The organism is Virgisporangium aurantiacum (assembly GCF_016863635.1).
GTDB classification, from domain to species: Bacteria; Actinomycetota; Actinomycetes; order Mycobacteriales; family Micromonosporaceae; genus Virgisporangium; species Virgisporangium aurantiacum.
Genome location: NZ_BOPG01000067.1, coordinates 1 through 114,840, shown reverse-complemented (window position 1 = coordinate 114,840; position 114,840 = coordinate 1). Strand labels below are relative to the sequence as shown.

Below are 114,840 nucleotides of genomic sequence, written 5' to 3'. Positions count from 1 at the left end.
GTGAGGGTCGCGGGGGTGGCCGATGGCAACGTCGTCTCAGGTGTCGATCGATGGTGAGTCGCTGGGTGCCCGGCTGGCGCGGTTGCGGGTCGCCCGGGGGCGCACGCAGCTGCGGATGGCCGAGCTGCTCTGCGCGGCGTCCGGTACGGCCACGGTCACCCGGCACGAGGTCAGCCGGTGGGAGCGCGAGCACCGCGTGCCCAACGCGTACTGGTTGCGGTGGCTCGCGGTCGTCCTGGAGGTTCCGCTGGGCGAGCTGGAACAGGCCGCGGCCGTCGCGCGGGGCGGCCGGTCCGCCGGGCGCCGGGCGGAGCCGGCGGTCCCGGCCGACGACTGGCGGTACTGGCCCGAGGTCAGCGCGCCCGGTGGCGGCCGGGAGTGGACGCTCGCGGAGCTGCGCCGGCTCGACGACCTGATGGGCGGCGCCGACCTCAGCCCGCTGGTCAACCACGTGCTCCAGGTGGCGGGTGCCCGCCGCGATCCCGGGCCGGGCGGGCTCGCGGCGGTCGCCGGGCTGGCGCAGCTGGCCGGCTGGGTCAACGGCGACGGCGGCCATGACGCCGCCGCCCGGGCGGCGCACCGGCTCGGGCTGCGGGCGGCGCGGGCGGCCGACGATCCGGCGCTCGTCGGCCATCTCCTGGGCAGCGCCGCGCAGGTCACCGCCGATCCGGCCCGCGCGGTCGCGCTGGCCCGGGCCGGCGCGGTCGAGAGTGCCCGCGCCGCTCCGGCCGGTGCGCGGGCGCTCGCGCTGCAGCGGGTGGCGTACGCGGCGGCCCGGGCCGGCGACGCCCGCGGGTGCGAGCGGGCCATCGCCGCGGCCGATCGGCAGTACGGCCGGCGCGACCCGGCCGACGAGCCGCCGTGGCTGTACTGGCTCACCGACTCCGAGTACGCCGCGCTCTCCGGCCGGTGCTACGCGGTGCTGCACCGGCCGCAGCTGGCCGTCCCGCTGCTCAGCCACGGGCTGGCCGGCATCCGGCAGCCCCGCCCGGTGGCGCTGTACACCACCTGGCTGGCCGAGGCGCACCTCGACGCGGGCGCACCCGAGCGGGCGGCCGAGCTGGCCATCGAGGCGCTGCCGGCGGCGGTGCGGTCGGGGTCGGTGCGGGCCGCCGCGCGGGTCCGCTCCCTGCACAGCCGGCTGGCCGCCCTCCCCCGGTCGGTGGTCGACCGCTACCTGCGGGTCGCCACCGAGGGCCTGAGCTACCTGGCCGATGTCACAGGGTCCGCTGCTGCGGTGGCCGCCGGATCCGGCTAGCGTCGCTGATCGTGACGTCCCCTGAAAGAGGTTCGGCTGTGCTCGACCGGGCCGGGCTGCGGGTCCGGGTCCACGAGACGCTGGCCGCCTTCCTCGCCCGCCAGCAGGAGCGGTTCGTCGGCATCGAGCCCGACGCGCTGGCGCCGGTCCTCGCCGCCGCGCGGTCGCTGGTGCTCGGCGGCGGCAAGCGGCTCCGGCCGGCGTTCGCCTACTGGGGGTACCGGGGCGCCGGCGGGGTCGACCGGCCCGAGGTGCTGGCCGCCGTGTCCGCGCTCGAGCTCGTGCAGGCGAGCGCGCTGATCCACGACGACGTCATGGACGGGTCCGACACCCGGCGCGGTGAGCCGGCCGCGCACCGCCGGTTCGCCGCCCTGCACGCCGACGGCGACTGGCTCGGCGACCGGGAGGCGTTCGGACGGGCGGCCGCGATCCTGCTCGGTGACCTGTGCCTGGTGTGGTCCGACGAACTGCTGCACACCAGCGGCGTCGACGGGGCGGCCCTGGCCCGGGTGCGTCCGGTGTTCGACGAGATGCGCACCGAGGTCACCGTCGGTCAGTACCTCGACGTGCAGGCCCAGGCCACCGGCGACTCGTCGGTGCGCCGGGCGAGCCTGGTGGCCCGGTTCAAGTCGGGCAAGTACACGATCGAGCGGCCGCTGCTGATGGGCGCCGCGCTGGCCGGTGCCGGTGCCGACGTCGTGGCCGCGTACTCCGGGTACGGGCTGCCGCTCGGTGAGGCGTTCCAGCTGCGCGACGACGTGCTCGGCGTCTTCGGCGACCCCGCGGTCACCGGGAAGCCGGCCGGCGACGACCTGCGCGAGGGCAAGCGCACGTTCCTGGTCGCCGCCACCCTGGAAGCGGTCGACGCGGGCACGGCCGCCGCGTTCGAGAAGCGGCTCGGCGACCCGGCCCTCGACGCGGCCGGCGTGGCCGAACTGCGCGACACCATCACCGCCAGCGGCGCCCTGGCCCGCACCGAGAGCCGCATCGCCGACCTCACCGCCGCGGCGGTCGACGCGCTCGGCGCGGTCACCCTCGATCCGGAGGCGGCCGAGGTGCTGCGGGCGCTGGCCGCCGCGGCGACCCGCCGTCGGGACTAGCCCGGGTCCGGCGGATCCACGCCGCGCCGGCCCCACCACACCCACGTCGACAGCGACGCGAGGACGAGCGCGAACCCGAACACCAGGTCCTCCACCGGCGCGTAGGCGATCCGGACGCCGATGATCGCGTCCGGGTCGTAGCGCACCACGCCGCGCCCGGTGAGGATCCCGTTCGACAGCAGCTGGAACCCGATGATGATCGGGTAGGTGGCCCAGAAGAGGCCGCGCGCGAGCAGCCGGGTCCGCAGGACGAACAGGTCGACGCCCACCGCCGCCAGCGCGCCGAGCACGGCGGCGACCGTATACGTCACTCGTCTCCGGCCTTCCAGCGCAGGACCCGGCGGACCGCCTCGAAACCGAGGATCGCGCACACCGGTACCACGAGGAAGAACAGCAGTTCGTCCAGCGGCAGCCGGCCGGGCAGCACGATCCCGGTGGTCTGTTCGGGGTCGAAGTCCCAGTGGCCGGCGGCGATCGCGGCCAGGTCCCACAGCACGAACACGACCGCCACCGGCACGACGGTGAGCACCAGCCGGCGCCAGCGCCGCAGCACGCCGACCCGCAGGAACGGCTCCAGCCAGAGGGCGCCGGCCAGGCAGCCACCGAGCACGGCGAGATAGGTCAGGTGCCGCACACCGCTAGAAGCCGAGCGCCTGGGCGCGCCGCTTCACCTCGGTGGCCGCGGCCCCGTCGAGCGCCGCCGCGGGCGTACCACCCGGAAGGGAGTCGTCTTTGGTGTACAGCCACCGCATGGCCTCTTCGTCGTTGTACCCAGCGTCGAAGAGCACGGTCAGCACCCCGGGGAGGTGCTTGAGAACGCCTTTACCGGCAACGAGTTCCGCGGGTATCCGGAGCACGCCGTCGCGGCGCACGGCCAGCAGATGGTGGTCGCGCAGCATCTGGTGCACCCGGGTGACGGGCACCTCCAGCCGTTCCGCGAGATCCGGGACAGTAATCCACCCTGCTGGTTCGACGGGCTCTTCGGTCACCGCACCAGGGTGCCATGTCCCCCACCCGGCGGCGAAGCGACAGCGCCGACCACCGACCGAGTAGACACCGATGGAAGGACGATCGTTGAACCTGTGGCACGCGCTGCGGCAAGAGTGCGTCGGGGCGTGGCGCTCCGCGCGCTACGACCTCGCCTCGCACCGCGCGACCAAGCTCGGGGGCGCGTTCACCGAGGAGTTCGAGCCCACCGCCCCGTCGGTGCGGCCGCCGTCGCGGGTGGTGCCGCTCACGGGCGTCACCCTGCTGCTCGCCGGCGGCGCGGCCGGCGCGTTCCTCGCGATCAGCGGCGGCCTCGCCGCCGTCGGCGATCCGGACGGGCCGCCGCTCACGCAGGGGTACGCCGCCACCGCGACCGCACCGGCCGGTACGGCGGCAGCCGGCGGGACGGGCGGCGGCGCGACCCCGGTGACCCCGCGGCTGCCCGCGGCGCCCCGCCCGTCGCAGTCGCCGGTGCCGGGGTCGACCACCCCACCCCCACCGCCACCGCCGCCGGTCACCGAGGGCAGTTCGCTGCCCCCGTCGAGCGCCCCCGCCAGTGCCAGTTCCTCCGACCCGGCACCATCGGCATCGCAGAGTAGCCAGAGCGATACCGACGGTTCTCGATCACGTGGTCACCGCGGCAGGCGGTGAAATGTACGGCCGTGCGGCCGTACACTCGCCTGCGATGGACACCTCAGTCGCCGACGCGATGCTCGGTTCGCTCTTCGACGGGCGCTACCGGGTGAAGTCACGCGTCGCCCGGGGCGGCATGGCGACCGTGTACATGGCGGTCGACGAACGCCTCGAACGCACGGTGGCGGTGAAGATAATCCACCCCACCCAGGCCGATGACCCGCGGTTCCTCAGCCGGTTCATCGACGAGGCGAAGACGATCGCCCGCCTCACCCACCCGAACGTGGTCGCGGTCTACGACCAGGGCACCTTCAACGGCCTGCCGTACCTCGTCATGGAGTACGTGCGCGGCCACACCCTGCGCGAGGTGCTCGCCGACCGGCGGCGCCTGCAACCGGTCGAGGCGCTCGCCGTGATGGAGCAGGTGCTCGCCGCGGTCGCCGCGGCCCACCGGGCCGGGCTGGTGCACCGCGACATCAAGCCCGAGAACGTGCTCGTCGCCGAGGCTCCGGGCGGCAGCGCCAACAGCATCGTCGACGGCGTGGTGAAGGTGGCCGACTTCGGCCTCGCCCGCGCGGTCGAGAAGGCCGACGAGAGCGGCGGCGGCCAACTGCTGGCGACCGCCGCGTACGTGGCGCCCGAACTGGTCACCGACGGCCACGCCGACCCGCGTACCGACGTGTACTCGGCCGGCATCGTGCTGTTCGAGATGCTCACCGGCCGGGTACCGTACGACGCCCCGCGCCCGGTCGACGTCGCGTGGCAGCACGTGCAGCACGACGTCCCGGCGCCGTCGCGGTTCACCCCGGGCCTGCCGCCGGTGCTCGACGACCTCGTCGCCCGGGCCACCCGCCGCGACCCGGGCGGCCGGCCCACCGACGCCGGTGCCATGCTCGCCGAGGTGCAGTCGGCCCGGGAGGACGTGGGGCTCGCGGTCAGCACCCGGTCGGCCCCGATGGCCGGCCCGACCGTCGCGGTGCCACGGATCGACCCGACCGGCGTGTACGGCGACACCACGATCGTCCCGAGCCTCCACCCCGACCGGCCGGGCTGGGCGCGGCTGCCCGGCGACCGGCCGCAGCCCCGGCGGCGCGCCGCGACCGGTGCGGGCGCCGGCGGCCTCGCCGGCCTGATCGCCGCCGTCAACGCGCATCCGCGCGGCCGGCTGGGGCTGGCCGCGGCGCTGGTGGCGATGGGCCTGCTGGCCGCGATCGGCGGCTACTGGTTCGGCATCGGCCGCTACACCGAGGCGCCCGACCTCGTCGCGAAGACGAAGGCACAGGCGGAGGCCACGGCCAAGGAGGGCGGCTTCACCGTCAAGTACGGGCCGCCCCGGTACGACGAGAAGCAGGCCAAGGACACGGTCATCGGCCAGGATCCCGCCCCGGGCGCCCGCATCGTCGGCGGCGGCCAGGTCACGCTGACCCTGTCGCTGGGCCGCGAGCGCTACACGATCCCCGACGTCATCGGCAAGAAGATCGACGACGCGACCGGCGACCTGCAGGCGAAGAAGATGATCGTCGAACGGGCGCTGGAGTACAGCGACCTGTACGAGGTGGACCTGGTGATCAAGACCGACCCGCCGGCCGGCGGCGAGGTCGGGCCGAACACCAAGATCACGGTCACGGTCAGCAAGGGGCCGGCACCGATCAAGGTCCCGAACGTCGTCGGCAAGAACGTCGACCAGGCCACGCGCGAGCTGGAGAAGCTCAAGCTCAAGGTGAAGACCGAGGAGCGCGAGGACGACAAGCCGGCCGGCACCGTCGTCGCGCAGAGCCCCGACGAGGGCGCCGGGCTCGAAGAGGGCAACGAGGTCACGCTCACCGTGAGCAAGGGCCCGCCGGTCGTCAGTGTGCCCGAGGTGCGCGGCCAGTCGGCGGCGGACGCGAAGCGGATCCTCGAGGCCGCCGGCTTCAAGGTGCGCGTGTTCGGCAACGACAACGGCCGCGTGGTCATCCAGGACCCCGGCGGAGGCGCCCAGCTCAAGAAGGGCGAGGAGGTCCGGATCCTGTGCGGCTAGCCGACGGGTCACGGTCGCCCGCGACCGCGACGCGTCGGCGGGTCGGCGGGCACGCCACCGCTGCCGGTGGACTGGCGAAGGGCGTCACCGGATACGTCGACGCCACGTCGGCAGACGTCGTCCAGGTGTACGTGTCGAATCCGCGCGGCTGGGCCCGTCCCGACGGCTCGCCCGAGCAGGACGAGGCGTTCCGGGCCCTGTGCGCCGAGCGCGACGTCGAGGCGTGGGTGCACGCCTGCCTGCTGGTCAACCTCGGTTCGCCGACGCCGGCCACGGTCGCCCAGTCCGCCGAGACGTTGCGGCACGCGCTGCGCCGGGCCGGTGAGATCGGCGCGCGCGGGGTGGTCTTCCACGCCGGCAGCGCCGTCGACGCACCGCGCGACGCGGCGATCCGGCAGGCCGGCGAGGTGCTGCTCCCGATCCTCGACGGCCTCGACCCCGACGGTCCGCTGCTGCTGGTCGAGCCCAGCGCCGGCGGCGGCCAGTGCCTGGCGAAGCGGGTCGAGGACCTCGGCCCGTACTTCGACGCGGTCGGCCGGCACCCGATGCTCGGCGTCTGCTTCGACACCTGCCACGCCTGGGCCGCCGGCCACGACCTCGCCGCTCCCGGCGGGGCCGCCGCCACGATGGACGCGCTGGTCGACACCGTCGGCCCGGGCCGCCTCCGGCTGGTGCACGCCAACGACTCGAAGGACGCCTGCGGCTCCACCCGCGACCGGCACGAGAACGTCGGCGCCGGCGCGATCGGGCTCGACCCGTTCGCCGCGCTGCTCGCCCACCCGGCCACCCGGGGCGTCCCGGTGATCGTGGAGACCCCGAGCGCCCCGGTGCACGAGGGCCACGCCAAGGACATCGCCGCGCTGCGGACCCTCGTCTAGGCGGGGACCAGGACCGCTTCCTTGAGCAGGCGGCGGGCCAGCACCAGCGCGTCGTCGACCTCGTCGAGGCCGGGCGTGTCGGCGACCCGGCGGACCGGTCCGGCCAGCAGCCACTCCAGTGCCGGCGCGCATCCGGCCGGCATGGTGAGCGTGCGGTCGAACGTCCGCAGCGTCACCGTCCGCGGGTCGTCGTGCTCCAGCCGCCAGCGCAGGCCGGGCCGCGCCGTCACCAGGCTGTCGCGGTCGAGTCCGGCGCGGAACGCGGCCTGGGCCAGCGGACGCAGCGGGGCCGGCCGGTCCCCCGGCCAGAACCGCTCCCGCAGCCGGCCGGCGACCTCGGCCGGGTCGACGGTGGTCAGCCAGTCGCGCAGCGCCGCAACGGTGGCGGCCAGTTCCGGCTCCACGGCGGCCGGGTCGGCCACGTCGACGCCGAACGGCAGCGACGCCCGCAGCGGCTGGGCGCCCACCGCCATCGCCAGCATCTCCTCGACCAGCGCGTACCGGGTGACGGTGCGGATCCCGATGGTCAGGTGGACCGACAGCTCACCCACGGCCTCCGCCGAGTGCAGCCAGCCGCGCGGCAGGTAGAGCGCGTCGCCCGGGGTGAACACCCGGTCGATCGCGGCCGGTCCGGACGCCGCGGCCGCCACCTCGTCGGACCGGCCGCCCCAGGCCTGCAGGGGCAGCGGGTCGACCATCACCGGCGGGTGGATCGTCCACCGCTTGCGGCCGGCGATCTGCAGCACGAAGACGTCGTGGGTGTCGTAGTGGGTGGCGAACCCGCGGTTGCCGGCCGGCGTGACGTACGCGTTGATCTGCACCGGGTGCCCGAGATCGTGATGCAGCCGCGCGGTGAAGGACGCCAGCGGCGCCCAGGTGCGGTGCAGGCCCTGAAGCACGATCGTGGCCCCATCGCACAGCAGGCCGAGCACCTTCTCGTCGAGCACCTGGTCGCCGATCTCCGCGCCCGCGCCGCCGCTGCCGGTGAACTCGGCCTTCGGCAGCACCGTGCCGTCGCGGGCCACCCGCACGAACGGGGTCCGCAGGCCGTGCGTGCTCAGCAGTTCGTCGACCGCGTCGAGCCCGAACAGGTCGGCGAAGCCGCCCGGCGGACGGGACAGCAGCGGCGCCTGCCCCCAGTGCTTCGAGACGAACTCGTCGACGGGGATCCCGACACAGCGCCGGAGAGCGGGCCGGACGTCGGCCCGCTCCACCACACCCGTCATTACCGGGCGGTGCCGTCGGCGCCGCCGTCCTCGGCGTCGGGGCCGGTGTTGGCGCCGCCGTCGGCCACGCCCTCGGCGGCGCCGTCGGCTCCGCCGTCCTCGGCGTCGGGAGCGGTGTTGGCGCCGCCGTCGGCGACACCCTCGTCGGCGATGGTGCCGTCGGCGGCGCCGTCGTGCTCGTGGGCGTTGGCCCCGCCGTCGGCGGGACCCTCGTTGGCTCCGCCCGGGCCACCAGAGACGATGTCGTCGTCGTTGAGTCGCATATTTCCTCCACCATGGCGGGCGCCCGGCGGGCGCGGTGAGTGATCGTCGAACCGGTCACCTACCCGCGCCGCGCGGGGCGAATCCCTATCCGCGGAGGATCACCGAAATTGCGTCGATCGCGCGCTCCACCCCGGCGTCGTCGAGGTCGAGGTGGGTCACGAGGCGCGCGGTCCGCGGCCCGAGAACAGACACGAGGACGCCGTACGCGCGGGCCTTCTCGCCGAGCGTCGGCGCGTCGACGGGCGCCTTGGCCAGATCCAACGGGACGATGTTGGTGCGCACGTCGGCGACGTCGACCACCCCGGTGGGCGCGAGCGCCTCGGCCAGCCGCCTCGCCCGCGCGTGGTCGTCGGCGAGCCGGGCGATGTGGTGGCGCAGCGCGTACTGCCCGGCCGCCGCGAGGATGCCGACCTGACGCATGCCGGCGCCCAGCCGCTTGCGGAGCACCCGGGCGGTGGCGATCTTCTCCGTCGACCCGATCACGAGCGACCCCACCGGCGCCCCGAGCCCCTTGGACAGGCACACCGAGAGCGTGTCGAACAGGGCGCCGTAGGTGCTCAGCGCCACCCCGTCGGCGATGTGCGCGTGCCAGATGCGGGCACCGTCGCAGTGCAGCGCGGCACCGGCCTCGTCGGCCACCCCGCGCAGCGCGGTGAGCGTCTCGACCGGGATCACGGCGCCGCCGGCCCGGTTGTGCGTCTGCTCGACGGCGATCAGCGTCGTCGGGACGGCGTGGAAGCCGGCCGGGCGCACCATCGCCGCCACCGCGCCGGGGTCGATGCGGGCACCGCAGGTGGGCCAGGTGCGGCTGCTGATCCCGCCGTACGCGGCGGCCGCGCCAGACTCGTAGGTGACCACGTGCGCGTCGGCGTCGCACAGCAGCTCGGCGCCCGGACCGGCACCGAGTTGCAGCGCGATCTGGTTGGCCATCGAGCCGGTCGGCGTGAACAGCGCCGCCTGGTGCCCGAACAGCGCGGCGACCTCCGCCTCCAGCGCGTTGACCGTCGGGTCCTCGCCGTAGACGTCGTCGCCGACCTCGGCGGCGGCGATGGCCTCCCGCATGCCCGGTGTCGGCCGGGTGACCGTGTCGGACCGGAGATCGACGGGACGGTCGCCCAGCGGCTCAGCCACGGAGCATCTCCGCCACCAGGAAGGCCAGTTCCAGCGACTGCTGGGTGTTCAGCCGCGGGTCGCACGCCGTCTCGTAACGGCGTTCGAGGTCGGCGTCGGCGATCTCCTGCGCGCCGCCGAGGCACTCGGTGACGTCTTCACCGGTGAGCTCGACGTGCAACCCGCCCGGATGGGTGCCGAGCTGGCGGTGCACCTCGAAGTAGCCGAGCACCTCGTCGACGATCCGGTCGAAGTGGCGGGTCTTGTAGCCCTTGAGCGACTCGACCGTGTTGCCGTGCATCGGGTCGCACTGCCACACCACCCGCTGGCCGGCCGCGGTGACCTTCTCGACGATCGACGGCAGCGCGTCACGGACCTTGTCGTTGCCCATGCGGCTGATCAGCGTGAGCCGGCCGGGCACGTTGCCGGGGTTGAGCCGCTCGCACAGCTCGATCGCCAGTTCCGGCGTGGTGGTGGGGCCGAGCTTGACGCCGATCGGGTTGGCGATGCGGGACATGTAGTCGACGTGCGCGCCGTCGAGCTGCTTGGTGCGCTCGCCGATCCACAGGAAATGGCCCGACAGCCCGTACGCGCGCTCGCCGACCACCCGGGTGAGCGGCCGCTCGTACTCCAGCGCGAGCGCCTCGTGCGAGCAGAACACGTCGGCGGTGCGCAGCGCCGAGTCGTCGACGCCGCAGGCCTGCATGAAGCCGATCGCACGGTCGATCTCGCGGGCGATCGCCTCGTACCGCTGGCCGGCGGCGGACGTGCGCACGAAGCCCTTGTTCCAGTCGTGCACCGCGTGCAGGTCGGCCATGCCGCCGTGGAGGTAGGCGCGCAGCATGTTCATCGCGCTCGACGAGTTGGCGTACACGCGGATCATGCGCTGCGGGTCGGCGACCCGGGCCTCGGGCGTCGGCTCCAGCGAGTTGATCATGTCGCCGCGGTAGGCGGGCAGCCCGAGCGCGTCGAGCGGCTTCGAGCGCGGCTTGGTGTACTGCCCGGCGACCCGGCTCACCTTGATCACCGGCAGCGACGCGCCGTACGTGAGCACCACGGCCATCTGCAGCAGCGTGCGGGCGTTGGCGAGCAGGTGCTCCGACGTGTTGTCGGCGAACGTCTCCGCGCAGTCGCCGCCCTGGAGCAGGAACGCCTTGCCGTCGGCGACCAGGGCGAGCTTCTCGCGCATGTGGTCGACCTCGTACGGTGCCACGATCGGCGGGACGACGTTGAGCACCTTCATGACGTCGTCGACCGCCGCCTGGTCGGGCCACGGCGGGGTCTGCGCCCGCGGGAGGCTACGCCAGCGGTCCAGGTCTACCGACCCGTCGTCGACGGACTGCCCGATCTCCGGGCCGGGGAACTGGAAGTGATGCCATTCCTGACGCATGGCGTCAAGCCTACGATCGCGGTCGAGCGGCAGGGTGTCGGGTGGCCGCTATTCCAGCCACCGGTAGAGCGTTCCCGGCCCGACGGCCGAGGCGCCCACCGCGGCGACGCGTTCCCGCAGGCCACGGTCGGCGGTGACCACCGTCACCGGGCCGGCCCCGGTGCCGGCCGCCGCGCCGGCGACCTCGACGATCGTGTCGTCGCCGCTGCCCGGAGAGGACACCACGCGTATCCCCTCGGTCGTCCCGATGTCGCGGGCCCTGCCCTCCACGACCAGAACGACCTCGACGGCGGCCAGGACCCCGCCCTCGACGGCGGCCGCGGCGAGCCGGTCGCGCAGCCGCGCGGCGGCACCGGCCCGGTCACGCCACCACCCGTCGGGAACCGACCCGACGACGTTCGCGCCGTCGACAATCAGCACGCCGCCGGGCGGAGGGTTGTCTATCGTCACGACCGTGATTGTCGTCCTGAACGGCGCGTCGAGCGCGGGAAAGACCACGCTGGCCCGGGCGCTGCAGGAGGCGTGGGCCGAGCCGGCCCTCGTCTGGGGGATCGACACGGTGGTCACCGCGCTGCCCGAGCGGTACCTGAATGCCCTGTGGTCGACCGAGATGTACCGGTACGAGTACGGGTCGGACGGCACGGTGACCGCGATCTCGCCCGGGCCGTACGGCGACCGCGTGGTGCGCGCCCTGCACCGCGCGGTGGCGGCGCTGGCGGCCGGTGGAGTCAACGTGATCGTCGACCAGGTGCTGCTGACCCGGGCGTGGGGCGACGACCTCCGCGCGGCGTGTGCGGGCCAGGATTTGTTGATTGTTCACGTGACCTGTCCGCCGCGGGTGCTGACGCAACGTGAACGCGATCGCGGCGACCGGACGCTCGGACAGGCGCTCGCGCAGCACACGGCCGTCGCCCGATCGATCGATCACGATCTGGTGATCGACACGTCGGAGCTTGATCCTTCCGGAGCGGCGACGGACGTACTTGCGGCAATCGCACAAACACGCACAGTGAGTCCGTCGCACCGGTGACCACGCTAGCCACGGGCAACGGGCCGGCGCTAGTGTCCTTGTCACGATTCAACTATCCGGTCCACGAGACCGGCTTTTACGTACTTCGTTGTCCGGAAGGCGGTAAGAGGGCGTCGTGACCTCCAGCGCCCGGTTCGTTCATGATGCGCTGCTCTACGGCACCGAGCGTGAGTATCTCGCCGCGACGGTGCCGTTCCTCAGCGACTCCCTGGCGGCCGGAACTCCCACGCTGATCGCGGCGCCGCCCCGCAACACCGCCTGGGTCACCCGCGCACTCGGCGCCGTCGCCGAGAAGGTGCAGATCGTCGACATGACGATCGACGGACGCAACCCGAACCGGATCATCCCCGCGGTGATCCGCTCCTTCGTCGACGAGCACGCCGGCCAGCCGTTCGCGATCGTGGCCGAGGCCCTCTGGCCCGGACGCAGCGACGCCGAGTACCCCGTGTGCATCCAGCACGAGGCGATGGTCAACGTGATGTTCGCCGCGGCGGCCGGCACGATGCTGTGCCCGTGCGACCGTGCCCTGGAGCCCGAGGCGCTGGCCGACATCTGCCGCACCCACCCGATGGTCATCGTGGGCGGCGAGCGCGGTCCCAGCCGCAGCTACGCCGAACCGGCCACCGTCGTGGCCGAGTTCAACACGCCGCTCCCCCGGCCCGACTGCACCCTCCCGGTGATGAACTTCGCCGACATCGACGACCTCCCCCGGCTCCGCGAGTTCGTCGGGCGGCACGCGGGCGCGGCGGGCCTGGTCCACGACCGCTCGATCGACCTCCAGATGGCGGCGAACGAGATCGCGACCAACACGATCCGCCACGCGGGCGGCCCCGGCGAGGCGCGGGTCTGGGTCCGGGAGGGCCACGTGATCTGCGAGATCACCGACGCCGGCCACATCGCCGACCCGCTGGCCGGGCGGCAGGCACCGCCGCTGACCAGCGAGGCCGGCCGCGGGCTGCTGGTGATCAACTACCTGTGCGACCTGGTGCGCGGGTACAGCGTCCCGGGCGTCACGGTGATCCAGATGTTCATGCGTCTGAACTAACGGTTGTCGCGCGGCATCCGGATCGCGATCGTCGGTGCGTCGGCCATCACCGAACCGGGCGCGGTCGCGTCGCTCGACCCGGCCGCCGTACCCGCCCGGGCCACCTCGACCCCGTCGGTGAGTTCGAGGATGTCGCGCTCACCCAGCCGGCGGGCCTGCCCGCCCGGCAGCCGCCCGCGACCGTCCGGGCCGACCACCACGGTGCCGTTGGTGCTCATGTCGGTGGCGTAGACCCCGTCGGGACGCAGTTCCAGCGCGACGTGCTTGCGGCTGACCCAGGTGCGGGCCTCCTCGTCGAGGAGCGGACCGAGCGCGACCGAGCCGTGCTGGTCGGGAGCGCGGCCGACCACCACCGGCGTGCCGGCCGCCACCGCGAACCGCTGCCGCACCAGGCCGCCGATCCGCACCACGAGGGCGACCACCGATGGCCGGGCACCCGCGTCGGAGAGGCGCTCGCCGTGCCGGGGGCACATGGGGACGCCCTGGGCGAGTTGGGGAGGCGGCTGCCCGACGCCCGGACGGCCGTAGCTCGGACAGTCGGGAACCGGACACCTCCACATTCGGGTGAGGGCCCGCAGCGCCTGGTCGGGCACGGGGCTCGGACCCGGCCCCACCGGCACCAGTTGCACCGAGCCGCCCCCGCCGGGCGTCGGCCGCAACGCGTAGCCGCGGATCTGCGCCCGGGTGAGCACGGGTTGGCCGGTGAGCGCCGACACCTCGCCGGCCCGGGCCAGCGCCGGCGCGCCGGGCGGCAGGATCTCCAGCAGCCCGTCGTCGGACCAGCGGCGCAGCACCATGCGCTCGTTGGAGGTGAGTTCGGTGTCGCTGAGCAGGCCGCGCTCGGCCACCGGGTACAGCGCCACCCCGCCGTCGCCGAGCAGTCTGGCCAGCCCGTCCACCAGCAGGCCGAGCCGGAGCAGGGACGCTTCCTTGCCGCTGTCGAGGTCGGCGAAGCGCACCACTTCGGACACCTCGACGATCCCGCCGGTGCGCAGGGGGTCGGTGGCGAGGCGACGCTCAATGGCGTCCAGGGCACGGTGCTGGTCGAATCGCACCTGCACATTCTGCGTCACGCCGGGAAAAGACTTGGACGGAGGCGGTGTTGGCGTCACCGCCTCCGTCCGTTTCCTGGGTCGGCCCCCCAACCACTGGTTCGTAAAAGGTATGGGATCGACTACCTAACGCGACAGTGTGAACGCGTGAGTGAATCGACGACGAGGGATCAGACCTCGTTGGCGGCGATTTCCTGGGCCCGGTTGCGGGCCGCCTCCAGGGCGCCGAGCAGCGCCGCCCGGACGCCGTGGTTCTCCAGTTCGCGGATCGCCGCGATGGTGGTGCCGGCCGGCGAGGTGACCGCCTCCCGCAGCTTGACCGGGTGCTCCCCCGACTCGCGGAGCATCACCGCCGAACCGATCGCCGTCTGGACGATCAGGTCGTGCGCCACCTGCCGGGGCAGGCCCAGCAGGATGCCCGCGTCGGTCATCGCCTCGACCAGGTAGAAGAAGTACGCCGGGCCGGAGCCGCTCAACGCCGTGACCGCGTCCTGCTGCGACTCGGGCAGGCGCAGCGTGCGTCCCAGCGGGGTGAACATCTCCTCGGCCAGCGCCAGGTGCTCGGCGGTGGCGTGCGGGCCGGCCGAGATGGCGGTCATCGCCTCGTCGACCAGCGCCGGTGTGTTCGTCATCACCCGCACCACCGGGGTTCCGGCGGCGAGGAACCGGGCGAAGAACGACGTCGGCAGGCCGGCGCACAGCGAAATCACCAGCTTGCCGGCCGGCACCTTCGGACCGAGGTCGGTCATCAGCGCCTCGGCGTCCTGCGGCTTGACGGCGACGGCCAGCACATCCGCCTCGGCCGCCGCCGCCTCGTTCGGCAGCACCCGGACGCCGTACCGGTCGGCCAGTTCCCGGCCCCGCTCGGGCCGGCGGGCGGTCGCGATCAACCGCCCGACCGGCCACCCGGCCCGGACCAGCCCGGACAGCAGGACCTCACCGATCTTGCCCGCGCCGATCACGGCAACCGTGTGCGTCATCGAAACTCCTAGTTGCCGAAGAAGACCTCTACCTCGTCGTACCGCTCGACCGGCACGGTCTTCAGCTCGCGGGTGGCCTCCTGGAGCGGCACCCGGACGATCTCGGTGCCCCGGAGCGCGACCATCTTGCCGAAGTCGCCGGCGTGCACCGCGTCGATCGCGCCCAGGCCGAAGCGGGTGGCGAGCACCCGGTCGAACGCCGTCGGCGTGCCGCCCCGCTGGATGTGCCCGAGCACCACGGTGCGGGCCTCCTTGCCGGTGCGCTTCTCGATCTCGCCGGCCAGCCACTGGCCGATGCCGCCCAGCCGCACGTGCCCGAACGCGTCGACCTCGCCGCTCTGCAGCGTCATGTCGCCCTCGTCCGGAATCGCGCCCTCGGACACGACCACGATCGGCGCGTACTGGATCTCGAAGCGCTTCTCGACGTAGGCGCACACCTGGTCGATGTCGAACTTGCGCTCCGGCAGGAGGATCACGTTGGCGCCGCCGGCGAGGCCGGAGTGCAGGGCGATCCAGCCGGCGTGCCGACCCATGACCTCGACCACGAGGCAACGGTGGTGGCTCTCGGCGGTGGTGTGCAGCCGGTCGATCGCCTCCATGGCGATGTTGACGGCGGTGTCGAAACCGAAGGTGTAGTCGGTGGCGCCGAGATCGTTGTCGATCGTCTTCGGCACGCCGACGACGTTGACGCCGAGGTCGGTGAGCTTCGAGGCGACGCCGAGGGTGTCCTCGCCACCGATGGCGACCAGGGCGTCGATGCCCAGCTCGGCCAGGTTGTTCTTGATCTGCTCGACGCCGTTCTCGATCTTGAACGGGTTGGTCCGGGACGAACCGAGGATGGTGCCGCCACGCGGCAGGATCCCGCGCACCTCGGGCACGCCGAGCGGCCGGGTGAGGCCCTGCAGCGGGCCCTTCCAGCCGTCGCGGAACCCGACGAACTCGTGGCCGTAGGTCTGCACGCCCTTGCGGACGACGCCGCGGATGACCGCGTTCAGGCCGGGGCAGTCGCCGCCGCCGGTAAGCACGCCGATACGCATGCTGATTCCTTCCGCATTCTGAATTTTGTGAAGAGGCGCCGGCTCGCGGCGACAGTGCCTGCGGCGCTTAAGGTCCGGGCGAAACCATATCGCTACCGAAGACTCCGCCCGGCGGCGGATTCCTCCATCGCGTTCCAGCGCATCAGGTTGTGTCGGGCGTCCACCAGGGCGTCGTGCCGTCCGGTGGCCGTCGGCAGCGGCGGTTGACCCAGGTCGTCCCAGCGTTGGCGCAGGTCCTTCGTGTACCGGGGGATCTCCCGGGGCAGGGCCGGCATGGCGCCCCAGAGCTGGGCGAGCGCCACGTGGTCGTAGGCCGCGTACCAGGCCCAGAGCTCGATCTCTTCGCCCGGTTCGGTCATGAACGCGTAGATGTCCTCGCGGATCCGTTCGCGCGACCGCCAGGCGCGGTCGGCCGGCGAGGGCAGCTTGTCGAGCACGTTGCGGCGCACCCACGGCAGGGCACGGCTGTCGTCGAACTCGGTGCTGACGGCGTAGAACTCGCGCCCACGCTCGTCGACCATCCCGATCGACACCAGGTCGATCAGGTGGCCGTCCTCGATGAACTCGCAGTCGTAGAAGTATCGGTACGGCATCGGGGTCCACTATGCCGTCTCGAAGAACTTTCGTGCGTGCAGAAGGCCCGTCAGGTTCCCTTCCGGTCCGTCGATGCCGCGCCGGTCGTCGACCCAGATGCGGTGGGCGAAGTAGAACGCCTGTACGGCGTACCGGAAGCGCAGCATCGTGGGCAGGGTCGCCTCCAGCTCGTCGCGGCCGACCGGCCCGGCCGCCAGGTAGGCCTCGATCAGGTCGCCGGCGGCCGGCGGCCCGCCGGCGTACATGACGGCGGACGCGATGTCGTACATGAGCGGGCCGCTGCCCGCCGAGCCCCAGTCGATGATCCCGGTGCGTCCGGTGTCGAGGTCGAACCGGAACGCGTCGGGTGACGGGTCGCCGTGCGAGGTGCCGTAGGTGAGCTGGTCGGTCACCGTGAGCCGGGCCATCGCGGCCATGGCGTCGGCGACCGCGGGACGCACCCAGTCCTCCACCGCGAGGTGCGGGCCGTCGGTCCGCAGCAGGTGGAAGCGGGACAGCCCGGCGTGGCTGAAGCGGGCCAACGCCCGGTGGGCGGCCCCCAGCGCGTCGCCCCACCAGTGCTGGTCGAGCGGGTCGTCGCGGACCAGCGGCCGGCCCGGTACGAACTCGAGCAGGGCGACGGTGGAGTGGTCGGTGCGCACCGAGAGCGCCCCGTCGGCGGCCCGGATCGGCCGGCCAGCGGCGATCCCACCGACGCTCAGGTGCTCGGCCGCCGCCAGGCCCGCCTCGAACGGCCGCCGCTCCGCGGCCGTGACCGCCTTGGCCACGCACCGCCGATCATCCAAGGTGACCAACCAGGCCAGCGAGTTCATGCCGCCGTCGAGGACCGTGCAGGAGATCACGTTGGCGTGCCAGCTCGTGCGGAGCAGCGTGCGAACCTCGTCGATGCCCATCACGAGCGAAATTATCTGGTACGTGAATCCGCGATCACACTCGGTTTACGGCGATGCCACCCGTGGGTGGGCGTGTCCCGAGCCGGGTCGGGCGCCGACGCGGCCCCCTCGTCCCGCGTCGACGCCCTCCACACCCGGACCCTGCTTGATGCGCGCCTGGGACCTTTCGTTGCCGGCCCCAGACCGTTATCAATGCCTCGCCGTGGCGTCCCCCGGCGATCGGTCCGTTGGCTGTAGCCTGCTGGCTGCCTCAGATACGTTCTGTCGGCCACCCGCCGGAAGGGGTGTACAGGCCGCGACACCCACGACATGATCTGTAGCAGACCTTTTGGAAATCTTTAGAGACGGCCGGGGAGGAGTGGACCGGTGGAGGCTCGGCTGCCGGATCCCGGCGACGCGCTGAGTGGCGTCGACATGTTCGCGACCCTCGAACCGGAAATCCGGCAACGGGTCGTGGCCGCGGCGGTGCCCCGCACCTACCGCAAGGGCCAACTGCTGTTCGTCGAGAACGATCCCGGCGAATCGCTGATCGTGCTGCGGCGTGGCGCGATCATGGTGTTCCGCACGGCGCCCACGGGCGAGCGCGCGGTGCTCTCCGTCATGCGCCCGCCGGAGGTGCTGGGCGAGGTGTCCCTGCTCGACGGCCTGCCCAGGTCGTTGTCGGCGGAGGCGATCGAAGACACGACGGCGCTGGCGTTGTCGCGCGGTGCGTTCATCGAACTGCTGCACCTGAACCCGCGCATCCTCGACGCGGTGATGCGCTCGTTCGGTGCGCTGGTGCGCCGGCTCACCGAGCAGAACGCCGACCACGTGTTCCTCGACCTGCCCGGCCGGGTGGCCAAGACGCTGGTGCGCCTCGCCGGCGACAGCTCGGCGCCGATGGTCACCATCGAGCTCAACCAGAGCCAGTTGGCCGAGATGGCCGGCGGTTCGCGGCAGAGCGTGAACCAGGCGATCGGCTCGTTCTCCAGCCGCGGGTGGCTGCGCACCGAGGGCCGGCGGATCGTGGTCACCGACCTGCCCGCGCTGCGCCGGCGGGCCGGAATGACGGATCGCTAGCGGTCTTCGTCCGAGCTTTCGGTATCACTGGGTGAATCGGTGGACTCCCAGCAGGTGACGACCCCGCACGCCTCGAGTTTCGCGAGCGTGATCGCATCGACGTCGACGAAATCGCCGGCCCGGTGCACCGAGCCGCCGTATCCCACCCATCCCCGTGCCAGGCGAACCGCGACCATCGCTCACCCTCCCTCGTCCATTAAGCCGAACTGTAGCGACCGAACGGCTACTGATACATGCCGCTTCGTGACAGTGTCGCGTATGAGACGGGCTGGCGAACAGGCGGTGCAAAGGTAACGATACTGACCATAACCCGACCTACGGACTCAAGGAGGAACGGCCATCGGTACGGCGTGCCCGCGGTGCGGCCGACCGTCAGCCGCCGATGACCGGTTCTGCGGCGGTTGCGGTTCCGCGCTGCCGCGCGCCTGCTCCCAGTGCGGGCGTCCGCTCGCTGCCGACGCCTCCTTCTGCACCGGTTGTGGTACCCGCGTCGCGAGCAACGAAACGACCCGGTCGGAGGACCGGCGCCGCGTCTCCGTGCTGTTCGTCGACCTGATCGACTTCACCCCGTACGTCGAGCGCACCGATCCCGAGCAGGTACGCGACCTGCAGACGGCGTTCTTCGCCGCCGCGCGCCGGGTGATCACGCAGTACGGCGGCGTCGTGGAGAAGTACATCGGTGACGCCGTGATGGCGCTGTTCGGCGCGCCGGTGGCCACCGAGACCGACGCCGTGAAGTGCGTCCGCGCGGGGCTGGAGTTGCAGCGGGTGCTCGACCGGTACGCCGATGGCGGGCTGCGCTGCCGGGTGGGCGTCACCACCGGCGAGGCCCTGGTCGACGTGGCCGCCGCACGCGACGGCGGCCAGGCCATCGTGGCCGGCGACGTGGTCAACATCGCCGCCCGGCTGCAGTCGGTCGCGCCGCCCGGCGGGGTGCTGGTCAGCGGGGCCACCTACGCCGCCACCAAGAGCGTCATCCGGTATGCCGCCCAGCCACCGGTGACGCTGCGCGGGCGCAGCCAACCCACCGAGGTGTGGCTGGCGATCGCGCCGATGCAGCGGGTGCACCCCGACCGGGAGATCGGCGCGACGCCGCTGGTGAACCGCACCCACGAGCTGTCCATGCTGGTCAACGCGCTCGACCGGGCGGTCGCCGATCGCGTCCCGCAGGTGGTCACCGTGCTCGGGCACGCCGGCATCGGCAAGAGCCGGCTGGTGCGCGAGTTGTACCAGCACAGTCAGCGCCTCTCCGGCGTCGACCCGGTCGTCTGGTACACCGGCCGCTGCCCGCCGTTCGGCGAGAACGTGACGTACTCGGCGCTGGCCGACATCGTCAAGGCGCACGCGTCGATCCTCGACTCCGACTCGGCCGGCACCGCCCGCTCGCGCCTCGACGACGCGCTGGAGGACCTGGTCGGCCCGGCCGAGGCGGCCCGGCTCAGCGACGCGATCGGCCCGCTCGTCGGCCTGCCCGGCTCGCAGCTCGCCGCCGAGGAGGCCGAGTCGGCGTGGCGCCGGTTCGTCGGCGCGCTCGCCGCCCGCCAGCCGACCGTGCTGGTGATCGAGGACCTGCACTGGGCCGACGACTCGATGCTGCGCTTCGTCGACCTGCTGGGCGCCTCGATCCGCGACGTCCCGTTGCTGCTGCTCGCGACGGCCCGGCCGGAGCTCGCGGAGCGCAATCCCGGCTGGTCGAACACGATCTCCGGCGCCCTGACGATCACCCTGCCGCCGCTGCGCGACCAGGAGATCGCCACCATGTACGCGCACCTGCTCGGCAAGGCGACCTACTCCCCCGAGTCGCTGGAGCCGCTGGTCGAACTGGCCGACGGCAACCCGCTCTACGCGCACGAGTACACCCGCATGCTGATCGAGCAGGGCGCGCTGCGGCCGACCGTCCCGCTCGGCGACGCGGCGCCGCTGCCCATGCCCGACAGCGTGCACGCGGTGATCGCGAACCGGGTCGACCTCCTCGACGCCGCCGACCGGGCCGTTCTCCAGGCGGCCGCCGTCGTGGGCATGCAGTTCTGGCCGGGCGCGGTCGCGGCGGCGCTTGGCCGCCCGGTCGAGGCCATCGAGCGGACGCTGCGCCGGCTGGAACAGCGCGACCTGGTGCACGAGCAGGAGACCTCCACGATGGAGGGCCAGCTGGAGTACCGGTTCGGCCACCTGCTCGTCCGCGACGTCTGCTACCAGCGGCTGCCCCGCAGCGAGCGGGTCGCGCGGCACAAGCGCACCGGCGACTGGCTCGACCGCATCGCGTCCAGCCGCGACACCGACCTCGCCGAGGTGCTCGCCCACCACCGGTTCACCGCCTACGAGATCGCCCGCACGCTGGGCAGCGACGCCGTGCGTTACGCGCCGGCAGCCCGGTCGGCCCTGTACCGGGCCGCCCGCCGGGCCTACGCGTTGCGGGCGCTCGACACCGCCGCCGCGCAGGCCGAGCGGGCCCGGGTGCTGTGCGACGACGCCACCCCGCGGGCCGAGCGGCTGCGGATCGAACTGCTCGCCGCCGAGATCGCCTTCTACGCCGACGGTGACGCCTTCCTCGCGTCCGGCGGCGTCGACCGGCTGTCGGCGGTGGCCGACCGGTTGCAGCAGGCCGGCGAGCAGAGCGGCGCCGCCCGCGCCTGGACGCTGCTCGGCCAGGCGGCCTGGCTGCGGGCCGACCGCACCACCGGCCTCGCCTGCCTCGACCGCGCCGTCGAGCTGTTCGACGACCTGCCCGACACACCGGAGAAGGCCGACGCGTACGCCGAACTCGGCCGGCTGCACATGCTCAACCTCGAGGACGGTCCGGCGATCGCCGCCGCCGGCGCGGCCGCGGAGATCGCGTCGCAGCTCCGGCTGGTCGAGGCGGCCGCCAACGCCCGGATCACCATCGGCACCGCGCAGTACCAGGCGGGCGACCGCCGCGGGCTGGCCGAGCTGCAGTCCGTGATGGACCTGTGCCGCCAGCAGCGCCTGCTCGCCCTGCCCCGGGTCGCCCGCAACCTCTCCTACACGCTGATGGAGGAGGGCGACTGGCCGGCGTCGAAGGCGGTGCGCGAGGAGGGCCTGGCGAGCGGGCCCGGCGGGAATATGCTCGTCACCGGGTACCTCCCCGTCGCGCAGGAGGCCTACTTCTCCGGCGACTGGACGGAGCTGCTGGCCGCCGTCGACGAGGCCGGTGCACCCACCTGGGATCTGCACAGCCTCGGCGTGTCCCGCTGGATGCGGCTGCTACGCGGCGACGACGTGCCCGACGAGGCCATCGACGAGCTCGTCGCCGTCGGCCGGCGCAGCGGGTTCCACCGGCTCCTGTGGACCGGGCTGGGCCAGGCCGCCCTGTGCCACGCCCTCCGCGGCCGGCGCGAGGTGGCCCGGAACGTGCTCGCCGAGCTGGGCGAGAGCTGGCAGAAGATCCGGACGATCGCGAGCGGCGAGTGGCTGCACGCGGCCGCGCACACGGCGGTCCTGATCGGGCGGCCGGCCGCGGTGGCGCTGCGCGAGCTGCTGACCGAGGTGCCGCACCGCACCCTGTGGGTCGACGCGGCGTTGCGCGGGGTCACCGGCGCGGTGGCGGCGGCTGACGGCGACCCGGCCCGGGCGGCGGCCCTGCACCTGGCGGCGGCCGAGATCTACAGCGAGATCCCGAACCAGACCAACCGGATCCTGTCGCTCGCCGCCGCGGTGAAGGCCGACCCGGCCCTGACCGCGGTGGCCACCGAGCTACGCGAGTTCGCCCGCCACCACGAGGTGCCCGGCCTGCTCCGGATCGCCGGCCTCTAAGCCGCGGCGGCCGCGGGTTCCGGGTCGGGGGTCGTCGGCGCGGCGGTCTTCGCCTTCTGGGCGTAGATGTCGATGTACTCGCGGCCCGACAGCTGCATCAGCTCGTACATGATCTCGTCGGTCACCGCGCGTTCGATGAAGCGGTCGCCCGACATGCCGTGGTAGCGGGAGAAGTCCAGCGGACGCCCGAACACGATCTTCGGCCGCCGAAGGTTCGGAATGATCTGCCCGGTCGGCTGAATCTCGTCGGAGTTGAGCATGGCGACGGGGATCACCGGCGCGCCGCTCTCCAGCGCCATCCGGGCCACCCCGGTCTTGCCCCGGTACAGCCGGCCGTCGGGCGAGCGGGTGCCCTCCGGATAGATGCCGAAGATGTTCCCCTCGCGCAGCACCCGCATTCCGGTGTCGATCGCCGCCTGGGCGGCCCGGCCACCCGACCGGTCGACCGGGATGCAGCCGGTGCCCACGAAGAACATCTTCGTCAGCCAGCCCTTGAGACCCTTACCGGTGAAATACTCCTGTTTGGCCACGAACGTGACCCGCCGTTTGACCATGAGCGGCATGAAGATCGAGTCGGAGAACGACAGGTGGTTGCTGGCGATTATCGCCGGCCCGCCGTCGGGAACGTTGTCGCGGCCCTCGACCTGCGGCCGGAAGACCAGCTTCAGCAGAGGACCCAGAATCACGTACTTGAGCAGCCAGTAGAGCATGCTCGTCCTTCCACCCGCCGCACACCGGTACACCCGGCGACACAGAGCCTACGGATCTGGAATACCTCACAGCAACGCGCGGCACACACTCGCACTGCCGCCCACGGGTGCCGACGTGTCAGGATTCTTCCCGAGACTGAAACATTCCGGCGGGAGGTGGCGCGGCGTGCCAACGACGGGCGGCCGGCGTGGTCGGCGCGACAACGGGCTGATGGCGTCCGCCTACGAATCGGTCGGCGACATCGATCCGCGGGTCGGCGAGCACCTGCTCGACGTGCTCGGTGCCCGCGGGATCGCGGCGTACCTGCAGCCGTCGACCGACCTGCACCCGATCACGCGCACCACGAGCCTGCCCGCCCGCCCGACCGACCGGCTGTTCGTCGACCGGGAGCACGTCGAGACGGCGCGCGGCTTCGTCCGGCGGGTCACGGCCGAGCAGGCCGCGGAGCAGGCTGTAGAGCGCGGCAGCGGCCAGGCGGAGCGTGGCAGCGGCCAGCCCGCGGCCGAACCGGCCGAGGCCGGGGCGGAGACCGAGGAGACGGGCACCGCCCAGGAGACGCCCACGGCCGAGCCCGAGGTGTCCGAGGACCCCACCCACCGCCGCCGCGACCAGTCCCGCCGCCACCAGCGGCGCCGTACCGATCCGAAGCCGCCCGGCCGGGCGGGTGACCCGGGCGAGCCCGACGTCGACTCGGCGTGGGCCGCCATCGTCGCCGGGTACCACCTGACCGCCGACCCCGACGTCACCCCGACGTTGACCCTCGGCGAGCCGCGACTGCTGCCCAGGATCGACCCGAACGCCGAGCCGCGGCCGCGCGTGGACGAGCCCGAGCCGTCGCTCCTCGACGCCCTGGACACGTTCGGCGCGACGCTGCCCGACGTCGACGAGGACGACGAGGGCTACACGCCGCCGCCGGCACCGCCGCTGCCCCGGATCTCGGCCGCGGCCGCGTTGAGCGTCGCCGCGATCGTGGGCGGCCTGCTGCTGTTCGTGTGGCCCGATCTGCTGCCGCTGGCCCGCAACACGGTGCTCGTGCTCGCGTTCGGCCTCATCGTGGCCGGGTTCGGGACCCTGATCTGGCGCCTGCGCCCCGGCGACGACGAGGACGACGACGACTTCGACGACGGCGCCCGGATCTGACGGGTGGGCGGAATTATGCGGCGGTGGCCGTGTAGGCCGTGACGTACGTCAGCGTCTGCGCGGCGATCAGCCCCTCGCGCATCACGAAGGACTCCGTCGCCTCGATCGTCATCGTGTCGGTGCGCCCGCCGCGCCCGGACCACTCCAGGACACCGATCTCGCCCGACGTCAGCACCCGGTGGCACCGGAACTCGCTGTCGCTCTGGTAGCGGGACAGCCGGTCGGCCACCCAGCGGACACCGTCGTGACCGAAGGCCTCGCCGTCGGGGTGGAGCACGATCACATCGGGTGCGTAGTTTGCCAGGAGATCGCCGTCGAGGTCGCCGGCGGCCCGCCGGCGTAGGTGGTCGTCAAGGATGTCCCGAGTTGACCGGTGCCGCATGAGAGATGCCGCCTAACCAGAGGTGGGGGGTTGCATTATCTACCCGAAACCACCATTGAGTAAACGACTTCCTACGATCTGTCACATCCACCGCAAGATTTCAGGCGTTCTTCTCCAGCCAGTCGAGGATCGCGTCGAGCGGCTCCGCCCACCGGGCGTCGAGCATCAGGTCGTGACCCATTCCCGGGAACAACAGCGGCGCGCCCTGGTAGCGGCGGGCCACCCGGTCCAGGTCGGCCCGCGACACCAGGCCGTCGTCGGGGCTGCCGACCACGAGGACGGGGGGCGCGCCGACCGGCTCCTCCGGCGCGCGGACCTGGCACAGCTGCCACTGGGCGCGCGCCGACGCCCGACCGCGCCGGGCCAGGTAGTTCCGCTGCTCCTCGGCCGGCAGGTCGGAGCTGAACAGTTGACCGCGCCGGGGGCGGAGCCGCCCACCGAACGCCGCCGGTAGCACGCCGAGCGGGTTGCGGGCGCACGCCGTCACCGCGGCCAACGGCCCGCCGAAGACCGGCGCGACCAGCGCCGCGGCCTTGACCGGATACCGCGCCAGCGCCATCGCGACGACCAGCGCGCCGGCGCCGTGCCCGATCAGCACGGCCTGGCGCGGCAGCCCGGCGGCGACCTGGGTGACGTCGTGGACGTAGGCGCGCAGGCCGGACTTCGGCGCGCTGCCGCTGGCCCCGTGGCCGCGCAGGCTCATCGCGTACGCCGGGAAGCCGCGGGCGGCGGTGCGCTCCAGCCAGTGCTCGGCGTACACCCAGGCGCCCTGCCCGAAGCCGGGCACGAACAGCACCGGCGGACCGGTCGCCGGCCCCTCCGGCTGGACGCCGATGACCTCGCGTTTCACCGACGGCGGCGGGTCGGACCACTCGTCCGGACGGATCACCCGCGTCGTCATGAGGCGACCTTCTCGCTGGTCAGGGAGTTGATCGCGCGTTGCAGGGCCTTGAGGTAGACGAAGTGGCTGACCTCGAGCCAGTGCCGGCTGGAGTCCTTGACGTCGGCGTCGGAGTATTTTCCGCCCGGCTCGGCCGCCTTCTGCCACCAGGCCGCCGCCCGGTCGGGGGTCGACTCGGCCAGGCGCAGCCAGGCCGCGGCCAGCTCGCTCTGCCAGTGGCAGATCGTGAAGATGCCCGAGTCGGGCTGCACCAGCCCGACGAAGGAGAGGGTCGGGTGGTTCGGCGAGAAGATCTGCCAGCGCAGGTGCGGCCGCCCCCGGTCGTCGCCGCCGAAGAACGCCGGCGGGAGGAACTCGAACCGGGGCAGGTAGCCGGTGGCGAGCACGACCACGTCCGGGTCGGCCGTGCGGCCGTCGCTGAACACCACCTGGTTGCGCTCGAACCGCTCGATGTCGGGCACCGGCGTGATCCCGCCGTGCCCCACGTGGTAGACGAGCTGGCTGTTCGCGATCGGGTGGGTCTCGTAGATCCGGTGGTCGGGCCTGGGCAGGCCGAACCGTTCCAGGTCGCCGACGGTGAGCCGCATCGTGAGGTGGAACAGCCACTGGCGCAGCTTGAGCGGCAGCCCCAGGCCGAGCACCCGGTCGTTGACCTGGTCGGACGGCTTGCCGAAGGCGTACTTCGGCGCGTACCAGTAGCCGCGCCGGCTGGAGTGCCAGCACTTGGTCCCCTGCTGCGCCGCCTCGACGGCGATGTCGCAGCCGGTGTTGCCCGCGCCGACCACCAGCACCCGCTTGCCCCGGATCTGCGCCGCGTCCTTGTAGGCGCTGGCGTGCAGGACGGTGCCGCCGAACGTGTCGAGGCCCGGGTAGTTGGGCAGCTTCGGTGCCCAGTTGTGCCCGTTCGCCACCACCACGGCGGCGTACCGCAGCGTCTTCTCCGAACCGCCACGCACCCCGCGGACCGTCACGTCCCACGAGGTCCTCGGGTCGCCCTCCCGGGTCGGCGTCACCTTGACCACCTCGGTGCCGAACCAGATGTGGTCGCGCAGCCCGAAGTGGTCGGTGTAGCGCTCGAAGTAGGCGAGCAGGCTGGAGTGGTGCGGGTAGTCCGGCCAGTCGTCGGGCATCGGGAAGTCGGGGAACTGGGTGAACGGCTTGCTGGAGATGAGGTGCGTGCTGGCGTACACGGGGCTGCGCTCGTGCCGCCAGTTCCAGGCGCCGCCGACGCCGGTCTCCCGCTCGTAGCAGTCGACGTCGAACCCGAACTGCTTGAAGTTCTTGATCGCGGCCAGGCCGCTGCCGCCCGCGCCGATCACGCAGACGGCCTCACCCCGGTCGGAGATGTCCGCCGTGCGCCCGGCCGTACCGGCCGCGCGCTGGTCGGGCAGTTTCGGTTGGCCGCTGCGCGGCGCGGGGACGGCCGGAGAGGCCCCCGGCACCGACGGCCACTCCTTGGGGACGGCGGGGGTACCGGGCTGCTGCCCCGCTGGTCGCGTTGCCGCCACCTCATCACCCACCGCGTTCTCCCCAATGCGAATAGCCCCGGCGGGAATCTTCGCCAACTACCGATCGATTTGTCCAGCGGGACTATTCGGGGAGCGCCAGGTCGACCACGAGCGGGAAGTGGTCGCTCGCGGCCTTCGCCAGGTCGGAGTCGATCAAGCGGTAGTCGAGGACGTCGATCCTCGGGTCGACGAAGACGCCGTCGATGCGGCGCCGGGGCGACGCGCACGAGTACGTGAAGATGTCGCCGCACTCCTTGGCGTCGGCCGCGTCGACGAGGCCGTCGGCCAGCGTGCGCCAGCCACCGCCGCCGGGCTCCTCGTTCAGGTCACCGGCCACCACGTACGGCTCGTCGAGCCCGGCCAGGTGCTCCTTCAGCAACTGGGCCTGCGACACCCGCTCGGTCGCGTCGAGCGACAGGTGCGTCCCGACGGCGATGAACCTGCTGCGGCCGACCGTGCACCGCACGAACACGGCCCCGCGCATGTGCCGGCCCGGCGTGAGCGGGAACTGGACGTCCCAGGTCTCCCGGACGCCCACCCGCAGCGTGGTGAACGCCGAGTTCCCGAGCGCCCACAGGCCGCCGCCGGCGTGCAGCATCCCCCACCGGCGGGCGAGGGACGCGTTCTTGCCGCGCCAGCGGAACCGCCGCGGCGCCTCCTGCACCAGCAGGAGGTCGGGCTCCTCGGCCCGCACGACGGCGCCGAGCGCGCGCAGGTCGTCCCGGGAGCTGTGGATGTTGTACGACATCACGCGGATCTTGTGCACGAGAGCCTCTCTCAGCGGCGCCGGGCGAGATCGGCCGCACCGATCACACCGGCCTTGTTCCCCATCAGCGCCGGCCGCACCTCGCCGACCGGCAACCGGCCGCGCTGTGCCAGCGCCTCGTCGAAGTGCCGGCGCACCGGCGCCAGCAACAGGTCGCCGGACTCGACGACCCCGCCGCCGATCACCAGCACCTGCGGATCGAAGATCTGCACCAGGTCGGCGAGCCCGGTGCCGAGCCAGAAGGCGATCTGGTCGAACGCCGCCAGCGCGGCCTGGTCACCCGCCTTGGCCGCCTGGGTGACCAGCGGACCGTTGATCGCCTCCACCGACCCCGCCGCCTTGAGCATCTGCTTCGCGACGTCGGGGTCGTCGGTGGCCGCCTGCCGGGCGAACCGCACGAGCGCGCTGCCGCTGGCGTACTGCTCCAGGCACCCGAGCCGGCCGCAGCCGCACAGGTGTCCACCGGGTACCGAGGTGACGTGGCCGACCTCGCCGGCGATCCCGTGCGAGCCCCGGATCAGCTGCCCGCCGATGACGATGCCGGACCCGATCCCGGTGCCCACCGCTACGAGCACCATCGAGTCGTCGGCGTCGCGTCCGGCGCCGTACAGGAACTCGGCCCACGCCGCCACGTTGCCGTCGTTCTCCACCACCACCGGGATGTCGACCTTCGCGGCGAGCAGGTCGCGCAGCGGCTCGTTGCGCCAGGCCAGGTTCGGGGCGTAGAGCACGTTCGCCCGGGCCGCGTCGATCCAGCCGGCCGCGCCGATCCCGACCGCGGCGACGTCGTGGGCCGCCCGCAGTTCCTCGATCACCGCCACGGTGCGGTCGACGATCGCCCCGGTGTCGAGGGCCGGCGTGTCGCGCCGGGTCTGTGCCAGCACCTCGCCGTTCTCGTCGACGACGGCCCCGAGGACCTTGGTTCCGCCGATGTCCACCCCGATGGTGAGTGTCACGTGTGCTATCGCTCCTCGTCCGTCTCCGACGGAGTGTCGACGGGTTCCACGGGGGGCTCAGCGGGAGGCTCGGTGAGGGGCTCGGCGGCTGTCGCGGTGGGAGGTTCGGCGGGCGCCTTCGGCTTGACGGCCTTCTTCGCCATCGGCCGCGGCGGGTTCGGCGGGGCCGCCGGCTCCGCGGCACCCGGTGCGGCCGGCTTGTCGGTGGGGCCGGGCGCGGGCTTTTCGGTGACGCCGGCCTCGGCCTCGGCGGCCGCCCGGGTGGCGGTGGCCCACGGGTCCTCGGTTGCGGTTCCGGCCGACGCCCTGGGCGCCGAGTCGCCCGAGCTGCCCGCGCCACCCGAACCCGAGGAACCGAAGTCACTCGCGGCCCGGGCCATCGTGCGCAGGAGGTTCGCCACGCCCGACGCGAGATCGCCCGCGCCGGTGGCGAGCCGCTCCGCCACCTGCGGGTTCGGCTCCCGCGCCGCGGCGATCGCCTTGCACACCGGGCACACGCAGCACTCGGCCGACCCGGTGGCGAAGCCGCTCAGGTTCTCGGCCGCCACCGACGCGCTCCCGAGCACCGACGCGATGAGCCGCTCGGCCTCTTCCCGTGGATCTTTCGGATCAGTCATTTCGAAAGACTTTCTACCCGACGTTTGAGGTCCCGAAGAGCGAAATCCATGATGGCTTTCTCCGCCTTGCTCCGGAACATTCCGAACATGCCCAGGTTCACGTCGACCGCGAGCGTGTAGGTCACCAGCGTCGAGCCGTCCGGGCCCGGCGCGATGTCGTACGCCCCGTCCTGCCGTTTCTGCAGTTTCGTCGGCTCCGCCAGGTGCCACTCGATGCGCGAGATGTCCTCGGCGTACTCGTACTTCAGGGTGTACTCGTCGGTGAGCACGCCCGCGTCGAGGCTGAACCGCACCTGACTCGCGTACCCGTCCTCATACTCTTCGATCACCTTTACCGACTTCATCGCCGACACCCACTCGGGATACCGGGCGAAGTCGCAGATCACCTCGGCGACCTTCGCGGGCGGCGCGGCGATCGTGATCGACTGCGTCGACGTGTCCGTCATGGTGGGCAGGCTACCTGGTGAACGCCGATACCCGGCGGGGCGCGGTAGCGTCACGCACAACCCCACGGACAAAGGAGACACCATGCGCGAGGTCGCGGTCCCACCCGTCGCCTCGATCGACGACGACGCCACCCTCGCCGACGCGGTCTGGGCCAACGCCGAGCAGACGCCGGACTTCGTCCAGTTCCACCGCCGCACGGCGGACGGCTGGGCCGACGTCACCTGTGCGCAGTTCCGCGACGACGTGACGGCCGTCGCGAACGGCCTGATCGCGAGCGGCGTCGAGCGGGGCGACCGGGTCGCGCTGATGAGCCGGACGCGCTACGAGTGGACGCTGGTCGACTACGCGATCTGGGCCGTGGGCGCGGTCACCGTGCCCATCTACGACAGTTCCAGCGCCGAGCAGGTGGCGTGGATCATCGAGGACTCGGACGCGGTCGCGTGCGTCGTGGAGACGAACGATCACCGTGCGCACGTCACGTCCACCGGTCTTGAAAAAATGTGGGCGATCGAGGGTGCCGGGCCGACGCTCGCCGACCTGCGCGGCGCCGGCGCCCCCGCCGAAAAGACGGAGGCACTGGCGGAGCGGCGGCGCGCCGGGCGCGCCGACGACCTCGCCACCATCATCTACACCAGCGGCACCACGGGACGCCCGAAGGGCTGCGTGCTCACCCACCGGAACATCGACTTCAACGCCGCCAACGCCCTCAAGGGCCTCGACGACTACGTGAACCGGCGCGGGCGGACGCTGCTGTTCCTGCCGCTGGCGCACTCGTTCGCGCGGCTGATCCAGGTGGCGGTGGTGCGCACCCCGTGCCTGATGCGGCCCGACGCCGACATCAAGAACCTGTCGAACGCCATGCGCCAGTTCAGGCCCACATTCCTGCTCGCGATGCCGCGCATCTTCGAGAAGGTCTTCACGGCCGCGAAACTGCGCGCGCACGCCGACGGCCTGGGCGCCATTTTCGACCGCGCCGAGAAGATCGCGATCGACCACAGCGCGGCCGAGGGGAAAGCGGGCCTGTTCCTACGGGCCCAGCACGCCGCCTTCGACCGCCTCGTGTACTCGAAGATCCGGGCCGCGCTGGGCGGCGAGTGCGAGATGAGCATCTCCGGCGGCGCGCCGCTCGGCGACCGGCTGGGGCACTTCTTCCGCGGGGTCGGTGTGACGATCTACGAGGGGTACGGGCTCACCGAGACCGCGCCGGGCGTCGCCATCAACCTGCAGAACGCCATCCGCGTCGGCACCGTCGGCCGGCCGCTGCCGGGCGTCACCGTGCGGATCGCCGACGACGGCGAGATCCTCGTGCGCGGCGGCAACGTGTTCCAGGGCTACTGGAAGAACGAGAAGGCCACCGCCGAGGTCCTCCAGGACGGCTGGTTCCACACCGGCGACCTCGGGAGCCTCGACGAGGACGGGTACCTGCGCATCACCGGGCGCAAGAAGGAGATCATCGTGACCGCCGGCGGCAAGAACGTCGCGCCCGCGGTGCTCGAGGACCGCCTACAGGCTCACCCGCTCGTCAGCCAGAGCATGGTGGTCGGTGACGGCAAACCGTTCATCGCGGCGCTCGTGACGATCGACCAGGACGCATTCGCCAACTGGCTGGCCGACAACGGAAAGCCGGCATCGGCGACCGTCGAAACTCTACAGAGTGACGGTGACCTGCGCGGCGAGGTGCAGAAGGCGGTTGATGCCGCTAACCTCGCCGTGTCCAAGGCCGAAGCCATCAAGGAGTTCCGGATTCTCCCCCGTGAATTCACCGAAGAGGCCGGTGAGATGACACCGTCCCTGAAGATCAAACGGAATGTGGTCCTGAAGGAGTACGCCGACGAAATCGCTGCGATCTATGGCGGGTGAAAGCGGCTGGCAGACGGTCCACACCGAGAGCGGCTCGTGGCGGGCGATCCCGCCGGAGGCCCGGGTGCGTACGCCCCCGCCGTGGCCGCGGATCCACGCGTTGCCGGTTGCCAGCCGGGCGACGTTGCTGGCGATGGCCACCGTCCTGTCGCTGTGGGCCACCGACGACGCGCGGGTGCTCGGCTGGCTCGGTCTGCTCACGCTGGCCGCCGTGCCGTCGCTGCTCGGCGCCGCCCACCCGGTGATCGGACCGCTGTCGCGGCTCGCCGAGGTGGTGCTGTGCGGGCTGGCCGCGGCCGCGGTCGCGGCGGAGTCCGAGCCGGCGATGGCCGCCGCGGTGCTGCCGTACCTGACGGTGCCGGTGGTCGTCGCGGTGCTCTACGGCCACCGGATCGAGTCGTTCGCGCTGATCGCCGGCGCCGCCGGCGTGCTCACCGGCGCCGGGCTCACCGACGGACTGGCCGGCGAAGCCGGCTACCTCCTCGCCTGCGCGCAGTGGCTGGTGGTCAGCGTGCTCGCCGGCGAGGTCATCGGCGCCATGCGGCGGCGGATGCAGAACCGGCGGGTCGCCCCGCAGCCGTACGCCGAGGCGGCCCGGCTGCTCACCCAGTTGCGCAGCGTCGCCCGTCAGCTGCCCGGCGCCACCCTCGACCCCGGCGGCCTCGCCGAGCACCTGATCGAGGAGGTGCGCGCGCTGGTGCCGGTGGAGCGGTCGGCGGTGCTGTCGGCCAGCGGCGGCGGGCGGTTGGTCGTCCTCGCCCAGCACGGCACCGACCGGGTCGACTGGGAGACGGCGCTCGACGCCGACTCGGCCATCGCCGACGCGTGGGCCAGCCAGCAGCCACAGACGTCGGCCCGCTCGCAGAGCCGGACCACCGTGCCGGCCGGTACCGAGGTGTCGGCACTCGTAGTGCCGCTGGTCGCGGGCGTCCGCACGATCGGCCTGGTCGCGATGGAGACCGACAGCGCGGGCGCCTACCCGCAGCCGGTGATCAAGCGGGTGGTCGACGTGGTCGGCCCGGCCGCGATCCGGCTGGAGGCCGCACTGCTCTTCGACGAGGTCCGCACGATCGCCACCACCGAGGAGCGGCAGCGACTTGCCCGCGAGATCCACGACGGCGTGGCGCAGGAACTGGTGATGGTCGGGTACGGCATCGACAACACGCTGGCCGCACTGCCCGACACCCCCGACTCGGCGCCGGCCGTGGAGGAGCTGCGGGTGCTGCGGGCCGAGGTCACCCGGGTCATCACCGAACTCCGTCTCTCGCTGTTCGAACTGCGCAGCGAGGTCGACCGGTACGGCGGTCTCACCGCCGCGGTCGCCGATTACGCCCGCACGATCGCCGCGACCGGCGGGCTGCGGGTGCACTTCACGCTCAACGAGTCGACGGCGCGGCTGCCCGCGGCCGTCGAGGCCGAACTGCTGCGAATCGCACAGGAGGCCATCACCAACGCGAGAAAGCACGCGGGTGCCGAGAATCTGTGGGTCACCTGCGTCGTTGATCCGCCGTACGCGAATATCGAAGTCTCCGATGATGGGTCCGGTATCGGAGATTCGCGTCCGGACGGGCGGTACGGTCTTGCGATCATGAAAGAACGAGCAGACCGTATCCGCGGGCGCCTCGAGATCAAGCCGCGGAATCCGACGGGTACGACGGTCGCCGTCGTGCTCGGTACGGCCACCCGACGCGGTAGCGTGTGACATCACGAAAGGGAGAGAGCACCGCGTATGACCACCACCAACGCGACCCCGACGACGCGCACGAAGGTGCTGCTCGTCGACGACCACGACCTGATCCGTCGCGGCCTGCGGCACGCCTTCGAGCGTGACCGCCAGTTCGAGGTGGTCGGGGAGGCCTCGACTGCTGCCGAGGCGATCCGGCTGGCCGGAGCGTTACAGCCCGAGGTCGTGATCATGGACCTGCGGCTGCCCGACGGCAGCGGCCTGGAGGCGACCCGCGCGTTACGGAAGAACAGCGCGACGATCGGCATCGTCGTCCTGACCATGTACGCCGGTGACGACCAGTTGTTCGGTGCGCTGGAGGCGGGCGCGAGCGCGTTCGTCCCGAAGACCGCCCCGGCCGACGAGGTCGTGGCCGCCGCCCGGCACGCCGCCTCGGCGCCGTCGGCGTTCACCGCCGCCGACCTGGCCGAGGCGATGAAGCGGCGGCTGGCGCCGCAGGGTCCGCAGTTGTCGCCGCGCGAGGGCCAGGTGCTGCGCCTGCTCGCCGACGGCATGAGCGTGGCCGGCATCGCCAAGCAGCTGTTCGTCTCCGAGTCCACCGCGAAGACCCACATCTCGAAGCTCTACGAGAAGCTCGGCGCGGCCAACCGCGCCCAGGCTCTGATGACCGCCCTGCGCCTCGGTCTGCTGGAAGCGCCGGACGCCCCGAAGTTCTAGCGTTTCGCTCGTGGACCCCTTCCGTCGGAAGGGGTCCACGATCGTTCACGGGTGCAGCAGCTGCGCGAGGCGGTCGGCCTGCGTGTCCCACTGCCACTGCTTCTCCACCCAGGCGCGGCCGGCCTGTCCCATCCGGCGCGCGAGGTCGCGGTCGAGCAGCAGGGTGGTGAGGCGGTCGGCGATCGCCGCGACGTCGCGCCCGTCGACCACGTAGCCGGTCTCGCCTTTGAGGACGGCGTCGGGCGCCCCACCGCTGTCGCCGGCCACCACCGGCAGGCCGGTCGCGGACGCCTCCAGGTAGACGATGCCGAGCCCTTCGACGTCGAGACCCCGTCGTCTCGTGCGGCACGGCATCGCGTAGACGTCGCCGGCCGCGTAGTGCTCGGGCAGCGCCGTCCACGGCACCGAACCGGTGAAGACGACGTCCTTCTCCTGCCCTTTCGCCAGCGTGCCGAGGCGATCGCGGTCCGGGCCGCCGCTGACGATCAGCAGCGCCGCGTCGGGGACCTTCGCCCGGACCAGCGGCAGGGCCCGGATCAGCATGTCCTGGCCCTTGCGCGGCACCAGCCGGGACACGCAGACGATCACCGGCCGGTCACCCAGCCCGTACTTCGCGCGGACCGTGCTGCCGTCGACGTCGGGGTGGAACGTGTCGGTGTCGACGCCGGGTGTGAGCCGTTCGAGGTTCCTGAGCAGGGGCGCCAGCCGCACCCGCTGGTACTCGCTGAGGTAGGTCGAGACGTCGACGTGCCGGCCGATGCGTCCGAGCATCTGCCGCGCGCCGGGCAGCGCCGCCCAGCCGACCTCGTGCCCGTGCGTCAGCGCGACCGCCCGTTCGATCCCCTTCTTCTTCAGGCCGGCCGCGAGCAGGCCCAGCGGTGCCGCGGCGCCGAACCAGACCGCGTCGCAGCCGTGCGCCCGGGCGAGGTCCGCGGCGCGGCGGGCCACCCGCGGGGTCGGCAGGAGGACGGACGTGCGGTCGCGCACCACCTCGAACGGCTGCTCGGCGTCGAACTCCCGGGCGCCCTTCCAGCTGGACGCGTAGACCACGAGGTCGTCCTTCGGCAGCCGCACCGCGAGCTTGTGCACGAAGATCTGGATGCCGCCCGGTCGCGGCGGAAAATCATTGGTGACGAGGAGCGTGCGGCCCATCAGTGCGCCCGTGCCCAGGCGCGGGCCATCGCGATGCGCTCGACCGCCGTGGGGTGCGAGCCGGTGAGGGCCTGCTCGACCGGGTTCGGGTCGGGATCGCTGAGGTTGACCGTGGCCAGCCGGGTCATCATCGACTCGTAGGTGGCCGGGTCGCCGGTGAGCTCGAGCGCGTGCGTGTCGGCCCGGCTCTCGACCTTGCGCGAGACGAACCCCTGCGCCGGCCCGGCCAGCAGCCCACCGATGGTGCCGATCACCAGCAGCAACGCGATCGCCCGCGGCTCACCGATGTCGTCGACGCCGGCCCGCCGGAGCAGCGGCGTCCACGCGCCGAGCAGGTAGATCATCAGGACGGCGCTGGCCGCCCCGAGCGCGCTGACCAGGGTGCCGGTGAGCACGTCGTTCGACTTGGCATGGCTCAGCTCGTGGGCGACGACGCTGCGCACCTCGGCCTCCGACACCTCGGCCAGGAGCGTGTCGTAGACGACGATCCGCCGGGTGGCCCCGTACCCCGAGACGTACGCGTTCACCGCCCGCGTCCGCCGGGACGCGTCGGCCACCAGCACGTCCTTGACCGGCACGCCGTCGCGTTCGGCGAGGGCGAGCAGGTCGGTACGCAGTTGGCCCGCCTCCATCGGGGTGAACTTGTTGAACACCGGCTCGACCAGCACCGGGAACACGAACGTCAGCACCATCATCAGCACCGCGGCCCCGACCGCACCGACCGCCCACCACCAGCGCGGGAACAGTTTGGTGACGGTGAAGAACCCGACCAGCGCCACTCCCCCGATCACCGCGCCGACCGCGTACCCCTTGAGCAGGTCGACCAGCCATCCACCCCACGTCTGGGTCGACAGCCCGTACTCCCTGACGACGCTCTGCCGCCACGCCGCGAACGGCAGCGTGACCAGTTCCCCGATGAGCACGATCGCCAGCCCGCCGAGGAGCGCCTGAGCCAGCCAGTGCCCGCCGAACGGCCGCCCGACCAGCTCGACCAGCCGCGCACCGAGCGGGGTGAGCCCGAGCACCACCGCGAACAGCAGCGCCACCACGAGCGCCCCGTACGTGCCCGGCCGCAGCGCCGAGTGGAACGCCCGGCCCTTGGCCACGGCGTCGGCCGGCAGACTCTGCAGGGCCGCCACCTGATCCGCCCGCGGCGCCGGCGCACTGCTCCACGGCACCCTGAGCACGAGCACGGTCGCCAACGCCACCAGCAGCAACCCGAGCACAGACGCGGCCAACACCCGATGAGACATCGCCGGCCATCCTATGGGGCCGGCCGTCCCGTGGGAGGCGCCGCCCGACCCTAGGGAAGGCGGCGCCCCACCCGACGACGAACCGCGACAGGTCAGGCCGCCGCGCCACCACCACGAACGAGACGCAACGGCGGCGGCCCCTGCTCCGCCACCGGTGCGCTCACCGACGGTGGCTCCAGCAGGGTCACCTCGAACCCCGCCCGGGCCAGCGTCTCGATCGCCCAGAGTTCGTCACGGTCGAGCAGTTCGACCTCGGGCGGCGGCTCGTACAACGCCGCCACCAGGCAACCGTCGCAGCCAGTTCCGCGACGGGGGCACTTCGTGCAGTCGACGAGCATCGCTCCTCCTCCGCGATCGCCATCTGCACCGCACGTTACGTGGGGGGTATGACAAAACCGCGTGACGCCGAGGTGATATGGCCGCTACGTGCGGCCCAACCGGCGGAGGAGGGCGTTGGAGCTCAGCGGATACGCACCGTGGCGGCGGACGCCGTCGGCCACTTCGCGGTCGGAGGAAATGACGACGACGGGGCGGCCGGCCGGCTCGGCGCGAACCAGGCGCCGGATCAAGTCGTCGGCGGTTTCGCCCTTCTTGGAGAAGAGGACGCGCACGCCGCGTGGGGCCGGTGGCAGGCCCACGATGCGTTCGGCCCCGTCGAAGACGACCGTGACCTCGGCCCGCGTCTGTGCGGCGATGCCGCCCAGCCCGGTGATCAGGCGGCTGCGCTGCTGTTCGAGCGACAGCTCGCCGTACCCGGCCTTGGTGACGTTGTAGCCGTCGACCACGAGGTGCGCCTTCGGCAGGTCGAGCAGCTGGTCGAGGCGGGCCGGGTCGTTGGCGTCGAGGGCGCGGGCCCGCGCCGGCATGGCCCCCTCGGGGCGGTCGGCGGCGGTGTCGGCGACGAAATCGGCGGGCAGCCGGTCGGTGGGTTCGAGAGCCAGCTCGCGGCGCAGCCCGACGGCCGCCTGGCCGATCGTCTCCAAAAGGAGCCACAGGCGGGCGTCGTCGTTGGCGCGGGCCTCCTTGGCGCTGATGCGGGCGGCGCCGGCCTGCGACTCGGCCTCGGCCAGCCGGGCGCGGAGGCGCCGCACCTCGGCGTCGTGGTCGGCGGTGGCGCGCGTCGCGCGTCCCTTCTCGGTGGCCAGCAGATCGGCGGCCTTGCGCTCGCGCTGTTCGAGCTCGCGGACCGACCGGGTGAGGCGCCGGACGTCGTCACGCAGGCCGCCGGCCTCCTCGCGGAGGCGGGCCAGCTCGTCGCGGAGCTTCTCGGCCTCGGTGCGGGCGACGGTGCGGTCGTGCTCGGCGCGACCGACCCGCTGCTCCAGCTCGCGCACCTGGGCGGCGGCGAGCGCCTGCTCGGCCTCGGCGCGCATGGCGTCGGTGGCGGTGCCGATCAGCTCGCGCCACGCGGGTGGCCGGCACAGATATGCCAGGGCGGCGACCTCGGTGGGGTCGGCCGCTCCGGGCGGCGTCCCCTCGGCCACGGCCGCGCCGAGCTCACCGGCGCCCTCGACCACCTTCGTGGCCAGGCGCTGCCGGAGCAGGGAGTCGGTGGCGATCTGGGCCGCGATCAGCGGCCCGCCGAGCTTGGCCCGACGGTTCGGCGCGAACTTGGCCACCCGGCGCAGGGAGATCGGCAGCTCGTCGGCTGGCAAATTTCCCAGGACGGCCGCGGCCAGGGTGGTGACCCGTTGGCGTACCGGGTCGGGCAACACCGGGTCGGGCTCGTAGGACTCGTCGAGGACAGGATCGATCAGGCCCTGCTCAGCAGGGCCGTCAGAGCCGGTCGACGACGACATACTCCCCAGTGTCGCACCGCGAGGCCCCACACGTCCCGATCAAAAGCCGGGCAGTCCAAACGGCGCACCCGACGCAGGAATGTCGTACCCCTCGCATAACGTCCGCCCGTGCAGCTCACCCTGGACGCGCTGTTCGACGATCCGCGCGCGGCCTCCCTGTTCGCCACCACGTTCATGGTCGTCGACCTGGAGACCACCGGGGGCGCCCCCAGCGGCGGCGGCATCACCGAGATCGGGGCGGTGAAGGTCTGCGGCGGGGAGGTTCTGGGCGAGTTCGCCACATTGGTCCACCCCACCGAGCGGCTGCCACCGTTCATCACGGTCCTCACCGGCATTACCGAGGCCATGTTGTTACCTGCGCCGAAGATCGAGGAGGTTCTGCCCGGTTTCCTGCAGTTTGCCCAGGGCGCCGTCTGGGTCGCCCACAACGCGCCCTACGACACCGGCTTCCTCAAGGCCGCCTGCGCCGAGTTCGGCTACGCGTGGCCGAAGCCGTTGGTGCTCGACACCGCCCAACTGGCCCGCCGCACCCTGATCTCCGGCGAGGTGCCCAACCACAAGCTCAGCTCGCTGGCCAGGCACTTCCGGGTCCCCAACGAGCCGTGCCACCGGGCGCTGCACGACGCGCGGGCCACCGTCGACGTCCTGCACGCCCTGATCGCGCGGCTGTCGGGCCACCGGGTGCACACGCTCGGCGACGCGCTGGAGTTCGTGAAGGCGATCAGCCCCGAGCAGCGGAAGAAGAAGCACCTCGCCGAGAACCTGCCCGACAAACCGGGCGTATACGTGTTCCGGGGGAGGAAAGACCGGCCGCTGTACGTGGGGACGAGCTCGTCGATCGCCACGCGCGTCCGCAGCTACTTCACCGCCGCCGAGAAGCGGGCCCGCATCAGCGAGATGCTGGCCGCCGCCGAGCGGGTCGAGGCGATCGAGTGCGCCCACTCGCTGGAGGCGGAGATCCGCGAGTTGCGCCTGATCGCGGCGCACAAACCGCCCTACAACCGGCGGTCGAAGTTCCCCGAGCGGGTGGTCTGGCTCAAGCTGACCGTCGAGGCCTACCCACGGCTGTCGCTGGTGCGGAAGATCACCGACGACGGGGCCGCCTACCTCGGCCCGTTCGCGTCCAAGCGGTCCGCCGAGCTCGCCGCGGCCGGCGTCTACGACGCGCTGCCGATGCGCCAGTGCACCAAGAAGCTGTCGAAGAAGACCAGGTCGCCGGCCTGCGCGCTGGCCGAACTCGGTCGGTGCCCGGCGCCCTGCGAACACGGCATCTCCGTCGACGAGTACGAGGCGCGCGTCGCCGAGCCGTTCCGCAGCGCCACCCGGGAGGATCCGGCCGAGGTGGTCGAGCGGCTCATGGAACGCATCGGAAGGCTCGCGGAGAAGCAGCGGTACGAAGACGCCGCCGCGGTCCGGTCGCGGCTCATCGCGTTCCTCCGGGCGGCGGTGCGCATGCAGCGGCTGGCCGGCCTCACCGTGCTCACCGAGGTGGTCGCCGCCCGGCCGGCCGCCACCGGCGGCTGGGAGCTGTCGATCGTCCGGCGGGGCCGGCTGGTCGCGGCGGGGGTGTCGCCGGCCGGCGAGCATCCGCGCCGCACGATCGACACGCTGCTCGCCACCGCCGAGACGGTGCTGCCCGGTCCGGGTCCGGTGCCGGCCGCCACCCCGGAGGAGGGTGAGCGGATCCTGGCGTGGCTCGAACGCCCGGAGACCCGGCTGGTCCGGATCGACGAGCGGGGGTGGATGTCACCCGCACGGGGCGCGGGACGGTGGAGATCGCTCCTCGCGATGGCCGACGCGGCGATTCACGCCGGCCGTGAACATGAGTGAACCGCGGCGCGATCATGACGAATCGGGTCGATCTCACCCCTCGTAACCGGTTTGTTGCACTTATTTCGTCCACTACGGGGTGAATTACCGCCTTGAGGGTGCTTCGTGCATCCGACGTTCGCACATACGCAAATGACCGATCGGGCGCGGAGACAGTTACTACTCTGGAAGGAATTGCTGCCCGCCCCGAAACGTCGTCCGGTGCGCCCCACCCGGCCGGCACGGTGAGGAGGTGCCACCGGTGGACCCCGGAATCGCCCACAACGGCTGGCGCCTGAACACGCCTCCCGACCGGCACGACCATCGGGGCACCAGTGAGCCCGCGCGCGGACACGGTCATCACGGCGGAGACCCGTCGGTGGCCGCGACCGAACTCGGCCTCGCGGTGGCCGTCCCCGCCAAGGAGACGCCCGACGCGCCGGCACCCGCCGACGGCTCGGGCGAGAGCGCCCTCACGCGCCGGCTGAAGTCCCTGCTGCCGTGGTCGACCGACACCGATCCGGTGTCGACGCTCATCCGCACGCACCGGAGCATCCACTCCGACGCCGACCCGGGCATCGTGCGCCACGCGTACGAGACGGCCGAGCGCATGCACCGCGGCCAGATGCGCAAGAGCGGTGAGCCGTTCATCACCCACCCGGTGGCCGTCGCCGCGATCCTCTCCGACCTGGGCATGGACACCGTGACGCTGGTGGCCGCGATGCTCCACGACACGGTGGAGGACACCAGCTACACGATCGCCGCACTGGAGAGCGACTTCGGCCCCGAAGTCGCTCTCATCGTCGATGGGCTCACCAAGTTCGACAAGCTGTTCTTCGGCGAGGCCGCCGAGGCCGAAACGCTGCGGAAGCTGATCATCGCCGCCGGGCGCGACGTGCGGGTGCTGGTGATCAAGCTGGCCGACCGGTTGCACAACATGCGCACGCTCGACGCCCGGTCCACCAAGAGCCAGCAGCGCATCGCGACGGCCACCCGCGACGTGCTGGTACCGCTGTGCGACCGGCTCGGCATCCAGGTGATCAAGCGTGACCTCGAGGACTGCATCCTCAAGGCGCTCAGCCCGAGCGGGTACGCGCTGATCACCGAGTACCTCACCCAGCGCGAGGGCTGGGACGAGTACCTGGAGCGGGCGCGGTCGGCGTTCACCACGGAGCTCAAGAACGGCCGGGTCGACTGCAAGATCACCGTGCGACCCCGGCACCTGTACTCGATCTGGAAGGACACGGTGGCCGGGCGGCACTCCGAGCCGCACGACCTCCCCCGTCTGGTGGTGCAGGTCGAGGGCGACGACATGGACTGCTACGCCGCGCTCGGCATCATCCACGGCCGATGGCGGCCGGTACCCGGGCGGTTCAAGGACTTCATCGCGTCACCGAAGAACAACCTCTACCGGTCGCTGCACACCACCGTGATCGGCCCCGACGGGCGCTCGGTCGAGGTGCTCATCCGCACCCACGAGATGCACCTGAGCGCCGAGTACGGCGTCGCCGTCAACTTCCGGTACCCGCAGGGCCGGGCCGGTTTCGGGCCCGCCGCCCGCGCCGAGCAGCTGGACTGGCTGCAACGGGTGCTCGACTGGGAGAGCGCCGCCGCCGAGCCGGGCCAGTTCCTGGCGTCGCTGCGGTGCGACCTCTCCGAGGGTCAGATCATCGTGTTCACGTCGACCGGGCGGCCGGTGCTGCTGCCGTCCGACTCCACGCCGATCGACCTGGCGTACACGCTCAGCGCCGACACCGGCAACCGATGTATCGGCTCGCGGATCAACGGCCGGCTGGTGCCGTTGTCGTCCATCCTTGCCGACGGCGACTCGGTGGAGATCATCACCCGCGACAACGGCGCCGACGAGGGCGGCCCGTCCGAGGAGTGGCTCGACTTCGTCAAGACCCCGCACGCCCGGCTGCACATCGGCCGCTGGTTCGAGAAGCGCAGCGAGACCGTCACCATCGCCAACAAGGTGCGCCTGGGCCGCGTCGCCGTCGGCCTGGCCCTGCGCCAGCACGGCCGCGGGCTGGCCAGCGACCTTCCCCTGGTCCGGCTCGCCACCCAACTCGGCTTCCCCGATCTCGAGACGCTGCTGGTGGCCGTCGCCGATCACAAGGTCTCCGCGAACACCGTGGTCGACCGGTTGATCCGGGCGGTGGACCACTCTCCGCACTAGTCCACTACCGTTGCCCGGTGCATGTAGCTCGTAAGGCGTTCTACGCCGCGTTCTACCGGTTGCCCGGCCGGTGGCGGCGCCGCATCGTGCGGCTGCTGAAACAGCGGTTCACCGTGGGCGCCGTCGTGCTGGTGAAGACCACCGACGACAAGCTTCTGCTGCTGCGCCAGCCGCCGGGCACGGGCTGGTCGCTGCCGGCCGGCCTGATGGACCGCGGTGAGCGTCCCGTCGAGACCGCCGCCCGGGAACTGTTCGAGGAGAGCGGCATCCGGCTCGACGAGGGCGACCTGGAACCGGGGAGTCCGAACGCGATCGTGCACCGGGCCGGCTGGATCGACTGCGTGTTCTTCGCGACGGTTCCGCCCGGCACCGAGACGAACGTCGACGGCGCCGAGGTCTACGAGGCGGCGTTCCACCCGGTCGACGCGCTGCCCCCGTTGACCGTGCCCACCTCGCAACTGCTCGGCTACTACGGCATGGGCCCGTACGCCGCCTACCCGGAGACGCGGGCGTGAGCGACGTCTGCGCGGTCGTCCTGGCGGCGGGTGAGGGGACGCGGCTGCGCCCGCTCACGGCGGACCTGCCGAAGGCGCTGTGCCCCGTCGGGAACGTGCCGCTGCTCGACCGCGCGCTCGCCCGGGTCACGGCCCTCGGTCTCGACGCGGCCGTCAACGCCTGCTATCTCGGGTCGCAGGTGGTCGCGCACGTCGGCACGCGGGCGTTCGTCGGTGTCGAGCCGGGAGACCCGTGGGGGACGTCGGGCGGGCTGGCCCGGCTGCGCGACTGGATCGACGGACGCGGGGTGCTGGTCGGCAACGCCGACGCCTACCTCTCGTCGGCCACCCGGGCGCCGGGACCGGACATCGCCGGGATGGTCGACGGCTGGGACGGCGGGACGGTGCGGATCCTCGGCGTCCCGGCCGGCGACCGGCCGGCCGAGTTCGGCCCCTACCGGTTCGCCGGCTTCTCCCTGCTGCCCTGGACGGTGGTGCGCGACCTGCCGGTGGAGCGCGGCGACCTGGTGCGCACCGCGTGGCGACCGGCCGAGCGGGCCGGGCGGCTGGAGGTGGTGCCGTTCGACGGCACCTACCTCGACACCGGCACCCCGGAGACCTACCTGGCCGCGAACCTGCACGCCGCCGCGCCGGGTTCCCTGGTCGACCCCACGGCGGTGGTCACCGCGCCGGTGACGAACGCGGTGATCGGCGCGGGCGCGGTGGTGGCCGGGCCGGTGCGGTCGGCCGTGGTGTGGCCGGGGGCCGCCGTCGCGGCGGGGGAAGTGCTCGACAACGCGATCCGCGCGGGCGGCGGGCTCACGGTCGCCGTACGATGATTCGCGCCGCGCTCGCCGCCCTACTCCATGCTGAAGGAGACCTCGGGTGATCACCGCCATCGTCCTGATCAACTGTGCCACCGACGCGATCCCGGAGGTTGCCGAGAACCTCGCGAACATCGACGGGGTGAGCGAGGTCTACTCGGTGGCCGGCAGCATCGACCTGATCGCGATCGTGCGGGTCGCCAGGTTCGAGGCGATCGCCGAGGTGATCGCCGGCAACATCTCGAAGACCCCGGGTGTGACGGCCACCGACACGCACATCGCGTTCCGCGCCTACTCCCGGCACGACCTCGAAGAGGCGTTCGCGATCGGCTTCCCCGACGCGGACTGACGGCTGCCAGCCCGCGTCGGGTCGAACAGCCTCAGAGCCAGCGGTCGAACCACTCGACGATCGCGTCGAACCTGGCCACCCGGTGGCTGGGTAGGCCGGTCCGGGACATCTCGTGTCCCTCGCCGGGGAACAGGAGCATCTCCACCTCGGCACCGCGGCGCTTCAGGGCGACGAACAGGCGCTGCGCCTGCTCGACCGGGCACCGCCAGTCCTGCTCCGAGTGGATGATCAGCATCGGCGCGGTGATCCGGTCGACGTACGTCAGCGGGCTCTTGGCCGGGTCGTTGGTCCACAGCGCCTCGGTGAAGAACCAGCCGATGTCGGACGAGCCGGTGAAGCTGTCGATCGCGTTGACCGCCCGCTCCGACGCGGCCGCCTTGAACCGTTCGGGGTGCCGGGCGGCGAGCCAGGTGGTCATGAAGCCGCCGTGGGAGCCACCGAGCACGCCGACCCGGGACCCGTCCAGGTCCTCGGCCTTCAGCGCCTGGTCGAGCAGGGCCATCAGGTCGGCCCCGCACACGTCGCCGACGTCGCCGATGACGGCCCGGCCGTGCGCCTCGCCGTACCCCGACGAGCCCCGCGGGTTGCCCATCACCACCGCGTACCCGGCGCCGGCGTAGACCTGGGCCTCGTCGAACAGCCGCCAGCCGTACTGGGTGAACGGCCCACCGTGGATCATGAGGAGCACCGGGTGCGGCCCTTCGCCGGCCGGACGCACGATCCAGCCGTGCACCGGGTAGCCGTCGGGCGCGGAGCCGGTGATCTCCTCCATCGGGAACGACGTGGTGCCCTCGTTCCACGACGACAGCTTCCGCTCGCCGACGAACAGTTCACCCCAGCTGCCGGCGTCGGCCAGGGTCAGCGCCAGCGTGTCGCCGACGCGGTGGTAGCCGGCGACCTGCCGCTCGCCGCCGACCAGCACCGTCGGCTCGCCGCCGTCGTAGGGCACCAGCAGCAGTTCGACGGCGCCGCGCTGCTCGTTGGGGAACAGGACCCCGTCGTCGCCCGGCTGGACGTGTCCGCCGGGGTAGGCGATGTGGTACTTCTCCCGGTCGGTGAGCCGGCGGGCCGGTGCGCCGCCGTCGGTGGGTACGTACCAGAGGCTCTCCGTGGCGATCACCGAGTCGTCGGCCTCGGTGCCGAGGAAGCAGACGCCGGTGCCGTCGGGCGTGAACTGCGGCTGGTTGGACGAGAGCGTCCCGTCGGTGACGGCGCGAAGACCGGACCCGTCCTCGGCGCACACCCAGACGTCGGAGACGAGGTCGTCGTTCCACGTCTCGTGCCGGGCGGCGACGAACGCCAGCAGACCGCCGGCCGGCGACCAGGCGACGGCGGAGTGGTCGTACGGCCCGTCGGTGATCTTCACCGGCTCATCGGCGGGGTCGATGCCGGTGACGAAGACATGGCGCGGCCGGTCCAACAGGAATCCGAGGTCGTCGACCCGGTAGAACAGCTTGCCGATCCGGCGCGGCGGTTCCTTGCCGGCGTCGACGCCGTCCCGGGTGCCGTAGCGCCCCTCCTCGGGAACCCGCGCCACGTAGGCGATGCGGGCCGAGTCGGGCGCCCAGGTGAACTCGCCGACGCCGAGCTTCTCGTCGGTGACCTTCCGGGCCTCGCCACCCGCGGTCGGCAGGATCCACAGCTGCGGCTTGCCGGTTTCCCCGTCGTCGCCGCGCACGGCACGGAGGAACGCGATCCAGGCGCCGTCGGGCGAGTACTCGGGTGCGCCGTCGCGCCAGCCGCCGGTGAGGCGGCGGGGCGGAGCGGAGCCGTCAGCCGGAGAGATCCACAGCTGGCTCGTGTAATCGTCGGCGTCAAGATCGATGTGCGACAGGGCGACCACGACGGTGTCACCGCGTGGGTTCACTGCCGGCCGGCCCGGGATGCGGGCGGAGGCGATGTCGGCTGGCTTCATGACCGCCAAGCTATCTGGCAGCAGCTGATTTGTCGCCGACTGAGGCGACCGGCGGTGGTCGAGCTACCCAGAGGTAACCTAGGCTTCCGACGTGGAACCGACCGTCGAGACCATGCCCCGCCCGGGTGGCGACATCCTCGCCCTGCACAGCTACCCCGACGACGGCACCGCGCCGATGGCGCTGATCCTGCCGGCGATGGGCGTTCCGGCCCGGTACTACCGGCACTTCGCGGCCGAACTGCACGCGGTCGGGTTCGCGGTGCTGGCGCTCGACCTGCGCGGCAACGGCGCCAGCACGCCCCGGCCCAGTCGCGCGACGCGCTACGGCTACAGCGATCTCGTCGACGACGTCGCGGCCGTCTGCGACGCCCTCACCGAGCGCCGGGCCGGCCGTCCGCTCCTGCTCGTCGGCCACTCGCTCGGCGGGCAGCTCGGGCTGCTGCACGCCGCGAACGATCCGGCCGGCATCACGGGCGTGGTGCTGGTCGCCGCCGCGATCCCGTACTGGCGCGCGTATCCGGGCCGGCGGCGGTACGGGCTGCTCGGCATGACCCAGTACATCGCCGCGACGTCGACCGTGCTCGGAGTGTGGCCGGGGTGGGGCTTCGGCGGCCGCCAGGCCGGCCGGGTGATGACCGACTGGGCGCGCACCGCCCGCACCGGCGGATACGGCAACCTGCCCGGCGCCGACGAGGCGCTGGCCAAGCTGAGCGTGCCGGTGCTGGCGATCAGCTTCGAGGGCGACGACCTCGTGCCGGCACCCGTCGTCGACAACTACCTCGGGCTCGTCGGCGTGGCGCCCGTCGAGCGGGCGCACATCACGGCGGCCGACCTCGGCGCCCCCGGCAACCACTTCACGTGGACGCGCATGAGCGCACCCGTCGTGGCCAGGATCACCGCGTTCGGCCCGGGGGCGGGCGGCTCAGGCGACGAGTGACTTCGCGCGCGCGACCCACGCGTCCAATGTGGTTTTCGCCGCACCGGAGTCGATGGAGTTCTCGGCCCGCTTGATGCCCGCGCGCAGCGCGCCCGGCAGGTCGTCACCAAAGCCCGCGCGGGCCGCAAGCGCCGCCGCCGCGTTGACGACCACCGCGTCGCGCACCGGGCCGGTCTCGCCGTCGAGGAGCCGGCGGGCCACGCCCGCGTTGAACTCCGCGTCGGCGCCGCGCAGCGCGCTCAGGTCGGGCGCCCGCGGGATGCCGAGATCGGTCGCGTCGATCACCTGCTCGGTGACGCTGCCGCCGCTGACCGCCCACACCCGGGTGGGCGCCAGCGTGGTGAACTCGTCGAGCCCGTCCTCGCCGCGGACCAGCACCACCGTGTCGCCGCGCCGGGCGAACACCTCGGCCAGCACCGGCGCCATGGCGCGGTCGGCGCAGCCGACGGTGGCCGCGGTGGGCTGCGCCGGGTTGGTGAGCGGGCCGAGGAAGTTGAACACCGTCGGCACGCCCAACTCGCGCCGCGGCCCGCCGGTGTGCCGGTAGCTCGGGTGGAACCGGGCGGCGAAGCAGAACCCGATGCCGACGTCGGCGACGCACGTGGCCACCTCGTCGGGGCCGAGTTCCAGCGGCACGCCCAGGTACTCCAGCAGGTCGGCCGCGCCGCACGACGAGGAGGCCGCGCGGTTGCCGTGCTTGACCACCGGCACGCCGGCGCCGGCCACCACCAGCGCCGCCATCGTGGAGATGTTGACGGTGTGGCTGCGGTCGCCGCCGGTACCGACGATGTCGACCGCGCCGGTGCGCACGGTGTCGGGCAGGGTGACCCGCACCGCGTGGCCGAGCATCGCTTCGACCAGGCCGGCGATCTCGGCCGGGGTCTCCCCCTTGGACCGCAGCGCGATCGCGAAGCCCGCGATCTGCGCGCCGGTGGCGTTGCCCGACATGATCTCGTTCATGGCCCACGCGGTGTCGGCGGTCGCGAGTTCGTCGCCGCGCAGCAACGCGGCGAGCAGGTTCGGCCAGGTGCGCTCGCCCATGAGGCTTTCTCCGGGGGTTGGAGTGCTCTAACGGTTGACGGGAAGTCCTTCGGAGCGCTGACGCAGCAGGGTCGCCACGGCCTGGGTGGTGAGCACCGGGTCGAGCGGGTGCACCAGCGTCGCGTCGACCGCCGCGTACGCGGCCAGCCACCGGTCGGCGGCGCGCGCGATCACCACGCAGGTGGGCGGGCAGTCGTCGATCTCGTCCTTGAGCTGACGGGCGATGCCGAGACCGCCGGCGGGCGCGGCCTCGCCGTCGAGCACCAGCAGGTCGACGTCGTACTCGTCGACCAGGCGCACCGTGTCGGCGTACGAGTCGGACTCGACGAACTCGACTTCGAGGTCCTTCGCCGGGCGCGGACCGATCGCCAGGCGCATGCGGTCACGCACGTGCGGATCGTCGCTGTAGAGCAGCACCGTCGAAGTCATGATCGGATCGCTTTCTGTCGTGTCAACCCGCGGGGATCGTACCCGTCGTGCGTTCGGCCCGGGCGCGCTCCTCTGCCTCTTCCCGGTCGAGTTGGCGGTCGACGCGGCGCGCCTCGCGGTCGCTGGCCTTCATCCACTGCCCCACGAGGACCGCGAGCATCGTGATGCTCACCGCCTCCCCGCCGGCCCAGAGGATGCCGCCGGCGAGCTTCTGGTCCTCGAACGGGTCGGTCCAGTTCAGCCCCAGCGACGGGTACCAGTCGCCGCCGATCAGCGTGGTGCTCTGCATGATCGTGAGCCCCAGAACGGCGTGGAACGGCGTGCTGAGCACCATCAGCAGCGCCCGGGCCGGGTACGGCCACCGCCCGGGCAGCGGGTCGACCCCGATGAGCGGCCAGAAGAACAGGCAGCCGACGAGGATGAAGTGCGCGTGCACGAGTTCGTGCACCCACTCGTTCCGCACCGTGAGCTCGTACAGGCCGCTGAAGTACAGCGCGAACGGCGTGAACACGAACAACGCGTAGGCGACCAGCGGATTCGCCAGCACCCGGGCGACCCGACTGTGCAGGACGGCGCTCAGCGCGTCACGGAATCTTTTCGGCAGCACGCGGAGTGCCAGCGTGACCGGCGCCCCCAGCGCGAGGAAGATCGGCGCGACCATCGACAGCACCATGTGCTGGATCATGTGGACGCTCAGCAGCGTGGTGTCGTACGTACCCACCCCGGTGAGCGTGACCGCCGCGATGCCGCCGAGCCCCGGCCCGAGGAACGCGACGCCGCGACCGACCGGCCAGCGGTGCCCGCGGGCCCGCAGCAGCCACCATCCGTAGCAGTACAGCGCCGCTGCCGCGAGGAGCGCCAGCGCCAGCCACGAACCGGGCCGCAGCGCGAACAGGGTGGCGGCGGACGGCGGACCGAGTTCGCCGCCGTGCGCGAGAACCTCGGTGTACTCCACGTGACTCAGGTTATTCCCGTGACCACGCGGGGTCCCTCCGGGGGGAGATTGTGCGGCACGGACCTTGACATATGGCCCCCGCGCAGCCTGGGGATCTCGCAGACGACATAATGACCGCGTGACTGCGGCTCATGGCATCGCCAAGAACCAGATCCACTCGCTGACGCGGCCGAACATGGTCAGCGTCGGAACGATTGTCTGGCTCTCGAGCGAACTGATGTTCTTCGCGGCGCTGTTCGCGATGTTCTTCTCCATCCGCGCGGCGATGCCGGAGGAGTGGGCCCACCACTCCGAGACGTTGAACGTCCCGTATGCGCTCACGTTCACGGTGATCCTGGTGGCGTCGTCGATCACCTGCCAGATCGGGGTGTTCGCGGCCGAGCGCGGTGACGTGCACGGCCTGCGCCGCTGGTTCTTCCTCACGTTCGTGATGGGCCTGGCGTTCGTGCTGGGCCAGGCCAACGAGTACCGCAACCTGGTGCACGAGGGCATCAAGATCAATTCGGACGGGTTCGGGTCGATGTTCTACCTGACCACCGGGTTCCACGGCCTGCACGTGTCCGGCGGTCTGGTCGCGTTCATCTTCTACATGATCCGGACGACCATGGGCCGGTTCACCCCGGCGCAGGCAACGGCGGCGATCGTCGTCTCCTACTACTGGCACTTCGTCGACATCGTGTGGATCGCGCTCTTCTTCATGATCTACATTCTGCCGTTCATCTGACGTCACGTTTTGAAACGACGCATCGTCTCAAGTACGAGCGCGCACGTGAAAACTCCATGCCAAGGTGAGGTTATGAGCTGGAAACTGGGTCGGCGTCGGCCGGGTGAGCCCGCTGGCGGGCTCGCCGGCGACCGCGCCGGCGACCCGGGCAGCGCGCTCGCCGGCGACCGCGCCGACGAGCAGACCCCTGGGATACCGGCGTTCCGCCGGCCGCCAGGTCGGCTGCGCCGACGGCTGGGCGCCACCGTGCGCCTGCTCGCGGCGCTGACCATCGTGGGCGGCCTGTACACGGCGATGGCTCCGGGCATCACGCGGGCGGAGGACACCCCGCCGCTGTCCACCGCCGCCGAACAGGGCAAGCGCCTGTACGAGACGACCTGCGTCACCTGCCACGGCCCGCAGGCGGGAGGCGTCCCCGGGCGCGGTCCCAGCCTCATCGGCGCCGGCTCCGCCGCGGTGGAGTTCCAGGTCGGCACCGGTCGGATGCCGATGGCCCAGCAGGAGGCCCAGGCCGAGGAGAAGCCCCCGCTGTACACGTGGGACCAGGCCCGCCAGATCGGCGCCTACATCCAGGCGCTGGGCGGCGGCCCGGAGATCCCCGGCGGCGAGCTGGTCGACACCAGCGACGAGGCCATCGCCCGCGGCGGCGAGATCTTCCGCATCAACTGCTCCGCCTGCCACGGGTTCGGCCTGGGCGGCGGCGCGCTCTCCTCGGGCAAGTACGCGCCCTCGCTCGAGAACGTGTCGCCCCGCGTGCTCTACGCGGCGATGCTCACCGGTCCGCAGAACATGCCGGTGTTCGGTGACAACCAGCTCACGCCGGACGAGAAGCGGGCCGTCATCGGCTACGTGACGACGCTGCAGAAGGACAAGGATCCGGGCGGCTTCGGCCTGGCCCGGCTGGGTCCGGTGCCCGAGGCGCTGGTCATCTTCCTGGTCGGGATGGTCCTGCTGGTGTTCTCGACGCTGTGGATTGCGGGGAAGTCGTGACCGTCGACACGAAGCACAGGAACGACCCGCTGGAAGAGCCGGAGTTCGACGTCAACGACCCGAACCTGACCCGGTTCGACCTCGTGCGCGAGGGTGCCCGGCGGGACGGCGTCGAGATCGTGCACTACGCGCCCCGGTTCCCGGTGCGCGGCACCAAGGGCGAGAAGCGGGTCGAGCGCACGATCGCGTTCTTCTTCCTGCTCACCGGTGCTGCCGCCACCGCGTTCGTGGTCATCTTCGGCTGGTGGCCGTGGAAGTTCGAGCCCGGCCACGGCGAGGCCGACTACTACACGCCACTGCTGGGGCTGACCCTCGGGCTCGCGCTGCTCGGCATCGGCGCGGCGGTCATCGTCTTCGCCCGGAAGCTGCTGCCGGAGGAAGTGGCGGTGCAGGACCGGCACGACGGCGCCTCGCCCACCGACGAGCGCGTCATGACCGGCGCCACGCTGCTGAACATGGCCGATGAGACCGCCATCGGCCGCCGTCCGCTGCTCAAGGGTGCGATCGCGCTGGGCCTCGCCCCGATGGCGGTCGTGCCGGTGGTGGCCCTCGGCGGCCTGGTCAACGACCCGCACGACGAGGACATGTACCACAGCACCGGGTTCAAGCCCGGTCCCGACGGTGAGCTGATCCGCCTCGTCCGCGAGAACCAGACCCCGATCCGGCCCGAAGAAATCAGCGTCGGTGGGCAGATCACAGTGTTCCCGGGCATCCCGCACGGCGACACCAACCAGCACGCCGACTCGCCCACGCTGCTGATCCACCTGCGCCAGCAGGACGCCGAGGAACTGCGCGCCAACCTCGGCCGCATCGAGGTCAACAAGGACGCGATGTCCGGCAACTACGTCGCGTACTCCAAGATCTGCACCCACGCCGGCTGCCCCGCCAGCCTGTACGAGCAGCAGACGAACCGCCTGCTCTGCCCGTGCCACCAGTCGCAGTTCCTGATCACCGACAACGCCAAGCCGATCTTCGGCCCGGCGACGCGACGTCTGCCAATGTTGCCGATCGAGGTAGACGAGGACGGCTACTTCGTGGCGAAATCGGATTACCGGGTTCCGGTCGGCCCTGGCTTCTGGGAACGGCCATGACCATGCGGAGCCCTCGCAGTGAGCGGAGCCAGCCATGAAGAAGCGCAAGTTCGACCTCGCCGAGCTACCGGCCAAGGCGGCCGGTGAGGTCGACGACCGGCTCCAGGTGGCCACGCCCCTGCGTCGGCTGCTGAACAAGGTCTTCCCGGACCACTGGTCGTTCCTGCTCGGCGAGATCGCCCTGTACTCGTTCATCGTGCTGCTGCTCACCGGCACGTACCTGGCGCTGTTCTTCGACCCCTCCATGGAGGAGGTCGTCTACGACGGCGCCTACACCCCGCTGCGCGGCATCGAGATGTCGCGGGCGTACGAGTCGGCGCTGCACCTGTCGTTCGAGGTGCGCGGCGGCCTGTTCATGCGGCAGATGCACCACTGGGCGGCGCTGCTGTTCATGGCGGCGATCGTGCTGCACATGTTCCGGGTGTTCTTCACCGGCGCCTTCCGCAAGCCGCGCGAGCTCAACTGGATCATCGGGTCGCTGCTCTTCTGGATCGGCTTCCTGGCCGGCTTCACCGGCTACTCGCTCCCCGACGACGCGCTCTCCGGCACCGGCCTGCGCATCGCCCACGCGATCATGCTGTCGATCCCGGTGGCCGGTTCGTGGGTGGCCAGCTCGCTGTTCGGCGGCGAGTTCCCGGGTACCCAGATCCTGACCATCTTCTTCATCGCGCACGTGCTGCTGATCCCGGCCGCGCTGCTGGGGCTGATCACGGCCCACATGGGCCTCCTGGTCAAGCAGAAGCACACCCAGTTCCCGGGGCCGGGACGCACGAACCACAACGTGGTCGGCGTGCGCATGTTCCCCGGGTTCGCGTTCAAGGCCGGCGGCTTCTTCATGCTGGTGTTCGCCGTGATCGCGCTGCTCGGTGGCCTGTTCCAGATCAACCCGGTGTGGATCTTCGGCCCGTACCAGGCGGCGGTGGTCTCCTCGGCCAGCCAGCCCGACTGGTACGTCATGTTCCTCGACGGCTCGACCCGCCTGTTCCCGCCGTGGGAGATCCGGGTCCTCGACCACACGGTGCCGCCGTTGTTCTGGCCGACGGTGGCGCTGCCCGGCGTCCTCACGATGCTGCCGACGGTGTACCCGTTCATCGAGGCGCGCTTCACCAAGGACCGGGAGGCGCACCACCTGCTCCAGCGTCCGCGTGACGTGCCGTGGCGCACCGGCCTCGGTGCAATGGCGATCGCGTTCTACGTGGTGCTGACGCTCTCCGGCGCGAACGACGTGATCGCCGAGAAGTTCCACATCAGCCTGAACGCGATGACCTGGGCCGGCCGCATCGGCCTGCTGGTCCTGCCGCCGCTGGCGTACTACGTGGCCTACCGGATCGCGCTGGGGCTCCAGCAGCACGACCGCGAGGTGCTGGCGCACGGCGTCGAGACCGGCATCATCCGTCGCCTGCCCGACGGCGGCTTCGTGGAGATCCACCAGCCGCTGGCGTCCGGCGACAACGGGCACCACCCGCAGCTGGAGTACCTGGGCGCCCCGGTGCCGAAGAAGATGAACCGCCTCGGTGCGCTGCTGCCCACCGTCCGCGGCTTCTTCTACCCGATCGAGAAGCCGGCCCCGCCGGCCCAGCTGAACCGGCCCAGCGAGGCCCCCGTCTCCCCCGCGCCGGCGCGCGAGGAGATCGGCTCCGGCAGCCGCTAGGCACGAACAGAAGCACCAGGAGCGGGCCCCGGATCTTCCGGGGCCCGCTTTTCGTTGAATGCCCCGTGATGAGTGACTCGAGTTCAAGGAAGCGGATGGCCGCCGTGATCGCGGCCGTCGCGTTGACCGTGCCGCTGCTGATCGGGGCGACCAAGCTGTTCGGCTGGGGCGGCGGTGGCGACGACGGCCCGACGACGGGCACGGCGGCCGACGCGCAGGTGCTGCGGGACTTCGCCGCCGGGCTCGCCGACGGCCAGGAGTTGACCTACACGGCCGGCTACACCACCGCGAAGGGTACGGCCGTCACCGCCGTGCAGGAGGCGCCGCGCCGGGCGTACCGGAGCACCGCCGCCGTGTACCTGGCCGGGCCCGACGCGAACATCCTGTGCCGCACCCCGAACGGGGAGAAGCCCGGCTGCGTGCGCTCGGCCGGCACCGACGGGATCCCGCTCACGCACGCCAAGGCCCTCGTCGACGTGCTGGCCCCGGACTTCATCGCGCCCGAACTGATCAGCGCCTACATCAGCCGGCTGGCGGCGCGCGTGCCCGGCACCGTGACGCGGACCGCCCGCGACATCGCCGGCCGGCCGACGGACTGCGTGCAGGTGGCACGGGTGGTCACCACCTGCGCCACGGCCGAGGGGGTGCTGGCGTACTTCGAGTCGCCGGACGGGCGGCTGACGCTCACCACGTACCAGGCGACGGTGACGGACGCGGACTTCGCGTTGCCGGCCGGCGCCGTGGTCACCGACGTCGACGGCTGACGTGAGGACACGCCGGGGCCGGCCTACCGGGCCCCGGCATGTTGGAAAGTTTCATCGATCAACGTCTGTACGTCGGACGATCTCGGCCGGAAAATGGCGGCACATGGCCCTACCCGGGCCCGGCCATACGAGGTGACCCCATGAAACGCCGCCTTGCCGCCATTGTCACCGCTCCCCTCCTCGGACTGCTCGCGCTCGGCGCCATCGCCACACCGGCGACGGCCGCCGCCGCCGTGACGCCCGCGGAGAAGCTGTCGGTCATGAGCCAGTTCAGCCAGACCAGTGCCACCAGCCAGTCCGCCTGGAACTCGGCCCGCCTCAACCAGGGCGCCTGGGCCGCCTACGCGTTCGACTGGAGCACCGACGGCTGCTCGGCCAGCCCGGACCAGCCCGTCGGCTTCGACTTCCGCCTGTCCTGCCACCGCCACGACTGGGGTTACCGCAACTACAAGGTGATGGGCCAGTTCCCCGCCAACAAGGCCCGCATCGACAGCGCGTTCTACGAGGACCTGAAGCGCAAGTGCGCCACCTACAACGCGATCGTCCGCCCGGTCTGCTACGGGCTCGCCTGGACCTACTACGAGGCCGTCAGCACGTTCGGCAGCCTCGCGGTGTCGAAGGAGACCATCGACAGTTACGCCGCGAAGAAGGCGCAGGCCGAGGCCCGCGCCGCCACCACGGCCAAGGGCGCCAGCTAGGCCGAGACAAAGGACGCCCCCGGCCAGGACCTGGCCGGGGGCGTCTTCGCGTAGGTGCTACTCGGCGACCCGACGGGAGCCCGTGTAGTACTCGAACAGCAGGCCGCCGGTGGCGAAGATGATCGCCACCGCGCCGACCAGGATCAGCCAGATCTGCATGTACACCAGCCCGAGCGCCGCGACGAACGCGGAGAGCGCCAGGCCGAACGGCCAGTAGCTGCCGGGGCTGAAGAAGCCCAGGTCGCCGACGCCCTCGGCGATCTCGCCGTCGGACCGGTCCTCCGGGCGCGGCTCGATGCGGCGCGACACCACCAGGAAGAACCCGCCGCACATGAGCGTGAGCAGGCCGGTGAGGATCAGGCCGACCGTGCCGACCCACTCGACGCCGAGATCGGCCGGTGACATCTCCTTCGTCCACCAGGCGTAGATCCCGGCGACAATGAAGCAGAAGGCCGTGATGATTCCGAAAAGCCGCCACTCGCTTCTCATCGGGTCACCCCTTTCCCTCGTGCTGCTCCGGCTCGCGGTTGAACGGCTTCGTCGACGTGGCGTACCCGGGCTCGCCGATCGCCTCCAGCGCCTCCGGCGTGCTCTTGCCGTCCTTGCGGAGCTGGATGTACCGGTCGAACTCGCTCTGGCTCACCGCGCGCAGTTCGAAGTTCATCATCGAGTGGTAGGCGCCGCACAGTTCCGCGCAGCGGCCGACGAACGCACCCTCGCGCTCGATGGTGACCTGGAACTTGTTCTCGATGCTGCCCGGGAACACGTCGCGCTTGAACAGCATCTCCGGCACCCAGAACGAGTGCACGACGTCTTCGGAGTGCTCGACGAACTCGATGCGCCGGCCGGTGGGCAGCACCAGCACCGGGATGTAGTCGCTGGCGCCGATCGTGGTGATCTCCTGACCGCCCTGGCCGGTGACCTCGGTGCCGTCGATCTGGGCGTGCCGGAACTTCCAGTTCCACTTGAACGCCGTGACCTCGACGGTGACGTCGGGGTTCGGCACCCGCTTGTCGACGTAGGTCTGCACGATCGCCGTGTAGTAGAAGAGCACGCTCACGATCAGGATCGGGACGACCGTGTACAGGAACTCCAGCGGCATGTTGAACCGGGTCTGCGGCGGCAGCTCGTCGCCCCGCTTGCGGTAGCGCACCACGCACCAGAAGATCAGGCCCCACACGAAGACGCCGACCACCAGCGCGGCGATGCACGCGGCGATCCACAACTCGTACATGCGGCGGCCCTCGGGCGTGATGCCCTTGAACCAGCCGAAGCCCCGCACGCTCTCGTCGAAAGAGCAGCCCGAGAGCAGCACCGCGACGGTGACTCCCAGGCCGGCGAGCCGGGCCAGGCGCCACCCGCGTTCCCTTGCCAACACCTGAGAGCTCCTGCCTTTGACGGCAAACAACCGATCAAGTCCGCACATTACTCGACGTCGTCGTCCGGTTTGGCGTGGGGGCCGAACGTACCGTTGTGTCGTGATCGGTTATTTCGACGCCGCAACGGCCACCCCCCTGCATCCGGTGGCGCGGGAGGCCATGCTCGCCGCTCAGGACGCCGGCTGGGCCGACCCCGGCAAGCTCTATCCGGTCGCGCGGCAGGCCCGCCAGCTGCTCGACGCGTCGTGCGAGGTGCTGGCCGGCGCGGTGGGCGCGCGCCCCGACGAACTGGTCCTCACCTCCGGCGGCACCGAGGCCGCCCACCTCGCCATCAACGGCGTCGTGCGCGACGGTGCGGTGGTGCACTCGGCCGTCGAGCACTCCGCTGTCATCAAGGCCGCCGGAAAGCGTGCTCACGGCGTCGTCGTGGATCGTCTCGGCCGGGTCGATGCCGGCGCCTTCGCCGCGGCCGTGCGCACCACGGACGCCGCCGTGGCCGCGCTGCAGAGCGCCAACCACGAGGTGGGCACGACGCAGCCCGTCGCGGCGGTGGCGGAGGCGTGTCGCGAGGCGGGTGTGCCGTTGTACGTCGACGCGGCGCAGTCCGTGGGGCGGCACGCCGTACCCGCGGGGTGGTCGCTGTTGTCGGCGAGCGCGCGCAAGTGGGGCGGACCCGCGGGGGTGGGGTTCCTGGTGGTGCGCAAGGGCGCCAGCTGGGCCGACCGGCGGCCGATGGCGCCGCCGGTGAACATCCCGCTGGTCGTCGGGGCCGCCGCCGCACTGCGCGCGGTGATCGCGGACGCTGCGGCCGAGTCGTCGCGTTTAAGTGCCTTGGTGGACCGCGTGCGCGCGGCCCTGTCCACGTCGGTGCCGGACGTCGAGGTGGTGGGCGACCCGGTCGACCGGTTGCCGCACATCGTCACGTTCTCCTGCTTGTACGTCGACGGCGAGGCGCTGCTGCACGGCCTGGCGCGGGAGGGGTTCGCGGTGTCGTCGGGGTCGGCGTGCACGGCCGACACGCTGCGGCCGTCGCACGTACTGGCGGCGATGGGCGTGCTGACGCACGGGAACGTGCGGCTGTCGTTCCACCGGGACACCACCGAGGGGGAGGTCGACCGCTTCCTGGCGGTGCTGCCGGGCGTGGTCGAGCGGCTGCGGGCGGAGGCCGGGGTGACGGGGCTGTGATGGTGCTGGACTGCCGGGGCAAGCGGTGCCCGCTGCCGGTGATCGAGCTGGCCCGCCTGGTGCCCGACGTCGACATCGGTTCCGTGGTGCGGGTTCTGGCCGACGACCCGGCGGCGGCCGTCGACATCCCCGCGTGGTGCCGGATGCGCGGCCAGGAGTTCGTCGGCGCCGTCGACGAGGGGTACGACGTGCGCCGGTTGCGTTAGGCCTTCCGCGCCCGGGCCAGCAGCAGGTACACCTCGCACCCGAGGCAGAGCCCGAACACGGCGTTGAGGAACGCGGCCGCCAGGCCGAACCCGGCGAACGTCACGCCCAGCGCGGTGAGTCCGCTCAGGTAACCGGCCGTCGCCACGGCGAGGAACACGAATCCGACCCGCTGCGCGAACCGCACCGGCGCCGCGTCCTCCCGCTCGGCCGGCGGGCCCAGGCGGGGCTGCACGAGCCACCGGTACGCGAGGGCGTACGGGTTCCAGCGCGGGTCGACGGAACCGGCCGCGAAGACCGCCGTCTGCGCGAGGGCCAGCCAGCCGCTCCCGGTGACGAGCACCACGACGAGCACCACGGTGGTGACCGCCGCGACGAAGCGCGGCCCACGCGGGTCCAGCTTCATCTGGTCGCTCCCGCGACGGCCGCGACCAGCTCGTCCCGGTCCGGAACACCGGTGGCCCGCCAGACGGGGACGCCCGCGCCGTCGATCACGAACAGGGTCGGCGCGCGCCACACGTCGAAGGCGCGGGCCCGATCGACCTCGACGGAGGCGTCAACCTCCTCGTACCCGACGCCGACGGTGGCGCACAGTTCCCGCACCCGGTGGCACGACGTGCAGGTGGGCGTGGTGAACAGCAGCAACGTGCCCGCGCCGGCCGCCGCAGACGTGCCAACGGCCGTGCCGACCGCCGTGAACCGCCCCTGCCGCCGGCGCCACCAGACGCCGAGGATCGTGGCGGCCCCCAGCACGGCGGCCGCCACGATCCATCCACTCCCGGAAACTCCCACCGATCAGGAATTTAGCCGCCGCCGGCCGGAAAAACCATCCTCTCCTACTGCTCAAGTAGGAGATTCCGCTCACGGGAGGAGCGCGCGGACCTCGTCGGCGGCCTGGTCGCCGTACGACTCGGCCAGGCGCTTGGCGAACTCGTCGCCGCGGACGGTGTACTCCTGGCCGCCGAACGCCTCCAGCACCAGCGTCGCCAGCAGCGCGCCGACCTGGGCCGACCGCTCCAGCGACAGCCCCCACGACACGCCGGCGAAGAACCCGGCCCGGAAGCCGTCGCCGACGCCGGTCGGGTCGAGGATCTGCACCTCGCGGGCCGCCGGGACCTCGATCGGGGCCGGCAGGTCCGTGCCGACGATCCGCACGCCCTGCGCGCCCAGCGTGGTGACCTGCACCCCGACCAGCCCGAGCAGGTCGCTGTCGGTGAGGCCGGTCTTCGAGCGCAGCAGGTCGGCCTCGTAGTCATTGGTGATCAGGTACGCGGCGCCGTCGATGAGCTGGCGGGCCTCCTCGCCCGACATGCGGGCCAGCTGCTGCGACGGGTCGGCGACGAACGGGAAGCCGCGCTGGCGGCACTCCTCGGTATGGCGGAACATCGCCACCGGGTCGTTCGGGCTGACCAGCACCAGGTCGAGCCCGCCGAGCCGATCGGCGGTGGGTGCCAGCTCGATGTTGCGGGCCTCGGACATCGCACCGGCGTAGAACGACGCGATCTGGCACAGGTCGTCGTCGGTGGTGCAGACGAACCGGGCGGTGTGGGCCGTCTCACTCACGAGCACCGACCCGCAGTCGACGCCGTGGCGCTCGAGCCACGACCGGTACTCGGCGAAGTCGGACCCGACCGCGCCCACCAGCGAGGCCGGCACACCGAGCTGGGCCAGGCCGAAGCAGATGTTGGGGCCGATGCCACCGCGGCGGACCACCAGATCGTCGACGAGGAACGACAGCGACACCTTGTGCAGCTGGTCGGGGAGCAACTGCTCGGCGAAGCGACCAGGGAAATGCATGAGGTGGTCGGTGGCGATCGAGCCGGTGACGGCGATCTTCATAGGGGAACCCCAGATGGACGGAGGGCGAAATTCCGGCAGCGTCAGCGTACCGAGATGACGATGGCCCTACCGGACGGGTCCGGTAGGGCCATCGAACACGAAAGATCTAGTGGAACGAGTCGCCGCAGGCGCACGAGCCCTGGGCGTTGGGGTTCTCGATGACGAAACCCTGGGCGTCGATGCGGTCGAGGTGGTCGATACTGGCACCGGACAGGTACGGGATGCTCATCCGGTCGACCACGAACTCGAACCCGTCGTAGGCGTCGACCTTGTCACCGTCGAGCGGGCGGTCGCACCAGAACAGTTCGTACCGCAGGCCGGAACAACCACCCGGCTGCACGCGGACGCGCAGCCGAAGGTCGTCGCGACCCTCCTGAGCCAGAAGAGCCTTGGCCTTCGCCAAGGCGGAGTCGGTGAGGGTCACGCCGGTGTTCTTCGCGGCGCCTTCCTTGACTTCTTCGGTGTGCGAAGCGGTCACGATGTGGTGCTCCTTGGCGCTTGAAATTTGGGACACGTCGTGGTGGTCAACACGCGTCGCCACGGACAGCATTCCCAGTATCTCACGCTCTCAGGAACCGGCCCACTGTCCGGCGAGCCGTGATGCGAGTCTCCGCAGCCCCTCCTCGGGGCGGGCCATCGCCGCGTTGACCCCACCCAGCTCGTCGACCAGGGAAAACGTCTCGGTGACGCCCGCCGCGGCCGCCTCCCGGCGCCCGGCGCTCACGCGTCCCGCCAGAACCACGCACGCGAGCCCGCGGTCGCGCGCACCGGCCGCGACGCCCGACACCACCTTGCCGCGCAGCGACTGGTGGTCGAACGAGCCCTCGCCGGTGATCACCAGGTCGGAGTCGTCGAGCGCGGCGTCCAGGCCGACGGCCGCGCGCACCAGTCCGATCCCGGACTCGACCGTCGCGCCGAGCGCCAGCAGCGCGGCGCCGAGGCCGCCGGCAGCGCCGGCTCCGGGCCGCGCGGCGAGCTCCGCGGGAACGTCTGGAAGATCTTTTTCGAGGACGCCCGCAAAGCGCTCCAACGCGGCGTCGAGCCGCATGACGTCCTCCAGCGAGGCGCCCTTCTGCGGTCCGAAGATCGCGCTCGCGCCGTGCAGGCCGGTCAGCGGGTTGTCGACGTCGGTCGCCGCGACCAGCGCCACGCCCGGCCGCAGCCGCGGCGGGCCGGAGAGGCCGGCGCAGCCGATCAGCGCGGCGCCGCCGTACGGCAGCACCAGGCCCGCGTCGTCGACCGGTGCCGCGCCGAGCGCGGCGAGCATGCCGGCACCGGCGTCGTTGGTGGCCGATCCGCCGAGGCCGACCACCACCCGGCGGACACCCGACTCCATCGCGGCCACCAGCAGCACGCCCAGCCCGTACGAGGTGGCCCGGTTCGGGTCGCGCTCGCCCGGGTCGAGCAGGTGCAGGCCGCACGCCTGCGCGCTCTCGACGTACGCGGTGTCGCCGCTGACCAGCACCTCGCCGGCGACCCGGCGGCCGAGCGGGTCGATCGTCGGCACCGGGAGCCGGTGACCGCCGAGCGCGGCGTGCAGCACCTCGACGAACCCGGGTCCGCCGTCGGCCAGCGGGAGCGTCACCACCTCGTCGCGCGGGGCCTGCGCCCGCCAGCCGGCCTCGACCGCGGCGGCGACCTCGACGGCCGACAGCGTGCCGGCGAACTTGTCCGGACAGATGAGCACCCGCATGCAGCGGAGTCTTCCAGGTCACAACCCGCGGCCGGGAATAGGCGGCCGGCGCCGTGCAATTATTATCAACGTGAGCTTTACTGAGCCGTCACCCACCGCCACCGCCCTGTTGCTGCTCGGCCGCGGTAGCGATCCGTCGAGCGAGCGTGGTGTCGACTGTCCGGGCGAGCTGCCCTCGCCCAGCGACCCCGACCTGGTCACCCGGGCCGCCGCCGCCAAGGCCGCGCTCGGCGACCGGCTCTTCATCCTGGGGCACCACTACCAGCGCGACGAGGTCATCCAGTTCGCCGACGTCACCGGCGACTCGTTCAAGCTCGCCCGCGACGCGGCGGCCCGCCCCGAGGCGAAGTACATCGTGTTCTGCGGCGTGCACTTCATGGCCGAGTCGGCCGACATCCTCACCGGTCCCGAGCAGAAGGTGATCCTGCCCGACCTCGCCGCCGGCTGCTCGATGGCCGACATGGCCGTGCTCGGCCAGGTCGAGGCCGCCTGGGACCGGCTCACCGAGCTGGGCCTGGCCGCCACGACGGTGCCGATCACCTACATGAACTCCAGCGCCGACATCAAGGGCTTCGTCGGGCGCAACGGCGGCACGGTGTGCACGTCGTCGAACGCCGAGCGGGCGCTGAAGTGGGCGTTCGAGCGCGGCGAGCGGGTCATCTTCCTGCCCGACCAGCATCTCGGCCGCAACACCGCCGTGCTCGAACTCGGGCTGAGCCTCGACGACTGCGTGCTGTACGACCCGCACAAGCCGAGCGGTGGCCTCACCGAGGAGCAGTTGCGCGACGCGAAGATGATCCTCTGGCGCGGGCACTGCTCCGTGCACGGCCGGTTCACGCTCGACAGCGTCCGTGAGGTGCGCGAGCGGGTGCCGGGCGTCAACGTGCTGGTGCACCCGGAGTGCCGCCACGACGTCGTGCTCGCCGCCGACCAGGTCGGGTCGACCGAATACATCATCAAGGCCATCGAGGCGGCGCCGGCCGGCAGCAAGTGGGCCATCGGCACCGAGCTGAACCTCGTGCGGCGGCTCGGCAACGCGCACCCCGACAAGCAGATCATGTTCCTCGATCGAACCGTCTGCTACTGCTCGACGATGAACCGCATCGATCTCCCGCACCTCGTGTGGGCGCTCGAAGAGCTGGTCGCGGGCCGCGTGGTCAACGAGATCACGGTCGATGCCGACACCGCGCACCACGCCCGCGTGGCCCTCGCGCAGATGCTCGCCCTCCCATAGCCGTCACTCTGAGTAATCGCGTAACTCCCTCACGGCTTCGTGCCAGGTCAGCGCCTCGGTCGATTCGCAGGTGATGGTCTTGTGGTTATGCTGCGCGGGCAACGTCACGGATCAGGTCCAAAATCGATCCGTTCGACTACCGACAGTCATCCACACACTTTCCGGTTGGAGGCCGCGTTGACCACCGACGTCCTCGTCGTGCACGGCGGCTCGCCGTTGCGCGGACAGATCCGCGTACGCGGAGCCAAGAACCTCGTCTCGAAGGCGATGGTCGCGGCGCTCCTCGGCGACACGCCGAGCCGCCTCTACGACGTGCCGGCGATCCGGGACGTCGAGATCGTGCGCGGTCTCCTCGAACTGCACGGCGTCCGGGTCACCGACGGCGAGCTGCCCGGTGAACTGAGCTTCGACCCGTCGAACGTCGAGCGGGCCAACGTCGACGAGATCAACGTCCACGCCGGATCCAGCCGGATCCCGATCCTGTTCTGCGGGCCGCTGCTGCACAAGCTCGGCCACGCGTTCATCCCCGACCTGGGCGGCTGCAACATCGGCGGCCGGCCGATCGACTTCCACCTGCAGGCGCTGCGCGAGATGGGCGCGGTCGTCGACAAGACGCCGTCCGGGCTCGACATCACCGCGCCGAACGGGTTGCAGGGCACCAAGTTCGAGCTGCCCTACCCGAGCGTGGGCGCCACCGAGCAGGTGCTGCTCGCGGCGGTGCGGGCGCACGGCGTCACCGAACTGCGCAACGCGGCCGTCGAGCCGGAGATCATGGACCTGATCGCGATCCTGCAGAAGATGGGCGCGATCATCAACGTCCACACCGACCGCGTGATCGAGATCGAGGGCGTCGACCGCCTGCGCGGCTACACCCACCGGCCGATCCCCGACCGGATCGAGACCGCGAGCTGGGCGGCCGCGGCGCTGGCCACCGGCGGCGACGTCTACGTGCAGGGCGCCCGCCAGGCCGACATGATGACGTTCCTGAACCTGTACACCAAGGTCGGCGGCGCCTTCGACATCGACGACTCCCCCACCGGGGGCATCCGGTTCTGGCACCCCGGCGGCGAGCTCAAGGCCGTGCTGCTGGAGACCGACGTGCACCCCGGCTTCATGACCGACTGGCAGCAGCCGATGGTGGTCGCCCTCACGCAGGCGCGCGGCCTGTCGATCGTCCACGAGACCGTGTACGAGCGGCGGCTGGGCTACACCGACGCGCTGAACCAGATGGGCGCGACGATCCAGACCTACCGCGAGTGCCTGGGCGGCACGCCGTGCCGGTTCGGCCGGCGCAACTTCACCCACTCCGCGGTGATCGCCGGTCCGTCGAAGCTGATCGCCCACGACGTGGTGATCCCCGACCTGCGGGCCGGGTTCAGCCACCTGATCGCGGCGCTCGCGGCCGAGGGCACCTCGAAGGTCTACGGCGTGGAGCTGATCCGGCGCGGCTACGAGGACTTCGAGGCCAAGCTTGCCGCTTTGGGAGCCTCGGTCGAGAAAGGCTGAACCGGCGGACGCGCGGCTGAATACACCTCGGTTACCCTGACTGCGTGCCGTCGCTGTTCAAACGCAAAACCGTCGAAGAAGCCGCGCCCGAGCCGGAAACCCCGGACGAGGGCGAGGTGCGCCCCCGTGGGCGCACCTTGAGCAAGCGCGAGCTCGGCCAGCAGACGAAGAAGCGGCCCAGCGCCAACCCGCGCACCGGCTCCACGGCGCCGCCGGCCGACCGCAAGGAGGCCCTCAAGCGCTCCCGCGAGAAGGCCCGGGAGGACCGGGCCGAGCGGCGCGCCGCGATGATGGCCGGCGACGACCGGTACCTGCTCGCCCGCGACAAGGGTCCCGAGCGCGCCATGGTGCGCGACGTGGTCGACCGCCGGCTCACCATCGGCACCTGGTTCTTCGGTGGCGCGCTGATCGTGCTCATCGGGTCGTCGGCCGCGATGCCGGCGATCGTCCAGCGGGTGTCCAACCTGCTGTGGGCGCTGCTCGCGCTCGGCACGCTGGTCGACAGCATCCTGCTGGGCCGCGAGGTCAAGCGCCGGATGCGCGAGCAGTTCCCGAAGAGCACCGCGAAGCTCACCTCGCTGTACCTGTACGCCTCGATGCGCGGCCTGACGTTCCGCCGGCTGCGCGTCCCGAAGCCGCGCGTCAAGATCGGCCAGAAGCTCGACTAGTTCCGGTCGTGTACAGCTTCGCCACCACGTCTTCGATCTCGGGCTCCACGAACGCGACGTCGCGGAGGCGGCCGGTGCCGGCCAGCGCCGCCAGCAGCGGACCGGGCGGGCCGGACAACGCGTAGGTCAGGCGGCGGCCGCCGCTCTCGGTGGCCTCCAGGACCGCGCCGGTGACCTGGGGTTCCACCTCCACCGGCTCGTCGAGGTCGACGACCACGCGCCGCTGCGAGCCGTACCGGGAGTGCAGGTCGTCGAGGGTGCCGTCGTGCACGATGCGGCCGGCGTCGACCACCACCAGGCGGCGGCACAACCGCTCGATGTCGGCCAGGTCGTGGGTGGTCAGCACGAGCGTGGTGTCGCCGGCGGCACCGAGGTCGGCGAGGAACCCGCGCACCGCCTGCTTGCTCACGACGTCGAGGCCGATCGTCGGTTCGTCGAGGAACAGCACGCTCGGGCCGTGCAGCAGCGCGGCGGTCAACTCGCCGCGCATCCGCTGCCCCAGGGACAACTGGCGGACCGGCTGGTCGATGAACCCGTCGAGATCGAGGAGACGCCGGCAGCGGGCCAGCCGCGCGGCATGGTCGCCCGCCGGCACGCGGTAGATGTGCCGGAGCAGGTCGAACGAGTCGCCGAGGGGCAGGTCCCACCACAGCTGGGAGCGCTGGCCGAACACCACCCCGATCCGCCGGGCCATCGCGACCCGCTGCGGCACCGGCTCGAACCCGCACACCCGCACGTACCCGGCCGACGGGTAGAGCACGCCGGTGAACATCTTCAACGTGGTGGACTTGCCGGCGCCGTTGGGTCCGATGTAGCCGAGCATCTCCCCCGCCTCGACCGTGAGATCGAGGCCGTCGACGGCCGGCACGACCCGTTTCTCCCGCCGGAACCGCCCCGTACGCCGACGTATGGTGAAGTCCTTGCGCAGGTCGCGAGCCTCGATGACGGCCATGTCACTCCTCCTACGAGCCGGTACTGCGGTACCGGCGCACGCCGGCCCGCCACAGCAGTGCGGCCAGCCCGCAGGCCACCACTCCGACCGGCACGCTCAGCCAGCCGAACCAGTCCGGCGCGCCGAGCGGGTCGGGCCGGCGGAGCAGCACGAGCGCCGGGTAGTACCCGGTGAACCCGAGCCCGAGCCCGAACGCGAAGAGATTCCGGAACGCCGGACCGTACACGGTGATCGGGAACGACGCGAAGTCGCGGCCGCCGTAGGTGAAGCTGTTGCCGAACTCGCCGGACTCGATCAGCCAGAACGCCACCGTGCCGGTGCCGATGAAGATCGCGCTGAACAGGAGGCTCCCGCCCACCATCGCCAGGAGCAGGCAGGCCGCCGCGGTGGGCGTCCACTGAACCCCCGCCCAGGCCGCGGCGACCGGAACCAGGGCGACCGCGACGAGCAACCGCCCGGCCCGGCGCGGCGCGAACTCCGTGGCGACCAGCTGGCCCAGCGCGCCGAGCGGGCGCAGCAGCACGGCGTCCATGCGGCCGGTGCGCACCAGGTGCCGGATGGTGTCCATGTTGCCGACGACCAGGTCGGCGGTGGCGAACCCGACCGTCGCGACGGACGCGACCAGCAGCGCCTCGGCCGTGGTGAACCCGGCCACCACGCCACCGGCCTGGAACAGCACGACCACCGCCGTGAGGTCGAGCGCGCCGATCACCACCGAGCCGATCAGGTCGAGCCAGAATGACATCCGGTACTGCGCCTGCGCCCGGGCCTGCGCGGCGAACAGTCGGAGGTACGGCGCCAGTTCAGCCACCCTGCACCACCAGTTTCCGCTCGGCGCGGCGCTGCACGGACCGACCGATCGACACGATCACCACCGCCCAGAACGCCTGGACGAGAACGGTCAGGTACGGGTGGTCCGACCGCTCCACGAGGATGTCCATCGGCACCTGGACGATCGACGCGAACGGCAACGCGTAGACCGCGAGCGTCGACCACGGCTCGGGCACCAGCCACAACGGGAAGAACAGGCCCGACCCGAGGCCGGAGAGCAGCAGCCACAGCACCATCGGCCCGCGGATGTCGAGCGTCCAGTACGCGGCGCACTGGACGATGAACCGGCAGGCGAAGCACACCGCGACCGCCAGCGCGAGCGACACCACGAACAGCGGGTACGTCACCGCCCGCCGCGGCAGGTACATGTCGGTGAACACGAGCCCGGCCAGCACCGGCAGGGTGAACCGGGTCATCAGGTGGTAGGTGGCCCGGCCGGCCTCACCGGCGAGTTGATGCCACACCGGGTCGATCGGGCGCAGCAGGTCGACCACCACGTCGCCGGTGCGGATGCGCTCGGCCCGCTCGCCGATGTCGCCCCACAGCGACACCACGGCGAGGATCCCCTGGCTGCACCAGACGTAGGTGGCGAGCTTCGGCCCGTCGTACCCCGCGACGGTGCCGCCGGCCGAGACGGCGACCGCCAGGAGCGTGTAGTACCGCAGGAATCCGAACGTGACGTTGGTGGTGGCACCGGCGAGGGTGGCGATGCGGTAGGTGGCGTGCCGACGGAAGCCCGCTTTGGCGAGCGCAAGATACACAGGGTTCTCCCAACGGCCAGAGACCGCGAAGAATGTAGTCCGGCGCCGGCCCCCGGCGCACCCGACTTTCGCGGGAGGCGTTACCGGATGGGTGAACGTGATCCGGAACGGATGCTGGCGGAGTACCCGTGGCGGTTCGACCCCGACACGCTGCGGGAGATCCTCGACGAGGCCGACACCGCCCTGTTCCACGAGATCCGCGCCGGGCTGTCCGAGCGGTTGGCCACCGCTGGGGATGACAGGTCCCGCGCGCGGTTGCTCAGCATGCGTGCGGCGGTCTCCCGGAGCCTGGGCGATCTGGACCCGGCGAAAGCCGACGGCGTGCGCGCGCTCGCCTATGCCGAGGCGGTCGGCGACCTGCGCCTGCTCTCGACCGTTCGGACCCGGGTGGCGCACGTGTTGCAGTGGCGCCGCGAGTTCGAGGCGGCCGACCGGCTGTTCGCCCTGGCCGACTCGCCGGAACTGCCCGACCGGGCGCGCGCATTCGTGTACCAGCACGCCGGCAAGTGCGTGTTCGACCAGGGCCGCTACATCGAGGCCGTCAACCACTTCGAACGCGCGCTGGACCTGCGTCGCGACGACCCGGACCCGCGGCTGCTGGCAAGCACGGAACTCGCGCTCGACGGCGTGTTCCGGAAGGTCGCGGCGCACGGATGGGGCCCGTACCCGCGTCCGATGGAAGAAATTCTGGGGACGCGGGCCGCACCCGAACCCGCCCACGACGCCCGCGACGGGCCACCCTCCTGATCGGCCCGTCGGCCGGCCTCGACGACGTGCGCCCGAGCCGGACGAGCCTCGACCCACTTCTGATCAGGCAAGGTAAGTAAGGTCTACAGACTATGGAATTCCGACACCTTGGCCGCTCCGGGATGATGGTCAGCGCCATCTCGTACGGCAACTGGATCACGCACGGCTCCCAGGTCGAGGAGGACGCCGCGACGTCCTGTGTGCGCGCCGCGCTCGATCTGGGCATCACCACGTTCGACACCGCCGACGTCTACGCCGGCACCCGGGCCGAGTCCGTGCTCGGCCGGGCGCTGAAGGGCGAGCGCCGGGAAGGGCTGGAGATCTTCACCAAGGTCTACTGGCCCACCGGTCCCGGCCGCAACGACCGGGGGCTCAGCCGCAAGCACATCATGGAGTCGATCAACGGCTCGCTGACCCGGCTGCAGACCGACTACGTCGACCTCTACCAGGCCCACCGGTACGACAACTTCACGCCGCTCGAGGAGACGATGGAGGCGTTCGCCGACGTCGTGCACAGCGGCAAGGCGCACTACATCGGCGTCTCGGAGTGGCGGGCCGAGCACATCCGGGCCGCGCACGAACTGGCCCGCGACCTGAAGATCCACCTGGTGTCCTCGCAGCCGCAGTACTCGATGCTGTGGCGGGTCATCGAGGCCGAGGTCATACCGACGTGCGAGGAGCTGGGCATCGGCCAGATCGTCTGGTCGCCGCTCGCGCAGGGTGTGCTCACCGGCAAGTACCTGCCGGGTCAGGCACCGCCGGCCGGGTCGCGGGCCACCGACGACCAGGGCGGCGCCAACATGATCAGGTCGTGGCTGCGCGACGAGGTGCTCACGGCCGTGCAGAAGCTCAAGCCGCTCGCCGAGCAGGCCGGGTGCACCCCGGCGCAGCTGGCCGTGGCGTGGGTGCTGAACAACAGCAACGTGTCGTCGGCGATCGTCGGCGCCACCCGGCCGGAGCAGTTGCAGGACAACGTCAAGGCCCTCGACGTCAAGCTCGACGCCGACCTCCTGGCGGCGATCGACGCCGCGCTGGACGGCGTGGTCACCACCGACCCGGAGAAGACGCAGGCGCCCGAGCAGCGCCCGTAACGCTCGTGGTTCCGGTTCTGGCTGGCTACAGCCAGAACCGGAACAGGCGGAAGCCGTCGCCGTAGAGGCCCTCGGGCAGGCCCAGCGCGTTCGAGATTCCGAACACCACGTTGAAGAACAGCCGGTTGATCCGGGGCTCCCAGAGCAGCGCGAACAGCAGCAGGAAGCCGAACGGCGCCACCTTCGCGAAGCCGCGCTGCCAGTCGGGCGGCAGCCACGGCTCGACCAGGTTCCCGCCGTCGATGCCGGGAATCGGAAGCAGGTTCAGCAGCGACGCGGTGATCTGCAGGAACGCCAGGAACGCCACCGCGGCCCAGAACTCGAAGTGGGCGTCGAGGTCGACACCGATCGCGAACGGGACCGTCAGGACGAGCGCGAACAGGATGTTCATCGCCGGCCCGGCGAAGCTGACGAAGCTGTCCCAGCCCTTGCCGCGCAGCCGGTGCTTGTCGACCCACACCGCGCCGCCCGGCAGCCCGATGCCGCCGAGGATCACGAAAAGCACGGGCAGAATCACCGACAGCAGCACGTGCGAGTACTTGAGCGGGTTGAGCGTCAGGTAGCCGCGGCCGGCGACGCCGTGGTCGCCGCCCCGGTACGCGGTGAGCGCGTGCGCGTACTCGTGCAGGCACAGCGACACCAGCCAGCCGGCCACCACGAACAGGAACACGTTGATGCCGCTGTGGCCGAAACCCATCCACAGCATGACCCCGGCCGTCGCGAAGAGAGCGACGATCGCCAGGAAGATGGCCGACGGCCGGAACGCGGCCCGCGGCACGTTGACCTGATACATCACTCAGTGGTCACCGGAGTGAGCGGCATGCGGTACTCGAGGCGGTTCTCCTCGTACAGCGCCACCTTCAGGACCCCGCTCGCGCTGAGATCACGCCAGCTCTGGCCGATCCAGCTCTCGGCATCGGACTGGCTGGCGAACGCCTCGTTCGGGCCGTCGACCGCCCCGCCCTGTGCGTCTTCGTACCGCCACGTCCACGCCATGCCCACGCTCCTGTGCCCGCCCATCGGCCGCCATGGCCGATTCTGCCCAAGGGTACCGGGGCCGGCAGGTACAGCCGCTGCGCGGGCCATAGGCTAGCGGGCATGTCCACCACGCGCGTCCTGGTTCTGGGCGGGTTCGACGCCGGCCAGGCGGAGTTCGCCGAGACACTGCTCGGCCCGGCGGAACGGGTCACGAGGCTCGACGTCACCGAGCCCGACGCCGTCGCGGCCGGCCTCGCCGGTGCCGCGGCCGGCGACGTGGTGCTCATCGCCGAGCTCGACGACTGGGTCACCGAACTGCTCGACGCCGTGTCCGGCTGGACCGACCGTTCGCACGCCGACGACGCGATCCGGGCGCTGGCCGACGCCGTCGCCGCCACCGCCGCGCGGCGCGTGGTGCTGGTGAGCCGCGAGGTGGGCCTGGCGCAGCCGGCCGGCGGCCGGGAGACGGTGTTCGTCGGCACGCTGGCCAAGCTGAACCGGGCGCTGGCCGCGGTGTGCGACCGGGTCGCGCTGGTCGTGGCCGGCGAGGCCGCGTGGTTCAAGGGCGGTGACGCGGGTGCGCTGGCACCGATCGTCACCGGCCGGTCGGCGACGCCGGCGGTGCCCGTCGACACCACGGCCGGCATCCCCGAGCGGCCCGACCTGCAGGTGCCCGACGAGACCGCGGCCGCCGCGGCCGGCCTGCAACTGCAGGGGCTCGACCTCGTCGGCGCCGGCCTCGGCGCGCTCACCGACACCGTCCGGTTCGCCGGCGGCACCCAGGGGCGGGCCGTGCCGCAGCCGTGGCAGTCGGTGCGCGTCCTGCTGCTGCACGGCGTCCACGCGGGTGCTGCCGCGGCGGGTGACGACCGCGACTCCGTCGACCGGCGGGTCGAGCAGGCCCACGAGGGCGTCGGCGCACTGGCCCTGCTCGCCGAGGCGGCCGGCGCCACGATCGGCACCGTCGAGTGCCCGGCGTCGGCGGCGATGGAGACCGGCGACGCGCTCACCGCGCAGGAGGTCGAGGCCGCGCTGGCGCAGGGCTGGAAGCTCGCCGAGGCGGCGGTCGACGAGGGCGCCGACGCGATCGTGCTCGCCACGCTCGGCACCGGTTCCGAGGCGGCCGCGGTCGCCCTCACCGCCCTCACGGCCGGCGGCGAGGCGGCGGCCCTGCTCGACCGGGTGGTGAACGCGGCCGGCTCGATCGACGACATCGCCTGGATGACCCGCTGCATCGCCGTCCGCGACGCCCTGCACCGGGTGCGGACCCGGCCCCGCGACCCGCGCAGTCTGCTGGCGATGGTCGGCGGCGGCGACATCGCGGTGGCCACCGGCATCATCCTCGGCGCCACCTACCGCCACACCCCGGTGCTCATCGACGGTCCGGTCGGCGTCGCGGCCGGGCTCGCCGCCCGCGACATCGGCACCCAGAGCCGGCTGTGGCTGTCGCTGCCCGACCACGGCGGCCACCCGCTGGTGCGGTTCGCCGGCGACGTGCTCGGCCTGCAGTCGGTGCTGCACCTACGGATGCGGCTCGGCGAGGGCGCCACCGCCTTGGCGGCCGTCCCGTTGCTGCGGGCCGCCCTCACGGTGGCCGCCGGCACCCCGCAGCGCCCGCAGCCGCCGCTCACCGAGGACTCCCCGCGCTGGGAGGTCTCCGACTTCCCGACCGCCGAGCTCCCGCTGGTCAAACAGGACCCGAGCTAGCCGGCCTCGCGGGGTCATTCGGAGCACCTGAGAGGTTCCATGATCGGCCCGGCCGCGGCTCCCGCCCAGGCCGCACCCGCGGCCGAGGGACCCGTGGCCGCTCCCATGTACTGGAGTTACGCCTGTGACTACGGGCGCGCCTGCCTGCGACACAGGATCCCGGTGGAAAACAGTTATCTGAACCTGGAGCACTGTGGCGACAACCCGGTCCACGACTATTACGACTGGGGCAGGGCACAAGGCAACCCCTTCGTCGTTTTCTACAAGGACGGCAGATGGGACTTCGTGAACGCGTGGTCGCAGCGAACGCTTGACGGCACCAATCTGGCCGTTGTCGTCCACGTCTACTGCTGAACGGTCGAACGGCACCGTGCCCGGCGCGGTGCCGTCCTACCGGGTGTGGTTCGCCACGAAGGGCGGCTTGACGACCTTCATCGGCGCCCGGCGTCCGCGCACGTCGACCTCGACCTCGACACCCTCGTGCCAGTCGTAGTCCTCCTGCAGCAGGGCCAGCGCGATCCCGAGCCGGCGGGTCGGCGAGAACGTGCCGCTGGTGACCTCGCCGGCGGGCACGCCCTGCCGGAGCACGATCATGTGCGGACGCGGGATCGCCCGGTCGAGCGCCTCCAGGCCCCACATCGTGCGCCGGGCACCGCCGGCCTTCTCCTGCTCCAGCGCCTCCTTGCCCCAGAAGCGCTCCTTCTTCCAGCCGACCGCCCAGCCCGACCGGGCCATCACCGGCGTGATGGACGGCGACAGGTCCTGCCCGTGGAGGGCGTAGCCCATCTCGGTGCGCAGGGTGTCGCGGGCACCCAGGCCGCACGGACGCACGTCGGCGGCGATCAGCGCGTCCCACAGCGCCGGCGCGGCGGCGTTCGGGGCGATCAGCTCGTAGCCGCGCTCGCCGGTGTAGCCGGTGCGGCACACCGTGACGTCCGCGCCCTCGAACCGGGCGACCTGGAACCGCATGTAATCGTGGTCGTTCGGCAGGCCGAGCGCCGCCAGCGCGGCCGGCGAGCCGGGGCCCTGCACGGCGAGCACCACGTAGTCCTGGTGCTGGCCGAGCACCGTCACCAGCGGGGGCGCCGCCTGCTGCAGCCGGTCGAGGAGGCCGGCGGTGTTGGCCGCGTTCGGCACCAGGAACACGTCGTCGTCGCCGAAGCGGTAGGCGATCAGGTCGTCGACCACGCCACCGGTCGCGTCGTCGCAGCACATCGTGTACTGGGCCTGGCCGGTACCGATGCGGTCGAGGTCGTTGGTGAGGCACCGGTTGAGGAAGTCGGCCGCGCCGGGCCCGCGGACCGACACCTTGCCCAGGTGCGTCACGTCGAAGACGCCCACGCCCTCCCGGACCGCCGCGTGCTCCTTCAGGACACCGCCGCCGGCATACTCCAGCGGCATGTCCCACCCGCCGAAGCGGGAGAACTTCGCCCGCAACGACTCGTGGCGGTCATGTAGCGGGGATTGCCGCACCGGCGATGTCATGGGTGGGAACATACCGCTCTTCGGTGTGGTCGGCCGCCGGTGGCCGACCACCCGCGTCCGACGTGGATCGGCTACCCCCGCACGCCGCAACGGCGTGTTCGGCAGGTGGCGATGCTCGGATGGTGGTTAGGTTCGATGTGTGACGGGGGTCAGGCATCGAGGACCAGGCAAGGCGCCGTTGTGGCGTCAGGATGGTCCGGTCTCGGTGTTCCGGTTGCCGGTGGATGTGCATGATCCCCGAACTCGTCGTCAGGTGGAGCGGCTGTATTCGGCGGCGTTCTCGGTGCGGCGGGCGGTACAGCGCGATGCCCGATCCCGAGTCGACGCCTACTGGGCCGCGCACAGGGCAAGGACCGCAACCGGTGGCTCGGCGGCGGTACGCGACCGGTTGGGGTTGTCCCGGGGCGGGCTGGAACGGGCCGCGTACAGGCATCTGGACGGAGCGACGCACCTGCGGCGGCACCTGACGAAGGCGTTGGCGATGCATCTGGCTGACGGGGTGTGGGAGTCCACGGAGCGACATCTGTTCGCGGACCGGTCGGGGCGGCGGCAAGGTCGACCGCGTCCTGGGAGGTGGTGGGACTTCCGGACGATCCCGGGTCGGGCTCGTTCACATACCCGACCGCGGAAGTGGGAATCATTTCGGCTGGTCGGCTCGTTGGACGGCCACCTGGCCGCCTTCGGGCACAGCGTTCCGACCGGCGGTGGTGGCGGAACCGGCGATGATCGATTGTGGCAGCCCCGGCGGATGCCGGCCGTGCGGGCCACTACTGCGGCGGGGCTGCCGGTGCGGTCGTGGTGGGACCATGACGGACCGCTGGCCGTCGTCCTGGCCGGTATCGGCGATCGGGACCTGGTCCTGCCGGTGCGCCTGCCGCAGGGGCCAGGTCGTCGACCGGTCCTGGATCACTATCTGGGCGACCCGCAGCGGTGGCACAAGATCGATCTGGTCCGCCACCACGATCCGGCGGCCCCGGGTGGGTGGCGGTACGAGGCACATCTGATGATCCTCGGCACCGGTCACACCTCGGCCGCGGTGCTTACCCGCCGGCAGACCGCCGGCCAGATCAAGCGCCGCGGCGGCGTCGACGTCAACGTCTCCAACCTGTCTGTCGTCTCCCTCCCCACCGACTCCGACCCCGATCCAGGTGAGCGTGCGAGCGGGTTGATGGCGTCGCGGGTGGCCTGCGCCAGGCAGCCGGATGAGGCGCTGACCGTCGAGCGATTGCGGCAACGGCGCCGTAACCGGGCGTTGCAGCGATCCCGTCGCGCCTCGAACCCCACCCAGTATCGGCTGTCGAAACGGCAGCAGCGCCGGGCCGACCGCCGCCACGCCGCTGGTCTGGCAGCGGTGCAGGTCATGGTGCCCGGCGGGCCACGCCTGGTCGACACCGCCGGTGTCCCGGTGAGGGCGTATCGGCGTGATGACCTGTCCAACACCTATCGATCCCTCCGCGGCCGGGTCGCCGTGAACGGCGCGGCTCGGACCGCCGCAGGGCGTACCCGCGCCCGCACCACCGCCGCGGCTCTGGTCGCCGTCCACGGCCCGGACCTGACCGTCGAAGACAGCGACATCCGAAACTGGGCCCGCCGGTGGGGCCGCCGGCTCCACATCTTCACCCCCGGCATGCTCCTCAACGCCCTCAAGCACGAGACCGAAGCCGTCACCGCCCTACGCCGCCAACATCTCGACAGGGCACACACCACCCCCAACTCGACTGCGGACGCGGGCATGCACATCCGCGTGGGGCTGGTACGTGCAGGTACCTGGCACACCGCCTGGAGCCAACACTGTCTGTGCGGGCGACGCACACCCAAACACCTGCGCGAGCGCCGCCACCACTGCCCGGAATGCGGTCTGGCCGGCGACCGCGATCTGGTCGCTGCCCTCATCGGCGCCCACACCACCCTCACCGATCCGGCCCGACCCGACACTGCCCGCGTCGACTGGACCGCCGCCCGCATCACCCTCGACCACTACGGCGTCGCAACGATCAACCGCGCTCTTGATGAAGGGCTGCAAGGAGCCCTGACCGAGTCAACCGGAACCCACCGCCCCGACCGGCACCGCACCGGTGCCCGGCCCCGGCGGCCGCAACGCAGCACCGCCCCACCGGCCACACTGGCCGGAGAGGACGGCGGCGGCGTGCTCGGCGAATTGCCGGTACGAGCCACCCATCCTTGCCACTCGGCGCCGGGATGTGGCCCGGTGCACCCGACAACCCCGGATGAGACCCGGCCCGCAAAGGCCAGGACCACGCCGGAACGACGACGACGCACACCCCGGACTGTTGGACAAACCCGCAACCACAGCGGACCCCGCCAAACAGGCCTTAGCATCGGTCCCAATATCATGATCCGATCCGGCATACGTCCCAGAACCCGACACGGGGAGAATCAGCCGTGACAACGCTCAACCTGGCCGACGGCGACCCGGCCACCGCAGCCGTCGACGCGGTCGTCGTCGGCGTCTACGACGACGGCGACGGGGCTCCCGTGCTCGCGCCCGGCGCCGAGGCGGTGTCGGCGGCCCTCAACGGGGGTCTCGTCGACGCCCTCACGCGGCTCGGTGCCACCGGCTCGGCCGGCGAGGTCACGAAGCTCGCCACGTTCGGCGCCATCAAGGCACCGGTGCTCGTCGCGGTCGGCCTGGGCACGAAGGGCGACGGCGCGACGGGCGACGGCGCGACGGGCGACGGCGCGACGGGCGACGGCGCGACGGGCGACGAGGTGCCGGCCGAGACCCTGCGCCGGGCCGCGGGCGCGGCCACCCGTGCGCTCGCCGGCTCCGACCGGATCGTGCTGGCGCTGCCCGGGTCGCTGCGCGCGGTGGCCGAGGGAGCTCTGCTCGGCGCCTACCGGTTCGCCGGCTACCGCACCCGGCCGCAGGCCGGCCGGCGGGACGCCGTCCGCACCGTCTCGGTCGTCGACGCCGAGGGCAGCCCGGCGAGAACGGCCCGGGCCGAGCTCAAGCGCGCGACCACGGTCACCCAGGCGGTGGCGCAGGCCCGCGACTGGATCAACACCGCGCCCAACGAACTGCGCCCGCCCTCGTTCGCCGACGCGATCGCCGCGGTGGCCGGCAAGGCCGGGCTCGACGTCGAGGTGCTCGACGAGAAGGCGCTGAAGAAGGGCGGCTACGGCGGCATCCTCGCCGTGGGGCAGGGCTCGGCGGCGCCGCCGCGGTTCGTGCGGCTGGCCTACACGGCGCGCGGGGCGAAGACGCGGCTGGCGCTCGTCGGCAAGGGCATCACGTTCGACACCGGCGGCGTCTCGATCAAGCCAGCCGCGAACATGTGGGAGATGAAGAGCGACATGTCGGGGGCGGCCGCGGTGGCCGCGGCGACGCTCGCGCTCGCGGCGCTCGGGCCGAAGGTCAACGTGACGGCGTACATCCCGATCGCCGAGAACATGCCCTCGGGGACGTCGTACCGCCCCGGCGACGTCGTGACCATGCGCGACGGCACGCGCGTCGAGGTCCTCAACACCGACGCCGAGGGCCGGATGGTTCTCGCCGACGCGATGTCCCGCGCGATCGAGGACGGCACCGACTACCTGCTGGAGACGTCGACGCTCACCGGCGGGCAGGTCATCGCGCTGGGCAAGCGGGTGTCGGGGCTCATGGGTACCGAGGAGTTCTGCAACCGCGTCCGCGACATCGGCGCCCGCGTCGGCGAGCCGGCCTGGCCGATGCCGATGCCCGACGACGTGCGCAAGGGCATGGACTCCGAGGTCGCCGACATCTCGCAGGTCAACGCGGGCATGGATCGGGCCGGGCACATGCTGCAGGGCGGCGTGTTCCTGAGCCACTTCATGCCCGACGACCTGCCGTGGGCACACCTCGACATCGCCGGGCCGGCGTACAACGCCGGCGAGCCGACGGGCTACCTGCCCAAGGGCGGCACCGGCGTGCCGGTGCGCACGCTGATCGAGCTGGCCGAGGACATCGCGGCCGACGGTTAGTCCTTGTGGCGGCGGTTGTACTCGCGCATGCGGTTCGGGTAGCCGACCAGAGCGGTGTCGTACACCGGAATCCCCTGCTTGGCCGCGAACTGGCGGGCCGCGGCCGGGCTGGCCACCCGCCGCCTGGTCCACTCGCCGTCGTGCGCGATCAGGATCACCGTGTTCTCGGTGACGGCCGTGCGGGGTTCGAGGTACGCCTCCACCCCCTGGCGGGAGCGGACGAACTCGGCCAGGTGGTCCATGTCCTCACGGGACGCGGACCGACCACCGGCCGGAGCCGGCCGCCGGCGCCGGAACAGACCCACGACTCCTCCTCGGGTGTGAATGGCGCCCAGGGTACGGGGAAAACCTGGAATCTCGGTGTCCTTAGGCACCTCGCTTCGCACCCGGCCGCACAGAGTGACAAGATGACGAAGGATCGTCGGGCCCGCCTATCACCCCTGGCGCGCCCTGTGACCTCGCCTTGGAGCGTGCCCGGTATGAAGCGTGACCCGCGTGCCGGGCGCACCTCGACCTTTGGAGTAATGACGTGAGCGAGACTTCCAGTCACGATGTCGTCGTTCTGGGTGGCGGCAGCGGTGGTTACGCCACCGCGTTCCGGGCCACCGAGCTCGGCCTGTCCGTCCTTCTCGTCGAGAAGGACAAGGTCGGCGGCACGTGCCTGCACCGTGGCTGCATCCCCACCAAGGCGCTGCTGCACGCCGGTGAGGTCGCCGACAACACGCGCGAGGCGGAGTCCTTCGGCGTGCAGGCCACCTTCAACGGCGTCGACTTCAAGGCGGTGAACGCCTACAAGGACGGCGTGGTCTCCCGCCTGTACAAGGGCCTGCAGGGCCTGGTCAAGGCGCACAAGATCACCTACGTCGAGGGCGAAGGAAAGCTCGTCGCGCCGAACGCCGTCGAGGTGAACGGAACCCGCTACGAGGGCCGCCACATCGTGCTGGCCACCGGCTCCTACTCGAAGTCGCTGCCCGGCCTGGAGATCGACGGCACGAAGGTCATCACCTCCGAGCACGCGCTGAGCCTCGACACCGCGCCGGCAAGCGCGATCGTGCTCGGCGGCGGCGTGATCGGCTGCGAGTTCGCGAGCGCCTGGAAGTCGCTCGGCGTCGACGTGACGATCGTCGAGGCGCTCCCCCGGCTGCTGGCGGTCGAGGACGAGGCGTCGTCGAAGATGGTCGAGCGGGCGTTCCGCAAGCGCAAGATCGCGTTCAAGGTCGGCAAGCCGTTCGAGCAGGTCGAGCACACCGGCAACGGCGTCAAGGTCACGCTCAAGGGCGGCGAGACGCTCGAGGCCGAGGTCCTGCTGGTGGCGGTCGGCCGCGGCCCGGTCACCGCGAACCTCGGGTACGAGGAGCAGGGCGTCAAACTCGACCGCGGTTTCGTCATCACCGACGAGCGGCTGCGCACCGGCGTGCCGAACGTGTACGCCGTCGGCGACATCGTGCCCGGCCTCCAGCTCGCCCACCGCGGTTTCCAGCAGGGCATCTTCGTGGCCGAGGAGATCGCCGGGCTGAACCCGCCGGTCATCGACGAGAACGGCATCCCGCGGGTGACCTACTGCGACCCGGAGGTCGCGTCGATGGGTCTCAACGAGGCGAAGGCCCGCGAGGTGTACGGCGACAAGGTGGAGACGTTCACCTACGACCTGGCCGGCAACGGCAAGAGCCAGATCCTCAAGACCCAGGGCTTCGTGAAGCTCGTGCGCGCGCCCGAGGGGCCGGTCGTCGGCATCCACATGGTCGGCAGCCGCGTCAGCGAACTGGTCGGCGAGGCTCAGCTGATCTACAACTGGGAGGCGTACCCGGCCGACGTCGCCGCCCTCGTCCACGGTCACCCGACCCAGTCCGAGGCACTGGGTGAGGCCTTCCTCGCCCTGGCCGGCAAGCCGCTGCACGTCCACGGTTAGAAGGAGCGAGAACGACATGCCGGTATCGGTCACCATGCCCCGGCTCGGCGAGAGCGTCACCGAGGGCACCGTCACCCGCTGGTTGAAGCAGGAGGGTGACCACGTCGAGGCCGACGAGCCGTTGCTCGAGGTCTCCACCGACAAGGTCGACACCGAGATCCCGTCACCCGCCGCCGGGGTGCTGCAGCGAATCGTCGTGGCCGAGGACGAGACGGCCGAGGTCGGTTCGGAACTCGCGGTGATCGCCGGTGAGGGTGAAGATTCCGGTGACGCGGGGAGCAGCGCTCCCGCGCAGGAAGCCGAAGCCCAGCCGGAGCAGGAAGCCGAGCCGGAAGCCGAGCCCGAGCCGGAGGCCCAGGCGGAACCGGAGCCCGAGCCCGAGCCGGAGCCCGTGAAGGCCGAGGCCGCGCCGGCGAAGAAGCAGGACGGCGGTTCGGGGACCCCGATCAAGATGCCCGCGCTCGGTGAGAGCGTCACCGAGGGCACGGTCACCCGGTGGCTGAAGTCGGTCGGCGACACCGTCGAGGCCGACGAGCCGCTGCTGGAGGTCTCCACCGACAAGGTCGACACGGAGATCCCGTCGCCGGTGGCCGGCACGCTGCTGGAGATCAAGGTCCAGGAGGACGAGACCGTCGAGGTCGGCGCCGATCTCGCGATCATCGGCTCCGGGGATGCCGCCGGTGGCGGCGCCGAGCCCGAGTCGACCCCGTCCAAGGAGGCCGCGCAGGCCGAACCGGCAAAGGAAGAGCCCAAGCCCGAGCCCGCCAAGGCCGAGGCGAAGCCGGAGCCGAAGCCCGAGCCGAAGCCCGAGCCCGTCGCGAAGGTGGAGACCCAGGCCGCGCCCAAGGTCGAGAGCTCCGGGCAGCAGCCCGCTCCCGCCAAGGCGGAGGGCAACGGTGGCCAGTCGGCCGCCGAGTCGGCCAAGTACGCCACCCCGTTGGTGCGCAAGCTCGCCAGCGAGCACGGCGTCGACCTGGCCGCGCTGACCGGCACCGGGGTCGGCGGCCGCATCCGCAAGCAGGACGTGCTCGAGGCCGCCGAGAAGGCGAAGGCGGCAGCCAGCCGGCCGGCCCAGCCGGCCGCCGCGAAGGCCGCGCCCGCCGCGCCGAAGGCGCCGACCGCCGAGGCGAGCGCGCTGCGCGGCAAGACCGAGAAGATGACCCGGCTCCGGGCGCTCATCGCCAAGCGGATGGTCGAGTCGCTGCAGGTCTCGGCGCAGCTCACCTCCGTGGTGGAGATCGACGTCACGAAGGTCGCCCAGCTGCGCGAGCGGGCGAAGCGCGACTTCCTCGCCACCAACGGCGTGAAGCTGTCGTTCCTGCCGTTCTTCGCGCTGGCGACGATCGAGGCGATGAAGGTCCACCCGGTCGTCAACGCCACGATCAACTCCGACGAGGGCACGGTGACGTACCACGCGACGGAGAACCTCGGGATGGCGGTCGACACCGAGAACGGTCTCGTCGTCCCGGTGATCCGCAACGCCGGTGAGCTGAACCTTGTCGGCATCGCCAAGCGGATCGCCGACCTGGCCGAGCGCACCCGCAACCGCAAGCTGGAGCCCGACGACGTGTCCGGCGGCACGCTCACGCTGACCAACACCGGCAGCCGCGGCGCGCTGTTCGACACCCCGATCATCAACCAGCCGCAGGTGGCGATCCTCGGCACCGGTGCGGTCGTGAAGCGGCCGGTCGTGATCAACGACCCGACGCTCGGCGACGTGATCGTGCCGCGGTCGATGGTCTACTTCGCGCTGTCGTACGACCACCGGCTGGTCGACGGTGCCGAGGCGGCCCGGTTCCTGGTCACGATCAAGGAGCGCCTGGAGGCCGGCGCGTTCGAGGCCGAAGTCGGCCTTGCTTAATCAAAGGCGAGGCGTAACAGAAACATGCGGGTACTGACCGCCGGGGCGTCCGGCTTCCTGGGCACCCGGTTGGTCACCCGGCTCCGGGAAGCCGGGCACGACGTCGTGCGGCTGGTCCGGCGCGAGCCGGCTCCCGGGCCAGCCGGAGCCGACGAGCGTCGGTGGGACCCGTCGACCGGCACGCTCGATCCGTCCACATTGGACGGCGTCGGCGCGGTGGTGAACCTGTCCGGCGCCAACATCGGCGACAAGCGGTGGAGCGCCGACTACAAGCGGGAACTGATCGGGAGCCGCACCTCGGCCACCGGCACGCTGGCGAAGGCGGTCGCCGCGCACGCCGAGCCGATCGCGTTGCTCAGCATGTCGGGCATCCACTACTTCGGCGACGGGCACGACCGCGTCCTCACCGAGGCCGACGACCCCGGCGAGGGTTTTCTCAGCGAGATGACGCGTGCCTGGGAGGCCGCGACGGCGCCCGCACGCGTCGCCGGCCGGCGGGTGGTGCTCATGCGCACCGGCCTGCCGCTGCACCCGGCGGGCGGCGTGCTGCAGCCGCTGCTGCTGCCGTTCCGGCTCGGCGTCGGCGGGCCGTTGGGCAACGGCCGGAGCTGGGTGCCGTGGATCTCGATGCGCGACTGCCTGGCCGCCATGGAGTTCCTCGTCGAGCGCGACGACATCGCCGGTCCGGTCATCCTCGCCGGGCCGGAACCGGCGCGGTGGAAGGAACTCGCCACGGCCCTCGGTCGGCAGCTGCACCGGCCGGCGGTGTTCCCGGTGCCGAAGATCGCGCTGAACGTCGTCGCCGGCACCGAGTTCGCCACCGAGATGCTGATGAGCCAGCGGGCCCTACCGGCGGTGCTGTCCGAACACGGCTTTGCTTTCGCTGACCGCACCGTCGGCTCGGCTGTGGCGGCCGCCTTCCAGCGCTAGCCGCGCGCGCCGCACCGGGGCGTTCGACAGCCGGCCCGGCCACCACGCCCAGCGGCCCAGCTCGACCGTCACCGCGGGCACCAGCAACGAGCGGACGATCAGCGTGTCGAGCAGGACGCCGAACGCCACTGTGAACGCCAGTTCGGCGAGGAACACCAGCGGCAGCACGCCCAACGCCGCGAACGTGGCCGCCAGCACGACGCCCGCCGAGGTGATCACGCCGCCGGTGACGGACAGCCCCAGCAGCGTCCCCTCGCGGTGACCGCGGCGGCCGGCCTCCTCACGGATGCGGGTCATCAGGAAGATGTTGTAGTCGATGCCGAGTGCCACCAGGAACACGAACGCGAACAGCGGATACGACGAGTCGGCGCCGGCGAAGCCGAGCACGTCGCGGAACATCACGCCGCTGACGCCGAGCGTGGCCAGGAACGACAGCACCACGGTGGCGATCAGCAGCACCGGCGCCACCACCGAGCGCAGCAGCAGCATCAGGATCAGGAACACCACGACCAGCACCACCGGGATGATCACCGTGCGGTCGCGTCGCGCGGTGTCCTGCACGTCGAGGTTGATCGCGGTGAACCCGCCCACCTTCGCGTCGGCGCCGGCGATCCCGTGCGCCACCCGGCGCAGTTCGCGCACCGCGGCGTCGGCCGCCGGCGAGTCGGGGGCCGCCCGCAGCGTCACGTCGAGCCGCACGTACCCGTCGACCATCATCGGCGCCGGCGTCGTGTCGCCGGCGGGGGTGCCGGTGAACGGGACGACCGCGGCGACCCCGTCGACGCGACGCACGGCGAACACCACCTGCTCCGACCGCTCGGCCCGGACGAGGATGATCGCCGGGCTGCCGGCGCCGGCCGGGAAGTGCTCGCCGAGCACCCGCTGCCCGTCCTGCGAGTCGGTCTGCCCCACGAACGACTCGGTCTGCGGGATGCCGCTCGCCTCCAACCGGAAGAGCCCGAGGGAGAGGACGGCCAGCACCACGACGGTCAGTGCCCAGACCGCGCGCGACCGCCGCCCGACGAGCGCGGCCACCCGCGCCCAGATGCCCGCGTCCCCGGCCGACCACGGCCGGTGTGCCGGTGGGAACGGCCAGAACACCACCCGGCCGGCCAGCGCCAGCACCGCCGGCAGGAACACCAGCATCGACAGCAACGCGCACGCGATGCCGATGCCCGCGACCGGGCCCAGACCGCGGTTCGACGCCAGGTCGGAGATCAGCAGGCAGAGCAGGCCGAGGATGACGGTGCCGCCGCTGGCCAGGACCGGCTCGACCGACGCCCGCCAGGCCACCCGCATCGCGTCGAACCGGTTCTCGTGCCGGCGCAGTTCCTCCCGGTAGCGGGAGACCACCAGCAGCGCGTAGTCGGTGCCGGCGCCGAGCACCAGCACGTCGAGGATGCCCTGGGTCTGGCCCGAGAGCGTGACCAGGTCGTTCTTCGCCAGCAGGTAGACGGTGCCGTTGGCCAGGCCCAGCGCGGCGCCGGCGCTGACGAGCACCAGCAGCGGCAGCAGCGGGCTGCGGTAGACGGCCACCAGGATCAGCAGCACCACGCCGGCGGTGACCGCCAGCAGCACGCCGTTGATCGTGTCGAACACCACGAGCAGGTCGGCGAGCACGCCGCCCGGGCCGGTGACGTGCGCGGTCAGCTCCTCGTGGCCGTGCACCCGGTCACGCACCCAGCCGATGTCGCCGCGGACCTTCTCCGGGTCGTCGCCGGCGTACTCGACGATCACCTGGGCGGCCCGGCCGTCCTCGGAGAACACCGGGCCGACCGGCGGGCCGGCCAGCACGGGCAACTGGTTCGCGTAGATCGCGTCGACGTCGCGGGAGACCACCGAGCGGTCCGTCTCGGTCAGCGCCCCGCCGTCGGACCTCGTGTAGACGATCACCGCGGGCAGCGTCGTGCCGCCGGCGAACCCGTCGAGCCGGCGGTCGACCTGGGTCGACTCGGCGCTGGTCGGCAGGTACGCGGCGTTGTCGTTCTCCTGGACCTCGGCGGTTCTGCCGGCCAACGACCCGATCGGCCCGGCTAACGCAAGGAACGCCACCACCAGCAACGCCGGCAACAGCCACCGGAACCGGGATACGCTCGCAGACGTGACCACCGTGGTTCCCCTCGCAGTCATCAGATCAGGACTTGTCGATTACCGCACGGCCTGGGCCGAGCAGCAGCGTATCCACGCCGGTGTGGTCGCCGACACGGAGCCCGGCACCGTTCTGCTCTTGGAGCACCCGAGCGTCTACACCGCCGGGAAACGCACCCAGCCGCTCGACCGTCCCGTCGACGGATCCGAGGTGATCGATGTCGACCGGGGCGGGCGGATCACCTGGCACGGGCCGGGCCAGCTCGTCGGGTACCCCATCGTGCGGCTGCCCGACCCGGTCGACGTGGTCGCGTACGTGCGGCGCGTCGAGCAGGTGCTCATCGACGTGTGCGCCGAGTTCGGCGTCGCGACCACCCGGTTCACCGACCGCGGCCCGTCCTGGAGCGGCGTCTGGATCCCGGCCGACGACAGGGGCGGCGACCGGAAGATCGGCGCGATCGGCATCCGGGTGGCCCGCGGCGTCACGCAGCACGGCTTCGCCCTGAACTGCGACTGCGACCTCACCGCCTACGACCGGATCGTCCCGTGCGGCATCCGCGAGGCCGGCGTCACCTCCCTCTCGGCCGAGCTGGGCCGCACCGTGCCGGTGGCCGATGTGCTCCCGGTGGTGGAGAAGATGCTCATCCGCGATCTGGGCGTCCGCTAGCGGCGCCGCCGGCCGCCACCCGGGTGCCCGCGCCGCCGGCGATCAGGAGGACGCCGGTCAGCAGGATCGTCGCGATCGGCGCGCCGGTGGCCGCGAGCCCGCTGTCGTCGGCGGCGGCGGCCAGCGTCACCGCGGCGACGGTGATCCCGAGCGCCAGCACCCGCGGGTCGCCGTCGGGGTCGACGCCGAACGACGTCACCGTGTGGGAGCCGCTCAGGCTCGACGGGATGACCACGGCCCGGCTGAACGACCCGTCCGCCGCCGTGGTCGCCGTGCCGAGGCTCCGCGGCGACGAGTAGATCACCAGCTCCACCCGGCTGTTCGGGGCGAACCCGGTGCCGCTGACCGTGATGGTCCCGCCCGGTTCGGGCGTCGTCGCGCCGGCCGGCGCCGACAGGGCGTCGTCGGGTTCCGGCGCGGTGTCCGGGATCGTGGCCGGCGCCGACGGCGTCACCGGGACGGCCGCGCTGTCCCGCACCGTGCCCTCGCCGAGCACGGCCTTCACCGTGACCGAGTAGGTGGCGCCGTTCTCCAGGCCGGTCAGCTCGCGGCTGTGCGCGGCGGCACCCGGCACCTGGGCGGTCTGCGCCTGGCCGCCCTCCCTCGTGTAGGTGACGGTGTAGCCGGTGATGCCGGTGGCCGGCGTGATCGCCGTCCAGGTCACGGTCGCCGTGGCGTTGCCGGGCGTGGCCGCGACGTCGTGCGGGCCGGCGAGGGCCGGCACGGTGCCGGTGCCGGTGCCCGCGAGGTCGGACGTGCCGACGCTGTTGCGCGCCTTGACGCTCGCCGTGTACGTCGCGCCCGGTACACCGGTGAAGGTGCACGAGCTGCCCGTGTACAGGCTGCTCCACTCGCCCTGGCCCTGTTGACCGGCGCACGGAACCGGTCCCGGCTGACCCTCGCGGTGCACCGTCACCAGGTAGCCCTGGATCGGCGCGCCGCCGGTGCCGTGCGGCGTCCAGGAGACGGTCACCGCGCGGCCGTCGACCGCGACCAACGCGGTCGGCGGTCCCGGCCTGCCCGCCGCCACCGTCGCGGTCTTCTCGTTGGACGCCGGGCCCTCGCCCTCGGAGTTCCACGCGGTGACGGTCGCCGTGTACCCGACGCCGGCCGTGCCGGTGATCGTGCAGGTGGTGGACGTGCGGCCCTGCGGTTGCTCGCACGGCACCGGGTGGTCGTCGCCCGACCGCACGGTGGTGACCGTGTAGCCGAGGATCGCCAGGCCGCCGTCGTCGCCCGGCGCGTCCCAGGTCAGCGTCAGCGTGTCGCCGTCGACCCCGATGTCGTGGAGGGTCGGCGCGCCGGGCACCGTGACCTGCGTGTTCCGCGGGGTCGCCCACCAGGCCTGGCTGTACGCCGGTTCCGTCCCGGTGTGGTTCGCCGCGACCTCGACCGCGTACGAGGTCTCGTTCTCCAGCCCGGTGTCGACGGTGCAGGTGTGCGTGCCGGCCGGGATCTCGTCGCAGCCGGAGTCGGGGACCTCGCCGCCGACCCAGACGGTGTAGCTGGTGGGTGCGTCGCCGTCGGGCGGGTCCCAGGTGACGGTCAGCTCCCCGTCCCCCTCGACGACGCCGGTGATCACCGGCTGCTCGGGCGGGGCCGACGCCGAGTTGTCCGGGTCGGGCGTCGACTCGATGCCCGGGACCCCGGCGCGCGATCCCGACGCGCCGTCCGGCGTGGCGAGAGCCGGGCCGGTGAGCCCGGCTCCCAGAACCACGCCGACGGCGATCAATACCGCACCTCGTGAACCGATCACAGGCGCAATCTACGGAAAAGTGAGGGCCTTTCGGACAAAAACGGCGAAGGTCACGGTTCCAGGCGGGTGCGGTCCCGCGGGAACGCCGTGGCCTCCCGGACGTTGGCCAGCCCCAGGAGGCGGGCCACGAAGCGCTCCAGGCCGATCGCGAAGCCGCCGTGCGGCGGGATGCCGTAGCGGAACGCGTCGACGTAGGAGCGGTACGGCTCCACCGGCTGGCCGCGGGCCGCCAGGGCGGCCAGGTAGTCCCCGTGCCGGTGCAGGCGTTGGCCGCCGGTGACCAGTTCGACCCCGCGGAACAGCAGGTCGAAGCTGTTCGACCAGCGTGCGTCGGCCGGGTCGGGATGGGTGTAGAACGGGCGCTTGACCATCGGGTAGCCGGTGACGAACAGGAAGTCGCTGCCGTGCTCCCGCCGGGCCCACTCCCCCAGTGCCCGTTCGTCGGCCGGGGACAGGTCCGGCTCGTCCGGACGGGCGCCGGCCACGCGCAGGGCGTCCGGGAAATGGATGTCGGGGATGTCGATCGGGACGTCCAGACCCGGCGCCGCCGCCTCGACCATGCCCGCGATCGCCTCCCGGACCACGGCCATCACGTCGCGGTGGTCCTCGATGAAGCCGAGCTCGGCGTCGAGCGACGTGTACTGGGCCAGGTGCCGGCCGGTGTCGTGCGGCTCGGCGCGGAACACCGGGCCGACCTCGAACACCCGCTCGAACACCCCGACCATGAGCTGCTTGTAGAACTGCGGGCTCTGGGCGAGGTAGGCCGTGCGGCCGAAGTAGTCGACCGGGAAGACGTTCGCGCCGCTCTCGGTGGCCGTGGCCACCAGTTTCGGCGTGAAGATCTCGGTGAAACCGCTCTTCTCCAGCGCGGTCCGGAAGCCTCGGGTGGCGGCCGCCGCGGTTTCGAGTGCCGTGCGGGTGCCCGGGTGGCGGAACGCCAGCGGCGCGGCGTCGAGCCGGGTCGACAGGCCCGCTGCCAGGTCGGGGCGGAACAGCTCGAACGGCGGCGTTTCGGCCGCTGCCAGCGCGTCCACGGTGGGTTTCACCACCTCGACGCCCGCCGGCGCCGCCGGGTTCGCGACCACCGTACCCACGACGGCGACGGCCGATTCCTCGGGTGTTTCGACCGGTTCCGGCATGACGACCTGGGCCAGGCCGGCCCGGTCGCGCACGATCAGGAAGGAAACGCTCTTGAGGGATCTCCGCCGATGAACCCAGCCGCGCAGGAGCACGGTTTCGCCCACGTGGGCGGGGAGTTCGGAGGAGAGGACGCGTTGCGGCATGATCGGCACCTCCTGTTCGACTGCAACGCCGTCCCAGGGGGTGCGGACGAGTGGGGCCTCGCGGTACCACCGCACCTTTACCCGTGATTCACGGGCCTCTTGCACTGCTCCGGCTCGGGAGTGTCTTCACACCCGGGACGCCAGACCGCCCTCCCAGCTACCGGCGGCTCTCTCGACTGGCGCGACCCGGAGCTACTCGGTTCCGTCGTCGCCGTTGACCTGGGATGGTACCGAGCCGGTGTTAGCTGTGTCGCGTTGAAATCCTTCTGAACGTCGGGCGACGTAGGCTGGCGGGGTGACCTCCGCCGCACCTTCCGCCGCATCCTCCGCCGCCCCCGAGGGCCGCCGGATGCTGCGCATCGAGGCCCGGAACGCGCAGACCCCCATCGAGCGCAAGCCGCCGTGGATCAAGGTCAAGGCGACGATGGGCCCGGAGTTCACGCAGCTGCACGGGCTGGTGAAGCGCGAGGGTCTGCACACGGTCTGCCAGGCGGCCGGCTGTCCCAACATCTACGAGTGTTGGGAAGACCGGGAGGCGACCTTCCTCATCGGCGGCGACCAGTGCACCCGCCGGTGCGACTTCTGCCAGATCGACACCGGCAAGCCGGCCGAGTTCGACGCCGACGAGCCGCGCCGGGTCGCCGAGTCGGTGCGGCAGATGGGGCTCAAGTACGCGACGATCACGGGCGTCGCCCGCGACGATCTTCCCGACGGCGGCGCGTGGCTCTATGCCGAGACGGTGCGCCAGATCCACAATCTGCTTCCGGGCTGCGGGGTCGAACTTCTCATTCCGGACTTCAACGCCGATCCGGCGCAGCTTCGTGAGGTCTTCGGTTCCGCTCCGGAGGTTCTCGCGCACAACATCGAGACCGTGCCGCGGATCTTCAAGCGGATCCGGCCGGCGTTCCGGTACGAGCGGTCTCTCGACGTGATCACCCGGGCCCGCGCCGCGGGGCTGGTGACGAAGTCGAACCTCATCCTGGGCATGGGCGAGGAGCGCGCCGAGGTGTCGCAGGCCCTGCGTGACCTGCACTCGGCGGGCTGCGAACTGCTGACGATCACCCAGTACCTGCGGCCGACGCCCCGGCACCACCCGGTGGAACGGTGGGTCAAGCCGGAGGAGTTCGTGGAGTTGCGGGAAGAGGCCGAGGAGATCGGCTTCGCCGGCGTGATGAGCGGACCGCTGGTGCGGTCGTCGTACCGGGCCGGGCGGCTGTACAACCAGGCAGTTGAGGCACGGGCTGCGGTCGGCGCGGAGGCCGCGGCCATCTAGGATTCTGTGTATGGCGAATGCGCAGCCGGAGAAGCCGTCGTTCCTCCAGGGTCTCAAGCAACTTCCCGTCGCGATGAAGTTCACCGCGCAGCGGGACAAGTTGTTCGTTCCGCTCGCGCTCGTCGCATCCCTGGTGCCGCTCGCGGCCGGCGTGGTGCTCGGCGTGCTCGGGTTCGGCTGGCTGTGGATGATCGCCGCGGTGATGATGGCGCTGCTCGGCATCATGATCGTCCTGAACCTGCGGGCCAACAAGGCGATGATGGCCGAGTACGAGGGTCAGCCCGGCGCCGCTGCCCAGGTGGTGCAGACGATGCGGGGCGACTGGCGGGTGCGGCCCGCGTTCGCCAGCACCACGTCGATGGACATGGTGCACGTGGTGATCGGCCGGCCCGGTCTGATCCTGCTCGGCGAGGGCAACCCGCAGAAGGTCCGGTCGATGCTCGGCCAGGAGAAGCGGCGTCTCGCGAAGATCATCGGGTCCGTCGACATGCGCGAGTACATCGTCGGCAGCGACGAGGGTCAGCTTCCGTTGAAGAAGATCCGCACCACGTTCATGAAGCTGCCGCGCACCATCACCGGCAAAGAGGTCAACGCGCTGGAGACGAGGCTCACCGCCCTCGCCGCGCGCACCCAGCTGCCCAAGGGCGCGATTCCCAAGAACATGCGGCCGCCGAAAGGTGCATTCCGCGCGATGCGCGGCCGGTGATCGGCTCACCGATTTAAGATCGGGTCGCTGAAACACGGTCGAAACAATCGAGACACGGCCGGGCAACGCCTCCGCCATAGCTTTCAAGCAGCTGGTTTGTCGCCGAGCGAGGCGACGAGCCGGGTCAGATTGAGTTCACCTACGAGCACGAAGCCTGGAGGACCGCGTGTTCGCCAATTCCGACGAGCTCCTCAGATACATCAAGGACGAAGGCGTCCGTTTCGTCGACGTTCGGTTCTGCGACCTGCCCGGCGTCATGCAGCACTTCAACGTGCCGGTCGAATCGTTCGACGAGAAAGTCTTCAGCGACGGTCTTGCCTTCGACGGCTCGTCCATCCGCGGCTTCCAGCAGATCCACGAGTCCGACATGCTGCTGCTCCCCGACGTGGCGAGCGCGTTCGTCGACCCGTTCCGCACCGAGAAGACCGTGGCGCTGAACTTCTTCATCCACGACCCGTTCACGCGGGAGGCCTACTCGCGCGACCCGCGTAACGTGGCGAAGAAGGCGGAGGCCTATCTCGCGGCCAGCGGCATCGCCGACACCGCGTACTTCGGCCCGGAGGCGGAGTTCTACATCTTCGACTCCATCCGGCACGAAACAAGCCCGCACCAGGCGTTCTACTACATCGACTCGGTCGAGGGCTGGTGGAACACCGGTCGCGAGGAGTCGGGCGGCAACCGCGGCTACAAGACCACCTACAAGGGCGGCTACTTCCCGGTTCCGCCGGTCGACCACTACGCCGACCTGCGCGACCAGATCGTTCAGCGGTTGATCCAGGTCGGCTACACGGTCGAGCGTTCGCACCACGAGGTGGGCACCGCCGGCCAGGCCGAGATCAACTACAAGTTCTCGACGCTGCTGCACGCCGGTGACCAGCTGCAGCTGTTCAAGTACATCGTCAAGAACACCGCGTGGCACGCCGGCAAGACCGCGACGTTCATGCCGAAGCCGCTGTTCGGCGACAACGGCTCGGGCATGCACACGCACCAGTCGCTGTGGCTGGGCGGCGAGCCGCTGTTCTACGACGAGACCGGCTACGCCGGCCTGAGCGACATGGCCCGCTGGTACATCGGCGGCCTGCTGAAGCACGCGCCGTCGCTCTGCGCGTTCACCAACCCGACCGTCAACTCGTACCGCCGGCTGGTGCCGGGCTTCGAGGCGCCGGTCAACCTGGTCTACTCGCAGCGCAACCGCTCGGCCTGCACCCGCATCCCGGTCACGGGCAGCAACGCCAAGGCCAAGCGCGTCGAGTTCCGCGTGCCCGACCCGTCGGCCAACCCGTACCTCGCCTTCTCGGCGATGATGATGGCCGGCCTCGACGGCATCAAGAACAAGATCGAGCCGCCGGAGCCGATCGACAAGGACCTGTACGACCTGCCCCCGGACGAGTTCGCCAACGTGAAGACCATCCCGGGTTCGCTCACCGAGGTGCTCGACTCGCTCGAGGCCGACCACAACTTCCTGCTCGAGGGCGGCGTGTTCACGCCCGACCTGATCGAGACGTGGGTCGGCTACAAGCGCGACAACGAGGTCGACCCGGTCCGACTCCGGCCGACGCCGCACGAGTTCGCGATGTACTTCGACGTCTGATCCTGCTTTCCCAGCGGCGGTCATGCCGGTCTCCGGACCGGGGTGGCCGCCGCTTCGGTCATCCGCCGGGACCCATTCCCCCCAGCCCGGTCATTCCTCCGCCGAAATCGTCGAGCTTGCCGCAACGCCGGCAGACCCGCGCATTCGGGTCGGGCGTGTCGTGTCGCCGGACCCACGAATGCCACCCGAGCCGGCATGCCCAGGGCCTTCTCATGTCCCCGGAGGCTACGCCCTTTCACCGCGGGCGCCTCATGATCGACCGTGGGGTCCGGCCGCCAAGATCGGCAATATACGCTGCAATCGTGACGATTGAGATCCGGCGGGCCAGCATTGTCGACTGGCCGGCGGTGTGGCCGCTCTGGCAGGCCATCGTCTCCGCCCAGGAGACGTACATGTACGACCCGTTCACGTCGGCCGAGCAGGCCCAGCGGATCTGGTTCCCGGATCCGCCCGCCGAGACGTACGTGGCCGTCGATACCGGCTCGGTCGTCGGGACCTACCTGCTCAAGCCGAACGCGGTGGGGCCGGGGGCGCACATCGCCAACGCCGGGTTCATGGTGGCGCCGGCGACGCGCGGCCAGGGTGTCGGGCGCCAGCTGGCCGAGCACTGCCTGCGCCGGGCCACCGAACTGAAGTACGTGGCGATGCAGTTCAACGCCGTCGTGTCGACCAACACCGGCGCGATCGCCCTGTGGAAGTCACTCGGGTTCTCGATCGTCGGCACCGTGCCGCAGGCCTACCACCACCGCACGAACGGCCTGGTCGACATCCACATCATGCACCGCACGCTGTAGGCCGGGCGCACGCTCGCACTGCGACGGCACGCTTTGCGGATCTTGGACTCCCGGAGGGGCTATGGCACCTCGCGCAGTCCAAGATCCGGAATTCCGAGCCCACGGTTGCCGGGGCGGCCCCTCGCGTGCCGAACCTAGGTCGTGGCCAGGGCGAAGATGACGAACGCGACCAGCAGCGTCAGGACCACCCCCACCAGCGTGCCGACGATGCCGCCCGGGCGGGCCAGCACGCGCGGGCCGGGATCGAGCGGTCGGGGCGACAGCGCGGCGACGCCCGGCGTCGGCTGGGGCGGGCCCAACCGGAGGGCGGGGCGCATGCGCAGCCGGTTGGCGAGGACGACGACCGGGCCGCCGATCACGCCGACGCCCCACCAGCAGCCGAGCAGGGTGCGGGCGGTGAGGTGCCGGTAGGTGGCGAGCGCGCAGTCGCGGCACCGCCAGCCACGCTCGGCCGAGGTCCAGTGGAACACCGCGGCGCTGACGACGGACTGCAGGACGACGAACGACGCCGGGGCGCTGCCGCAGACGGCGCACTCACCCTCGGCCGGCGCGCGGCGGTCGCCGTAGGAGGCCGGCGCCCCGCCGAACTGCTCGACAAAAGCGGTCGCGCCCGCCGCGCCGGTGACCGTCTCCAGCGCGGGCGTGTACCGGCGCAGCCCGGCGACGATCTGCTCCGCCGACTCCACCAGTTCGCCGACCTCGGCCAGCCGGTAGCCGGCCAGCCCCTGCAGTTCGACGTCGGGATCGCCGGCACCCGGCAGCGGGTGGCGCAGCCACAACGTGAGGTGTTTCGGCTTCACCCGGGGCGCGTCGTCGGGCTTCTTCTCCAGGCCGAACCGCACCACGTCGTGCCACGGCACGGCGCCGTGCGCGTTACTGACGCGCCACACCACGCCGGTCTCGTCGAACCGGAGCAGGTACGGCTTGCTGTGGTCGCGGATCGTGTACGCACCGATCAGCAGCAGCACCGCACCGGCCGGGTAGGCGATCCAGTTGCCGACGAAGAACTCGTACCGGAGCGCCGGCAGGATCAGCGTGGGCGCGAGAAAGCACCCGATCGCCACCAGGATCCACAGTGGACCGTAGAGGCCCGTCTTCCAGTGCCGGTGAAGCTCCATCGCGCCGCCCTCCCCCGTCGATGCCGCCGGCACGATATCAGGCAGGTGGCTACGAGTCGATGCGGTACCGTCCGGGAACCGTTGCCACCAAACGGGTCCAGCCGGCAGGACCAGGTTCCAACCGGGCGTTCCGGGCATCATCCACCCGGAGCCACCCGGAATAGCGGATTTTGACCACCGTCGATCCGGCGGGCACGTCGACGGTCACCGAGCCGGCGTCCGTCGCCACGAGGGTGCCACCGTCCACGATGGACGGGCGACCGTCCACTTCGTACAGTGTCCAGTCGTCGCCGCGCCACACCTCGGTCAGGTACGGCAGTCCGCCGCGCACCAGCGCCGCCTCGCGGCGGCCCACCCACGAGAAGTCCGCGGCGTCGATCGTGGGCAGGGCGACGTACGACACTCCCTGCTCGCGCAGCCAGGCCTCGTAATCGGACGCGCTGAGCGCACCCGTGAAGAACAACGGGTTCCGGGCGAGGTCGGCCTGCCGCAGCCAGCCGCGGGCCAGGTGCACGTCGCGGGCGGCGTACGCCGCCTCCCAGTAGTCGCGCGTGGGCGGGATCTCGACCCGGCCCACCGGTCGACGCGAGCGCAACTCGGCCAGCAGGGGCGCGAAGTACGCGCGGTCCGCGGTGGGATTGCCGGCGTCGCGCAGGTCGGCCACGATCAGCGGGGGCTGCCACACCGCCACGACGGCGAGGCCCGCGGCGCCCGCGAAACGCGAGCCGAGGCCCGGGCGGGGCAGCGGGACGTACGCCGCCAGCACCGGCACCGCGAACATCGTCGCCAGCCGGGTGGCGTTCAGGCCCACCGGCGTGTGGACGAGGAACGCCGCCAGCACCCCCGCCGCCGCCAGCAGGCCGCCGACCCGCACCGGCCGTCGCGGCACCAGCGCCGCCACGAGCAGCCCGGTGACGCAGGCCCGCACGGTGTCGGTCGCCGCGAGGTTCATCCATCCGTCCACATCGGACAGCAGCGTCGTCGGGACCAGCCCGACGGCCGCGGAGCCGGCGAGCACCACGCCGTCCCACCGGCGCGCGGCATCGCGCCAGCAGCCGGCGGCCAAGGCGACACCGGCGAGGCCGGCGAAGAGACCGGCGACCGGGCTGGTGGTCGCCGCCAGCACCACGGCGGTGGCGGCGCACCCCCACCGCCACCCGACCCGCCACGGCGCGGTGAGCGCGAGCAACCCGAGGAGGCCGAACGCGACGCCGAGCGCGAACGTCGTACGCCCCGACACCAGGTTTCCGGCGAAGCACAGCCCGCCCAGCGCCATACCGAGCCGCGGGCGGATCGCGCCGGTGCGCCGCAGCAGTACGGCGAACGCCACCGTCGACACCACGAGCGCCAAGGCACCCGTGACCCGCACGCCGAGAAGCGCCATCACCGCGGGCGCGACGATGCTGTATCCATATTGGACGGTGCCGCCGTACCAGCGGAGGTCGACCGGCGCGAAGCCCGCGTCGCGAATGAAGTCGGCGCGGGCCACCTGCGCCGCGAGATCGGTGCCCACGGTCGGCAGCAGAAGGTAGCCGCCCGCGAGCACCACAGCGTAGGCGACTACCCGGACATCAACCCGCATCGAACGTGCGCTCCACCACCTGGCGGGCCCGGCGCATCGTGCGGAGGTACTCGTCGACGAACTCGCCGGTGCTGACGCTCGCGGGCCGGCCGAGCGCCCGTGCGACGGCCGTGACCTCGGCACCCTGGCGCGGCAACTGGTCCTGCTGCCGGCCGCGTACCAGCGTCAGCGCGTTGCGGACCTGGGTGGCGAGCACCCACGCCGCCTCCAGCGCGCCGGCATCCACAGTGGACAGCAGCTCGACGGACGCGGCCGCCCGCAACGCCTCCAGCGTCCGCGTGGTGCGCAGCCCGGCGTGCTCGTGGCCGTGGCGCAGTTGGAGCAGCTGCACCGTCCACTCCACGTCGGCCAGCCCGCCGCGGCCGAGCTTGGTGTGCAGGGCCGGATCGGCACCGCGCGGCAGCCGCTCGTTGTCGACGCGGGCCTTGATCCGCCGGATCTCGGTGACCTGTTCGCGGGTCAGGCCGCCGGCCGGGTACCGCATCCGGTCGGCCAGGGCCAGGAACCGCTCCCCCAGCCCCTCGTCGCCGGCCACGAACCGGGCCCGCAGCAACGCCTGCGCCTCCCACACCTTCGACCACCGGTCGTAGTACTGGCCGTAGGCGGCGAGCGTACGCACCAGTGGCCCCTGCCGGCCCTCCGGACGCAGGTCGGCGTCGATGCCCAGCGGCGGGTCGGGCGTCGGCATCGAGAGCAGCTTCCGCAGTTCCTCGGCCATCGCGTGCGCGGCCTGCGCAGCGCGGTCGTCGGGCATGCCCGGACCGGGTTCGTACACGAACAGCACGTCGGCGTCGGACGGGTAGTTCATCTCGCAGGAACCGAGGCGACCCATGCCGATGATCGCGAAGCTCAGCCCGCCCGGGTCGACCGCCGCGAGCGCACCCGCCAGGGTGGCGTCGGTGACCTGCGCGAGCGCGTCACACACCTGGTACACGTCGACCAGGCCGAGCAGATCGGCGGCGGCGATCCGGAACAGTTCGCGGCGGCGGCGCGCGCGGACCGCGGTGACCGCCTTCACCGGATCGCCCGCGTGGCGCTTCACCGTGGCCGTGAAGTCGACCGGCCGCGGCTGCAGCTCGGCGTCGTCGGCGAGCAGCCGCAACGCTTCCGGGTCGCGGGTCAGCAGGTCGGTGAGGTACCGGGACAGGGCGAGCAGCCGCGCGAGGCGCAGCGCCACCGGTCCCTCGTCGCGCAGCAGCCGCAGGTACCACGGCGTGCTGCCGAGCTTGTCGGACACCTGCCGGTAGGCGAGCAGGCCGCGGTCGGGCTCCGGCGCGTCGGCGAACTCGCTCAGCAGCACGGGCAGCAGCGTCCGCTGGATCGCCGCGGTGCGCGACACACCGCCGGTAAGGGCTTCTATGTGACGGAGTGCGCCCGCCGGATCGGCGAAACCGAGCACCTCCAGCCGGGCCTTCGCCGACTCCGGGTACATCCGCATCTCCTGCGACGGCACCTTGGCCACGGCCTCCAGCAACGGCCGGTACAGCAGTTTGGCGTGCAGCCGCCGCACCTCCGTCGCGTGGCTGGCCCAGTCGGCCTGGAACGCCTCGACGGCCGTGCGCTGCGCGTTGGCCCGGTACCCCAACGCCTGCGCCAGCCACCGCAGCTCGTCGGGATCGGCCGGGACGGTGTGCGTTCGGCGCAGCCGTTGCAACTGCAGCCGGTGCTCCACCATCCGCAGGTACCGGTACGCCCGCAGCAGCGCCTCGCCGTCGGCGCGACCGACGTAGCCGCCCAGCGCCAGCTCGCGCAGCGCCACCACGGTGGACGGCGAGCGCAGTTTCTCGTCGGCCCGCCCGTGCACGAGTTGCAGCAACTGCACCGCGAACTCGATGTCGCGCAGCCCGCCCGGCCCCCGCTTGATCTCACGGTCCACTTCGGACCGTGGGATCGCGTCGACGATGCGCCGGCGCATCGCGCGGATGTCCTCGACGGCCTCGGGGCGCTCCGCGGCCGTCCAGATGAAGGGTTGTACGGCGGCGAGCCATTCCTCGCCGAGTTCGCGGTCGCCGGCCGCGAACCGCGACTTCAGCAACGCCTGGAACTCCCAGGTCTTCGCCCACTTCGTGTAGTAGGCGACGTACGACGCGAGGGTGCGGGTGAGCGGGCCGTGCCCGCCCTCGGGCCGCAGCGCCGCGTCGACCGGCCAGGCGACCATCGCGCAGATCGTCATCGTGCGGGCGGCGAGGACGGCGCCGGCGCGCTGCGCCGCCTCGACATCACCATCGTCGACCGCGGGCTCGGCCACGAACACCACGTCGACGTCGCTGACGTAGTTGAGCTCCCGTCCGCCACACTTGCCCATCGCGATCACCGCGAGCCGGCACGCCGCCGCCTCGGCCGCCCGTTCGGCGCGGGCGAACCCAAGCGCCGCCGCCAGCGTGCGGTCGGCCAGGTCGGACAGCGCCGCCATCGTCTCTTCGAGCTGGTACGCGCCGGTGAGGTCGGCGGCGACGATGCGCAGCAGCGTGCGCCGGTACGCCAGCCGCAGGGCGGGAACGTCGGCGACCTCCTCCAGCGTGCCGCCGTTGACCGGCCGGCCGAGCAGCTTCCAGTCGTCGGGGTTCGCGATGAGGTGGTCGCCGAGCACCGTCGACGCGCCGAGGACGGCGAGCAGCCGCCGCCACATCGCGAAGTCGTTCACCGCGGCGGCGACCGGCGCGTCGCCGGCCTTCTCGCACAACCGTTGCAGCTGCTGCGCGGCGAGGTCGGCGTCGGCCACCGAGGCGAACACCTCGAGCAGCTCCCCGGCCGGGTCGTTCACCGGCTGGTTGGCGTCCCACAGGTTGGCGCCGTCGGGGCCGAGCCGCTCGGCGGCCTTGCGGGTGTCGACGAAGCCGTAGCGCAGGAGCTGCCGCATCAGGCCCCCAGCAACGGCAGCGACCGCGGGCCGCCGGTGGCCACCGGGATCGATCCGAGCGCCACCCCCGCGAAGCGCAGCGCGAACGGCCGCCACACCTCTTCGAGGTCGGGCATCGCCGCGTCGACGGCGGTGAGCAGCGCCACCGCGTCGATGCCGAGGTCGACCAGCGTCTGCGCGCCGTCGTAGGCCCAGGAGGCGAACATCGCCATGTCGCACTCGATGTGGAACTGCACCCCCCAGGCCGCCGGGCCGAGCCGGAACGCCTGGTGCGGGTAGTGCGTCGACGCGGCGAGCAGCACGGCGCCGACGGGCAGCCGGGTGATCTCGTCGCGGTGCCACTGCAACACGTCGGGCGCCATCGGCACCTCGGCGAACAACGGGTCGTCGGTGGCCTTGTCGCGGCGGGCGACCAGCGTCGGCCCGATCTCCGGACCGGCGGTGCTGCGCTCGACCGCGCCGGCGTTGGCGCTGGCCAGCAACTGGGCGCCGAGGCACACGCCCAGCGTGGGGACCTTGTACCGCACCGCCCGGCGCAGCAGTTTCTCCAGCGCCGGGAACCACGGCGCGCCGGGTGTTCCGTCGGGCGCGGGGTACGCGTTCTGCTCGCCGCCGAGCACCACCAGGGCCGCGTACCCGTCGAGGTCGGCCGGGAGCACGCCGGTTCCATCGGCAGCATCGTGGGCGCGCACCACGTCGAGTTCCAGGCCGCCCTCGACCAGCCAGTCACCGAGGAGACGGACGTCGTCGGTGGGGTCGTTCTCGACGACGAGCACACGCCGTCCGCGCGGGGAGGTCACCCGCCCACGTTAGCGGGTGACGCGGTCGAAGGCCGCTCACCGGTGGTGAGCGGCCTTCGTTCGGTGGAACCTACTTGGTCATGGCCGACGCGGCGACGAACGTGTAGCCCAGGCCCTGGATGCCCTCGACGGACTGCTTCAGGTAGGCGGTGCCGAGGTACGGGTGGTAGAAGAAGCTCGCCACGCCGTCGCGCACCACGAGGTTGCGCTTGGCCGAGGCGATCAGGTCGGCCGGCAGCCGCACCGGGTGCGTGTTGTACGCCTCCGGTTCGATGTTGCCGATGTTCTCCGGGATCACGACCGAGCCGTAGACGTCGCGCACCGCGTACGGGAAGAACTGGCCCGACAGGTGGGAGTAGTCGGCGGCCTTGCCGCGCAGCGTCCCCGGGAAGTACAGGCCGCGCTCGTAGCGGACGCCGAACAGCGAGTTCACCGCCGCGTAGTCGGCCGCGCTGCCCGCGTAGTGCGGGAACTCGAAGATGGTCGGCTGGGTGAGCCCGGCCCGGGCGAACTCCAGCTTGCTCGCGGCGATGCGGGACGTGGCCCACGCCGCCGAGTCGCCGACCACCGGACCGTCGTAGATCACCCGGTCGGCCTCGTCGACGTGCGCCCGGTAGAACTCGAAGTCGTTGCCGCTCACGCCGTCGTACGGGTTGTTCTCCGCGTTCAGCTGGTGCGTGTAGCCGTGCATCAGGAGGGTGCCGCCCTTCTGCTGCATGTACTTCAGCGCCTTCACCACCTCCGGCCGCTTGGCCAGCGTGTAGTCCTCGGCCTTGCCGCCGGTGAGCGCGCCCTTCGGGTCGCGGTAGCGGGTGTAGACGGCCACCGTGAACGGGACCTTCTTGCTGCTCAGCAGGTCGGCGACCGCGCGCAGTTCGGCCGGGTCGGCGTCGGGGCCGACGTCTTCGATGCGCACCAGGGCGCGGTGGCGCTCCGCGGTCGACGGCGCGAGCACGCCGGTGAGCAGGTCGGCGAACGCGAGGTACCGGTCGTCGTGGGTCACGTAGGCGTACGGGATCTCGCCGAGGTACGTGAGGTTCGCCGACTTCAGCGCCCACGGGAACGTGGTGCCGTCGGGGCGCACCGCGTCGCCGAGCACGGTGACCTTGGACGCGTCGGTGATGGTCTGGTCCATGATGCCGGAGCCGTTGACGGTGTCGCGGGTCAGCGACTGGCCGTCGTAGCGCACCTCGGCCACCGCGGAGGTGTCGAACTGCTTCCACATGTAGCCGTACCGGGTCGCGAAGTCGGCGCCGGTGGCCGCGGCCCGCGCGGAGAGCTGCCAGATGTTGTCGTACATCCACAGCACCGGCTTGCTCGTACCGAGCACGTCGTCGAGGAACGACACCGGAAGCGGTTCGTCGTAGGTGGAGCCGACGTACACGACCGCCGAGTACGCGGCCAGTTCGCCGGTCTGGTACCCGCTCGCCGGGTGAACGGTCCAGGAACCGTAGTGCGACACCAGGTTCGCGGTCTGCTCCGCGTACACCTCGCCGAGCCACGCGTACGGGCCGGTCTCGTCGTACAGCACCAGCGTCTTCGCGGTGCCGCCGCCGGGTGCGGCCTTGCCGGTGACGGTGTTCGGGATCGCGGTGACGGCCTTCGCGGTCGACCGCGCGTTGGTCGACGACCGGCCCGAGGCCGTGCCGGGGGCGATGACCCGCTGGTCCGGCTTCTTCTTCACCGGGCTGGGCGGCGCCGGAATCTGGGCGTCGGCGCTGTGCCCGTCACCGTGATTTTCGACCTTGCCGGGCGCGGCCATCGCGCCCTGCGGCGCGATCACCGCGCCACCGCCGATGAAGGCCGCGGCGGTCAGGGCCGCGGCGAATGTGCGGCGAAGATTCATCAGGCACCAACCGAGGGGACGAGGGTGAGCACGGGACGGCGGGGAGCGGCGACGCCGAGCAGGTCGGCCACCGCTTCCTCGGTGCGGACGGCTGCTTTGCCGTCGCCGTAGGGGTTTCCGTTCGCGGTCATCGCGGCGCGCGCGACCGGGTCGTCGAGCAGACGCATCGCCTCGGCGACGATCGTCGAGGGGTTCGTGCCCACGAGGCGGGCGCAGCCGGCGGCCAGCGACTCGACCCGCTCGGTGACCTCGCGCAGCACGAGCGCCGGAACACCGAACGACGGCGCCTCCTCCTGGATGCCGCCCGAGTCGGTGAGCACCAGGTAGGCCTCGCTGAGCAGGCGGGCCAGCGTCGGGTACGGCAGCGGATCGGTGATGACGACCCGCTTCTCGCCCTTGAGCCCGGCCTCGACCTGCTCGCGCACCTTGGGGTTCGGGTGGCTGGGCAGCACGACGTTGATGTCCGGGTAGTGGTTGAGCAGCGTGCGGACCGCGGAGAGGACGCGGTCGAGCGGCTCGCCCCAGCTCTCCCGGCGGTGTGCGGTGACGAGGATCATGCGTCCCTCGGTCTGTAGCTCCTTCGGAAGCTCCGGACGGCGGCCGACCACGGTGAGCGCGGCGTCGACGACCGTGTTGCCGGTGAGGATCACGCGCTCCGGCTCGATGCCCTCGTCGAGCAGGTTCGTGGCGGCGAGCGACGTCGGCGCCAGGTGCAGGCGGGCGATCTGGCCGACGAGGCGGCGGTTGCCCTCCTCGGGGAACGGCGAGTCGAGGTCGCCGGAGCGGAGGCCGGCCTCCAGGTGGACCACCGGGATCTGGCGCCAGAACGCGGCCAGCGCGCCGGCGAGCGTCGTGGTGGTGTCGCCCTGGACGATCACCGCGCTCGGCTTGCGCTCCTCGAACAGCTTGTCGAGCTGCTCGATCAGCGCGGTCATCAGCTCGGGCTGGCTGCCGGTGACCCGCTCGACCGGCAGGGTCACGTCGGGCTCGAGGTCGAACGCGGCGAGCGCCTGCGCGACCATCGCCGGGTGCTGGCCGCTGGCGACGAGCACGGGGGTGACCCTTTTCGCCGCGCGCATGGCGATCACGACGGGGGCGAGCTTGATCGCCTCCGGGCGGGTGCCGGCGATGAGGTGAACCTCGGGGTTTTGCATGGGATTCCTTTACGCGGGGGTCTCTACGAGGCGCTCGGTCTTCGCCCAGGTGTTCCGGCGGGCGACGTGCCGGCCGATCGCCCGCCAGGTGCTCACCAGGCCGAGGATCAGGAAGTACGGGTAGACGAGGGCGGCCAGCAGCAGCCGGGGCAGCGTCTCGTCGCGGAGCTTGACCCGGTGCAGCACCGCCCACAGCAGGCCGGGTGCGAACAGCGCGCCGGTCCACACGGCGGCGGCGGTGCCGAGCTCGGCCCACGTCTTCACCAGGAACGGATCCTGCGGGCTCTCGACGAGGGTGACCGCGGCGGCCACCCAGGTGATCACGAGGGTGATCGCGCCGGCGGCGTTGAGCCAGGGTGCGAGCAGGTAGTGGACCATCTCGCCCAGTTGGGCGTTGCTGATCCTCCGGCTCGCCATCAGCTTCGGCAGGTACCGGGCGCACTGCAGGTTGCCCTGCGCCCAGCGGGTCCGCTGCCGCACCAGCCGCTTGCCGTCGACCAGGCCCTGCTGGGTGACGCTGGCGTGCGGGAGGTACCTGACCTTCGCGCCGTTGAGGTGCATGCGCAGGCCGAGTTCGAGGTCCTCGACCAGGCACTTCGACCACGGTTTGTCGCCCAGTGCCGTCAGTGCGCTGAGCCGCGCGAACTGGCCGTTGCCGCCCAGCCCGACGGTGCCGAGCGTGTCGCGCAGCGACTGGCTGGCGTCGGCGACCATGCCGAACTCCAGGTCCTGCACCGCCGCGAGGATCCTGTTCCGGTTGTGGATGCGCACCCGGCTCTGGGTGGCGCCCACCTCCGGGTTCCGCATCGCGTAGCTCACCTCGGCGAGCATGTTGGCGCTGGCCCGGCCGTCACCGTCGATGACGCCCACCGCGACGCGCCGCGGGTCTTCCTGGGCGTCCTCGGTGCGGTCGCGGATGTACCGGTAGGCCGCGTTCAGCGCCTCTCCCTTGCCCTGCCGGGCGTACGGGAGGTCGCGACGCAGGACGTGCAGGGCGAGGTGGTCGATCCCGGCCAGCACGTCCGGCGTCGCGTCGTCGGACCCGTCATCGACGACGAGCACCCGGGTACGGGTGCCCCACGGCCCGGACAGCGCGAGCGCCGACGCCACGGTGTTGGCGACGACCCGTTCCTCGTTGAGGCACGGCACGATGATCCAGAACGTGGTCGGCTGCGCCGAGTTCGGCGCGGCCAGGTCGACCCGCTGGCGGTGCCGTCCGGCCGCCGCAGCGTTGCGGGCCGACCAGACGAACAGCGCCACGGTGTAGACCGGCCACGCCACGAGCAGCGCGACGCCGACGATGATGAGTGCCATGGCGGTCTACGCCGCGCTGGTGTTCTTGTAGCGGCCGGAGCGGACCAGCAGCAACCCGACTACCACCAGCGCGATACCGGCCAGCACCATGCCGACCACACCATTTCCGGTGAGGGGCAGAGTCGCGGCAGCGGCCGAGCCGATTACCTGCGGTTGAGACATTGCGCTTCTCCCTGCGTCGTGTCTTTGGTGTGACGGGCCCGGAGGCACCCGGACCCGTCACAGACCGTGCAGGAGAAAAGCTACGTACGCTCACGCCGCGTAATCAATGGCGCTCCGTCAACGGCGGCCAACTTCAGCCTGACCGCCCGACAGAACAAGGTTCACCAGCGCATTCGCTGGTCACAACCGGATGAATCCGACTTCGCCTCTCGGCGGCTCACATGCCCGATTCCGGTGACTCACAGTAACCCCGCGGTTGGCAACTCTGAGTAACCGAATGTGCCGGAAAGTAGCGACCAGGGTGCCACTCGGTTGCCGGTTGCGTGCGCGGCGCCCCCGGCTACAGGGAGCGGAGGTACCTGCGGCGTTCGAAGGGGGTGACCTCGCGCCGGTACTCTTCCCACTCGCTCCGCTTGTTGCGGATGAAGAAGTCGAACACGTGCTCGCCCAGTACCTCGGCCACGAACTCGCTCTTGGCCAGCACGTCGATCGCCTCGGAGAGGTTCTCGGGCAGGGTCTGGTAGCCCATCGCCCGGCGTTCGGCGTCGGACAGCGACCACACGTCGTCCTCCGCGCCGGGCGGAAGCTCGTAGCCCTCCTCGATGCCCTTCATTCCGGCGCCCAGGAGAATCGCGAAGGCCAGGTACGGGTTGCACGCGGAGTCGAGCGAGCGGATCTCCACCCGAGCGGAGTTGGGCTTGCCGTAGGCCGGCACCCGCACCAGCGCCGAGCGGTTCAGGTGGCCCCAGCACACGTACGCCGGCGACTCGGTGATCCGGTCGGGCAGTGCCTGCGGGAACAACCGCTTGTACGAGTTGACCCACTGGTTGGTGATCGCCGTGTACTCGCGGGCGTGCACCAGCAGGCCGGCGATGAACGCCTTGCCGACCTTCGACAGCTTCGTCGGGTCGCCCGGGTCGTGGAACGCGTTGCGCTCGCCCTCGAACAGTGACAGGTGGGTGTGCATGCCGCTGCCGGGCTGGTCGGTGAACGGCTTCGGCATGAACGTGGCGTGCACGCCGTGCGAGACCGCCACCTCCTTGACCACGTGCCGGAACGTCATGATGTTGTCGGCCGTGGTGAGGGCGTCGGCGTAGCGCAGGTCGATCTCCTGCTGGCCGGGCGCGACCTCGTGGTGGCTGAACTCCACCGAGATCCCGATGCGCTCCAGCGACAGCACGGCCTGGCGACGGAAGTCACGGGCCACGGCGTGGGTGGTGTGATCGAAGTAACCACCCGCGTCGACCGGGGTGGGCACGTCGCCGTCGGCCGGCACGTCGGAGAGCAGGAAGAACTCGATCTCCGGGTGGGTGTAGAACGTGAAGCCCTTCTCGGCCGCCTTCGACAGGGCCCGGCGCAGCACGTGCCGCGGGTCGGCCCACGAGTCGGACCCGTCGGGCTGCCGGATGTCGCAGAACATCCGGGCGCTCTCGGGACCGGCGCTGTGCAGGCCGCCGCCCTCGAACGGGAAGACCTGGAACGTGGCGGGGTCGGGCATCGCCACCATGTCGGACTCGAAGACGCGGGCGAAGCCCTCGATCGCCGAGCCGTCGAAGCCGATGCCCTCCTCGAAGGCGGCCTCCAGCTCGGCCGGAGCCACCGACACGCTCTTGAGCGTGCCCAACACGTCGGTGAACCACAGCCGGACGAAGCGGATGTCGCGCTCCTCCAGCGTGCGAAGCACGAACTCCTGCTGACGGTTCACGGCTTCCCCTCCAACAATCCGGGCAAAGTGTTCCCCGGCGGTATTTCGACCACGTTACCGCCAGCTGTACGTCGGCCGTCATGGTGTCGCGACGCACGCCCCGGACGGCAAGATCCCAAAATAGGATGACCGGCATGCCAACGCTGCGGATCGCCCTCGCCCAGGTGAACTCGACCGTCGGTGACATCGTCGGCAACACGGCCACGGTGCACGGCTGGGTCCGGCGCGCCGCCGAAAAAGGTGCGCACCTCGTCGCCTTCCCGGAGATGATGATCACCGGCTACCCGGTCGAGGACCTGACGTTCCGCGAGTCGTTCGTCACCGCGTCCCGGAACCACCTGGAGCGTCTCGCCGCCGACCTCGACCAGGACGGCCTCGGCGGCATCGCCGCCGTCGTGGGTTACCTCGACGCCGACGGCCCGGCCCGGCTCGGCGCCGACGCGGCCGCCGAGCACGGGCCCCGCGACGCCCTCGCGCTGCTTCTCGGTGGACGCGTGGTGGCCCGCTACTACAAGCACCACCTGCCCAACTACGGCGTGTTCGACGAGGACCGCTACTTCGTCGCCGGCGACACGCTGCAGATCGTGCGCCTCGGCGGTGTCGACATCGCGCTCACCGTGTGCGAGGACATCTGGCAGCCCGGCGGCCCGTTCGCGGTGGCCGGTCAGGCCGGGGTCGGGCTGGTCGTCAGCATCAACGCGTCGCCGTACGAGCTGAACAAGGACGACGTGCGCCTGCCCCTGGTGCGCCGGCGCGGCGCCGAGGCGGGTGCGGCGGTGGCCTACGTGAACATGGTCGGCGGCCAGGACGAGCTGGTCTTCGACGGCGACTCGATGGTGGTCGCCGCCGACGGCACGCTCATCAGCCGGGCGTCGCAGTTCGGCGAGCAGCTCCTCGTCACCGATCTTGATCTTCCCGAAGCCGACAGTGACCGCGCCGGCGACCTCGGGGAAATGAAGGTCGCGCGCCTTTCTCTTGATCTTTCCCTGTCTGCTCTGGCCGAGCCGGCGCCGGCTTTGATCACCGACCGCCTGGGCGACGACGAGGAGGTCTGGACCGCGCTGGTGGTCGGGCTGCGCGACTACGTGCGGAAGAACGGGTTCCGGTCGGTCGTGTTCGGGCTCTCCGGCGGCATCGACTCGGCCGTGGTGGCGGCAATTTCGGTGGACGCGCTGGGAGCCGACCGGGTCGTGGGTGTGTCGATGCCCAGCGGCTACTCGTCGGACCATTCGAGGGACGACGCGGCCGACCTGGCCCGCCGCACCGGCCTCGACTACCGGGTGGAGCCGATCCAGGGCATGGTCGACGCGTACCTGGGGCAGCTCAAACTCGACGGGCTGGCGGTGGAGAACCTGCAGGCCCGGGTGCGCGGCGTGCTGCTGATGGCGCTGTCGAACCAGGAGGGGCACCTGGTGCTCACCACCGGCAACAAGAGCGAACTGGCGGTGGGCTACTCGACGCTGTACGGCGACTCGGTGGGCGGCTACAACCCGATCAAGGACGTCTGGAAGACGCGGGTGTGGCAGCTGGCCCGGTGGCGGAACGCCGCCGCCGCTGCCCGCGGTGAGGTCGAGCCGATTCCCGCGAACTCCATCGAGAAGCCGCCGAGCGCGGAACTGCGTCCCGGCCAGCTCGACACGGATTCGCTGCCCGACTACCCGGTTCTGGACGCCGTACTCACCGGCTACGTCGACGGCGACCAGGGCCGCGACGACCTGGTGTCGGCCGGCCACGACCCGATTCTGGTCGACCGGGTGCTCCGGATGGTCGACGTCGCCGAGTACAAGCGGCGGCAGTCGGCGCCGGGAACGAAGATCTCGTTCAAGGCGTTCGGCCGCGACCGGCGTCTTCCCATCACGAACCGCTTCCGCGAGGGGTTGTGAAATATTGCATTGACGTTACGGGCTTGTGTGGCATTGGTGCGACCATCGACTTCTAGACCCGGGGACCGCGAGGGCGGCCTCGAGGCGAAGGGAGAGGTCCAATGTCGGAAATCCCATCCCTGTACGGCGGCCCCGCCACGCGCCGGGTCCGTGCCCGTGAGCTGACCCTGGCCAAGGAGCGTGGCGAGAAGTGGCCCATGCTCACCAGCTACGACCAGTACACGGCCGCGCTGTTCGACCAGGCCGGCATCCCCGTACTTCTGGTCGGTGACTCGGCCGCGAACAACGTCTTCGGTCACGAGACGACCCTGCCGGTGACCGTCGACGAGCTGATGCCGCTGGTACGCGCGGTGGTCCGGGCGACCCGTCGGGCGCTCGTGGTCGCCGACATGCCGTTCGGCTCGTACGAGGAGGGGCCCACGCAGGCCCTGCGTACCGCGGTGCGGTTCATGAAGGAGAGCGGGGCGCTCGCCGTCAAGCTGGAGGGCGGGCGGAGTGTCGTCCCGCAGATCGAGGCGCTCACCCAGGCCGGAATCCCGGTGATGGCGCACGTCGGGTTCACCCCGCAACGCGAACACACGCTGGGCGGCTACCGGGTGCAGGGCCGCGGCGACCAGGGCGAAGAGGTCTTCGCCGACGCGGTGGCGGTCGCTGCCGCCGGTGCCATCGCGGTGGTGCTGGAGATGGTGCCGAGTGACGTGGCCAAGCGGGTGACGGCGGAGATCGCCGTTCCCACGATCGGCATCGGCGCCGGCCCGGACACGGACGCCCAGGTGCTCGTGTGGCAGGACATGGCCGGTCTGCGCACGGGTCACATGCCGAGGTTCGTCAAGCAGTACGCCGACCTGGCCGGAGCGTTGACGAACGCGACGAAGGCGTTCGCGGAAGAGGTCCGCTCGGGCGCCTTCCCGACCGGCGACCACTCGTTCTGAGGCTTCATGGGTTGTGGACCCCCGAGCGGGGTCCACAACCATCAGTCGAATAGTTCGTCGACCGTCTCGGCCGTCGCGGCGCGGCGGATCCAGGTGCTCAGCTGCTCGATGTCGGTGCACCCGGTGATCCGGGCACGGACGTCGTCGGAGACGTCGAGGCCGCGCGCGCTCAGGACCGTGAGGAGCGCTTCGGCCTCGCCCTCGGCCTTGCCTTCGAGCTTGCCCTCGAGCTTGCCGTTGCGGAAGTGGCGGCGGCCCCAGTCGCTGACGGGGCGGTACGTCTCGGCGATGGACATGAGACTCCTCAGAATCACGCGTGCCGGGCTGGGTAGCGGCCCCAGCACAAAGTCATAGTACAAGTAGGCATGATCATCATCGACGTTCTTGAGAGCGGCCACGAACGCCTTGAGCACCGGTTCCGGCCCGGGTTTGCCGCCGTGCGCAAGCGCCGACAGCACGGCCAGTTCAGGTGAGCGCTCCGCCACCGCGATGTCGGTGATCACCGGGGCATCCTGCAGGTTGAACACACTCGGCCGCATCATGAAGTACGGCGGATCGCCGATCGTGATCGACTCCGAGCACCAGGTGGCCACCTTGTCGTTCGGGCACACCACCAGCAGGAACACCGGGTATCTGAGCCGCGAGTAGAGAGTGCCGACATACGCCGGCCACGCGAAGCGCTTGCGCTTGTCCGGGCGGCGCTGTATCTCGACGATCACCGCGGAGACGAGCTTCCGGCCGTCGATCATCTTGATCGCGACGTCGGCCCGGTACTCGGTCGGAGCGACGTTGGTCAGGTCGGCCGACATCACCTCCACCCGGTCGAACTTCGGCAACGTGAACCCCAGTTGCGACTCCAGTAGGTCGGCGGCCATCGTGGGCCGGTCACGGAACATGTCGACGATCAGCTCATGCGAGAGCGAGGGCATCGGAACGTCGACATTCAGTCGAGGGAGGTCATCGAAGTAGACATGAGATCGACCGTACACGTCTATGGACGAGTTTAGTGGTCCATGATTGTCATACTTCGATTGTCAGGTCCTTCAGGCCGCGGATGACAAAGCCGGCCTTCCACTCCGGCTCCCGCACCAACCGCAGGCCGGGTGCCTGCCTCAGGAGCGCCCCGAACGACGCGACCAGTTCGATCCGGGCCAGCGGTGCGCCCAGGCAGTAGTGGATTCCGGCGCCGAACGAGATGTGCGGGTTGTCGCGACGGGAAAGGTCCAGGCGTTCCGGGTCCGCGAACACCGCCGGGTCGTGGTTGGCCGACCCGAACAGCAGCGCGACCTCGGAACCGCGGGGGATGTCGACCCCGTGCACCGTGATGTCTTCGAGCACCCAGCGTTCGAACAGCTGCAGCGGGGTGTCGTAGCGCATCAGCTCCTCGACCGCCGTGTCCAGGAGACCGTGGTCGGCGCGCAGGCGGGCCAGCTCGTCGGGGTTGCGGAACAGCGACCACCAGCCGTTGCCCGTCACGTTGACGGTGGCCTCGTGGCCGGCGTTGAGCAGCAGCGCGCACGTGCCGATCAGCTCGTCCTCGGTGAGACCGTCGACCTGGGCCAGCGCCGTGATGAGGTCATCCTGAGGCTCGCGCGACCGCAGCCGGGCGAGGGCGCGCAGGTAGTCGCTGAACTCGACGCACGCCCGCACGGCCTTGTCGGCCACCTCGCGGGACGGGTTCAGCTCGTACATGCCGCAGATGTCCGCCGACCACGGCCGGAGCAGCGGACGGTCTTCGACGGGCACGCCGAGGAGTTCCGCGATGACGGTCACCGGCAGCGGCTCGGCGACGTCGGCGATCAGGTCTCCCCCGCCCTTCGCCACGAACGCGGAGACCAGGTCGCCCGCCAGGCGTTCCACGGTCGGCCGCAGCGCGTTGACGCGGCGCGGGGTGAACGCCGAGGACACCAGCCGACGCAGGCGGGTGTGGTCGGGCGGTTCGAGGTCGAGCATGCCGGTGCGGTTCAGGTGCCAGAACGGGGCCAGGTACTCCGGGTCCGGTGGGCGTCCCATCTCCTCATGGGTCGCGACGTGCAGGTACGTGCGGCCGAGGCGACGGTCGCGCAGCAGCGCGTTGACATCCTCGTGACGCGGGACGAGCCACTGGTTCGTCGGCTCGAACCAGCTGACCGGTGGCCCGGCGCGCAGTTCCCGGTACGCGTCGTAGGGGTACGCGACGAACTCCGGGCTCCAGGGATCAAAGGTCTGTGACGCGGACACCGGCGTGCACCTTGTAGCGCTTGTTGATCGCGATGAGGTTGGCGGTCATCGCCTCCACCTGGGCGGCGTTGCGTAGCCGGCCGGCCCACACGCCGCGCATGCCCTCCACCCGTCCCGCGATCGCCTGGACCACGGCGGCGGCCTCACGGTCGTCCCCGAGAACGAGGACGTCGAGGTCGATCCGCGCGACCTCCGGATCGGCCAGGAGCACCGCGGAGACGTGGTGGAACGCGGCGCAGACGCGTGACTCCGGCAGCAGCGCCTCGGCCTGCTGGGCCGCGCTGCCCTCGGCGACCGGCAGCGCGAACGGGCCGCGGCCGTCGAACCCGAGCGGGTTCACGCAGTCGACGACGATCTTCCCCGCGAGCTGCTCCCGGAGCGACCGCAACGTCGGCTCGTGCGCCTCCCACGGGACGGCCACGACGACGACATCCGCCGCCGCGGCGTACTCGTTGCCGCCGCCGGTCACCGCCGTCGCACCGGGCAGCTCGGACAGCTCGGTCGCCGTCCGCTCGCCGCGCTCGGCGTTCCGGGAGCCGATGCGCACCGTCAGGCCGCCGCGCGCGAACCGGTAGGCCAGGCCGCGACCCTGCGGCCCGGTGCCGCCCAGGATGCCGACCGTCACCTCGCTGACGTCGGGTAGGGCGCTTTCGTCGAAGGTCATGTGCGCAGTCTTACACCTCTGCGGGCGCGAACCGCACGGTGCGCGTCTCCGGTGTGGCTTCAATCAATTGGACGCGCGTGCGCGTGCCGAGCGCCAGCCGGCCGTCGCAGCGGGCCCGCACGGGTGGCTCGTCGAGTGCGACGGTCGATCTCTTCTCGTCGGTGTCGAGCACGGCCGCCTCGAACGTCTCCCCGACGCGACCCTGGAGGAGGACGGCCTCGACGAGGTCGACCGCGCCCCGGTCGGCGGCGTTGGCGGTGCGGTCGGTGCGGGCCATGGTCCTGGGCAGGTCCTTCAGGTTCTCCGTCGGCGGTTCCGTACCGGCGTGCAGGGCCAGGCAGATCTCGGTGGCGTAGCGGTCGGCGAGGCGGCGCAGCGGTGCCGTCACGTGGGCGTAGGGCGCCGCGACGCCGGCGTGGATCCGCTGCTCGGGTTCCTCGTTGTGGAACGCGGTGTAGGCGGCGCCCCGGAGGAGATCGGCAGCCTGCTGGACGAAGGCCGCGTCGCGGGGCTCAGCCGGCCGTAGGCGGGCGAGGAGGCGCCCGACCGACTCATCATGGGGCCAGGCGATGTCGAGCGCTGTGGCGGCCTTTCGGAGGGTGTCGACCGCTTGTTTCGGTGCCGGGGGCATCGTGCGGAGGAGCCCGGTCCCTCCGGTCAACATGATCTGGGCGGCGACCCGGCCGGTGAGCAGGGAAATCTGCGCGTTGTACTCCTCCACCCGCCGCGGGGCTTCCAGGGTCAGCCGCCAGCCGGTGCCGTCGGGCTCGATCTCCTGGTCGGGCATTGGCAGGTCGATGGCGCCGCGGGCGAGACCGCGCTCGATGAGGAGCTCGCCGATCTCCGGCAGCAGGGCGAGCGGTTCGGGCAGCGCTTCTTCGTAGTTCAGCTTCGCGCGACTGCGGACGAGTACGCGCTCCAGCGCCGTCAGCGTGGGTTCGCCGTCCTGGTCGAGGTCGATGGTCCAGAGGACGGCCGGGCGGGTCTGGTCGGGCAGCAGGCTGGCCGCGCCCTCACTGAGGACGGGCGGGTGCAGCGGCACCTTGCCGTCGGGCAGGTAGATGGTCTGGCCCCGCCGGTTGGCTTCGACGTCAAGCGGGTCACCCGGGGTGATGAACGCGCCGACGTCGGCGATCGCGTAACGGACGCGGTAGCCCTTGTTCCGCTTCTCGAGGTGGACGGCCTGGTCGAGGTCGCGGGAGGACGGCGGATCGAGGGTGACGAATCCGATGTCGGTGCGGTCCTTCCTGCCTTTGTCCTGGTCGTGCCCGCGCTGCGCCGCGGCCTGAGCAGCAAACTGCGCCGCGGCCGGGAACTCCGTGGGGAGCTCCAGCTCGCGGCGCAGCGCGGTGAAATCGATCCGGGGAGCGTGCAGACGTCGGGTGGTCACCCGACCCTTACTACCAGGGGGAGTTACGGCAGGGTAGGCGTATCACGCTCCTCGTCGGACCCGCTGCTCCCGTTCGTGGGACGGCTCGTGACCGCGTCGCCGGCCACAATCTCCCCGACGAGCACCTCACGCCCCGGGTCACTACCGTTCGAGGACCCGTTGCCGTCCGCCGGCAGAGCCTCCCCCGCCATCCCGGTCGGAATCGTCAACGGCGCGCCGAAACTGTCCACGGTGGACGGCGTCATGCCCGCCGACGGAAGACCGACGACCGGCGGGGCCGAATCGCGGTCGGCGTCCGCCGAAGGAGCGGGTGCCACCCAGACCGGCTCGACCGGTGCCGTCGGCCTGGTGGTTGCCGGGGCGGCCTGTTCCGCCTTGGCCGGTTCGGTCTTGGTCGGCTCGGTCTTGGCCGGTTCCGTCTTTGCCTGCTCCGCCTTTGCCTGCTCCGCCTTTGCCTGCTCCGCCTTGGCCGGTTCCGCCTTCTTGGCCGGTTCCGCCTTCTTGGCCGGCTCGGCCTTGGCGGGTTGCGCCTTGGCCGGGTCTGCCGTGGCCTTCACCGGTGCCGCTTTGCTCGCGGCCTTGGCGGCCGGCTTGGCCGGTTCTGCCTTGGCCGGTGTCGCCGTCGACGCTGACGTGGCGGGTGCCGCCGTGGCCGTCGCCGCGGGCTCGACCGATGCGGGGGTGGCCGTGGTCGCCTTGCTCGCGGTCGCCTTGGACGCCGCGGACTTGGCCGGTGCCGCCTTGGCCGGTGCGGACTTCGCGGCCGTGGCAGTGGCCGTGGCCTTGGCCGCTGTCGCCGTGCTCGCGGTGGCCTTGGACGCCGTGGCCTTGGACGCGGTCGCCTTGGACGCCGTGGCCTTGCTCGCCGTGGCCTTGCTCGCCGCGGACTTGGCGACGCCGGTGGCCTGACCCGCCGTCGACTTCACGGCGCGGGTCGCCTTGGTCGCGACCGAACCGGCCTTCTTGGCGACGGCGCCAGTCGCCTTAACCGCCGATTTGGCCGCCGACCGGGTTGCGGTGGCGGCCTTGGCGGCGGTCTTGGATGCTGTCTTCTTGGCTGGTGCCTTCGCGGCTGTGCGTTTGGCCGCGGTGCCGGCCGCCGACTTGGCCGGCCCGCGGGCCGCGCCCGCTCTAGCTCCGGTGGCCCGGCTTCCCGTCGCCTTCGCCCCCGTCGCCTTGGTGCCGGTGGCCTTGCGTCCCGTGGTCGACCTCGTGGTCGCCTTGGCCGGCGGCGCGGTCTTGGCCGTGGCCCGCTTCGCGACCCGAGCCGTCGACCCCGCCTTCGCCGGCGTAGCCTTGGCCGACTTCGCCGCGGTCGCCTTGGTCGCCTTCGCCGCCGACGCCTTCGTCGCCTTGGCCGCCGCTGCCGACCGCCCCGTCGACTTCACCGCAGTGGACTTGGTCGCCCTGGCCCCTGCCGACTTCGCCGCCGTCGACTTGGTCGCCGTCGACTTCGTGGCCTTGGCCGCGGTCGCCTTGGCCGCGGTCGCCTTCGCCGCCGTGGACTTGGCGGCCGTCGACTTCGTGGCCTTCGCCGCCGACGCCTTCGTCGCCTTGGCCGCCGCCGCCGACCGCGCCGTCGACTTCACCGCCGCCTTGGCCGGAGCGGCCTTGGCCCGCGTCGCCCTGGTGCCGGTCGCCTTGGTGCCGGTCGCCTTGGTGCCGGTCGCCTTGGCCCGGGTCGCCTTCGTCGCCGTGGCCTTCGTCGCCGTGGACTTGGCCGCCGTGGACTTGGCCGCCGTGGGCCTCGCCGCCGCCGACCTCGCGCCCGTGGACTTGGTCGCCGTGGACCTCGTGGCCTTGGCCGCGGTCGCCTTCGCCGCCGTGGACTTGGCGGCCGTCGACTTCGTGGCCTTCGCCGCCGACGCCTTCGTCGCCTTGGCCGCCGCCGCCGACCGCGCCGTCGACTTCACCGCCACCTTGGCCGGAGCGGCCTTGGCCCGCGTCGCCCTGGTGCCGGTCGCCTTGGCGGTCGCCTTCGCCGCCGTCGACTTCGCGGCTGTGGACCTCGCCGCAGTGGACTTCGCTGCGGTTGCCTTGGCCGCGGTCGACTTGGCCGCCGTCGACTTGGCCGCGGCCCGGCCGGTGGCCTTTGCCGTGGTGGCCTTGGCGGCGGTGGCCTTGCTGGCCGTGGCCCGCTTGGCCGGCGCGGCCTTCGCCGCCGACTTGGACGCCGGCCGCGTGGTCGACTTCGCGGCCGACCGGGTGGGCGTCGCCTTGGTGGCCTTTGCCGCCGAGGCCTTGGTCGCCCTCGCCGCCGACGCCTTCGTGGCCTTGGCGGCTGCCTTCGCCGGTGCCGCCTTGGCCGTGGTACGACCGGCCGACTTCACGGCGGTGGCCTTGCTGGCCGTGGCCCGCTTGGCCGGCGTGGCCTTCGCGGTGGTGGCCTTGGCCGTGGTGGCCTTCGCGGTCGTCCGGCCGGCCGACTTGGCCGCGGCCGAGGTGGCCTTGACCGTGGTGGCCTTCGCGGTGGACTTGCGCGCGGGTACCGCCGTAGCCGTGCTCACCTTCGCGGCGGCCTTGCGGGCCGGAACAGCCGAGGCGGTCTTCCGCACCGGCGTGGCCTTGCCGGCGGACTCGGCCGCCGGCTTGCCCACCGTCGCGCGGACGGTGGCTGCCTTACCGGTTGCCGGCTTGGCGGCCGCCACCGTGGGCTTGCGGCCCGTGGTGGGCGTGCCGGTCGACGTGACCGACATGGTGACGACGCGACGGCTCACCGCCGACGATACCGACTTCCGGCTCCTGCCGCTCGCCGAGGCCGAGGCCGCCGTGGTGCGGGCGGACGCGGGCTTCGCCGCCGCCGACGCACGTGTGGTGGTGGCCTTCACCGCCGAGGTGCGGCGGGCGGTGGCCGGCTTGGCCGCCGCGGATGACCGGGCGGTGGCGGGCTTCGCCGCCGCGGACGACTTGCGCACCGACGGCTTGGCGGCCGTCGAGCGGGTCGAGGCGGGTTTGGCCGCGGCCGCGGACTTGCGGACGGCCGGCTTCGTCGCCGACGAACGGCTGGATGCCGGCTTGGCCGCCGCCGCGGACTTGCGCGCGGCCGGCTTGGCCGCCGC

Annotated in this window: 110 protein-coding genes; 48 read left to right on the top strand and 62 right to left on the bottom strand. The window is 71.7% G+C overall.

Annotated elements, in window-relative coordinates; translation table 11 throughout:
* The first annotated feature begins 40 nt into the window (after positions 1-40).
* A complete protein-coding gene (locus tag Vau01_RS45350; RefSeq protein ID WP_204006569.1) occupies positions 41-1,258 on the top strand; it encodes a helix-turn-helix domain-containing protein in 1,218 nt (405 codons plus the stop codon).
* A gap of 38 nt (positions 1,259-1,296) precedes the next feature.
* Entirely contained in the window at positions 1,297-2,358 is a 1,062-nt protein-coding gene (locus Vau01_RS45345) for a polyprenyl synthetase family protein (RefSeq protein ID WP_373320401.1), read from the top strand.
* Here Vau01_RS45345 and Vau01_RS45340 read toward each other — a convergent pair.
* From Vau01_RS45340 to Vau01_RS45330, 3 genes are read right to left on the bottom strand one after another with little or no spacing between them, the layout of a single operon-like run.
* A complete protein-coding gene (locus Vau01_RS45340) occupies positions 2,355-2,669 on the bottom strand; it encodes a lycopene cyclase domain-containing protein (RefSeq protein ID WP_204006566.1) in 315 nt (104 codons plus the stop codon). The two genes, Vau01_RS45345 and Vau01_RS45340, sit on opposite strands and share 4 nt — an antisense overlap.
* On the bottom strand, positions 2,666-2,992 hold the full coding sequence (locus tag Vau01_RS45335) for a lycopene cyclase domain-containing protein (protein ID WP_204006565.1): 327 nt from the start codon (positions 2,990-2,992) through the stop codon (positions 2,666-2,668). Before Vau01_RS45335 ends, Vau01_RS45340 begins: the two co-directional genes overlap by 4 nt.
* Positions 2,993-2,996: 4 nt before the next feature.
* Complete coding sequence (locus tag Vau01_RS45330; RefSeq protein ID WP_239152362.1) at positions 2,997-3,347, bottom strand: Rv2175c family DNA-binding protein; 351 nt, start codon at positions 3,345-3,347, stop codon at positions 2,997-2,999.
* An 85-nt stretch (positions 3,348-3,432) separates the two neighbouring features.
* Between Vau01_RS45330 and Vau01_RS45325 the strand changes: the two genes are divergently transcribed.
* Genes Vau01_RS45325 through Vau01_RS45315 form a run of 3 tightly spaced genes read left to right on the top strand, consistent with a single transcriptional unit; the run spans position 3,433 to position 6,876 of the window.
* Complete coding sequence (locus Vau01_RS45325) at positions 3,433-3,996, top strand: hypothetical protein (RefSeq protein ID WP_204006564.1); 564 nt, start codon at positions 3,433-3,435, stop codon at positions 3,994-3,996.
* Positions 3,997-4,030: 34 nt separating this feature from the next.
* Positions 4,031-5,998 (top strand): Stk1 family PASTA domain-containing Ser/Thr kinase, encoded by a 1,968-nt coding sequence (gene pknB / locus Vau01_RS45320; protein ID WP_204006563.1) that lies wholly within the window; start codon positions 4,031-4,033, stop codon positions 5,996-5,998.
* Positions 5,989-6,876: a deoxyribonuclease IV gene (locus tag Vau01_RS45315; RefSeq protein ID WP_204006562.1), complete on the top strand. Its 888-nt coding sequence runs from the start codon at positions 5,989-5,991 to the stop codon at positions 6,874-6,876. The genes pknB and Vau01_RS45315 overlap by 10 nt, the downstream gene beginning before the upstream one ends.
* Here Vau01_RS45315 and Vau01_RS45310 read toward each other — a convergent pair.
* From Vau01_RS45310 to Vau01_RS45290, 5 genes are all read right to left on the bottom strand, one after another.
* Positions 6,873-8,102: a cupin domain-containing protein gene (locus Vau01_RS45310; RefSeq protein ID WP_204006561.1), complete on the bottom strand. Its 1,230-nt coding sequence runs from the start codon at positions 8,100-8,102 to the stop codon at positions 6,873-6,875. The two genes, Vau01_RS45315 and Vau01_RS45310, sit on opposite strands and share 4 nt — an antisense overlap.
* A complete protein-coding gene (locus Vau01_RS45305; RefSeq protein ID WP_204006560.1) occupies positions 8,102-8,365 on the bottom strand; it encodes a hypothetical protein in 264 nt (87 codons plus the stop codon). Before Vau01_RS45305 ends, Vau01_RS45310 begins: the two co-directional genes overlap by 1 nt.
* An 85-nt stretch (positions 8,366-8,450) precedes the next feature.
* On the bottom strand, positions 8,451-9,497 hold the full coding sequence (locus Vau01_RS45300; RefSeq protein ID WP_373320400.1) for a threonine aldolase family protein: 1,047 nt from the start codon (positions 9,495-9,497) through the stop codon (positions 8,451-8,453).
* On the bottom strand, positions 9,490-10,866 hold the full coding sequence (locus tag Vau01_RS45295) for a class II 3-deoxy-7-phosphoheptulonate synthase (protein ID WP_204006559.1): 1,377 nt from the start codon (positions 10,864-10,866) through the stop codon (positions 9,490-9,492). The genes Vau01_RS45300 and Vau01_RS45295 overlap by 8 nt, the downstream gene beginning before the upstream one ends.
* Before the next feature lie 48 nt (positions 10,867-10,914).
* Complete coding sequence (locus Vau01_RS45290) at positions 10,915-11,316, bottom strand: hypothetical protein (protein WP_373320399.1); 402 nt, start codon at positions 11,314-11,316, stop codon at positions 10,915-10,917.
* Between the two features lie 4 nt (positions 11,317-11,320).
* On the opposite strand from Vau01_RS45290, the gene Vau01_RS45285 reads away from it, so the two are divergent.
* A complete protein-coding gene (locus Vau01_RS45285; protein WP_204006557.1) occupies positions 11,321-11,896 on the top strand; it encodes a chloramphenicol phosphotransferase CPT family protein in 576 nt (191 codons plus the stop codon).
* Between the two features lie 115 nt (positions 11,897-12,011).
* Complete coding sequence (locus tag Vau01_RS45280) at positions 12,012-12,941, top strand: anti-sigma factor RsbA family regulatory protein (RefSeq protein WP_204006556.1); 930 nt, start codon at positions 12,012-12,014, stop codon at positions 12,939-12,941.
* Here Vau01_RS45280 and Vau01_RS45275 read toward each other — a convergent pair.
* From Vau01_RS45275 to Vau01_RS45255, 5 genes are all read right to left on the bottom strand, one after another.
* Positions 12,938-13,996: an FHA domain-containing protein gene (locus Vau01_RS45275; RefSeq protein ID WP_204006555.1), complete on the bottom strand. Its 1,059-nt coding sequence runs from the start codon at positions 13,994-13,996 to the stop codon at positions 12,938-12,940. The two genes, Vau01_RS45280 and Vau01_RS45275, sit on opposite strands and share 4 nt — an antisense overlap.
* A 167-nt stretch (positions 13,997-14,163) precedes the next feature.
* Positions 14,164-14,973, bottom strand: coding sequence for a pyrroline-5-carboxylate reductase (proC, locus tag Vau01_RS45270; protein WP_204006554.1), 810 nt, complete (start codon positions 14,971-14,973; stop codon positions 14,164-14,166).
* A gap of 8 nt (positions 14,974-14,981) precedes the next feature.
* Positions 14,982-16,010 carry a 6-phosphofructokinase gene (locus Vau01_RS45265; protein WP_204006546.1) on the bottom strand — a complete coding sequence of 343 codons (1,029 nt, stop codon included), beginning with the start codon at positions 16,008-16,010 and terminating at the stop codon, positions 14,982-14,984.
* Between the two features lie 92 nt (positions 16,011-16,102).
* Positions 16,103-16,603, bottom strand: coding sequence for a polyadenylate-specific 3'-exoribonuclease AS (locus Vau01_RS45260; protein WP_204006544.1), 501 nt, complete (start codon positions 16,601-16,603; stop codon positions 16,103-16,105).
* Between the two features lie 9 nt (positions 16,604-16,612).
* Entirely contained in the window at positions 16,613-17,497 is an 885-nt protein-coding gene (locus Vau01_RS45255) for a phosphotransferase enzyme family protein (protein ID WP_239152371.1), read from the bottom strand.
* A 366-nt stretch (positions 17,498-17,863) separates the two neighbouring features.
* Here Vau01_RS45255 and Vau01_RS45250 point away from each other — a divergent pair, with 366 nt between their 5' ends.
* A complete protein-coding gene (locus tag Vau01_RS45250; RefSeq protein WP_204006541.1) occupies positions 17,864-18,556 on the top strand; it encodes a Crp/Fnr family transcriptional regulator in 693 nt (230 codons plus the stop codon).
* Here Vau01_RS45250 and Vau01_RS45245 read toward each other — a convergent pair.
* Complete coding sequence (locus Vau01_RS45245; protein WP_204006539.1) at positions 18,553-18,732, bottom strand: hypothetical protein; 180 nt, start codon at positions 18,730-18,732, stop codon at positions 18,553-18,555. The genes Vau01_RS45250 and Vau01_RS45245 overlap by 4 nt on opposite strands.
* A 163-nt stretch (positions 18,733-18,895) precedes the next feature.
* Between Vau01_RS45245 and Vau01_RS45240 the strand changes: the two genes are divergently transcribed.
* Positions 18,896-22,327 carry an adenylate/guanylate cyclase domain-containing protein gene (locus Vau01_RS45240; protein ID WP_204006626.1) on the top strand — a complete coding sequence of 1,144 codons (3,432 nt, stop codon included), beginning with the start codon at positions 18,896-18,898 and terminating at the stop codon, positions 22,325-22,327.
* Here the strand turns inward: Vau01_RS45240 and Vau01_RS45235 are convergent.
* Positions 22,324-23,037 carry a lysophospholipid acyltransferase family protein gene (locus Vau01_RS45235; protein WP_204006537.1) on the bottom strand — a complete coding sequence of 238 codons (714 nt, stop codon included), beginning with the start codon at positions 23,035-23,037 and terminating at the stop codon, positions 22,324-22,326. The genes Vau01_RS45240 and Vau01_RS45235 overlap by 4 nt on opposite strands.
* Before the next feature lie 166 nt (positions 23,038-23,203).
* Here Vau01_RS45235 and Vau01_RS45230 point away from each other — a divergent pair, with 166 nt between their 5' ends.
* Positions 23,204-24,178, top strand: a complete 975-nt coding sequence (locus tag Vau01_RS45230; protein ID WP_204006535.1) for a DUF308 domain-containing protein — start codon at positions 23,204-23,206, stop codon at positions 24,176-24,178.
* 13 nt (positions 24,179-24,191) lie between these two features.
* Here Vau01_RS45230 and Vau01_RS45225 read toward each other — a convergent pair whose 3' ends face one another.
* The 7 genes from Vau01_RS45225 to Vau01_RS45195 all read right to left on the bottom strand — a co-directional run bounded on the left by Vau01_RS45225 (position 24,192) and on the right by Vau01_RS45195 (position 29,754).
* Complete coding sequence (locus Vau01_RS45225) at positions 24,192-24,560, bottom strand: nuclear transport factor 2 family protein (RefSeq protein WP_204006533.1); 369 nt, start codon at positions 24,558-24,560, stop codon at positions 24,192-24,194.
* Between the two features lie 100 nt (positions 24,561-24,660).
* Positions 24,661-25,461 carry an alpha/beta hydrolase gene (locus Vau01_RS45220; protein WP_204006531.1) on the bottom strand — a complete coding sequence of 267 codons (801 nt, stop codon included), beginning with the start codon at positions 25,459-25,461 and terminating at the stop codon, positions 24,661-24,663.
* On the bottom strand, positions 25,458-26,852 hold the full coding sequence (locus Vau01_RS45215) for a flavin-containing monooxygenase (RefSeq protein ID WP_204006624.1): 1,395 nt from the start codon (positions 26,850-26,852) through the stop codon (positions 25,458-25,460). Before Vau01_RS45215 ends, Vau01_RS45220 begins: the two co-directional genes overlap by 4 nt.
* 199 nt (positions 26,853-27,051) lie before the next feature.
* Positions 27,052-27,717, bottom strand: a complete 666-nt coding sequence (locus Vau01_RS45210; RefSeq protein WP_204006622.1) for an endonuclease/exonuclease/phosphatase family protein — start codon at positions 27,715-27,717, stop codon at positions 27,052-27,054.
* Positions 27,718-27,746: 29 nt separating this feature from the next.
* Positions 27,747-28,700, bottom strand: a complete 954-nt coding sequence (locus Vau01_RS45205; protein WP_204006621.1) for an ROK family glucokinase — start codon at positions 28,698-28,700, stop codon at positions 27,747-27,749.
* Positions 28,697-29,308: a hypothetical protein gene (locus Vau01_RS45200; protein ID WP_204006529.1), complete on the bottom strand. Its 612-nt coding sequence runs from the start codon at positions 29,306-29,308 to the stop codon at positions 28,697-28,699. The genes Vau01_RS45205 and Vau01_RS45200 overlap by 4 nt, the downstream gene beginning before the upstream one ends.
* The gene (locus tag Vau01_RS45195; protein WP_204006527.1) at positions 29,305-29,754 is read right to left on the bottom strand and encodes an SRPBCC family protein; all 450 of its coding nucleotides are present in this window, start codon (positions 29,752-29,754) and stop codon (positions 29,305-29,307) included. Before Vau01_RS45195 ends, Vau01_RS45200 begins: the two co-directional genes overlap by 4 nt.
* Before the next feature lie 82 nt (positions 29,755-29,836).
* Here Vau01_RS45195 and Vau01_RS45190 point away from each other — a divergent pair, with 82 nt between their 5' ends.
* The 3 genes from Vau01_RS45190 (at position 29,837) to Vau01_RS45180 (ending at position 34,016) form a co-directional block, all read left to right on the top strand.
* Complete coding sequence (locus Vau01_RS45190) at positions 29,837-31,615, top strand: AMP-dependent synthetase/ligase (RefSeq protein ID WP_204006525.1); 1,779 nt, start codon at positions 29,837-29,839, stop codon at positions 31,613-31,615.
* Positions 31,616-31,748: 133 nt separating this feature from the next.
* Complete coding sequence (locus tag Vau01_RS45185; protein WP_239152370.1) at positions 31,749-33,317, top strand: sensor histidine kinase; 1,569 nt, start codon at positions 31,749-31,751, stop codon at positions 33,315-33,317.
* A gap of 27 nt (positions 33,318-33,344) precedes the next feature.
* Complete coding sequence (locus tag Vau01_RS45180; protein ID WP_204006521.1) at positions 33,345-34,016, top strand: response regulator transcription factor; 672 nt, start codon at positions 33,345-33,347, stop codon at positions 34,014-34,016.
* A 45-nt stretch (positions 34,017-34,061) separates the two neighbouring features.
* Here the strand turns inward: Vau01_RS45180 and Vau01_RS45175 are convergent, their stop codons facing one another.
* From Vau01_RS45175 to Vau01_RS45160, 4 genes are all read right to left on the bottom strand, one after another.
* Entirely contained in the window at positions 34,062-35,168 is a 1,107-nt protein-coding gene (locus tag Vau01_RS45175) for a glycosyltransferase family 4 protein (RefSeq protein WP_204006519.1), read from the bottom strand.
* Entirely contained in the window at positions 35,168-36,421 is a 1,254-nt protein-coding gene (locus Vau01_RS45170) for a M48 family metallopeptidase (RefSeq protein WP_204006518.1), read from the bottom strand. The genes Vau01_RS45175 and Vau01_RS45170 overlap by 1 nt, the downstream gene beginning before the upstream one ends.
* Before the next feature lie 92 nt (positions 36,422-36,513).
* A complete protein-coding gene (locus Vau01_RS45165; protein ID WP_239152361.1) occupies positions 36,514-36,702 on the bottom strand; it encodes a hypothetical protein in 189 nt (62 codons plus the stop codon).
* Between the two features lie 141 nt (positions 36,703-36,843).
* Positions 36,844-38,220 (bottom strand): NYN domain-containing protein, encoded by a 1,377-nt coding sequence (locus Vau01_RS45160; RefSeq protein ID WP_204006514.1) that lies wholly within the window; start codon positions 38,218-38,220, stop codon positions 36,844-36,846.
* A gap of 108 nt (positions 38,221-38,328) precedes the next feature.
* Between Vau01_RS45160 and Vau01_RS45155 the strand changes: the two genes are divergently transcribed.
* The 5 genes from Vau01_RS45155 (at position 38,329) to Vau01_RS45135 (ending at position 43,875) form a co-directional block, all read left to right on the top strand.
* A complete protein-coding gene (locus Vau01_RS45155; protein WP_204006512.1) occupies positions 38,329-40,050 on the top strand; it encodes a DEDD exonuclease domain-containing protein in 1,722 nt (573 codons plus the stop codon).
* A gap of 385 nt (positions 40,051-40,435) precedes the next feature.
* Complete coding sequence (locus Vau01_RS45150; RefSeq protein ID WP_204006620.1) at positions 40,436-42,208, top strand: RelA/SpoT family protein; 1,773 nt, start codon at positions 40,436-40,438, stop codon at positions 42,206-42,208.
* A gap of 17 nt (positions 42,209-42,225) precedes the next feature.
* The gene (locus tag Vau01_RS45145; protein WP_204006511.1) at positions 42,226-42,723 is read left to right on the top strand and encodes an NUDIX hydrolase; all 498 of its coding nucleotides are present in this window, start codon (positions 42,226-42,228) and stop codon (positions 42,721-42,723) included.
* Positions 42,720-43,541 (top strand): nucleotidyltransferase family protein, encoded by an 822-nt coding sequence (locus tag Vau01_RS45140; RefSeq protein ID WP_204006509.1) that lies wholly within the window; start codon positions 42,720-42,722, stop codon positions 43,539-43,541. The genes Vau01_RS45145 and Vau01_RS45140 overlap by 4 nt, the downstream gene beginning before the upstream one ends.
* Before the next feature lie 46 nt (positions 43,542-43,587).
* Positions 43,588-43,875: an Lrp/AsnC ligand binding domain-containing protein gene (locus Vau01_RS45135; protein WP_204006507.1), complete on the top strand. Its 288-nt coding sequence runs from the start codon at positions 43,588-43,590 to the stop codon at positions 43,873-43,875.
* 31 nt (positions 43,876-43,906) lie between these two features.
* Here Vau01_RS45135 and Vau01_RS45130 read toward each other — a convergent pair whose 3' ends face one another.
* On the bottom strand, positions 43,907-45,790 hold the full coding sequence (locus Vau01_RS45130) for a S9 family peptidase (RefSeq protein ID WP_204006505.1): 1,884 nt from the start codon (positions 45,788-45,790) through the stop codon (positions 43,907-43,909).
* A gap of 112 nt (positions 45,791-45,902) precedes the next feature.
* On the opposite strand from Vau01_RS45130, the gene Vau01_RS45125 reads away from it, so the two are divergent.
* Entirely contained in the window at positions 45,903-46,727 is an 825-nt protein-coding gene (locus Vau01_RS45125) for an alpha/beta hydrolase family protein (protein WP_373320403.1), read from the top strand.
* On the opposite strand, the gene trpD is transcribed toward Vau01_RS45125, so the two are convergent.
* From trpD to Vau01_RS45110, 3 genes are read right to left on the bottom strand one after another with little or no spacing between them, the layout of a single operon-like run.
* Positions 46,713-47,768 (bottom strand): anthranilate phosphoribosyltransferase, encoded by a 1,056-nt coding sequence (gene trpD / locus Vau01_RS45120; protein ID WP_204006501.1) that lies wholly within the window; start codon positions 47,766-47,768, stop codon positions 46,713-46,715. The genes Vau01_RS45125 and trpD overlap by 15 nt on opposite strands.
* 27 nt (positions 47,769-47,795) lie before the next feature.
* Entirely contained in the window at positions 47,796-48,197 is a 402-nt protein-coding gene (locus Vau01_RS45115; RefSeq protein WP_204006499.1) for a response regulator, read from the bottom strand.
* 22 nt (positions 48,198-48,219) lie between these two features.
* Positions 48,220-49,152, bottom strand: coding sequence for a cytochrome c oxidase assembly protein (locus tag Vau01_RS45110; RefSeq protein ID WP_373320397.1), 933 nt, complete (start codon positions 49,150-49,152; stop codon positions 48,220-48,222).
* Positions 49,153-49,270: 118 nt separating this feature from the next.
* Between Vau01_RS45110 and ctaE the strand changes: the two genes are divergently transcribed.
* The 6 genes from ctaE (at position 49,271) to Vau01_RS45080 (ending at position 55,070) form a co-directional block, all read left to right on the top strand.
* On the top strand, positions 49,271-49,876 hold the full coding sequence (ctaE, locus tag Vau01_RS45105; RefSeq protein WP_204006497.1) for an aa3-type cytochrome oxidase subunit III: 606 nt from the start codon (positions 49,271-49,273) through the stop codon (positions 49,874-49,876).
* Positions 49,877-49,948: 72 nt separating this feature from the next.
* Positions 49,949-50,866: a cytochrome bc1 complex diheme cytochrome c subunit gene (gene qcrC / locus Vau01_RS45100; RefSeq protein WP_204006495.1), complete on the top strand. Its 918-nt coding sequence runs from the start codon at positions 49,949-49,951 to the stop codon at positions 50,864-50,866.
* Entirely contained in the window at positions 50,863-51,957 is a 1,095-nt protein-coding gene (gene qcrA / locus Vau01_RS45095; RefSeq protein WP_204006493.1) for a cytochrome bc1 complex Rieske iron-sulfur subunit, read from the top strand. Before qcrC ends, qcrA begins: the two co-directional genes overlap by 4 nt.
* 34 nt (positions 51,958-51,991) lie before the next feature.
* Positions 51,992-53,608: a cytochrome bc1 complex cytochrome b subunit gene (gene qcrB, locus Vau01_RS45090; protein WP_204006491.1), complete on the top strand. Its 1,617-nt coding sequence runs from the start codon at positions 51,992-51,994 to the stop codon at positions 53,606-53,608.
* 95 nt (positions 53,609-53,703) lie between these two features.
* Positions 53,704-54,372 (top strand): hypothetical protein, encoded by a 669-nt coding sequence (locus Vau01_RS45085; protein WP_204006489.1) that lies wholly within the window; start codon positions 53,704-53,706, stop codon positions 54,370-54,372.
* Between the two features lie 140 nt (positions 54,373-54,512).
* A complete protein-coding gene (locus Vau01_RS45080) occupies positions 54,513-55,070 on the top strand; it encodes a phospholipase (RefSeq protein ID WP_204006488.1) in 558 nt (185 codons plus the stop codon).
* A 57-nt stretch (positions 55,071-55,127) separates the two neighbouring features.
* Here Vau01_RS45080 and Vau01_RS45075 read toward each other — a convergent pair whose 3' ends face one another.
* Both Vau01_RS45075 and ctaC read right to left on the bottom strand, forming a co-directional pair.
* Positions 55,128-55,559, bottom strand: a complete 432-nt coding sequence (locus Vau01_RS45075; protein WP_204006487.1) for a cytochrome c oxidase subunit 4 — start codon at positions 55,557-55,559, stop codon at positions 55,128-55,130.
* A gap of 4 nt (positions 55,560-55,563) precedes the next feature.
* Positions 55,564-56,496 (bottom strand): aa3-type cytochrome oxidase subunit II, encoded by a 933-nt coding sequence (gene ctaC / locus Vau01_RS45070; RefSeq protein WP_204006486.1) that lies wholly within the window; start codon positions 56,494-56,496, stop codon positions 55,564-55,566.
* Positions 56,497-56,548: 52 nt separating this feature from the next.
* Between ctaC and Vau01_RS45065 the strand changes: the two genes are divergently transcribed.
* Positions 56,549-57,634 carry a cysteine desulfurase family protein gene (locus Vau01_RS45065; RefSeq protein WP_239152358.1) on the top strand — a complete coding sequence of 362 codons (1,086 nt, stop codon included), beginning with the start codon at positions 56,549-56,551 and terminating at the stop codon, positions 57,632-57,634.
* Positions 57,634-57,840 carry a sulfurtransferase TusA family protein gene (locus Vau01_RS45060; RefSeq protein WP_204006618.1) on the top strand — a complete coding sequence of 69 codons (207 nt, stop codon included), beginning with the start codon at positions 57,634-57,636 and terminating at the stop codon, positions 57,838-57,840. The genes Vau01_RS45065 and Vau01_RS45060 overlap by 1 nt, the downstream gene beginning before the upstream one ends.
* Here Vau01_RS45060 and Vau01_RS45055 read toward each other — a convergent pair.
* From Vau01_RS45055 to Vau01_RS45035, 5 genes are all read right to left on the bottom strand, one after another.
* Positions 57,837-58,244 carry a DUF4395 domain-containing protein gene (locus Vau01_RS45055; RefSeq protein ID WP_204006485.1) on the bottom strand — a complete coding sequence of 136 codons (408 nt, stop codon included), beginning with the start codon at positions 58,242-58,244 and terminating at the stop codon, positions 57,837-57,839. The genes Vau01_RS45060 and Vau01_RS45055 overlap by 4 nt on opposite strands.
* Positions 58,241-58,630, bottom strand: a complete 390-nt coding sequence (locus Vau01_RS45050) for a glutaredoxin family protein (protein ID WP_204006484.1) — start codon at positions 58,628-58,630, stop codon at positions 58,241-58,243. Before Vau01_RS45050 ends, Vau01_RS45055 begins: the two co-directional genes overlap by 4 nt.
* 69 nt (positions 58,631-58,699) lie before the next feature.
* Positions 58,700-59,677: a carbohydrate kinase family protein gene (locus tag Vau01_RS45045; protein ID WP_204006482.1), complete on the bottom strand. Its 978-nt coding sequence runs from the start codon at positions 59,675-59,677 to the stop codon at positions 58,700-58,702.
* Positions 59,678-59,783: 106 nt separating this feature from the next.
* Complete coding sequence (locus Vau01_RS45040; protein WP_239152368.1) at positions 59,784-60,158, bottom strand: HesB/IscA family protein; 375 nt, start codon at positions 60,156-60,158, stop codon at positions 59,784-59,786.
* Between the two features lie 87 nt (positions 60,159-60,245).
* Positions 60,246-61,370: a glycerate kinase family protein gene (locus Vau01_RS45035; RefSeq protein WP_204006478.1), complete on the bottom strand. Its 1,125-nt coding sequence runs from the start codon at positions 61,368-61,370 to the stop codon at positions 60,246-60,248.
* Positions 61,371-61,440: 70 nt separating this feature from the next.
* Here Vau01_RS45035 and nadA point away from each other — a divergent pair, with 70 nt between their 5' ends.
* The 3 genes from nadA (at position 61,441) to Vau01_RS45020 (ending at position 64,778) form a co-directional block, all read left to right on the top strand.
* Positions 61,441-62,604: a quinolinate synthase NadA gene (gene nadA, locus Vau01_RS45030; protein WP_373320396.1), complete on the top strand. Its 1,164-nt coding sequence runs from the start codon at positions 61,441-61,443 to the stop codon at positions 62,602-62,604.
* 165 nt (positions 62,605-62,769) lie between these two features.
* The gene (murA, locus tag Vau01_RS45025) at positions 62,770-64,110 is read left to right on the top strand and encodes a UDP-N-acetylglucosamine 1-carboxyvinyltransferase (protein ID WP_239152357.1); all 1,341 of its coding nucleotides are present in this window, start codon (positions 62,770-62,772) and stop codon (positions 64,108-64,110) included.
* Positions 64,111-64,154: 44 nt separating this feature from the next.
* The gene (locus Vau01_RS45020) at positions 64,155-64,778 is read left to right on the top strand and encodes a DUF3043 domain-containing protein (RefSeq protein ID WP_204006474.1); all 624 of its coding nucleotides are present in this window, start codon (positions 64,155-64,157) and stop codon (positions 64,776-64,778) included.
* Here the strand turns inward: Vau01_RS45020 and Vau01_RS45015 are convergent.
* From Vau01_RS45015 to Vau01_RS45005, 3 genes are read right to left on the bottom strand one after another with little or no spacing between them, the layout of a single operon-like run.
* Entirely contained in the window at positions 64,753-65,730 is a 978-nt protein-coding gene (locus tag Vau01_RS45015; RefSeq protein ID WP_204006471.1) for an ABC transporter ATP-binding protein, read from the bottom strand. The genes Vau01_RS45020 and Vau01_RS45015 overlap by 26 nt on opposite strands.
* Before the next feature lie 10 nt (positions 65,731-65,740).
* On the bottom strand, positions 65,741-66,541 hold the full coding sequence (locus Vau01_RS45010) for an ABC transporter permease (protein WP_239152356.1): 801 nt from the start codon (positions 66,539-66,541) through the stop codon (positions 65,741-65,743).
* The gene (locus Vau01_RS45005; protein WP_204006469.1) at positions 66,534-67,322 is read right to left on the bottom strand and encodes an ABC transporter permease; all 789 of its coding nucleotides are present in this window, start codon (positions 67,320-67,322) and stop codon (positions 66,534-66,536) included. The genes Vau01_RS45010 and Vau01_RS45005 overlap by 8 nt, the downstream gene beginning before the upstream one ends.
* An 87-nt stretch (positions 67,323-67,409) precedes the next feature.
* Here Vau01_RS45005 and Vau01_RS45000 point away from each other — a divergent pair, with 87 nt between their 5' ends.
* Together Vau01_RS45000 and Vau01_RS44995 are read left to right on the top strand one after the other, a co-directional pair.
* A complete protein-coding gene (locus Vau01_RS45000) occupies positions 67,410-68,069 on the top strand; it encodes a tetratricopeptide repeat protein (RefSeq protein WP_204006468.1) in 660 nt (219 codons plus the stop codon).
* Positions 68,070-68,161: 92 nt separating this feature from the next.
* Positions 68,162-69,160: an aldo/keto reductase family protein gene (locus tag Vau01_RS44995; protein ID WP_204006466.1), complete on the top strand. Its 999-nt coding sequence runs from the start codon at positions 68,162-68,164 to the stop codon at positions 69,158-69,160.
* A 25-nt stretch (positions 69,161-69,185) separates the two neighbouring features.
* Here the strand turns inward: Vau01_RS44995 and Vau01_RS44990 are convergent, their stop codons facing one another.
* Together Vau01_RS44990 and Vau01_RS44985 are read right to left on the bottom strand one after the other, a co-directional pair.
* Positions 69,186-69,953, bottom strand: a complete 768-nt coding sequence (locus tag Vau01_RS44990; protein WP_204006464.1) for a site-2 protease family protein — start codon at positions 69,951-69,953, stop codon at positions 69,186-69,188.
* A complete protein-coding gene (locus Vau01_RS44985; protein ID WP_204006462.1) occupies positions 69,953-70,156 on the bottom strand; it encodes a hypothetical protein in 204 nt (67 codons plus the stop codon). Before Vau01_RS44985 ends, Vau01_RS44990 begins: the two co-directional genes overlap by 1 nt.
* 102 nt (positions 70,157-70,258) lie before the next feature.
* Here Vau01_RS44985 and Vau01_RS44980 point away from each other — a divergent pair, with 102 nt between their 5' ends.
* Positions 70,259-71,845 (top strand): bifunctional adenosylcobinamide kinase/adenosylcobinamide-phosphate guanylyltransferase, encoded by a 1,587-nt coding sequence (locus tag Vau01_RS44980; protein WP_204006461.1) that lies wholly within the window; start codon positions 70,259-70,261, stop codon positions 71,843-71,845.
* Positions 71,846-71,884: 39 nt separating this feature from the next.
* A complete protein-coding gene (locus tag Vau01_RS44975; protein ID WP_204006460.1) occupies positions 71,885-72,199 on the top strand; it encodes a hypothetical protein in 315 nt (104 codons plus the stop codon).
* Positions 72,200-72,235: 36 nt separating this feature from the next.
* On the opposite strand, the gene gcvT is transcribed toward Vau01_RS44975, so the two are convergent.
* The gene (gene gcvT, locus Vau01_RS44970; RefSeq protein WP_204006459.1) at positions 72,236-73,330 is read right to left on the bottom strand and encodes a glycine cleavage system aminomethyltransferase GcvT; all 1,095 of its coding nucleotides are present in this window, start codon (positions 73,328-73,330) and stop codon (positions 72,236-72,238) included.
* Between the two features lie 637 nt (positions 73,331-73,967).
* Positions 73,968-74,330, bottom strand: a complete 363-nt coding sequence (locus Vau01_RS44965; RefSeq protein ID WP_204006458.1) for a hypothetical protein — start codon at positions 74,328-74,330, stop codon at positions 73,968-73,970.
* A 3-nt stretch (positions 74,331-74,333) separates the two neighbouring features.
* On the opposite strand from Vau01_RS44965, the gene Vau01_RS44960 reads away from it, so the two are divergent.
* Positions 74,334-75,737 (top strand): zinc ribbon domain-containing protein, encoded by a 1,404-nt coding sequence (locus Vau01_RS44960; RefSeq protein WP_204006457.1) that lies wholly within the window; start codon positions 74,334-74,336, stop codon positions 75,735-75,737.
* Positions 75,734-77,293: a leucyl aminopeptidase gene (locus tag Vau01_RS44955; RefSeq protein WP_204006456.1), complete on the top strand. Its 1,560-nt coding sequence runs from the start codon at positions 75,734-75,736 to the stop codon at positions 77,291-77,293. The genes Vau01_RS44960 and Vau01_RS44955 overlap by 4 nt, the downstream gene beginning before the upstream one ends.
* Here Vau01_RS44955 and Vau01_RS44950 read toward each other — a convergent pair.
* The gene (locus Vau01_RS44950) at positions 77,290-77,649 is read right to left on the bottom strand and encodes a hypothetical protein (RefSeq protein WP_373320402.1); all 360 of its coding nucleotides are present in this window, start codon (positions 77,647-77,649) and stop codon (positions 77,290-77,292) included. The two genes, Vau01_RS44955 and Vau01_RS44950, sit on opposite strands and share 4 nt — an antisense overlap.
* A gap of 173 nt (positions 77,650-77,822) precedes the next feature.
* Here Vau01_RS44950 and lpdA point away from each other — a divergent pair, with 173 nt between their 5' ends.
* From lpdA to Vau01_RS44935, 3 genes are read left to right on the top strand one after another with little or no spacing between them, the layout of a single operon-like run.
* Complete coding sequence (lpdA, locus tag Vau01_RS44945; protein ID WP_204006451.1) at positions 77,823-79,202, top strand: dihydrolipoyl dehydrogenase; 1,380 nt, start codon at positions 77,823-77,825, stop codon at positions 79,200-79,202.
* Positions 79,203-79,218: 16 nt separating this feature from the next.
* Complete coding sequence (gene sucB, locus Vau01_RS44940; protein ID WP_204006449.1) at positions 79,219-81,063, top strand: 2-oxoglutarate dehydrogenase, E2 component, dihydrolipoamide succinyltransferase; 1,845 nt, start codon at positions 79,219-79,221, stop codon at positions 81,061-81,063.
* Between the two features lie 24 nt (positions 81,064-81,087).
* A complete protein-coding gene (locus tag Vau01_RS44935) occupies positions 81,088-81,993 on the top strand; it encodes a TIGR01777 family oxidoreductase (protein WP_204006447.1) in 906 nt (301 codons plus the stop codon).
* Here Vau01_RS44935 and Vau01_RS44930 read toward each other — a convergent pair.
* On the bottom strand, positions 81,910-84,102 hold the full coding sequence (locus tag Vau01_RS44930) for an MMPL family transporter (RefSeq protein WP_239152355.1): 2,193 nt from the start codon (positions 84,100-84,102) through the stop codon (positions 81,910-81,912). The genes Vau01_RS44935 and Vau01_RS44930 overlap by 84 nt on opposite strands.
* Between Vau01_RS44930 and lipB the strand changes: the two genes are divergently transcribed.
* A complete protein-coding gene (gene lipB / locus Vau01_RS44925) occupies positions 84,095-84,748 on the top strand; it encodes a lipoyl(octanoyl) transferase LipB (protein WP_204006443.1) in 654 nt (217 codons plus the stop codon). The genes Vau01_RS44930 and lipB overlap by 8 nt on opposite strands.
* Here lipB and Vau01_RS44920 read toward each other — a convergent pair.
* The gene (locus Vau01_RS44920) at positions 84,723-86,504 is read right to left on the bottom strand and encodes a fibronectin type III domain-containing protein (protein WP_204006441.1); all 1,782 of its coding nucleotides are present in this window, start codon (positions 86,502-86,504) and stop codon (positions 84,723-84,725) included. The two genes, lipB and Vau01_RS44920, sit on opposite strands and share 26 nt — an antisense overlap.
* 50 nt (positions 86,505-86,554) lie before the next feature.
* On the bottom strand, positions 86,555-87,787 hold the full coding sequence (aspS, locus tag Vau01_RS44915) for an aspartate--tRNA(Asn) ligase (RefSeq protein ID WP_204006439.1): 1,233 nt from the start codon (positions 87,785-87,787) through the stop codon (positions 86,555-86,557).
* 349 nt (positions 87,788-88,136) lie between these two features.
* Here aspS and lipA point away from each other — a divergent pair, with 349 nt between their 5' ends.
* The 4 genes from lipA (at position 88,137) to Vau01_RS44895 (ending at position 92,151) form a co-directional block, all read left to right on the top strand.
* The gene (gene lipA / locus Vau01_RS44910; protein WP_239152367.1) at positions 88,137-89,060 is read left to right on the top strand and encodes a lipoyl synthase; all 924 of its coding nucleotides are present in this window, start codon (positions 88,137-88,139) and stop codon (positions 89,058-89,060) included.
* A 10-nt stretch (positions 89,061-89,070) separates the two neighbouring features.
* The gene (locus Vau01_RS44905) at positions 89,071-89,766 is read left to right on the top strand and encodes a DUF4191 domain-containing protein (protein ID WP_204006435.1); all 696 of its coding nucleotides are present in this window, start codon (positions 89,071-89,073) and stop codon (positions 89,764-89,766) included.
* Between the two features lie 166 nt (positions 89,767-89,932).
* The gene (glnA, locus tag Vau01_RS44900) at positions 89,933-91,357 is read left to right on the top strand and encodes a type I glutamate--ammonia ligase (RefSeq protein ID WP_204006433.1); all 1,425 of its coding nucleotides are present in this window, start codon (positions 89,933-89,935) and stop codon (positions 91,355-91,357) included.
* A gap of 302 nt (positions 91,358-91,659) precedes the next feature.
* On the top strand, positions 91,660-92,151 hold the full coding sequence (locus Vau01_RS44895) for a GNAT family N-acetyltransferase (RefSeq protein WP_239152354.1): 492 nt from the start codon (positions 91,660-91,662) through the stop codon (positions 92,149-92,151).
* A 134-nt stretch (positions 92,152-92,285) separates the two neighbouring features.
* On the opposite strand, the gene Vau01_RS44890 is transcribed toward Vau01_RS44895, so the two are convergent.
* From Vau01_RS44890 to glnA (Vau01_RS44850), 9 genes are all read right to left on the bottom strand, one after another.
* A complete protein-coding gene (locus Vau01_RS44890; protein ID WP_204006431.1) occupies positions 92,286-93,269 on the bottom strand; it encodes a hypothetical protein in 984 nt (327 codons plus the stop codon).
* Between the two features lie 49 nt (positions 93,270-93,318).
* Entirely contained in the window at positions 93,319-94,851 is a 1,533-nt protein-coding gene (locus Vau01_RS44885; RefSeq protein ID WP_204006429.1) for a hypothetical protein, read from the bottom strand.
* Positions 94,841-97,711 carry a bifunctional [glutamine synthetase] adenylyltransferase/[glutamine synthetase]-adenylyl-L-tyrosine phosphorylase gene (locus tag Vau01_RS44880; protein ID WP_204006427.1) on the bottom strand — a complete coding sequence of 957 codons (2,871 nt, stop codon included), beginning with the start codon at positions 97,709-97,711 and terminating at the stop codon, positions 94,841-94,843. Before Vau01_RS44880 ends, Vau01_RS44885 begins: the two co-directional genes overlap by 11 nt.
* Positions 97,711-98,511, bottom strand: a complete 801-nt coding sequence (locus Vau01_RS44875) for a type 1 glutamine amidotransferase (protein ID WP_204006425.1) — start codon at positions 98,509-98,511, stop codon at positions 97,711-97,713. The genes Vau01_RS44880 and Vau01_RS44875 overlap by 1 nt, the downstream gene beginning before the upstream one ends.
* A 70-nt stretch (positions 98,512-98,581) precedes the next feature.
* Complete coding sequence (locus tag Vau01_RS44870; protein ID WP_239152353.1) at positions 98,582-100,357, bottom strand: DUF2334 domain-containing protein; 1,776 nt, start codon at positions 100,355-100,357, stop codon at positions 98,582-98,584.
* On the bottom strand, positions 100,357-101,511 hold the full coding sequence (gene wecB / locus Vau01_RS44865; protein WP_204006423.1) for a non-hydrolyzing UDP-N-acetylglucosamine 2-epimerase: 1,155 nt from the start codon (positions 101,509-101,511) through the stop codon (positions 100,357-100,359). The genes Vau01_RS44870 and wecB overlap by 1 nt, the downstream gene beginning before the upstream one ends.
* A 9-nt stretch (positions 101,512-101,520) precedes the next feature.
* Positions 101,521-102,825: a glycosyltransferase family 2 protein gene (locus Vau01_RS44860; protein WP_204006422.1), complete on the bottom strand. Its 1,305-nt coding sequence runs from the start codon at positions 102,823-102,825 to the stop codon at positions 101,521-101,523.
* 6 nt (positions 102,826-102,831) lie between these two features.
* A complete protein-coding gene (locus Vau01_RS44855) occupies positions 102,832-102,987 on the bottom strand; it encodes an LPXTG cell wall anchor domain-containing protein (RefSeq protein ID WP_204006420.1) in 156 nt (51 codons plus the stop codon).
* Between the two features lie 340 nt (positions 102,988-103,327).
* Complete coding sequence (gene glnA / locus Vau01_RS44850; protein WP_204006418.1) at positions 103,328-104,692, bottom strand: type I glutamate--ammonia ligase; 1,365 nt, start codon at positions 104,690-104,692, stop codon at positions 103,328-103,330.
* An 80-nt stretch (positions 104,693-104,772) separates the two neighbouring features.
* Between glnA (Vau01_RS44850) and Vau01_RS44845 the strand changes: the two genes are divergently transcribed.
* Positions 104,773-106,575 carry an NAD+ synthase gene (locus Vau01_RS44845; RefSeq protein ID WP_373320395.1) on the top strand — a complete coding sequence of 601 codons (1,803 nt, stop codon included), beginning with the start codon at positions 104,773-104,775 and terminating at the stop codon, positions 106,573-106,575.
* 101 nt (positions 106,576-106,676) lie between these two features.
* On the top strand, positions 106,677-107,507 hold the full coding sequence (panB, locus tag Vau01_RS44840; RefSeq protein WP_204006414.1) for a 3-methyl-2-oxobutanoate hydroxymethyltransferase: 831 nt from the start codon (positions 106,677-106,679) through the stop codon (positions 107,505-107,507).
* Positions 107,508-107,548: 41 nt separating this feature from the next.
* Here panB and Vau01_RS44835 read toward each other — a convergent pair whose 3' ends face one another.
* The 5 genes from Vau01_RS44835 to Vau01_RS44815 form a co-directional block, all read right to left on the bottom strand.
* Entirely contained in the window at positions 107,549-108,436 is an 888-nt protein-coding gene (locus tag Vau01_RS44835; protein WP_204006412.1) for an RpnC/YadD family protein, read from the bottom strand.
* A 91-nt stretch (positions 108,437-108,527) separates the two neighbouring features.
* Complete coding sequence (locus Vau01_RS44830) at positions 108,528-109,727, bottom strand: cytochrome P450 (RefSeq protein WP_204006411.1); 1,200 nt, start codon at positions 109,725-109,727, stop codon at positions 108,528-108,530.
* Positions 109,705-110,391, bottom strand: coding sequence for an NADPH-dependent F420 reductase (npdG, locus tag Vau01_RS44825; RefSeq protein ID WP_204006410.1), 687 nt, complete (start codon positions 110,389-110,391; stop codon positions 109,705-109,707). Before npdG ends, Vau01_RS44830 begins: the two co-directional genes overlap by 23 nt.
* Positions 110,392-110,401: 10 nt before the next feature.
* Positions 110,402-111,781 (bottom strand): RNB domain-containing ribonuclease, encoded by a 1,380-nt coding sequence (locus Vau01_RS44820; RefSeq protein WP_204006409.1) that lies wholly within the window; start codon positions 111,779-111,781, stop codon positions 110,402-110,404.
* A 23-nt stretch (positions 111,782-111,804) separates the two neighbouring features.
* Entirely contained in the window at positions 111,805-112,338 is a 534-nt protein-coding gene (locus Vau01_RS44815) for a hypothetical protein (protein WP_204006408.1), read from the bottom strand.
* Here Vau01_RS44815 and Vau01_RS44810 point away from each other — a divergent pair.
* Positions 112,328-112,690, top strand: a complete 363-nt coding sequence (locus Vau01_RS44810; RefSeq protein WP_204006407.1) for a hypothetical protein — start codon at positions 112,328-112,330, stop codon at positions 112,688-112,690. The genes Vau01_RS44815 and Vau01_RS44810 overlap by 11 nt on opposite strands.
* A gap of 291 nt (positions 112,691-112,981) precedes the next feature.
* The coding region (locus tag Vau01_RS44805) for a hypothetical protein (RefSeq protein ID WP_204006406.1) at positions 112,982-114,840 on the top strand (1,859 nt) is incomplete at its 3' end.

Coding starts and splice junctions, on each gene's coding strand:
- pknB (WP_204006563.1), top strand. CDS start 4,031: ATGGACACCTCAGTCGCCGACGCGATGCTCGGTTCGCTCTTCGACGGG.
- Vau01_RS45310 (WP_204006561.1), bottom strand. CDS start 8,102: ATGACGGGTGTGGTGGAGCGGGCCGACGTCCGGCCCGCTCTCCGGCGC.
- Vau01_RS45305 (WP_204006560.1), bottom strand. CDS start 8,365: ATGCGACTCAACGACGACGACATCGTCTCTGGTGGCCCGGGCGGAGCC.
- Vau01_RS45295 (WP_204006559.1), bottom strand. CDS start 10,866: ATGCGTCAGGAATGGCATCACTTCCAGTTCCCCGGCCCGGAGATCGGG.
- proC (WP_204006554.1), bottom strand. CDS start 14,973: ATGACGCACACGGTTGCCGTGATCGGCGCGGGCAAGATCGGTGAGGTC.
- Vau01_RS45265 (WP_204006546.1), bottom strand. CDS start 16,010: ATGCGTATCGGCGTGCTTACCGGCGGCGGCGACTGCCCCGGCCTGAAC.
- Vau01_RS45260 (WP_204006544.1), bottom strand. CDS start 16,603: ATGCCGTACCGATACTTCTACGACTGCGAGTTCATCGAGGACGGCCAC.
- Vau01_RS45255 (WP_239152371.1), bottom strand. CDS start 17,497: ATGGGCATCGACGAGGTTCGCACGCTGCTCCGCACGAGCTGGCACGCC.
- Vau01_RS45245 (WP_204006539.1), bottom strand. CDS start 18,732: ATGGTCGCGGTTCGCCTGGCACGGGGATGGGTGGGATACGGCGGCTCG.
- Vau01_RS45235 (WP_204006537.1), bottom strand. CDS start 23,037: ATGCTCTACTGGCTGCTCAAGTACGTGATTCTGGGTCCTCTGCTGAAG.
- Vau01_RS45225 (WP_204006533.1), bottom strand. CDS start 24,560: ATGCGGCACCGGTCAACTCGGGACATCCTTGACGACCACCTACGCCGG.
- Vau01_RS45220 (WP_204006531.1), bottom strand. CDS start 25,461: ATGACGACGCGGGTGATCCGTCCGGACGAGTGGTCCGACCCGCCGCCG.
- Vau01_RS45210 (WP_204006622.1), bottom strand. CDS start 27,717: ATGTCGTACAACATCCACAGCTCCCGGGACGACCTGCGCGCGCTCGGC.
- Vau01_RS45200 (WP_204006529.1), bottom strand. CDS start 29,308: ATGACTGATCCGAAAGATCCACGGGAAGAGGCCGAGCGGCTCATCGCG.
- Vau01_RS45195 (WP_204006527.1), bottom strand. CDS start 29,754: ATGACGGACACGTCGACGCAGTCGATCACGATCGCCGCGCCGCCCGCG.
- Vau01_RS45190 (WP_204006525.1), top strand. CDS start 29,837: ATGCGCGAGGTCGCGGTCCCACCCGTCGCCTCGATCGACGACGACGCC.
- Vau01_RS45185 (WP_239152370.1), top strand. CDS start 31,749: ATGGCCACCGTCCTGTCGCTGTGGGCCACCGACGACGCGCGGGTGCTC.
- Vau01_RS45180 (WP_204006521.1), top strand. CDS start 33,345: ATGACCACCACCAACGCGACCCCGACGACGCGCACGAAGGTGCTGCTC.
- Vau01_RS45175 (WP_204006519.1), bottom strand. CDS start 35,168: ATGGGCCGCACGCTCCTCGTCACCAATGATTTTCCGCCGCGACCGGGC.
- Vau01_RS45170 (WP_204006518.1), bottom strand. CDS start 36,421: ATGTCTCATCGGGTGTTGGCCGCGTCTGTGCTCGGGTTGCTGCTGGTG.
- Vau01_RS45160 (WP_204006514.1), bottom strand. CDS start 38,220: ATGTCGTCGTCGACCGGCTCTGACGGCCCTGCTGAGCAGGGCCTGATC.
- Vau01_RS45130 (WP_204006505.1), bottom strand. CDS start 45,790: ATGAAGCCAGCCGACATCGCCTCCGCCCGCATCCCGGGCCGGCCGGCA.
- Vau01_RS45125 (WP_373320403.1), top strand. CDS start 45,903: ATGCCCCGCCCGGGTGGCGACATCCTCGCCCTGCACAGCTACCCCGAC.
- trpD (WP_204006501.1), bottom strand. CDS start 47,768: ATGGGCGAGCGCACCTGGCCGAACCTGCTCGCCGCGTTGCTGCGCGGC.
- Vau01_RS45115 (WP_204006499.1), bottom strand. CDS start 48,197: ATGACTTCGACGGTGCTGCTCTACAGCGACGATCCGCACGTGCGTGAC.
- qcrC (WP_204006495.1), top strand. CDS start 49,949: ATGAGCTGGAAACTGGGTCGGCGTCGGCCGGGTGAGCCCGCTGGCGGG.
- qcrB (WP_204006491.1), top strand. CDS start 51,992: ATGAAGAAGCGCAAGTTCGACCTCGCCGAGCTACCGGCCAAGGCGGCC.
- Vau01_RS45085 (WP_204006489.1), top strand. CDS start 53,704: ATGGCCGCCGTGATCGCGGCCGTCGCGTTGACCGTGCCGCTGCTGATC.
- Vau01_RS45080 (WP_204006488.1), top strand. CDS start 54,513: ATGAAACGCCGCCTTGCCGCCATTGTCACCGCTCCCCTCCTCGGACTG.
- Vau01_RS45075 (WP_204006487.1), bottom strand. CDS start 55,559: ATGAGAAGCGAGTGGCGGCTTTTCGGAATCATCACGGCCTTCTGCTTC.
- ctaC (WP_204006486.1), bottom strand. CDS start 56,496: ATGTGCGGACTTGATCGGTTGTTTGCCGTCAAAGGCAGGAGCTCTCAG.
- Vau01_RS45060 (WP_204006618.1), top strand. CDS start 57,634: ATGGTGCTGGACTGCCGGGGCAAGCGGTGCCCGCTGCCGGTGATCGAG.
- Vau01_RS45055 (WP_204006485.1), bottom strand. CDS start 58,244: ATGAAGCTGGACCCGCGTGGGCCGCGCTTCGTCGCGGCGGTCACCACC.
- Vau01_RS45045 (WP_204006482.1), bottom strand. CDS start 59,677: ATGAAGATCGCCGTCACCGGCTCGATCGCCACCGACCACCTCATGCAT.
- Vau01_RS45035 (WP_204006478.1), bottom strand. CDS start 61,370: ATGCGGGTGCTCATCTGTCCGGACAAGTTCGCCGGCACGCTGTCGGCC.
- Vau01_RS45015 (WP_204006471.1), bottom strand. CDS start 65,730: ATGGCCGTCATCGAGGCTCGCGACCTGCGCAAGGACTTCACCATACGT.
- Vau01_RS45000 (WP_204006468.1), top strand. CDS start 67,410: ATGGGTGAACGTGATCCGGAACGGATGCTGGCGGAGTACCCGTGGCGG.
- Vau01_RS44995 (WP_204006466.1), top strand. CDS start 68,162: ATGGAATTCCGACACCTTGGCCGCTCCGGGATGATGGTCAGCGCCATC.
- Vau01_RS44990 (WP_204006464.1), bottom strand. CDS start 69,953: ATGTATCAGGTCAACGTGCCGCGGGCCGCGTTCCGGCCGTCGGCCATC.
- Vau01_RS44985 (WP_204006462.1), bottom strand. CDS start 70,156: ATGGCGTGGACGTGGCGGTACGAAGACGCACAGGGCGGGGCGGTCGAC.
- Vau01_RS44980 (WP_204006461.1), top strand. CDS start 70,259: ATGTCCACCACGCGCGTCCTGGTTCTGGGCGGGTTCGACGCCGGCCAG.
- Vau01_RS44975 (WP_204006460.1), top strand. CDS start 71,885: ATGATCGGCCCGGCCGCGGCTCCCGCCCAGGCCGCACCCGCGGCCGAG.
- gcvT (WP_204006459.1), bottom strand. CDS start 73,330: ATGACATCGCCGGTGCGGCAATCCCCGCTACATGACCGCCACGAGTCG.
- Vau01_RS44965 (WP_204006458.1), bottom strand. CDS start 74,330: ATGTGCCTCGTACCGCCACCCACCCGGGGCCGCCGGATCGTGGTGGCG.
- Vau01_RS44960 (WP_204006457.1), top strand. CDS start 74,334: ATGATCCTCGGCACCGGTCACACCTCGGCCGCGGTGCTTACCCGCCGG.
- sucB (WP_204006449.1), top strand. CDS start 79,219: ATGCCGGTATCGGTCACCATGCCCCGGCTCGGCGAGAGCGTCACCGAG.
- Vau01_RS44935 (WP_204006447.1), top strand. CDS start 81,088: ATGCGGGTACTGACCGCCGGGGCGTCCGGCTTCCTGGGCACCCGGTTG.
- aspS (WP_204006439.1), bottom strand. CDS start 87,787: ATGCCGCAACGCGTCCTCTCCTCCGAACTCCCCGCCCACGTGGGCGAA.
- lipA (WP_239152367.1), top strand. CDS start 88,137: ATGCTGCGCATCGAGGCCCGGAACGCGCAGACCCCCATCGAGCGCAAG.
- Vau01_RS44905 (WP_204006435.1), top strand. CDS start 89,071: ATGGCGAATGCGCAGCCGGAGAAGCCGTCGTTCCTCCAGGGTCTCAAG.
- Vau01_RS44890 (WP_204006431.1), bottom strand. CDS start 93,269: ATGGAGCTTCACCGGCACTGGAAGACGGGCCTCTACGGTCCACTGTGG.
- Vau01_RS44885 (WP_204006429.1), bottom strand. CDS start 94,851: ATGCGGGTTGATGTCCGGGTAGTCGCCTACGCTGTGGTGCTCGCGGGC.
- Vau01_RS44880 (WP_204006427.1), bottom strand. CDS start 97,711: ATGCGGCAGCTCCTGCGCTACGGCTTCGTCGACACCCGCAAGGCCGCC.
- Vau01_RS44870 (WP_239152353.1), bottom strand. CDS start 100,357: ATGAATCTTCGCCGCACATTCGCCGCGGCCCTGACCGCCGCGGCCTTC.
- wecB (WP_204006423.1), bottom strand. CDS start 101,511: ATGCAAAACCCCGAGGTTCACCTCATCGCCGGCACCCGCCCGGAGGCG.
- Vau01_RS44860 (WP_204006422.1), bottom strand. CDS start 102,825: ATGGCACTCATCATCGTCGGCGTCGCGCTGCTCGTGGCGTGGCCGGTC.
- Vau01_RS44855 (WP_204006420.1), bottom strand. CDS start 102,987: ATGTCTCAACCGCAGGTAATCGGCTCGGCCGCTGCCGCGACTCTGCCC.
- Vau01_RS44845 (WP_373320395.1), top strand. CDS start 104,773: ATGGTGTCGCGACGCACGCCCCGGACGGCAAGATCCCAAAATAGGATG.
- panB (WP_204006414.1), top strand. CDS start 106,677: ATGTCGGAAATCCCATCCCTGTACGGCGGCCCCGCCACGCGCCGGGTC.
- Vau01_RS44835 (WP_204006412.1), bottom strand. CDS start 108,436: ATGCCCTCGCTCTCGCATGAGCTGATCGTCGACATGTTCCGTGACCGG.
- npdG (WP_204006410.1), bottom strand. CDS start 110,391: ATGACCTTCGACGAAAGCGCCCTACCCGACGTCAGCGAGGTGACGGTC.